Origin of the sequence: Pseudomonas sp. B21128 (assembly GCF_044218865.1) — a bacterium.
GTDB classification, from domain to species: Bacteria; Pseudomonadota; Gammaproteobacteria; order Pseudomonadales; family Pseudomonadaceae; genus Aquipseudomonas; species Aquipseudomonas iridis.
This window is the reverse complement of the sequence record NZ_CP162590.1, coordinates 1,037,094-1,151,899: the sequence shown is the minus strand read 5'-3', so window position 1 is coordinate 1,151,899 and position 114,806 is coordinate 1,037,094. Positions and strand designations below refer to the sequence as shown.

Below are 114,806 nucleotides of genomic sequence, written 5' to 3'. Positions count from 1 at the left end.
TGCTCAGCTGGATCTGGCTGATGCTGGAAAACACCCTCACCGGGCTTTTCACGCGGATTTTCAAACGGGAAATCCCGCAGCCTCTGCTGCGTTACGCGACGCAGATGATCCATCAGGAAAGCCTGTTTTTTGTCCTGCCGTTCTTTTTCATCACCACGACGTGGAACAGCGGCCAACTGATCTTCACCGGCCTGCTCAGCGTCGCCGCGCTGATCTCTATCGTCGATCCGCTCTATTACAAATGGCTGGCGCCACGGCGCTGGGCGTTTCTCGCGTTGCACACCCTGACCCTGTTCGCCGCCCTGCTCACGGCGCTGCCGGTGATCATGCACCTGACCACTGCGCAAAGTTTCAAATGGTCGCTGGGGATTGCTGTGCTGCTTTCGTTCCCGAGCCTGGCGTCGATCTTCCCGATCCGCACGGTGCGTAACGCGCTGGCGATTCTGTTTATCACCGTCGGCATCGGCGGCGTCGGTTGGGCGCTGCGTTCGTGGGTGCCGCCGGCGACGTTGTGGATGACCGACGTGGCCATCAGCACGCAAATGCAGGATCGTACCCCTGGCGCCAGCCTCGACAAGGTCAGCGCCGAGCAGATCCGCAACGGCGGCCTCTACGCCTACACCGCGATCAACGCACCGCGTGGGCTCGATGAGCGGATTTATCACGTCTGGCAGTTCAACGGCAAAGAGGTCGACCGCATCGCCCTCGACATCCACGGCGGGCGCAAGCAAGGCTACCGGGCGTGGACGCACAAACAGAACTTCCCCGGCAACCCGGCGGGCAAATGGCAAGTACGGGTGTTGACCGAGGATGGCCAGCTGATCGGTGTGCTGCGCTTTGAAATCACCGACAGCACACCGGTCAAAGAAAAGTAATCCGGATCGTGCTATTACGTTAGTTCGCTTAGAAGCCGAACAAGCACGGAGCTTATGACCAGCAGCTCGATGACAGGCAGCGCCCAATTGGACACGTCCAACACCCCTGTCCGCCTGCGGATCAGCGGGGACTGGACGCTTGCCCATTACACCGAGCTCAAACATCTGAGCGAAACCCTGCGCGGCCAGTACGACACCGACACGCCCATCGACCTCAACGGCCTCGGCGCCCTCGACACCGCTGGCGCCTCGTTGCTGGTGGAACTGCTCGGCTCCGAGCGCCTCGGCAAATCCGCCGAACATCCCGATTGCACAATCTCCAGCGCCGACCGCGCCCTGCTGCAAACCGTGTATCAGTCGTTGACCGATTTCTGCGTGCCGATCAAGGAACCGGAAATCAGCGTCAGCGTGCAATTGCTGACGCGCATCGGCCGCGCCGTCGATGCCGTTTGGCAAGACACCCTGCAACTGCTCGGCTTCGTCGGCCTGATTCTGGAAACCATCGCCCGTGGCCTGTTCCGGCCCAAGCGCTGGCGCATCACGCCGGTGATCGCGCACATTGAACAGACCGGCCTCGACGCCGCGCCGATCGTGGCGTTACTGACCTTTCTGGTGGGGGCTGTGGTGGCGTTTCTCGGCGCGACGGTGCTGGCCAGTTTTGGCGCGAGCATCTTCACCGTCGATCTGGTGGGTTTTGCCTTCCTGCGTGAGTTCGGTGTTTTGCTCACCGCGATCCTGATGGCCGGGCGCACCGCCAGTGCGTTCACCGCGCAAATCGGGTCGATGAAGGCCAACGAGGAAATCGACGCGATTCGCACCCTCGGCCTTGATCCGATGGAGCTGCTGGTTGTGCCGCGCGTGCTGGCGTTGCTGGTGGCGCTGCCGCTGCTGACCTTTCTGGCGATGATCTGCGGAATCATCGGCGGTGCCGTGGTCTGCGCGGTGTCGCTGGATATCTCGCCGGCGATGTTCCTCTCGCTGCTGCAAAGCGACATCGGCGTTCAGCATTTTCTGGTCGGTCTGGTGAAGGCGCCGATCTTCGCGTTTCTGATTGCGGCGATTGGCTGCCTGGAAGGCTTCAAGGTCAGTGGCAGCGCCGAATCGGTCGGCGCACACACCACGTCGAGTGTGGTGCAGTCGATTTTCGTGGTGATCGTGCTCGACGCGGTGGCTGCGCTGTTCTTCATGGAGATGGGCTGGTGAGTCGTCTACCCCGTGCGCCCTCGGAGGCGGTGATTGAAGTCCGTGGCCTGTGCAACCGCTTCGGTACGCAAAGCGTGCACGAGAACCTCGATCTGGATTTGTACAAAGGTGAAATTCTCGCCGTGGTCGGCGGCTCCGGCAGCGGCAAATCGGTACTGCTGCGCAGCATTGTCGGCCTGCGCCGGCCCAGCGAGGGCATCGTCAAAGTGTTCGGCCAGAATCTGCCGAGCCTGGCGGAGCATGAGCGCTCGTTGATCGAACGACGCTTTGGCGTGCTGTTTCAGAAAGGTGCGCTGTTCTCTTCGCTCACCGTGACCGAGAACGTCGCTCTGCCGCTGATCGAACACGCGGGCCTGAGCCGCGAAGACGCCGAGCATCTGGCCGCCGTCAAACTGGCGCTGGCCGGGTTACCGCTGTCGGCGGCAGACAAATACCCGGCGTCGCTGTCCGGCGGCATGATCAAGCGCGCCGCTCTGGCCCGGGCCCTGGCGCTGGACCCGGACATTCTTTTTCTCGACGAACCCACCGCCGGCCTTGATCCAATTGGCGCGGCGGCGTTCGACCAATTGATCCTGACCCTGCGTGATGCGTTGGGTCTGAGTGTGTTTCTGGTGACCCACGACCTCGACACGCTCTACACCATCACCGACCGGGTGGCGGTGCTGGCGCAGAAAAAAGTGCTGGTGGCCGATGCCATCGACGTGGTCTCGGAAACCGATGACGCGTGGATTCACGAATATTTCCACGGCCCGCGCGGCCGCTCGGCGCTGGACGCCGCCAAACTGCTCAACGAGGTCTGACATGGAAACCCGAGCGCATCATGTGTTGATTGGCCTGTGCACCGTGCTGGTGGTGGCCGGCGCCCTGCTCTTCGGCCTGTTCCTGGCCAAATCCAGCGTCGACACCGAGTTCAAGGATTACGAGGTGGTGTTCAACGAGGCGGTCAGTGGCCTTTCCAAGGGCAGTTCGGTGCAGTACAGCGGGATCAAGGTCGGCGACGTGGTCAGCCTGCGCCTCGATCCGCAGGACCCACGGCGGGTGCTGGCGCGGATTCGTCTCGGCGGCGATACGCCGGTCAAGGAAGACACCCAGGCCAAACTGGCACTGACCGGGATCACTGGCACCTCGATCATTCAGCTCAGCGGCGGCACGCCGCACAGCCCGACCCTCAAGGGGCATGACGGCAAGCTCCCGGTGATCATCGCGTCGCCCTCGCCTATCTCGCGGCTGCTCAATGACAGCAACGACTTGATGAGCGGCATCAGTGCCCTGCTGCACAACGCTAATCAGATGTTCTCCGAGGATAATGTCGAACGCGTCAGCAAGACACTCGCCCATCTCGAACAGACCACCGGCACCATCAACGATCAGCGCGGCGACATTCGCCAGGCCATGCAGCAATTGGCGAGCGTCGGCAAACAGGCCGGCAGCATGCTCGAACAGACCTCGGCGTTGATGCGTAACGCCAACGGCCTGCTCAACGATCAGGGCAAACAGGCGCTGGGCAGCGCCGAGCAGGCGATGAAGTCGCTGGAAGACAGCAGCGTCACCATCAATGCGTTGCTGAACAAGAACCAGAATTCCCTCGACAGCGGCATGCAGGGCCTCAACGGCCTGGCGCCGGCGATCCGCGAACTGCGCGAAACCCTGACTTCGCTGCGGGCCATTTCCCAACGTCTGGAGGCCAACCCCAGCGGTTACCTGCTGGGCAGTGACAAGAACAAGGAGTTCACGCCATGAAGCTGACCCGCCTCGCCCTCCTCGCCACTGGCCTTACGCTGATCAGCGCGTGCACGATCTTCCCCGAATCCGAGCCGCTGGACGTCTACCGCTTGCCGGCAGCGCAGGCGCTCGCCTCGCGCGGTTCGCCGGCGACACAGCCGTGGTCGCTGCGCTTGAACAAGTTGCAGGCCAGCGAAGCGCTGAACCGGCCCACCATCGCGGTGATCCCGCAGGGTGACGTGATCAGCAGCTACAAGGCTTCGCGCTGGAGCGATCCGGCGCCGGTGTTGCTGCGCAATCGGCTGCTCGACGGTTTTCAGCGCGATGGCCGGGTGACCTTGCTGAGCACCGATGACAGCAACTTTCAGGCGGATCTGGAGCTGGGCGGGAATTTGCAGGCGTTTCAGACCGAGTATCAGGACACCCAGGCCAGCGTCGTCGTGCGCCTCGATGCGTTACTGGTGCGCGGCTATGACCAGCGAATCCTGGCCAGTCGCCGGTTTGAAGAACGTCAGCCGCTCAATGACGTGAAGGTGCCGGCGGTGGTGGCGGGGTTTGGTCAGGCGAGTGATCGTCTTACCGCCAAAGTCGTGGATTGGGCCGTAGACCAAGGCCAGAAACTGGCGCCCGAATCGCAACGATAGCTCATCGCCAATCCCTGTCGGAGCGGGCATGCCCGCGATGGCGGTGTAACAGCCACTGGTTAATCTGGATGTGCTGACCTCATCGCGGGCAAGCCCACTCCCACAGGGTTTTGTGCTTAGCCGAAGAACCAGTAGCACACGGTGATGGCGCCGATCACGCCGGCCAGTTCCGCCAACAGCGCGCAACCCACGGCATGCCTTGCGCGCTGAATCCCCACTGCACCGAAATACACCGCCAGCACATAGAACGTCGTCTCGGTACTGCCCTGCACCGTCGCCGCGACGAGCGCCGGGAAGCTGTCCACGCCCGAGGTCTGCATTGTTTCGATCAGCATCGCGCGCGCAGCGCTGCCAGAGAACGGTTTGACCATCGCTGTGGGCAGCGCATCAACGAAGCGCGTGTCCCAACCGGCCCATTCGACTAGATGGCGAATCCCGTCGAGACCAAAATCCAGCGCCCCGGATGCGCGCAATACGCCGACGGCGCAGAGCATCGCGACCAGATACGGCAGCAGGTTCTTGGCGACGTCGAAGCCTTCCTTCGCGCCTTCAACGAAGGCCTCGTAAACCTTCACTTTGCGTAAAGCGCCGATCACCAGAAACAGCATGATCAGCCCGAACAACGTGAGATTGCCGAGGATCGACGAAAGCCCCGCCAGCGCCGTGGCCGACATCGTCCCCAGCAGCGCCATGAACGCCCCGAGGATCAGCGCGCCGGGAATCAGATACGCCAGTACCACCGGGTCCCAGACCCGCAGACGCTGCATGAAGGCTACCGACAGGAAGCCGACGATGGTCGAGCAACTGGTCGCCAGCAGAATCGGCAGGAACACCAAGGTCGGATCCGGCGCGCCTTGCTGGGCGCGGTACATGAAGATCGTTACCGGCAGCAGGGTCAGGGAGGAAGCGTTGAGCACCAGGAAAAGGATCTGCGCGTTGCTGGCGATGGTCGCGCTGGGGTTGAGTTCCTGCAACGCCTTCATGGCTTTGAGGCCGATCGGCGTGGCAGCGTTGTCCAGACCGAGACCGTTGGCGGCGAAGTTCAGGGTGATCAGGCCGAGCGCCGGGTGGCCGGGCGGAACCTCAGGCATCAGGCGCAGAAACAACGGCCCCAATACTTTGGCCAGCCAGTCGACGATCCCGGCCTTTTCGGCAATGCGCAGGAAACCCAGCCACAGGGTGAGCGTGCCGAACAGCAGCACCATGACTTCGACCGAGAGCTTGGCCATGGCGAAAATGCTTTCCACCATCGCCGCAAAGATCCCGGCGTTACCGCCGACCAGCCACTGCACCAGCGCCGACACGGCTGCCACGATGAAGAAGCCAAGCCACAGGCCATTAAGCATCAGTCAAATCCCCCGGAAGATGCGGCGAATGATAACGGGGTCGCCAGAAACGACAAACCCCGGATTTCTCCGGGGTTTGTTTATAACGGCTGGCGGTGATCCCTGTGGGAGTGGGCTTGCCCGCGATGGGGGGGTGTCAGTCAACCAAGATGTTGAATGGGCTGGCCTCATCGCTGGCAAGCCAGCCCCCACGGGGTTTTGTGTCAATTCTTGGAGATTTCACCCGCCGGCAGTTTTTCCTTGCTGCGCCAGTGCGGCAGGGAGTTCCAGTAGCGCTCGCCTTTGGCGTCGTCGTACATGCCTTCCCAGCGCGAGATAACCAGCACGGCCAGCGCGTTGCCGATCACGTTCAGCGCGGTACGGGCCATGTCCATGATGCGGTCGACACCGGCGATGAACGCCAGGCCTTCGAGCGGAATACCCACGCTGCCCAAGGTCGCCAGCAGCACCACGAAGGACACGCCCGGTACACCGGCGATGCCTTTGGAGGTGACCATCAGGGTCAGCACCAACAACAGTTGCTGACTGATCGACAGGTCGATGCCATACAACTGGGCAATGAAGATCGCGGCGATGGACTGGTACAGGGTCGAACCGTCGAGGTTGAACGAGTAACCGGTCGGTACCACGAAACTGCAGATGGCTTTCGGCGCGCCGTAGGCTTCCATTTTCTCGATCACGCGCGGCAGCACGGTTTCCGAGGAGGCGGTGGAGTAGGCCAGTACCAGTTCATCCTTGAAGATGCGCATCAGCTTCAACACCGAGAAGCCAAACAGCTTGGCGATCAGGCCCAGCACCACAAAAGCGAAGAAGGCGATGGCGACGTAAACCAGGATCACCAGTTTTGCCAGCGGTATCAGGGAAGCGAAGCCGAAGTTGGCCACGGTCACCGCGATCAGTGCGAATACGCCGATCGGGGCGTAGTTCATGATCATGTGGGTGACTTTGAACATGCTTTCCGACACGCCCTGGAACATCTTCACCAGCGGCTCGCGCAGGTCCGACTGCAGGCTCGACAGACCGAGACCGAACAGCACGGAGAAGAAGATGATCGGCAGCATTTCGCCGCGGGCCATGGCCGCAAAGATGTTCGACGGGATCAGGTTGAGAATGGTCTCGATGAACGCGTGTTCATGCTGTACTTCGGCGGCAGTCGCCTGGTACTTGGAAATGTCCACCGTACCCAACGTGATCATGTCGATGCCGGTACCCGGGTGGAACAGGTTGGCCAGCACCAGACCGACGACGATGGCGATGGTGGTGACGATTTCGAAATAGATGATCGTCTTCAGGCCGATACGCCCGAGTTTCTTGGCGTCGCCCACGCCGGCGATGCCGACGATCAGGGACGAGATGACAATCGGGATCACGATCATCTTGATCAGACGGATAAAGATATCGCCTGCCGGTTGCAGGACGTTGCTGATCCACCAGGCCTTCTCGGCACTGAAGTGGTTGAGCAACGCGCCGATTGCAATCCCCAGAACCAGACCGATGAGGATCTGCCAGGCGAGGCTAATTTTTGCCTTCTTCATTATCTTTACCCTTACTTGCGTTTGACTCAGGCACATGCAGGAACTGGAACGCTTTTTAGCGGAAAAGTCTGTGCATCTGCCTCCGTATAAGGTGCCCCGAAGCGCGCATTGACGGCTCTTCGGCAAGCGAAAAAAGGCGCAACTATTCCGATGCAAGGTTGCGCCGTCTAATGCCGTAAACGCCTACCCTATGCCGAATCGGCATGAGCTTTTTTAAATGAAACTGGCGTCCCAACCGGTTCGATTGTGACATTTCGGCCGGCATAAGTGCCGTGAACCGGCCATCGCAGCATCAATTAATTATTTTTCGAGCGAGAAATGTCGACAGAATTTTTAGGAAAAAGCCTACTTCTGGAGACCAAAAGTCCGACTGTTTAAACGGTCTCTTTCTCGATATACGGTCGTCAGGAAACACCGCGTAATGTTTTTGCGCGCAGTGTGGACGATAAAAGAAGGGGCTGGACGCTCTCGATCAACGTTTTGCTTAAATGAAAGCTTGGCGCAAGCCCGTCGAACCCCTTTGGATTGACGAACTTGCGACAGCTTTTACCCTGACCCGGCCCTTGCGCAGGCACTCCCTGTACCCGTAGGTCACTCCGACTCTGTAGCAGTCAGAACGTCCCGGCCCCCTGGTCATGCGCCGACCTTCATCGGGTGGGCGCAATAGAGGGCAGCGCAGGCGCTGCCCTCATGTTCAAACTCAGTACCACTTAGGGTCTTTTTTCAATGTTTCCATCAACAGATCCTGCATGCCCTGATCAGGCTTGCCGAGGAACCTGTAAGTGGCATGTCGCGTCGGCGACTTGTCGGACGGCAGGCCTTCGGGCACATCAACCAGCATGCCGTAGGCATCGTCCTTGTCGAAGCTGAACGCAACGATCAAGCGGTGATTGAGGCACTTGTCTGCATTTTCGCAGAGCGGGCCAACAAGGTACTTGTCGCCATCTTCTTCCACAGCATTCATCTGCTGTTCGGAAGTGCCGGACAGGTTCATCACCCATTCCGGCAGGCGTTCTTCCTTCTTCACCACGCCTTGCCAGGTTTCCCTGTACTGCGAGTCTGAACTTAACAGTTCGTTGACCCGCGCCTGGCCGTCGTTGGCCGCCATCGCCATGGCACTACCGCCCAAAAGCAGGGCGGCTGCCAGTGTCTTTAAAGCGCTCATCGTCAACCTCGGCCGCGACGGCCCATGAAGAACGATACGACGAACATCACCAGGAACACGACGAAGAGAATCTTGGCGATACCCGTGGCGGTGCCCGCGATACCACCGAAGCCCAGTACCGCAGCGATGATGGCAATGATCAAGAATGTGATTGCCCAACTCAACATGGTGATTCTCCTTACTTCTCTATTTAGGGATGTTGCGTGTTCCGGCGCATCGCGCCCGAATCCGGTTAATTCAATTAGAAAACCCAGCGCTCTTCACGCGGCAGCTGATCCATTGGCTGCGCCTGGTCGACTTCCATCATGCGCATCGAGGCGCTCTCGACCGCCGTGCTGCTGACGGCACTGAAGTGCTTCTGCGTGCTGTGCTGGATCGAGATCAGCGGCTCAGGTTTCTGGCTGTTTTCCCAGCTCAGGTATTGCTGACACGCGATCAGGGTGATCAACAGGGCGAGCACGCCAAACAGACCTTGCTGGATATGCAGAGGCGAGATACGCATTTGGGCGGCACGTTGGCGAGTCATCCTGGGTTCCTCACGCTTATTCGGTTGGGGCAGTTCTGATCTGCCCGGGATAAACAAGATATTGCAGCCTGCATGCCAGTTTTTTATCTAAAAAATATCCAATAAAATCAATAGGTTATGCGATTGTGAAAAATACCATCGGACGCATCCTGCACGATGGAGCATCTGCGGTCGTGCGCAATGCACGATTTTTTCGTAGGAGAATTCATTCTTATGGAATTGAGAGTGGGGCGCAGATGTCAGAAAAGGACGCAGGTAAAGGCCTGCAAATCGGTGATTGTTTAAAAAATCAACAAAATCAGTGAATTAGCCGTAAAGACAGGAGAGGGCTACCCTCTTATAGCTGGCATCGTTCAGAATCAACCATGCAACTTGCCCGATTTTTCCGGGACTAACTCAAGACCAATCACTATGGAGCGTAGGAAAAATGGAATCTGCCACTGAGCAACAAGGCCGCATTCTGCTGGTAGATGATGAATCCGCCATCCTGCGAACTTTCCGCTATTGCCTCGAAGATGAAGGCTATACGGTGGCCACCGCTAACAGTGCGGCTCAGGCCGAGGCGCTGCTGCAACGTCAGGTGTTTGACTTGTGCTTCCTTGATTTACGTCTGGGCGAAGACAATGGCCTCGACGTACTGGCGCAGATGCGCATTCAGGCACCGTGGATGCGAGTGGTGATCGTCACCGCTCACTCGGCTGTCGACACGGCCGTGGACGCGATCCAGGCCGGCGCCGCCGACTATCTGGTCAAACCGTGCAGCCCGGACCAATTGCGGCTGGCGACTGCCAAGCAATTGGAAGTGCGCCAGCTCTCGGCGCGTCTTGAAGCGCTGGAAGGCGAAATCCGCAAGCCCAAGGACGGCCTCGATTCCCACAGCCCGGCGATGAAAGTCGTTCTGGAAACTGCGCGGCAAGTGGCGGGTACCGATGCCAACATTCTTATTCTTGGCGAGTCCGGCACCGGTAAAGGCGAGCTGGCCCGAGCGATTCACGGCTGGAGCAAACGCGAGAAGAAATCCTGCGTGACCATCAACTGCCCGTCGCTGACCGCCGAGCTGATGGAAAGCGAGTTGTTCGGTCACAGTCGCGGGGCGTTTACCGGCGCCAGCGAAAGTACCCTGGGTCGAGTCAACCAGGCAGACGGCGGCACGCTGTTTCTCGACGAGATCGGCGATTTTCCTTTGACGTTGCAACCCAAGTTGCTGCGTTTCATTCAGGACAAGGAATACGAGCGGGTAGGCGACCCGGTGACTCGCCGCGCCGATGTGCGGATTCTGGCGGCGACCAACCTTAACCTCGAAGACATGGTTCGCGATGGTCGCTTCCGTGAAGACTTGCTGTATCGCCTCAACGTCATCACCTTGCACCTGCCACCGTTGCGCGAGCGCGCCGAGGACATTCTGACGCTGGCCGATCGCTTCCTTGCGCGCTTCGTCAAAGAGTATGCACGTCCGGCGCGGGGTTTCAGTGACGAGGCCCGTGAGGCGCTGCTCGGCTACCGTTGGCCGGGCAACATTCGCGAGCTGCGCAACGTGGTCGAGCGGGCGAGCATCATCTGCCCGCAGGAACGGGTGGAGATCACTCACCTGGGCATGGCTGAGCAACCGGCCAACAATGCGCCACGCGTCGGTGCCGCGCTCAGCCTGGATGAGTTGGAGAAAGCCCACATCGGTGCAGTACTCGCCACCGCCGGTACGCTGGATCAAGCCGCGAAAACCTTGGGCATCGACGCCTCGACGCTGTATCGCAAGCGCAAGCAGTACAACCTGTGAGTGCCCGACGATGAAACTGGCGATGAAGTTGCGGACCCGGTTGTTCCTCAGCATATCCGCGCTCATCACCGTGGCCCTGCTTGGGCTGTTGCTCGGGCTGGTCAGCGTGATGCAGATGGCCGGCACTCAGGAAACATTGATCCGCAACAACTTTGTCACCCTCGACCTGGGGCTCAAACTGCGCCAGACCCTCGGCGATCAGCTGATCATGATGCTTGCCGAGACGCCTGACCCGGTGGCGTTCGAGGCGTCCAAGCAACATTATTTCCAGTTGCTTGACGAAGGCATTGCTCAAGAAGAGGAAGGCGATGGCCGGCAATACGGGTTCTCGCAGGCCAAATCCGATTATCTTAAGTTTCTCCAGGTGTTTGATCAGTCCCGTGACCCGGGTTCGGCCCTGAGTGGCAACGGTGACCTTCGTGAACGCTTCAACACTTTGCGCAATGGCTTGATCGCCGAGCATAAGCAGGCGCTCGACAACATTAATTCGGTGCAGCACGCGGCCCGCGACCGGGCGTTGCTGATTGCGAGCCTGCTCGGGTTGGTCGGGCTGGCGGTGTTGATCATCGGGTTCGTTACTGCCCACGGGATTTCCCGACGCTTTGGTGCGCCCATCGAGGCGCTGGCCAAAGCGGCCGATAACATTGGCCAGGGCAATTTCGAAGTGACGCTGCCGACCTCCTCGGCGATGGAAGTGAATTTGCTCTCACGCCGGTTCGGGCTGATGGCCGAAGCGCTGCGCGAGCACCAGGCCACCAACGTCGATGAGCTACTGGCCGGCCAGCAACGCTTGCAGGCGGTGCTCGACAGCATCGACGACGGCTTGTTGATGATCGACCGCCAAGGCCATCTCGAGCACCTCAACCCGGTCGCCCAGCGCCAATTGGGCTGGGACGACGACCGCCTCGGCCAAGGCTTGGGCAGCGCACTTGAGCGGCCTGAACTGGATGAGCAGCTGCAACTGGTGTTGCGCGGCGGTACCCTGGAGCGGGCGCCGGAAGACTTGAGTATCGAGGTCGATGGCGAGTCGCGCCTGCTGACCTATAGCCTGACCCCGGTCAGCCACACTCAAGGTCACATTCTTGGCGCGGTGATGGTGTTGCACGATGTCACCGAGCAAAGAGCCTTCGAGCGGGTGCGCAGCGAGTTCGTCCTGCGCGCGTCCCATGAACTGCGAACGCCGGTGACCGGCATGCACATGGCGTTCGGGCTGTTCCGCGAGCGGGCGAAGTTTGCCCCGGAGTCCCGCGAGGCCGACCTGCTCGACACCGTCAACGAAGAAATGCAGCGCCTGATGCAATTGATCAATGACTTGCTCAACTTCTCGCGTTACCAGAACGGCTTGCAGAAACTGACGCTCGCGCCGTGTTCCATCGAAGATTTGCTGGCGCAGGCGCAGTTACGCTTTGCCGATTTGGCGGTGGAAAAAGGCATCGATTTGACTGTGGAAATACAAGGGCCATTGCCACGCTTGCAGGCTGACCAGGCACAGCTTGAACGGGTGCTCGACAACCTGATCGATAACGCCTTGCGCCATACCGCCCGTGACGGCCAGATCCGATTGCAGGCACGTCGCCATGGCGAGCGGGTGATCATCAGCGTCGAGGATAATGGCGAAGGCATTGCTTACGGCCAGCAAGGGCGGATCTTCGAGCCGTTCGTTCAGGTCGGGCGCAAGAAGGGCGGAGCCGGGCTCGGCCTGGCGCTGTGCAAGGAGATTGTTCAGTTGCATGGGGGAAGGATGGGCGTTTATTCGCGGCCGGGGCAGGGCACGCAGTTTTATATGGCGTTGGCGGTTTAGGCTTCGTCATCCATCCGGCGCCCTGCCATTCGCCGTCCGCGGGTGATCAGTTCGATGAACTGCACTGCACTCAGGGCATGGGCGAACAGCCAGCCCTGACCAAACTTCACACCTTCGCTGCTGAGCAGTTCGGCTTGCGATTCCAGCTCGATCCCTTCGGCAATCACCTTAAGATCCAAGGCCTGCGCCATGTGAATGATGTGCGGAGCGACGCCGCTGCTGGCGGCGTCATGGCCGAGTGCGTCGATGAACGCCTTGTCGATTTTCAGGCAATCCACCGGCAGGGTTTGCAGGTAGGCAAGGCTGCAATAGCCGGTGCCGAAATCGTCGATCAGCACTTGATGGCCCAGATCGCGCAGCGCTTGCAGGTTATCCCGGGCGACCACGACATCAATCAAGCCGCGCTCGGTGACCTCGAAGGCAATCTGCTTGGCTGCCACTCTGTGCAGGGCCAGCAGCCGCGCCATGACCGGGCCGATGCGCGGCACCATCACGTCGCATGCGGCAAGGTTGACTGAGATATACAGCTGCGGATTGGCGCGCAACACTGGCCCCAATTGCTCCAGTAGGCGCTGAAGGACAAAGTCGGTCATCTGGCGAATCTGCCCGGTATTTTCCGCCAGCGGGATAAACAGGTCCGGGCTGGTCAATGTGCCGTCCGGACGGCGCCAACGCAGCAAGGCTTCAGCGCCGACGCAGTTGCGGCTGTCGAGGTCGAAGATCGGTTGATAGAGCACTTGCAGTTCGCCGCGGCGGATGGCGCCGTGCAGTTCGGCATCCAGTGACTGACGCTGGCGCACCAGCAAAAATATGCAGAACCCTACAACAGCGCCCAGCACCAGGCAGGCCGGGACTATCCACCACCAGATGGCGGGGATCTGCATGCCGGTGCGCGGCGTGATCAACACCAACTGATATTCCGGGTTATCGGTGGGCATGCGGTAGATCAATCGATTCTGGGTGACTTGCAGGGCGTCGCGGCTTTTTGGCGGCCAGGGTTCCGCTGGTGGCCATGTCTGCGCCGTGCCGAGCACCGGAATCGCGCGGGAGCCGTGGTCCAGCACCACCAGCAGGCTGCTGCCGGGTGAAAGGTCGACCATATCGGTCAAATGCCCGCGTGATGTAGCCACCCGAAAATTGCCGCGCCCCAGCATCAATGCTGCGCGGTTTTCGTCGGGTTCGGTCGTGGTGTTCAGCCAGTAGCTGTAGGTCGGGCCAATGATGTCCGGTGCGCGGAAAACCGACAGGCCTTCCTCGCGCGGACGGTTGGAACAGATTCGCGAGGCGTCCATATAAGCCGCTTCATAGACGAAGCGATAGTTGAAGGTGACTTGCCGCAGCGTGGCGATCATCTCGTCGTCGCAACTGCGCAACGGCTGGGCTTCGAGATCGTCGAGGCTTTCGCGTAGTTGTCCGAACAACTGCTCGAGCCGGGCGAGAAAGCGCTCGCCCTGAGCGTTCATCACCTGACTTTCACTTTGTTCGACCTGGCGCATCGCCACGAACATTGCGCCGCTGAACAACAGGCCTGCACTGAGGACGGCCGCGATCATCGCCAAAAACCCTGGGCGATAAAACCAGCTACGCAGCGTCGCTCGGGTAGCAGCCATCATGGAATATCCGAAGAATTACCAATGAGTTATAGCTGCTGATTGGAAGTTCGCCCTGACCGTCGGGCGGGCGTCAGTATTTTGTCTGATTTAGAACCAGCAGCAACGCCGCCGTTTGCGCGTCCGGGGTGCCGTCAAACCGCGAAGGGCGGAAGTGCATCTGGAACGCGGCGAGGACGTGGCGCGTCGCGACGTCCAGCTCGCCAGTCTGCGGCGTTTCATAGCCCAGATGGGCCAATTGCGCCTGAAACCAGCTGATGCTCGGCAGCTCGCCGCTGGTGAACAACGCTTGCTGGCGCGCTACGGCCTGTTCATTCGGCCACACGCCCAGACCTTCGGCGGCGAGACGCTTCCACGGGAACAGTGGCCCTGGATCAAGCTTGCGCAGGGGGGCGATGTCGCTATGACCGATGATGTGCTGCGGGCTGATGCCGTTGCGCTTGCTGATGTCTTTGAGCAGGACGATCAGCGCTTGAATCTGCGCTTCGCTGTAGGGATACCACAGGCGGCCGGTTGGGGTGTCTTTGAAGCCAGGGTTGACGATTTCGATACCGATGGAGCTGGAGTTGAGCCAGGTGCGGCCCTGCCATTGGCTCTCACCGGCGTGCCAGGCGCGCTGGTTTTCGTCCATCAGCTTGTAAACAGTGGCGCGCTGGTCGTCACCGATCAGGTAGTGACTGCTGACCTCACCGTGGGTCAGCAACTGCAGCGAACGCTCGAGGGAAGCCGAGGTGTAATGCACGACCACGAACTGGATACGGCTGTCGTAGTTGGCGGAAGGATGACGGGTGTCATAACGCGGGCCGCTGGCACAACCGGCCAGAACGAGTAGCGACGCGAGGAGGGCAAAAAATTTCATGGCAGAGGGCAATTACGCAAGACAGTAATGCAACAGTGTAACGTACTGCCTTGCGGCGGAACGGTCAGCGGGCGGATTTAAACAAAATGGAACAATTTCTCAGCCCAGCTCAACTCGATTGCGCCCGCCATTTTTTGCCCGGTACAGCGCCTGATCGGCTCTTTTAAGCACCAGATCGCTGTGTTCTCCTGGCTTGAATGATGTCAGTCCCATTGAGATCGTGATCGTCACCCGTTCACCCTTGAAATGGAACGGGCACGCTTCGATCGCTGCGCGCAGGGTTTCCAACAGTTTTGCACCGACCGCTGGCGGGGTGGCCGGCATCAGCAGAACGAACTCTTCGCCGCCGAAACGTGCGATGAAATCGGAACCGCGCAGGCGTTTGCGCAACACCGTGGCTATGATCTTCAGGACTTTGTCACCAGCCAAATGGCCGTAGTTGTCGTTGATTCGCTTGAAGTGATCAAGGTCGAGCATTGCCAAGCTCAGCGTGTTGCCGTGCTGCTGCCATTGCTTGATTTCATGCTCGAGACGTTCGCTCCAGGCCGCGCGGTTGGGCAGGCTGGTGAGCGGATCGATAAGGGCTTTCTGGCGTTGCTCTTCAAGGTGCTCGCGGAAGCCCTGGGCTTCTTGCTCCATGTGCGCCACGCGCTCGGAGAGACCTTTGAGGCGCGTCGCGACTTCCTGCTCCCGGGCATCGCGCTGCTTCTGGTGTTGATCCATGGTGCCAAGCAAGCCTTCGAGATGATTTTCCAACACCTGCTTGAGGTCATCCAGATCGGCAGCCTCCTGGACACTGGTCTGCAAGCCGTCGACTTGCTCGCGGATCTGCGTGTCCATTGCTCGCGCCGCCGAACTGTTGTCGGCATGACCGTCGCTGGCGGCTTGCAAATTGCTCTGAAACGCTTCGAGGCGTTCGTTGAGTTGCTGCAGATACGCTTCGAATTCGTGCTGACCGCTGTCGGTAATCGCCAGCATCAACGTGGCCAGATCGTCGAGGATCGGGATCAGTTCGTACCAATTCAAGCCATGCTTGAGCCGCTCGCGCATGGCTTCGGCTTGTGGGCGATGTCGCTCGGGCAGGGTCAGGTCGTCGAGCAGGCCGATCAGCGTGTCTTCGATGTGTTTGGCCACGGAGCTGTAAGACGGCTCCGGGGAATCCGGCAGGGCAAAGAGGATGTCGTGCTCGGAATGCTCCGGATCGATCGCCGCCAGTGCTTGAGCGATGGGTGGGGGCAGGGGCAGGGTGTCGAGGAACAGCGGCTCTGGATCGCCGGGGTGGATCAATTCGTCGGGGTTGAAGGCGGCAGGTGAAACAACTGGCGTCGGAGCAGGTGATGGCGCGGTTTCGGGTTGTGGCTCGGATTCGACTGCGTCTGCTTCTGCTTCAGGTGCAGCTTTGATCACTTCGCGGGTCACCGTTGGCGGCACGAAGGACGTTATTTGCGATTCCCCCTGAGGCGCGAGCGCAGGTGTTTCGGATATCGCGGTTGGCGCGGCGTCCTGGGTAACGACAGCCATCACCGGTGGTTCAGTGACTGCGACAGGCTCTGGGGCGGATTCGTCTGCAGGTGCAGGTGCAACTGCCGGTGGTGCCGTCGGCGCAACTGGAGCTTGCGCCGTAGGTTCCGGCGCCTCCTCGCTGTCTCGGCTGCCGAAAAGCCTTTGCAGCAACCCCGGCCGGCCAGGTTCGGCGGGTGTCTCCACCTGACTCAACGCCTTGCCCTGCAGGCCGCTGAGCTCACCCAGCAGCAGCGGCAGTTCCCGGGCCTGACCGACACGGCCATCCAGTTGTTTGGCAAATTTCTTCAGGGGTTGGGCGACTTCCCGTGGCAGCGGCAATGCTTGCAGCTGAGTCACCAGCGCGTTCAGTGCAGTGCTGACCTGATCAATCCGGGTTTCGCGACGCTGCTCGGAATCAAGCACGGCTTTTTCCAGGCGCGGCAATAGGGCGGCGAGGCCGGCGTCCATGTCGTCGGAGCGCACCACGTCGCGCATTTCTTTCATGCATTGATCAACGACGCGGTCGGTGCCCTCAGCGGCCAGCGTGCTGCGCACCAGGCCTCGACGCAGGAGGTCGAGCCTGGCAGCCCAACGGCGTTCGAGTTTGTCCTGTTGTTCGATGCTTTTGAGGTATTTCTCTTTCCAGCGCTGGGCTTCGTCGCTCATTCAGGGGTTCCGCGAGGGGCAGGACTCAACGCGGGCAATGCATCGGCCGTGAGCGAACCCGGCAGACGAATCTCTACCGCGACCGGCAGGTGATCGGAAATCGGTTGTGCCAGCACTTCGACCTTTTCCAGGGTCAGGGTCGGGCTGAGCAAAATATGATCAAGGCAGCGCTGAGGACGCCAGCTGGGGAATGTCGCTTCCACCTGCGGGGCCAGCAGGCCAAGATCGCGTAACGGCGACTGTTGTAGCAGATCGCTGGCATGGGTGTTCATGTCGCCCATCAATATCTGATGTTTGTAGCCACCGATCAAATCCCGAATGTAGGCCAGTTGCAGGCTGCGCGTGCGCGCGCCAAGGGCCAAATGCATCATCACCACCACCAGCGCTTCCGGGCCTTCGCCGAAGCGCAGCAGGATCGCGCCGCGGCCTTTTGGGCCGGGCAGCGGATGATCCTCGATCGCCCACGGCTTGAGACGACTGAGCACGCCATTGCTGTGCTGGGCCAGTCGACCGAGGTTGCGATTGAGTTGTTGATACCAATAGGGGAAGGCGCCGAGATGGGCCAGGTGTTCGACTTGATTGACGTAGCCTGAGCGCAGGCTGCCGCCATCGGCCTCCTGCAACGCGACCAGGTCGAAGTCGCCGAGCAGGTCGCCGATCTTCTGCAGATTGCCTGAGCGCCCGGTGTGCGGCAGCAGGTGCTGCCAGCTGCGGGTCAGGTAGTGCCGATAACGCTCGGTGCTGATACCGACCTGGATATTGAAACTGAGCAAGCGCAGACGATGATCCGCTGGCAGGCCCGTGGACGCCAGGTGATGCTCGTTGACTTGCGGATCATGCAAGCCAACGATGCGTTCGGTCTTCCAGCGGCGCATGACGGTTGCCGCGCTTAGTTGGCAGCAGCCTTGTTGGTGGCTCGCTCTTTGGCAACCAGTTGGTCAGCCAGTTTCAGCGCTTGCTCGGCACCACCGGCGGAGCCGATGTCGAAGCGGTATTTGCCGTTGACGATCATGGTTGGCACACCGGTGATTTCATACTTTTTGGCCAGTTCGCGAGCCTTTACGATCTGACCCTTGATGGCGAAAGAGTCGAAAGTGGCGAGGAACTTGTCCTTGTCCACGCCTTGAGTGGCGAGGAAGTCAGCCATGTCGTTCTTGTCGATCAGCTTCTTGTGCTGCTTCTGGATCGCTTCAAACACGGCGCTGTGAACCTTGTGTTCGACACCCATTGCTTCCAGCGTCAGGAACATCTGGCCGTGAGCGTCCCATGGGCCGCCGAACATGGCTGGAATACGCACGAAGTTGACGTCGGCTGGCAGTTTTTCAACCCACGGATTGATCACTGGCTCAAAGGAGTAGCAGTGCGGGCAGCCGTACCAGAACAGCTCTACCACTTCGATCTTGCCAGGCACTGCAACCGGCACCGGATTGCTCAGCTCTACATAAGGGGCGGCAGGGGCTTCAGCGGCCTGGGCAGTCACGCCGAACAGGCTGGCAGCGACGAGGGCGGCGCTGATGATCAGATTACGCATGCTTTACTCCTGGACAAATTGGGTCGCCTCGCGCGACCTGTTTTCAGACAGGCCTTGGCGGGCATCAGTTCTGTAGTGTAACGGCAGCAGCCACAAAAAAGGGCGGCCAAAGCCACCCTTTTTATACTTGCTGCGACGGATTAATCGAGCGTTAACGTTGCGCGAGATGTCCGTTGCCGTCAGGGCTCTTAATGCAGGCCCTGAATGTAGCTGGAGACCGCGGCGATGTCTTCATCACTCAGGCGCTTGGCAATGGTCTGCATGGTCATCGTGTCACCATCGTTGGTACGGCCGCCTTCTTCCTTGCGGAAATCGGTGAGCTGTTTGGCGATGTACGAAGCGTGTTGGCCACCCAGGTGCGGGAAGCCGGCAGCGGCGTTGCCGCTGCCATTGGGCGAGTGGCAGCCGGTGCAGGCTGGCAGGCCTTTGGTCAGGTTGCCACCACGGAACAGGGCTTCACCGCGCTCCACAAGCTTGGGATCGGCGGCGCCGACACTGCCTTTCTGGCTAGCGAAGTAGGCAGCCATGTCGGCCAGATCCTGATCGCTGAGGTTGGTCAGCAGACCGGTCATTTCCAGGACTACGCGCTTGCCCGACTTGATGTCGTGTAGCTGCTTGGTCAGGTAGCGTTCACCTTGACCGGCCAGTTTTGGAAAATTTGGCGCCATGCTGTTCCCGTCCGGGCCATGGCAGGCTCCGCATACAGCGACTTTCGCCTGACCTGCTGCGGCATCACCTGCAGCATGGGCGAAGCCCGTTATTCCCACGGTCAACAGCAGACTCACGATCAATTTGTTCATCAGCTAATCCAACTACGGCTAAGGGTTAAGAGTTATGGACCGGGCTTACTCGCTCATCCAAAGGATGATGGCTTGGTAATCCTCGGCACTGCAGTCCATGCACAAACCACGCGGCGGCATCGCCTTGAAACCCTGGGTCACGTGTTGCACCAGCGTCTCCATACCTTTCGCCAACCTCGGCGTCCAAGCTGCCTGATCGCCTCTTTCGGGCGCCATGGGTAGCTGGCCGGAATGACAGGCACTACAAACACGGTTGTACACGGCTTCCGGATCCTGTGTAGCCTGTGCGCTGTAAAGCGGCATCAAGACTCCGGCAGCCAGCAGCCATTTAAACGACCTTTTCAGGGTTGAGAGCGTTTTGCGTTCTAATGCGCAATCAAGGTCTGTCGCTCTCGTTAACTTCGTCCTTCGCTGGGACAAAGCACACACAAAATCTGCGGCATTATATACTGGCGTCACTGAAACGGAAGCGACACCGCGTTCCGCGCCCATTCCCGGCGCCGCCCACATCGGAAATCCCATGCAGCTCAAAAATCCCATCCTCGGCCTGTGCCAACAGTCCACGTTCATGCTCAGTGCCGCCAAAGTCGATCAGTGCCCCGACGACGAAGGCTTTGAAGTGGCATTTGCCGGGCGTTCCAACGCCGGCAAATCCAGCGCCCTGAACACCCTGACTCACGCCAGCCTGGCGCGCACCTCGAAAACTCCGGGTCGCACACAGCTGTTGAACTTCTTCAAGCTAGACGAAGATCGTCGTCTGGTCGACCTGCCGGGGTACGGTTATGCAAAAGTACCGATCCCGCTGAAGATGCACTGGCAGCGTCACCTTGAGGCTTACCTGGGTGGCCGCGAGAGTTTGAAGGGTCTGATTCTGATGATGGATATCCGTCATCCAATGACCGACTTCGACCTGCTGATGCTCGATTGGGCCGTTGCGGCCGGCATGCCGATGCACATTCTGCTGACCAAAGCGGACAAGCTGACCTACGGCGCAGCGAAGAACACACTGCTCAAGGTTCAGGCGGAAATTCGTAAGGGGTGGGGTGATCTGGTGACTATCCAGCTGTTCTCGGCGCCAAAACGCATGGGCCTGGAAGAGGCCTACACCGTGTTGGCGGACTGGATGGAATTGGCCGACAAGGGCGCCGAAACGGCGTCTGAGTAAAAGAATTTCAAAATTGTCTGTGGTGTCTTCCGTACCACCACAGCCGATTTTTGGACAAAAAAAGCCCCGGATTTCAGTGGGGAGGGAGAAATTCCGGGGTTTAAGTTCCGAACCGCTAGGGCGGGGTTCAGATATCTGCCAACACTTAACACAACATAGGAGCATTGAAGGGCTTCACCAGCCATTCAGTAACTCTGAGTAGTGAGCTGCAAGATTAGTTCAGATTTTTTTCAAAAAGCTTTGGAATAAGCACAAGCGCAATTTGGCCTAAGCAACTTTCAGCGGGCTTGCCGCGGCGCGAAGCCGCGGCAAAACCAGCTTAAATCGCTTAGTGCGCCTCATCCCAGTTATTGCCCACACCCACTTCGACCAGCAGCGGCACATCCAGCTTCGCCGCTTCGCTCATGTGCTGACGAATTTCGGCGCTGACCTGATCAACCAGATCCTCGCGAACCTCCAGCACCAGTTCATCGTGCACTTGCAGGATGACTCGCGCGTCCAGCCCGGATGTCGTCAGCCAGTTATCCACTGCCACCATGGCTTTCTTGATGATGTCGGCTGCCGTGCCTTGCATCGGCGCGTTGATTGCCGTGCGCTCGGCGGCAGCGCGCTCCTGCGGCTTGTTGGAGTTGATTTCCGGCAAGTACAGGCGACGGCCGAAGAACGTTTCGACATAACCCTGATCCGCAGCCTGTGCGCGGGTGCGATCCATGTATTCGCGAACGCCCGGATAACGCGCGAAATAGGTGTCGATGTAAGCCTTGGCGGTCTTGGTGTCGACGCCAATGTCCTTGCCGAGTTTCTGTGCGCCCATGCCGTAGATCAGACCGAAGTTGATCGCCTTGGCGCCACGGCGCTGGTCGGAAGTCACTTCGCTGAGCTCGACCTTGAACACTTCGGCAGCGGTGGCGGTGTGCACATCCAGATTGTTGCGGAAGGCGTTCATCAAGCCTTCGTCCTTGGACAGGTGGGCCATGATCCGCAGTTCGATCTGCGAATAGTCCGCCGCCAGCAGTTTGTAGCCTTTTGGCGCAACGAAGGCCTGACGGATGCGTCGGCCTTCAGCGGTACGCACCGGGATGTTCTGCAGGTTCGGATCGCTGGAGGACAGACGCCCGGTCGATGCCACGGCCTGATGGTACGAAGTGTGGATGCGCCCGGTGCGCGGGTTGATCTGCTCCGGCAGGCGATCGGTGTAGGTGCTTTTCAGCTTGCTCATGGAGCGATGCGCCATCAGCACTTTCGGCAAGCGGTGATCGTCTTCGGCCAGTTTCGCCAAGACTTCTTCGGCGGTGGACGGCTGGCCCTTGGCGGTTTTCTTCAAAACCGGCAGGCCGAGTTTTTCGTAGAGAATCACGCCGAGCTGCTTGGGCGAGCCCAGGTTGAACTCTTCCCCGGCGATTTCGAACGCTTCGCGCTCCAGCGCGACCATCTTGTTGCCCAGCTCAATGCTCTGGATACCGAGCAGCTCGGCGTCGACGAATGCGCCCTGGCGTTCGATGCGCGCCAGCACCGGTACCAGTGGAATCTCGATGTCGGTCAGCACGCTGGCCAGGCTTGGAATGGCGCTGAGTTTTTCAAACAGCGTCTGGTGCAAACGCAAGGTGATGTCGGCGTCTTCGGCGGCATATGGCCCGGCCTGCTCCAGCGCGATTTGATCGAAGGTCAGTTGCTTGGCGCCTTTGCCGGCGATGTCCTGGAAACTCACGGTGGTGTGGTCCAGGTACTTCTGCGCGAGGCTGTCCATGTCGTGGCGGGTGGCGGTGGAGTTGAGCACGTAGGACTCAAGCATCGTGTCGAAGGCGACGCCGCGCACGGTGATGCCTTCGTTCTGATCGCCGCCGATGGCGCAGTTGGCCAGAATGTTCATGTCGAACTTGGCGTGTTGGCCGACCTTGAGTTTGTTCGGGTCTTCCAGAATCGGCTTGAGCGCGCGCAGCACGGTGTCGCGATCCAGTTGCTCCGGCACGCCGATGTAGGAGTGGGTCAGCGGAATGTACGCCGCTTCGTTGGCCTGCACCGCGAACGACAGACCGACAAGCTGCGCCTGCTGCGCATCGATACCGGTGGTTTCAGTGTCGAAGGCGAACAGTTTGGCGTTCTTGAGTTTTTCCAGCCAGACGTCAAAACGCGCCTGATCGAGGATGGTTTCATAAGCCGCTTCAGCCGGAGCGGCCGGGGCCTCGGCCTCTAGCGCGCTGAACAGATCACCCGCCGGCTCAGGCGCCGCAGCGCTGCTCAGCTCCAGGCGTTTGGCGTCGCGATCGAGATCGTTGATCCAGCTCTTGAATTCCAGCAGCGTGTACAGCTCGTAGAGCTTGGCCGGATCTTCGGCGCGCATCTGCAAATCGTCGAGTTCGACGTCCAGCGGCACGTCGATCTTGATGGTCGCCAGTTGATAGGAGAGGAATGCCATCTCCTTGTGTTCTTCGAGCTTGGCCGGCAGGGTCTTGGCGCCGCGAATCGGCAAGGTCGGCACGATGTCGAGCTGCGCGTACAGTTCGGTCAGGCCACCGTTGACGCCGACCAGCAGGCCGGATGCGGTTTTCGGACCGATGCCGGGAACGCCCGGAATGTTGTCGGAAGAGTCGCCCATCAGCGCCAGATAATCGATGATCTGCTCCGGAGCGACGCCGAATTTCTCCTTCACGCCCTCCACGTCCATCGAGCTACCGGACATGGTGTTGACCAAGGTAATGTGGCCATCGACCAGTTGCGCCATGTCTTTGTCGCCGGTGGAGATGATCACCGGGCGATCCGCCGCTGCACTGCTACGGGCCAGCGTGCCAATTACATCGTCGGCCTCGACGCCTTCCACGCACAGCAACGGGAAGCCGAGAGCGATCACGCTCTGGTGCAGCGGCTCGATCTGTAGGCGCATGTCGTCGGGCATGCTCGGTCGGTTGGCCTTGTATTCGGCGTACATCTCATCGCGAAATGTGCCGCCCTTGGCGTCGAAAACCACGGCGAACGGACTGTCCGGGTACTGCTTGCGCAGACTTTTGAGCATGTTCAGCACGCCTTTGACCGCACCGGTCGGCAGACCTTTGGAGGTGGTCAAAGGAGGCAGTGCGTGGAAAGCGCGGTACAGGTAAGACGAACCGTCCACCAGGACGAGGGGGGCTTGGCTCATGAGCAGAATCAACCTTTTCGGCGGGCCCGGCGCTAGAATAGCGGGACCGTTGACGACAAAGGGACAAGGTTATCATGCGTACGTTAAATCGCTTGCTGCTGGTCGGGTTGATTGCTGCTTCACCATTGGCCGCGATGGCGGCGGATGATGCGCCGACGGGGGACCCCGAAGTTACCATTCGCACGGAAGGCGACAAGACCATTCAGGAGTATCGACAAAACGGTTTCCTGTATGCGATCAAAGTCACGCCGAAGGGCGCTCCGCCGTACTTCCTTGTGCGCGCAGACGGGACGGATGCGAACTTCATTCGCTCGGATCAGCCGGATATGCTGATTCCGTCGTGGAAGATTTTCGAATGGAAGTAGTCTCTTAATTTTAATCGGCGCCGCGTTGATCGCGGCGCCCGAACTGAGCAGTTTTTAACCATGTCTGTGTTCACCCCCCTGGCTCGGCCCGAGCTGGAAACCTTTCTCGCCCCTTACGGGCTTGGCCGTCTGCTTGATTTCCAGGGGATTGCCGCCGGCAGCGAAAACACCAATTTCTTCATCAGCCTGGAGCAGGGCGAATTCGTTCTGACCCTGGTCGAACGCGGCCCGGTGCAGGAGATGCCGTTCTTCATCGACCTGCTCGACGTGCTGCACGAAGCCGATCTGCCGGTGCCGTACGCATTGCGCACCATCGACGGCGTGGCGTTGCGTGAACTCAAAGGCAAACCTGCATTGCTGCAACCGCGCCTGGCCGGCAAGCACATCAAAGTCGCCAACGCCCAGCATTGCGCGCAGGTCGGCGGATTGCAGGCGCATCTGCACCTGGCGACCCAGGGCGAGCACATGATCAAGCGCAAGACCGATCGTGGCCTCGACTGGATGCTGGAGGAGGGCACCGCGTTGCTCTCGCACCTGAGCGATGCGCCGCGCGCGTTGCTGCAAAAGGCGCTGGATGAAATCACTGCGCGCAAAGACAAGATTCTCGCGCTGCCACGGGCGAATATTCACGCTGACCTGTTTCGCGACAACGCAATGTTCGAAGGCACGCATCTGACCGGGCTCATCGACTTCTACAACGCCTGCTCGGGCCCGATGCTCTATGACGTGGCGATTGCATTGAACGATTGGTGTTCGGACGATGATGGTCTGATCGATGGCCCGCGTGCCCGTGCTTTCCTCGGTGCCTACGCGGCGCTACGGCCGTTTACGGCGGCAGAGGCTGAGTTGTGGCCGACGATGCTGCGAGTGGCGTGTGTGCGGTTCTGGCTGTCGCGACTGATCGCGGCCGAACAGTTTGCCGGGCAGGACGTGTTGATTCACGACCCGCAGGAGTTTGAGCAGCGCCTGGCGCAGCGGCAGCTGGTTAGCATTCATCTGCCTTTTGCCCTTTAAAAGCTTCGCGAGCAGGCTCGCTCCCACAGGATTTCATTAATCCTTGTGGGAGCGAGCCTGCTCGCGAATGGGACAACACGAATGCCGGGGTTACAACGACTCCAGGCAACCCGCCAAATCATTGCCCAGCTTCTCCAGCACCTGCTCATACCCCTGAGCCGTCGCCGGGGTGTAACCGCCCAGTGCATCCAGCTCCGCCAGTTTCACCGGTAAACCAGCGACCAGCGTTTCCGCCAGACGCGGGCGCAATGGCGGCTCGCTGAACACGCAGGTCTTGCCCACTTCCTGCAAGCGCTTGCGCATCGCAGCGACGTGCTGGGCCCCCGGTTGCACCTCGGCCGCCACGCTGAACACGCCGGTATGCTTCAAGCCGTAAGCGTCTTCGAAGTAGTCGAACGCTTCGTGAAAGACGAAGTACGGTTTGCCTTCAACACTGGCAAGACGCTTCTTCAAACGCAGATCCAACGCATCAAGACGCTCATCGAAAGCCTTCGCGTTACTTTGATAGCGCTCGGCATTCGCCGGATCAGCTGCACTCAAATCAGCGGCCATTTTGCCGGCAATTACCCGCGCGTTCACCGGCGATAACCACAAATGCGCATCCAGCGTGCCCGGACGGTGATCGTGGTCATGATCGTCGGCTTCTTCGGCGTGGGAATGACTGTCTTCAGCGAAATGGCGCAGTTTCATTCCCGGCAGATCCTGCACCGCGATGCTCGGCAGCGTACGACCGTTCAGCACGCGAGGCAGGAAACCTTCCATGCTCGGGCCGATCCAGTAGAGCAGATCCACCGATTGCACCTTCCGTACGTCGGATGGACGCAGCGCATAGTTGTGCGGCGAGGCACCCGGCGGCAGCAATACTTCGGGAATCGCCACGCCGTCCTGCACGGCTGCGGCAATCAGCTGCAACGGTTTGATGCTGGTGAGCACTTTGACCTCGGCCTGAGCCAAACCGATCAGCAGGAAACTGGCGAAAAACGCCACAAAAACAGAAAAAAGTCGGGACACGATGACCACTCAAGGAGGCGAGAACGGGTAACATAATAACGTCTCTATCAAAACTCGTCGCCGCCCATGCCTATTACACCGATCGCCAGCCGTCCCCACGACCACTCTCATTGCGTGCACAGCGCTTTGTCCGAGGCCGATACTTTGTGCGCACAGAAGGGCTTGCGCCTGACTGCGTTGCGCCGCCGAGTGCTGGAGCTGGTGTGGCAAAGCCATAAACCGCTGGGTGCCTACGACATTCTGGCGGTGCTGAGCGAGCAGGACGGCCGCCGCGCCGCGCCGCCGACCGTGTACCGGGCGCTGGATTTTCTGCTGGAAAACGGCTTGGTGCATCGCATCTCCTCGCTCAACGCCTTTGTTGGTTGTGTGCACCCGGAACATGCGCATCAGGGCCAGTTCCTGATCTGCCGCGAATGCCACGCGGCCATCGAGCTTGAGCAAAAAGTGATCAGTGACGCAATTATCACCAGCGCCATGGACGTCGGTTTTATCGTCGAAGCGCAGACCGTCGAAGTGGTCGGCCTGTGCTCCGGTTGCCAGGGGGCTTGATGAGCAATGCGCTGATCCGTCTGGAGCAAGTCGCCGTCACGTTTGGCGGGCAAACCGTGCTGGACAACATCGAACTGAGCGTTGAGCCGGGGCAGATCGTCACTCTGATCGGCCCCAATGGCGCCGGCAAGACCACGCTGGTGCGCGCCGTGCTTGGATTGTTGAAACCCAACAGCGGCAGCGTCTGGCGCAAGCCAAAATTGCGTGTCGGCTACATGCCGCAAAAGCTCCACGTCGACCCGACCTTGCCACTCTCGGTGCTGCGTTTTCTGCGTTTGGTGCCGGGCGTTGATCGTCCACGCGCGCTGGCGGCATTGAAAGAAGTTGGCGCCGAGCACGTCATCGACAGCCCGGTGCAGAGCGTTTCCGGTGGTGAAATGCAGCGCGTACTGCTCGCCCGAGCCCTGCTGCGCGAACCGGAACTGCTGGTGCTCGATGAGCCAGTGCAAGGCGTTGATGTCGCCGGCCAGGCGGAGCTGTACAGCCTGATTACCCGGCTGCGCGATCGCCACGGCTGCGGCGTGCTGATGGTTTCCCACGATCTGCATCTGGTGATGAGCACCACCGACCAGGTGGTCTGCCTCAACCGTCATGTCTGCTGCTCCGGGCATCCCGAACAAGTCAGCGGCGATCCGGCGTTTGTCGAGCTGTTTGGCAAGAACGCGCCGAGCCTGGCGATCTATCACCACCACCACGACCACGCCCACGACCTGCACGGTTCAGTGGTCAAGGGCCCGGTTTCGGGCCAACCCCACGTTCATGGAGACAACTGCAAGCATGGCTGATTTTCTGTTGTATGCCCTGCTTGCAGGTCTGGCGCTGGCAATAGTCGCAGGGCCGCTTGGCTCGTTTGTGGTGTGGCGGCGCATGGCGTATTTCGGCGATACCTTGTCCCATGCCGCATTGCTCGGCGTGGCGTTGGGCTTTCTGCTGGATGTCAGCCCGACGGTTGCGGTCACGGTCGGCTGCCTGCTGCTGGCGGTGTTGCTGGTCACGTTGCAACAGCGTCAGCCGCTGGCATCCGACACGCTTTTGGGAATTCTCGCACCGAGCACGCTCTCTCTCGGGCTTGTCGTACTAAGCTTCATGCATGAAGTGCGGATCGACCTGATGGCCTATCTGTTCGGCGACCTGCTGGCGATCAGCCCGACTGACCTGGCATGGATCCTCGGCGGCAGCGCGGCGGTGCTGGTGTTACTGGTGACGCTGTGGCGGCCGCTGCTGGCGATCACTGTGCACGAGGAGCTGGCCAGGGTTGAAGGCCTGCCGGTCGCGGGTTTGCGCATGGCGCTGATGTTGTTGATCGCGGTGGTGATCGCGGTGGCGATGAAAATCGTCGGTGTGTTGCTGATCACTTCGCTGTTGATCATTCCGGCGGCTGCGGCACAGCGTCACGCTCGTTCACCGGAGCAGATGGCGCTGGGCGCGAGCCTGCTGGGCATGCTCGCCGTGTGTGGCGGGCTGGCGTTGTCATGGTTCAAGGACACCCCGGCGGGGCCGTCAATCGTTGTGACGGCGGCCGCACTGTTTCTGCTGAGTTTTGTTCTGCCTCGTCGTGGGGTGTAGACTTGGCCGCTTTTTGCGCAATTAGAGAGTCGCAGGAATGAAGCCGTTCGCCTCCCGTTATCTGCTCCTTGTCGCATTTTCAGTGCTGCTGGGCGCCTGCCAAAGTACGCCGCCGGTGGCTCAAGCCCCCGATGCGCGGGCTACGGCCATCGCGCAGCTGGAACAAAGCCTGGCCAGCAGCGAATTGGCCACTGCCGAAGCCCAGTTGGCCACTTTGCAGACTGAAACCCCCAACGATCAATCCCTTGAGCAATATCAGCGGCAATTGGCCGAGGCGTATCTGCGTCGCAGCCAGATTGTCTTGCAAAAGGGTGACGTAAACGCTGCTGCAACGGCTTTGAGCCGTGCACGTGTACTGATGCCCAAGGCCCCGGCGCTGACCGGTGGCGTCAACGGCGCCATTACCGAAGCACGCAAGGCCGAGCTTGAAAAAGCCGAGGCGGCGTTGCTCGCGGCGGAAGCCAGGCCGAAAGCCAAAGTGATTGATCCGACAGCCGAGAGCACCACGGTTGCGCTGAACATCACCGATAGTCACAAACTTCGCCGCCAACTGGATACGATCGCCGCCGATGTGGTGAATTACGAATGTGCGGTGACTATTCAGGCGCCACGCACCAATGACTATCCCTGGTTGGCGAACTTGCTGACCAAGCGTGTGAAGAAATTGAATCCGGATTTTGATCTGAAGATCGAGAAGCAGATTCTGCGCACGGTGCCGGCGCAGATGGTGCTGAGTCCGCGTAAACCCTAAAAAGCATCGCGGGCAAGCCCGCTCCCACAAGGACAGTTCGACCTTGTGGGAGCGGGCTTGCCCGCGATGACGTTCTTACCGTCTGCGAATATCTTTAGGCCGGAACGGCTTTCGCTTTAGGCTCCCGAGCCCAAACCCGATGCTGCCCGATCGCGGCGAAGAACGGTTTGGTCAACGCCCCGACATCCTTACCTTCGAGCAACCCGGCATCTGCCTCCAGTTTCAGCACATCCAGCAATTGCTTGGCTTCGCCGTGCAAGGCAATCGCCTTCAGGTGCTTGTAGGCCTCCAGCACGTAATGCAACGCCACGCCGTCACCGCTCAACGCTTTGATCGACGCTGCGCCACCCGGCACGAACACCGCATCGAAAATCACGGAAGGCATGCCTTCCATCGATGCATCCACCGGCAGGCTTTTGCCATCGGCGGTTTTTACCGGCGCCGAGGTCGGGCCGAGCAATTTAGCGTGCGCGCCTTCAGCGGCCAGAGCTTTCTTCATCGCATCAATCGCCGCACCATCGACACCGTTGGCAGCAAGAATCGCTACTTTTCGCGTCTTGATGTTTTCTGGCAGCAAATTGGCCTGGCTCAGCGCTGGTGAATGATCGAAAGACGTTTTGCGCGCTTCGACCGTGCCCTGGGTGGGTGCCGGCAGACCGAGATTTTCCGCCACGCGCTTGGCCAGTTGCAGATCGATGTTCGCCAGAATTTCGTTCACTTCCCGCGCACGGATGAACTCGCGCTCAACCTTGCCCAACTCGAAGCTGTAAGCGGCAATGATGTGTTCCTTCTCATGCTCACTCATGCTGTTGAAGAACAAGGTTGCCTGCGAGAAGTGATCGCTGAACGACTGGCTGCGCTGACGGATCTTGGCGGCGTCGATGCGTTCCGGGTAACTCTCGAAACCACCGTCCTGCGCGGCCGGCGGGGTTTCTTTCGGCCAACCGCCGTCAATCGAGTTCGGCTCGTAAGAGGCGCGCCCCTTGTCGATGGTTGTGCGGTGCTGGGCATCGCGCTGACCGTTGTGGAACGGCGCCACCGGGCGGTTGATCGGCAGCTCATGAAAGTTCGGCCCACCGAGTCGGCTGATCTGCGTATCGGTGTAGGAAAATAGCCGACCTTGCAGCAGCGGATCGTTGGAGAAATCGATACCCGGAACAATGTGGCCAGGGCAGAACGCAACCTGCTCGGTCTCGGCAAAGAAGTTGTCCGGGTTGCGGTTGAGGGTCATTTTGCCCAGCGGCGTGATCGGCACGATTTCTTCCGGGATCAGCTTAGTCGGGTCGAGGATGTCGAAGTCGAAATCGTGCTCGTTTTCCTCCTCGATGATCTGCACGCCCAACTCCCATTCCGGGTAGTCGCCCATCTCGATGGCTTCCCAGAGGTCGCGACGATGATAGTCGGTGTCTTTACCGGCGAGCTTCTGCGCTTCGTCCCACACCAGCGAGCAAGTCCCCGCAGTAGGGCGCCAGTGGAATTTCACGAAGCGCGATTTGCCCTCGGCGTTGATCAGGCGGAAGGTGTGCACGCCAAAGCCCTGCATGCTGCGCAGGCTCTTCGGGATCGCCCGGTCGGACATCGCCCAGATGACCATGTGCGCGGACTCCGGCACCAGCGACACGAAGTCCCAAAAGGTGTCGTGAGCCGAGCCGCCGGTAGGGATTTCGTTGTGCGGTTCAGGTTTTACCGCGTGGACGAAATCAGGGAACTTGATCGCATCCTGAATGAAAAACACCGGCATGTTGTTGCCGACCAGGTCGAAGTTGCCCTCGTCGGTGAAGAACTTCACGGCAAAACCGCGCACGTCACGCACGGTGTCACCGGAACCGCGTGGCCCCTGCACCGTGGAAAAGCGCACAAACACCGGGGTTTTCTTCCCTGGATCCTGTAGGAATCCCGCTTTGGTCAGCGCCGCATGATTTTCATAGGCTTGAAAGAAACCATGAGCCCCGGTGCCGCGGGCGTGGACGATACGCTCCGGGATACGTTCATGGTCAAAGTGCGTGATTTTTTCACGCATGATGAAATCTTCCAGCAGCGACGGCCCGCGCTCACCGACCTTGAGGGTGTTCTGGTTGTCGGCAACCTTCACGCCTTGGTTGGTGCGCAGTGCCTGGCCGGTGGCGTCGGAGCGGAATGTCTCCAGACTGTCGAGCTTGGCGTTGGTGTTGGCGCGATCCGGGGTATCGGTTCCGGCCATTTCACTTTTTGCAGGGGCAGGTTTCTTGGTACTCATCAGACGTAAACTCCTCGTTTGACCCCCGGGACGTGCCGAGGACTCTTGAGTGGCTCCCGGGCACGGTACCCAGGCTTTCAAGTCGCTTAAGTAGTGACCGATGACAAGGAACGAGCGTTCCTTTTTTATGACCTTTGATCTTCTTATTGCCAATTCGAAGGTTAAATGCGAAATAAATGCTAAGAACCTCTATACGGACAGGCTAAAATGCGCGCCCGGCTAACCGCTGATCCTTTTCTAACGCGCCCCACAAGGTTCGCTACGTGATCGAGTTTCAAAACGTCCACAAGACTTACCGCGTCGCCGGTAAGGACATCCCCGCCCTGCACCCGACCAGTCTCTCGATTGAGAATGGTCAGGTCTTCGGTCTGATCGGCCATTCCGGCGCGGGAAAAAGTACCCTGCTGCGTCTGATCAATCGCCTGGAAGAATCCAGTGGCGGCAAGATCTTCGTCGACGGCGAAGAAGTCACCGCGCTGGACGCCAACGGCCTGCGCCGTTTCCGCCAGCAAGTCGGGATGATCTTCCAGCACTTCAACCTGCTCGCGTCCAAGACTGTCGCCGACAACGTTGCGTTGCCGCTGACCTTGGCCGGCGAGTTGACGAGCAGCGAAATCGACCAACGTGTGGCCGAGTTGCTGGCGCGGGTCGGTCTTTCCGACCACGCCAGGAAGTACCCGGCGCAGTTGTCCGGTGGCCAGAAGCAGCGTGTCGGCATCGCCCGCGCCCTGGCGACCAAGCCCAAGATTCTGCTGTGCGACGAAGCCACCAGCGCTCTCGACCCGCAGACCACGGCCTCGGTCCTGCAACTGCTGGCCGAGATCAATCGCGAGCTGAAACTGACCATCGTCCTGATCACCCACGAGATGGACGTCATCCGCCGCGTGTGCGATCAGGTCGGTGTGATGGATGCCGGCGTGATCGTCGAGCAAGGTTCGGTGGCCGATGTGTTCCTGCATCCGCAGCACCCGACCACCAAGCGTTTCGTGCAGGAAAGCGAGCAGATCGACGAAAGCGAACAGCGCGATGACTTCGCTCACGTGCCGGGCCGTATCGTGCGTCTGACTTTCCAGGGCGAAGCGACCTACGCGCCGTTGCTCGGTACCGTCGCCCGCGAGACCGGTGTCGACTACAGCATCCTGGCCGGTCGTATCGATCGCATCAAAGACGTTCCGTACGGGCAATTGACCCTCGCCGTCACCGGTGGCGACATGGAAGCGGCGTTCGCTCGCTTCACCGCCGCTGACGTTCACATGGAGGTCCTGCGTTAATGGAAGCCTTTTTGAGCTTTTTCGCCAATATCGACTGGTACGAAATCTGGCTGGCCACCGGCGACACGATGCTGATGCTCGGCGGTTCGCTGCTGTTCACCGTGCTGCTCGGTCTGCCGCTGGGTGTGCTGCTGTTTTTGTGCAGCCCGCGTCAGTTGCTGGAAAACCGTGGTGTCTACGCGTTCATGTCGCTGGCGGTGAACATCCTGCGCTCACTGCCGTTCATCATTTTGCTGATCGTGATGATCCCGTTTACCGTGCTGATCACCGGCACCTCGCTGGGCGTGGCCGGTGCGATTCCGCCGCTGGTGGTGGGGGCAACGCCGTTCTTCGCGCGCCTGGTGGAAACTGCGCTGCGTGAAGTCGATCGCGGCATCATCGAGGCGACCCAGTCGATGGGCGCGACAACCCGGCAGATCATCGTCAACGCGTTGCTGCCAGAGGCCCGGCCGGGCATCTTCGCAGCGATTACCGTGACAGCGATTACACTGGTTTCCTACACCGCGATGGCCGGTGTGGTGGGGGCCGGTGGCCTGGGCGACCTGGCGATCCGTTTCGGTTACCAGCGTTTCCAGACTGACGTGATGATCGTCACCGTGGTGTTGCTGCTGATCCTGGTGCAAGTGTTGCAAATGGTGGGCGACCGACTGGTCGTGCATTTCTCGCGCAAATAACCGGTTTTTGTAATCAACAGATGAGCCGGCCATTCGCTGGCAGGCGCCAGACGGGCGCCTCATAAGGAGTTAGCTGAATGAAAAAACTGATCGCTGCTTTCGCTGCCGTTGCGGCATTCTCGGCCCACGCCGAAACCCTGACCGTTGCCGCCAGCCCGGTGCCGCACGCTGAAATCCTCGAATTCGTGAAGCCTGCACTGGCCAAAGAAGGCGTGGATCTGAAGGTCAAGGTCTTCACCGACTACATTCAGCCGAACGTACAGGTTGCCGAAAAGCGTCTGGACGCCAACTTCTTCCAGCACCAGCCGTACCTCGATGAGTTCAACAAGGCCAAGGGCACCACCCTGGTTGCCGTGACCGGCGTACACCTGGAACCACTGGGCGCGTACTCGAGCAAGATCAAGAAGATCGAAGAATTGCCAGGCGGCGCCAACGTGGTCATCCCGAACGACGCCACCAACGGCGGCCGTGCGCTGTTGCTGCTGGCCAAGGCTGGCGTGATCACCTTGAAGGACCCGACCAACATCCTGTCGACCATTAAAGACATCGCGCAAAACCCGAAAGACCTGAAGTTTCGCGAGCTGGAAGCCGCGACCATCCCGCGTGTGCTGACTCAGGTTGATCTGGCGCTGATCAACACCAACTACGCGCTGGAAGCCAAGCTCGATCCGTCCAAGGATGCGCTGGTGATTGAAGGTAACGACTCGCCTTACGTGAACATCCTCGTGTCCCGTGCGGACAACAAGGACAGCGACGCGATGAAGAAACTGGCCGCTGCCCTGCACAGTCCGGAGGTGAAGCAATTCATTACCGAGAAGTACAAGGGTGCGGTGTTGCCGGCGTTCTGATTCGGATTGCTGCAATGAAAAAGGGGCGCATTCGATGCGCCCCTTTTTTTGTGGCGGGTGTCCCGGCTTGAGATCCGCTGTGAATCTTCCCCTCACCCCCAGCCCTCTCCCGAGGGAGAGGGGGCCGACCGAGGTGTCTGGCGCTATGCATCGACCTGAAAGATCCGTCGATTATGGATTCGGCACAGTACTCTCACGTCGGCGTATTTCATCAGCAGCCCCGATTCAGTCCCCTCTCCCTCCGAGAGAGGGTTAGGGTGAGGGGCTTTTGCTTTAAATCTCACTTGCGATTGAGCATCACCGGCAACTGCGCCACCAGTTTGGCGTTGTTCAGCGGCGCCCGAATAAACCCGCGCTGCGTCCCGTCCGGGCCAATCACCGCCAGATTGCCACTGTGATCCACCGTGTAATTCGGCTTACTGGTGTCCGCTGGAATAAACGGAATGCTCACCGCGTTGGCGACTTTCTGCAGTTCTTCGATCGAGGTCGGCGTCAGGCCGATGAATTGCGGATCGAAGTAGCCCAGATACTGCTTGAGCTGCTTCGGGTTGTCGCGGTTCGGGTCGACGCTGACCAGCACGATCTGCAACTTGTCCACAGCGTCCTTCGGCAGTTCACTTTTGATCTGGCGCAGTTGTGCGAGGGTGGTCGGGCAGATGTCCGGGCAGAAGGTGTAGCCGAAAAACAGCAGGCTCCACTTGCCCTTGAGTTCATTGATCGCGACCGGTTTGCCGTCCTGGTCCGTCATCGTCACGTCCGGCAGATTGCGGCTCTGCGGCAGCAGGATGATGCCGGCGTCGATCAGCGCGGTCGGGTCGCCCTGGCCCTTGCCGCTCAGCACTTTGTTGACGGTGAGGCCGAGGATCAACGCGACCACGGCGACGAGGATGAAAACGGTTTTCTGGGTTCGAGTCATAGGTTCAACAGTAAGTAGTGGTCTACGAGCAGGGCGATGAACAACAGGAACAAGTAATAAATAGAGTACTTGAAGGTGTTGATCGCCGCGTGCGGTCGAGTGCCACGGTACAGCACCACGGCCCATTGCAGAAACCTCGCGCCCAAGGCGAGGGCGCAAATGAGGTAGAGCATGCCGCTCATGTGGATCACATAAGGCAGCAGGCTCACGGCCAGCAGCGCAAAGGTGTACAGCAGAATGTGCACTTTGGTGTAGTGCTCGCCGTGGGTGACCGGCAGCATCGGGATATCCGCCTTGGCGTATTCCTCTTTGCGATGGATTGCCAGCGCCCAGAAGTGCGGCGGGGTCCAGGCGAAGATGATCAGCACCAGCAGCAATGGTTCGGCGCTGACATGGCCAGTGGCGGCGGTCCAGCCGAGCAGCGGCGGCGCGGCGCCGGCCAGACCACCGATAACGATGTTCTGCGGCGTCGCGCGTTTGAGGAAACCGGTGTAAACCACCGCGTAACCAAGCAGCGACGCCAAGGTGAGCCACGCCGTCAGCGGATTGGTGAAGGTCAGCAACAACGCCTGCCCCAGCAGCGCCAATACCAGCGCAAACGTCAGTGCGGCGACAGGTGAAACCCGGCCCTCGGCCAATGGCCGTTTGTGGGTGCGCGCCATCAGCGCGTCGATGCGTCGATCCACCACATGATTGACCGCCGCCGCGCCGCCGGCACACAGCGCAATCCCCAGGTTGCCGAACACCAGCACCGTCCACGGCACCCCGGCGCGGGTCGCGAGAAACATGCCGACCAGCGAGGTGATGAGCATCAGCACCACCACTTTCGGTTTGGTCAGCTCCAGATAATCGCGCCACAACGCCTGCGCGGGACGGTCGCCAATCAGAATCGCCACGGCGTTTCTCCTTTTATTGTGATGGGCGCCGCCGAGTGTTTACGCGGGCTCAAGCGCCACCGCGCACTCAGCGGCTGCTTGACCCGAACCAGACTGGTGCGCGCGTGATAATTGACCAGCACCATCGACAACAACAGTGCTGCGCCGCCCGCGTTGTGGGCGACGGCGATTGGCAGCGGCAGATGGAACACCACATTGCTGATGCCGAGGGTGATTTGCGCGGCGAGGGCGATGAGCACCAGGCCGGCCAGTCGGGTCATGCCAACCACTTTCAGTTGCCAGGCCAGACCGAGCAGCACCAGCGTTACCAGCAGCGCGCCGATGCGATGGGTCAGATGAATCGCAGTGCGTGCGTCGCTGTCGAGTTGTCCGCCCAGGTAATTCGGGCCGATGTGTTGGGTCAGATGAAAGCCATTGGCGAAATCAGCGGCTGGCAGCCATTCGCCATGGCACGTCGGGAAGTCGATGCAGGCCACCGCCGCGTAGTTGGAACTGACCCAGCCACCGAGGGCGATCTGGCCGATCACCAGCAACAGTCCCGCCGTCGCCCAGTACTGCAAACGCTTGGGCACGGTCAGTGCCGGTAGCACACCGGACAATCTCAGGGTCAGCAAAAACAGCAGGCTCAACGTCGCGAAACCACCGAGCAAATGCCCGGTGACCACTTGTGGCCAGAGCTTGAGCGTCACTGTCCACATGCCGAACGCGGCTTGTGCGATGACCACCGCCAGCAAGAACAGTGGCAGTTTCAATGGCAGGCCCGGATGACGCCGATTGACCCACGCGCGGCCGGCCAGCACTGAGATGAGCAGGCCGAGGGCGCCAGCGAAGTAGCGGTGGATCATCTCGTTCCAGCCCTTGTGTGCTTCGACCGGCGCCTCGGGATAATGCAGTTCGGCATGGGCCAGTTGGGCTTCGCTTTTCGGCACGCTGATAAAGCCGTAGCAGCCCGGCCAGTCCGGGCAACCGAGGCCGGCGTGGGTCAGGCGTGTGTAGGCGCCGAGCAGCACCACAATCAGTGCCAGCAGGGTGGCAAACAGCGCGAGGCGAAATCCAGGTTTGGCCATGACGATGCCCTTATCCGATGTTCGACAGTTTCAGCAGGTGGCGCAGGTCGTTGAGCAGATCCTTACCCTTTACGTTCGGGCCGTAGCGCAGCACGAGGTTGCCGTGTGGATCGATGATCCACAGCTGCGGCGTGGCCTTGTCGCCAGTCGTCTTGGTGAACACAGCAGCATCCAGCGGATAACGTTGCAGCTGCGGGTATTCGCGGGTCAGTTTGGCGTCGTAATCGCTGCTCAACGGCTGCGCGGCGGCGAGGGCATGGGTGGCACGCCCGGCCTCACGACCGAGGCCGATCTGGATCTGTCGCGCCAGATACACCAACTGCTGGCAATCCACCGAGCAGTCCTTGGGCGCGGTCACCAGCATCTGCCAGCGCTGTTCATCGGCTTGCACGCCGAGGTCGGCGCGGGTCTGGCCATTGCCGAGCAGTTCACCGTGATAGCTGCGACCTTCCGGCACCCAGAACTGCAATTTGTACATGCCGGTGGCGAGCAGCATCGGGCCGACTACACCGAGCACGATCAGCAACAGTTGAATGCGTCCGCGTCGGCGACTGACCGGGACTTTGGCTTCAGACATGCTGGGTGGATTCATGGCCGTTCCCATGGTGTTTCTCCTTGGCGTTGTGCCAGCCGAGATAGAGATAGAGAGCGAGCAGGGCAAGGCTCATGGCGAACCACTGCACGGCGTAACCGAGGTGTTTTTCCGGGCCCATCGCGACCACCGGCCAATCGGCTTGATAGCTGGCCGGGCCGGGTTCGGCGCGTAATTCATAGGCGTAGCCGTCGCGCTCGAGGGTTTTCCACAGCTTGGCCGGCTCGACGGCGGTGATGGTTTGCGGCCAGGTCTGGCTGGCCGGATCAGCGTGCAACTGGAAAGTCGCGCCGGGGGCGACGTAGACCCAGGCGTCGATATTCAGCGATGCGGTTGGCGTGCTGAATTGCGGCGGTACGCGGCGATCCGGCCACGGCAGCCAGCCGCGATTGACCAGCAGCCACAGACCGCTGCGCTGATCCTGAAACGGTTGCAGCAACTCGACGCCGACTTTGCCGTCACGCTGGCGGTTGTCGAGCAGCAAGCTGTGCGAGGCATCGAACTGGCCCTGCAGATGTACGCGGCGATAGGCCGGGTCGGCGCTGGTCAGTAGTTCGCTGCTGGCCATCGGCTCGGCGGCGCGGCGTTCGGTGTAAGTGGCGAGCAGGGCGGTTTTCTCCGCGCCACGGCCCAGTTGCCAGACACCCAGTGACACCAGCATCGGGAGCAACAACGCCACCACCACGGTCGGAATCACACCCGGGCGAAAGCGCTTCATGCTTGCGCCACAAAGTCAGTTGTCGCGATCGCTATACTCAACTGCATCGCCTGTCCCCCGGAGTCTTCCCATGCTCAAAACAGCTATCGTCCTGATGCTGATTGCCACGGTGATCAGCCTGTTCAGCGGCCTGTTTTTCCTGGTCAAGGACGACAGCAGCTCGAATCGTCTGGTCATCGCCTTGAGTGTTCGGGTGGCATTGGCCGCCGGAACCGTCGGCCTGATTGCCTGGGGTTTCTACAGCGGCCAACTCGTGTCTCACGTGCGGTGGTAGCTGCAAGCGGTAAGCTACAAGCTGCAAGTTAGAAGCCTTACCGCTTTGAGCTTGAAGCTTGCAGCTGTTGTTGTGGCTTGCAGCTGTTGTTAAAGCACATAAACGAAGATGAACAAGCCGATCCACACCACGTCGACGAAGTGCCAATACCAGCTCGCCGCTTCAAAGCCGAACTGATGCTCGTTGTCGAAGTGGCCCTTCATGATCCGCATCAGCATCACAAACAAAATGATCGTGCCGATGGTCACGTGGGCGCCGTGGAAACCGGTGAGCATGAAGAACGTCGCGCCGTAGATGCCCGAACCCAGGGTCAGGCCCAGCTCCTTGTAAGCGTGAATGTATTCTTCGGCCTGGAAGCCAAGGAACGCACAGCCCAGCAACACGGTGATCGCCAGCCAGATTTTCAGCGCGCCGCGATGGCCTTTCTTCAGCGCATGGTGGGCGATGGTGATGGTCACGCTTGAGCTGACCAGCAGAATCGTGTTGATCAGCGGCAGGCCCCACGGACTGATGACGTCCTTGGGCGGCGGGAACAGTTTCGGGTCCGGCGTGTTCAGCAGCGGCCAGGTGAACTGAAAGTTTGGCCAAAGCATGTGCGCGACCCCTTTGGGGCCTTCACCCCCGAGTGCCGGGCCGGAAATGTGCCGCACGTAGAACAGCGCACCGAAGAAAGCGACGAAGAACATCACCTCGGAAAAGATGAACCAACTCATGCCCCAGCGGAACGAGCGGTCCAGCTGCGCGCTGTATAGCCCCGCGCGGCTTTCCTTGATCACCGCGCCGAACCAGCCGAACAGCATGTACGCCACCAGCAGGCCACCGATGAAAAAGATCAGCGGGCCGTGGGATTCCGGGCGCGCTGCCTTCAGATCGTTGAACCAGACGGCCAGACCGTACACGGTGACCAACATCCCGATCGTGGCGATGATCGGCCACTTGCTCTGGGCCGGAACGTAATAGTGCTCATGAGTTGCCATTTATTGTTCTCCTTATCGGGCACGCTAACCGCCAGTGTTTACAGCCACCGGTGGATGTCGGGCGGTGATATCGAACAGCGTGTAGGACAGCGTCAGGTGCTTCACTTCCTTGGGCATGTCGCGGTCAACAATGAAACGCACCGGCATTTCGATCTGTTGCCCGGGCTGCAGCACCTGCTGGGTAAAACAAAAGCATTCGGTCTTGTGGAAATACGCGGCGGCATTACTCGGCGCGATGCTGGGTACGGCTTGCGCACTCATCGGTTTGTCGGTGGGGTTGCGGGCGATGAAAATCATCTCGTTGACCGCGCCGGGGTTGGCCGTGAGTTCATCGTGCTTGGGATAGAAATCCCATGGCATGTCGGCCGTGTTGGTCGACAGAAACTGCACGCGCACCTGGCGCGAGGTATCAACCACCTGCTCACCCTCGTACTGGCCGCCGGTCTTGCCGTTGATGCCGAAGGCTTTGCACATCACGTCATAGATCGGCACCAGGGCAAACCCGAAAATGAACATCGCGACCACCACACCGAGCAGGCGTGTGACCAGTTTTTTCAGCGAGATCGAGTCAGCCATGATTTTCAGCCTCCACATGAATCCTTGTGGGAGCTGGCTTGCCAGCGATGGCTTCCTGCCTGACACACTGCGCTGGCCCCATCGCTGGCAAGTCGAATCGTCGCACCGCAGCTCCCACAGGGTTTGTCACAGGGCTGGAGGTGTTCATTTCACTTCCGGCGGTGTGCTGAAGGTGTGATACGGCGCCGGCGACGGCACGCTCCACTCCAGACCTTCGGCGCCATCCCACGGTTTGGCCGGTGCCGGTTCGCCGCCACGGATGGTCTTGATGACGATGAACAGGAAGAAGATCTGCGTGGCGCCGAACATGAACGCGCCGATCGAGGAGACCATGTTGAAATCGGCGAATTGCAGGTTGTAGTCCGGAATCCGTCGCGGCATTCCCGCCAGTCCCACGAAGTGCATCGGGAAGAACGTCAGGTTCATGCCGACGAACGACAGCCAGAAGTGCAGCTTGCCGAGGGTTTCGTCGTACATGTGCCCGGTCCATTTCGGCAGCCAGTAATAGGCTGAGGCGAAGATCCCGAAGATCGCCCCCGGCACCAGCACATAGTGGAAGTGCGCGACCACGAAATAGGTGTCCTGATACTGGAAGTCCGCCGGGGCAATGGCCAGCATCAGCCCGGAGAACCCGCCAATGGAGAACAGGATCACGAACGCCACGGCAAACAGCATCGGCGTCTCGAAGGTCATCGAGCCTTGCCACATGGTGCTGGCCCAGTTGAACACCTTCACCCCGGTCGGCACGGCGATAAGCATCGTCGCGTACATGAAAAACAGCTCGCCCACCAATGGAATGCCGACCACGAACATGTGGTGCGCCCAGACGATAAACGACAGAAACGCGATGCTCGCCGTGGCGTAGACCATCGAGGTGTAGCCAAACAGCGGTTTGCGCGCAAACGCCGGGATGATCTGGCTGACGGCGCCGAAGGCCGGCAGGATCATGATGTACACCTCGGGATGGCCGAAAAACCAGAACACATGCTGGAACAACACCGGGTCACCGCCACCGGCAGCACTGAAGAAACTGGTGCCGAAGTGGATGTCCATCAGCATCATCGTCACGCACCCGGCCAGCACCGGCATCACCGCGATCAGCAAAAACGCGGTGATCAGCCAGGTCCAGACGAACAGCGGCATCTTCATCAACGTCATGCCGGGGGCGCGCAGGTTGAGGATGGTCGCGACCACGTTGATCGCGCCCATGATCGAACTGATCCCCATCAGGTGAATGGCAAAGATGAAGAACGTCACGCTCTCAGGCGCGTAAGTCGTCGACAACGGCGCGTAGAACGTCCAGCCGAAATTCGGCCCGCCACCGGGGCTGAACAGAGTCGAGACCAGCAGCAGGAACGCCGCCGGCAGCAGCCAGAAGCTGAAGTTGTTCATCCTTGGCAGGGCCATGTCCGGCGCGCCGATCATCAGCGGGATCATCCAGTTGGCGAGGCCGACGAACGCTGGCATCACCGCACCGAACACCATCACCAAACCGTGCATGGTGGTCATCTGGTTGAAGAACGCCGGTTCGACGATCTGCAAACCGGGCTGGAACAGCTCGGCGCGGATCACCATGGCGAACGAACCGCCGAGCAGGAACATGCAGAACGCAAACCACAGGTACAGCGTGCCGATGTCCTTGTGGTTGGTGGTCAGCACCCAGCGCATCAGGCCTTTGGCCGGGCCGTGGGCGTGGTCGGCGTGACCGTGGTCATCGATGACAGCGCTCATGGCCGGTCTCCTTCAAGCGAGTGGACGGGGCAGGTCGGGGCGCGGAGCCCTGACCGATTCACGAAGTACGCAATAGACCGGCTCATTTGCTTTCCGCCTGTTTCAGCTCCAGCACTTCTTTTGGCGTCACCATGTCGCCCTTGTTGTTGCCCCACGCGTTACGTTCGTAGGTCACGACGGCGGCGATATCGACTTCCGACAACTGCTTGCCGAACGCCGCCATGGCGGTGCCAGGTTTGCCGTGGAAAACGATGCTCAGGTGATCCTTGATCGGGCCGGTGGCGATTTTCGAGCCCTTGAGTGCCGGGAACATCGGCGGCAGGCCCTGGCCTTCAGCCTGGTGACAGGCGACGCAAGTGGTGTGATAGACCTTGTCGCCGCGCTCCTTGAGCTCGTCGAGGGTCCATTCCTTGCTGGTCAGCTCTTTAAGCTGCGCGGCTTCGGCCTTGCGCTCGGCGAGCCAGGTTTCGTAGTCGGCCTTCTCCTTGACCTCGACCACGATCGGCATGAAGCCGTGATCCTTACCGCACAGTTCGGCGCACTGGCCCCGGTAAATGCCCGGTTTGTCGACGCGGGTCCAGGCTTCGTTGACGAACCCCGGAATCGCATCGCGCTTGACCGCAAAGGCCGGTACCCACCAGGAATGGATCACGTCAGCGGAGGTCACGAGGAAGCGCACCTTGGCGCCGGTCGGCAGCACCAATGGCTTGTCGACCTCAAGCAGGTAATGCTCGCCCTTGGCTTCTTTGTTGTGGATCTGCTCGGCGGGGGTGGCCAGGTTGCTGAAGAACTCGACGTCCTGGCCCAGGTATTTGTAGTGCCACTTCCACTGATACCCGGTGATCTGGATATCGATATCCGGCTCACTGCTGTCGTACATCTTGATCAGGGTAGCGGTCGCCGGCACGGCCATCGCTACCAGAATCAGCAGCGGCACGATGGTCCACATGATCTCGACGCCGGTGCTTTCATGGAATTTTGCGGCGACCTGCCCGGTAGAACGGCGGTGCACCATCATCGACCAGAACATGGCGCCGAAGACGATGACCCCGATCACCACACAGATCCAGAAAATGGTCATGTGCAGGTCGAATACTGCGTGACTGATTTCAGTCGCTCCAGGCGCCATATTCACAGTCCAGGCCGCATTGGCCGGGCTGAAAATCGACCACAACAGGAGGCCCATCCAGACGTGTGGATGTCGCATCATTGCGGGTTCCCCTTATCGTTCTTGTTATCCCGCCGGCTTTCGCCTGCGGCAAGGGAGCGGCTGCATCAGACTACGAACTTGAATCGCCGAGCCTTGCTGCGGGTGCAGTCGGGCGTCATCAGCTAACTCCATTCACTGGCGAGTATAGACAGCGACTGGAAATTGCAATGTGAGGACGTAAATGACCTGAAATAGCGAAGACTTGCGTTCAAGGGCAGGAATGGAGAAGGATGCAGACGAGTGGTGGCCAATCGATATAACGCAGATGCATCAAGGATGAAATAATTATGACAAATGCGTCTTAGCATTTTTCGTAAGCCAGCTAACTTATGTCTTCCCTATTTCATTGCCTTGTACCCTGGAGTTTTCATGAACACCGCCGCATTGCGCGAGCAGATCCAAAAAGCCCAACAGCACGAGAAAGAAACCGGCCTGCTGACCCGTCAGCTGGAAAGCAAGCTGCCTCATTTACACCCGGCGATCCAATTGCCGGAAGCCGACGCCCAAGGTGTGCTGACGCGTTTTGTCGCCGCCTACATCGATGAAGTACCGGACCTGCTGGATGCAGCCAATGAAGTCGCCAGGGAAGCGGGAATCGAATCGCAGATCAAACCGGTGCTCAACATCGCCGAGCAGTACTTCCTCCAGCCGCCAGCCATCATGGCCGGGCACGTTGGCCTGGACAGCCTGCTAGACGAAGCCTATCTGGCGCACCGTTTTGTCGAAGAGGTCAATGACCTGTACATCAAGCATTTCGGCCAGCCCCTGATCCCGTTGGACATGACGGTCGCCAACCTGATTGCTCACCAATTGATCGGTGAGGAATTTGCCAACCAACTGGACGAAGCGGTGCATCACGCCATCGACGAGATGCTCAACGACGAAAGTTTTGCGCTGGAATCAGTCGAGATCTACCGCGACAAACTCAGCAGCCCTGAGACCGGTGCGGCGTGGAAACGCTGGCCTTGCATGAGCCGCCGATTGGGTGTGGGTTTGGAGCTGGATCAGCCTGCTGCGTAATCCAAAGCCAACACAAATCATTGTGGGAGCTGGCTTGCCAGCGATAGCGGTGGATCAGTCAACATCATCGGTGACTGAAACTCCGCCATCGCTGGCAAGCCAGCTCCCACAGGGTTTGGATTCACAACGAATTGTTTAGCCGGCCGCGCCGATTCCGGTATTGGTCCGCACCCTGCCTTCAAGCCTACGCTTCAACCCCCGCGACTCGATCACAAGCTTCGACCCCTTGGCCCCATTCGCCCGGCCCCATTCTTCCAGCAACTCCAGACACGAATGGTCGATGTAGCTCAGATTATTGAGCGGCACATGCACCGTCGAGCCTGCTGGAATGGTGTTCAACACCTGGGTCAGCGCCGGTACTTTGAGGAAGGTCGCCGCGCCGATCAGGCGTAACTCCATTTCCCCTGCCGGCGGCAGGTCGATCAAGCTGATCTTCAGGCGTGAAGCCTTGAAGGCCAGTTTCACCAGCGTCAGACCAAAACCGATCAGCACACCGGTCAGCAGGTCAGTGAAAATGATCGCCAGCGCCGTGGCGGCGTAGGTGAACATCGGCATCCGCCCATAACGGCTCAGACCACGGAAGGCTTTCAGGTCGACCAGTTTGAAACCGGTATACACCAGCACACCCGCCAGACTCGCCACCGGAATGCTTTGCAGCACGCTCGACAGCAATAGCACGAACGCCAGCAGCCACAGACCATGGAAGATCGTCGAGTAGCGCGTGGTTGCACCGGCCTGGACGTTGGCCGAACTGCGCACGATCACCCCGGTCATCGGCAGTGCGCCGAGCAGACCGCAGAGCATGTTGCCGACACCTTGCGCCGAGAGCTCACGGTCGAAGTCCGAACGCACGCCATTGTGCATGCGGTCTACCGCGGCGGCCGACAACAGGGTTTCCGCGCTGGCGATAAACGCCACGGCGAACGCGGCGATCAGCAGCGTCGGGTCGGCCAGACTGAGCAGGTCCGCCGGTTTCAACCAGTCAATGGCTTCCGCCAGATTCGCCGGCACCTCAACCCGCTTCACCTGCAACGCCAGCAGTAGACTGGCGCCCGTCGCCAGGCCCACGCCGAGCAATGCACCGGGAACAAACCGCAGCGAGTGCGGACGGAATTTCTCCCACAGCCACATCACCGTAATCGTCGACAACCCGAGCAACCCGGCCTGCCAGCCAAACGACGGCAAGGCTTGCGCCACCGCCGCTGGGAATGCCGTGAGGTTATCCAGCCCGGAAGGTTTCGGCGAAGCATCGAGCATCACATGCACCTGTGACAGCACGATCAACACGCCAATCCCCGCCAGCATGCCGTAGACCACCGCTGGCGCCGTGACCCGAAACCAGCAGCCGAGCTTCAGTCGCCCGGCCACCAGTTGCAGGAAACCGGCGAGCAGCAAAATCGGCCCAAGCATCTCGATACCGTGCTGGCGCACCAGCTCGAACACCAAAACCGCCAGCCCCGCCGCTGGCCCGCTGACCTGTAACGGTGAACCCGCCAGCCAACCTACCACCAGACCACCGATGATCCCGGTGATCAAACCCTTCGCCGGCGGCAACCCTGAAGCGATTGCAATGCCCATGCACAACGGCAGGGCGACCAAAAACACAACCACGGATGCGAGCAGCTCCCGTGGCAACACAGCTTTCAATTGAGCAGCACGCATGGTGATTCTCCCGAAGTTTTCTTCAGGCATGGCGAGGCCGCGCCGCTGAAACAGCGGCCGGCGTCAAACCACACAGATTGTCAGGAAGATTTAGAAGCGCGCTTTGGGCGTCGCCACCGGAATCGGATGGCTGCCATCGAGCGGCAGGAAACGGCCCTGATCCGCGTCGTAAGCTTTGATTTCACTGGTTTCGATGTTGTAGACCCAGCCATGGATGAACAGATGACCGTTCGCCATGCGTGAGGCTACCGAGGGATGGGTACGCAAGTGCTGCAATTGGGCGATGACGTTTTCCTCGGTGAGGATCGGCATGCTCTCTTTTTCGTCGGCGCAGTGACAGTTCTCATGCACCATGGTTTTCGCGACTTCGGCATGGCGCAACCAGGCTTTGACCGTCGGCATTTTTTCCAGGCTGTCGGGATTGAGCACCGCACGCATGGCGCCGCAATCGGAGTGGCCGCAGATGATGATGTGCTGCACGCCCAGCGCCAGTACCGCGTATTCGATGGCGGTGGAAACGCCGCCGTTCATCTGGCCGTACGGTGGCACGACGTTGCCGACGTTACGCGTCACGAACAGATCGCCGGGCGAGCTCTGGGTAATCAGTTCGGGGACGATGCGCGAGTCGGCGCAAGTGATGAACATCGCCTTGGGCGCTTGGGCCGTGGCAAGTTTTTTGAAGAGTTCTTCCTGCTGGGGGAAGACCTCATGATGAAAATGCAAAAAGCCGTCTACGATCTGTCGCAGCGCTGCATCGGCGGATTCCGCTTCAGGGGTTTGCGCCGACGCAGCCAGCGGCTGTTTATCCTTGTCACTCATGATTCATCCTCTTTGGCGGATTCAGGGAGTCTTGCCCCGGTATTCCGGTATGAAGCCAGTGGCTGTTTAAAACATCCGGGTCATCCCGACCCGTCAGTCACTCGATGAACAAGGTAGCCGCCGAAACTTAACTCAAACTGAATCAAACGCTCTAGAACGTGTGTTCCAGGTCACAAAAAACGTGACTGAGGTTTTCGGCGGAAGGTTTCCAACCCCTCGACCATAAGGCAATTGTCGCTAAATCAACGACATCTGGCGACCCGGCGGACAGAAGGCCGTGCAATCGAGGTTGTAGCCTTCGCGATGATTGAGACCCAGACGCTTGATCGCCTTGGCAAAGCGCTGGGCGAGCAGATCGGCGAACGGCCCTTCGCCCCGCATGCGCGCACCGAAACGGCTGTCATAAAGCTCACCGCCACGGCTCTGGCGAATCAGGCTCAGCACATGCGCCGCCCTTTGCGGGTAGTGCGCTTGCAGCCATTCCTCAAACAACGGCGCCACCTCCAGCGGCAGGCGCAGCATCATGTAGGCAGCGCTTTGCGCACCGGCGGCGTGGGCTTCGGTGAGCAAGCCTTCGATCTCGCTGTCGTTGATCATCGGAATCATCGGTGAACACAGGACACCGACCGGAATGCCCGCTTCGCGCATCACCCGGATCGCCCGTAAACGCGCCTTGGGCGCTGCGGCGCGCGGCTCGAGGATGCGTTTGAGTTCGTCGTCCAGCGTCGTGAGGCTGATCATCACGGCCACCAGCCGCTGCTGCGCCAGTTCGGTCAGCAAGTCGAGATCGCGCAGGATCAGCGAGCCCTTGGTGACGATGGTTATCGGATGCCGATAGCGCAAAAGCACTTCGAGGATCTGACGGGTGATCTTGTGTTCGCGTTCGATGGGCTGATACGGATCAGTGTTGGAGCCCAGATTGATTGGCGCGCATTCATAGCCACGTTTGTTCAGTTGCTCTTCCAGCACTTGCGCAGCGTTGGTCTTGGCGATCAGCTTCGTTTCAAAGTCCAGCCCGGGCGACATGTCCCAATAGGCGTGGCTGGGCCGAGCGTAGCAATAGATGCAGCCATGCTCGCAGCCGCGATAGGGATTGATGGAGCGATCAAAGGGCAGGTCGGGGGAAGTGTTGCGGGTAATGATGGTTTTTGCGGTTTCGATCATCACCTCGGTGTTTTGCGTTTCGGGCACTTCCTGATACCAGCCATCGTCCTCCGCCACCGAGCGGTTTGGCGCGAAGCGATTGTGCGGGTTGGTCCCGGTGCCGCGGCCGCGAGGGGGGAGAGGGCTGATCATTGGGCGAATCTCGTGTCTGTATATGCATACAGTATATGAGCAAGGCCTGGACGATCCAGTACCGTTCGGCCAGAGAAAAGCCGTCGCGGGTCATTCTTGCGATTCTGTTCGCTGTTTATATAAATAGTTAAAACCAGGGACAACCCGGGAAACATATGTTTAGTTGTGAAGGGAAGTTATCAACTATAGCCTTCGCAACTTACCGGCACTGATGCCTGTGTATTAATTATAAAAGGATTTAATTTATGTCGTTTCTCAATCAGCGTGGTGTTTTTCTGCAAATGATGCTGCCGGGCCCATCGGAACCCAATACCGTTGTTTCGATGCAACTTGCGCGCAAGGAACTGGGCTGGGACGCGGAGGAGCAGCTGTCGACCGAGTCCTTGGTCGATTCGATTTATGTTGTCGCGGTGTCCAGCGATCATGGCAAGTCGTTCATCATCCGCACCGACAAAAAGGATGTTGACGGGGACGGCGATATTGATGGTGATGACAAGGCCAAGTTGGAGGCATTGGCCAAGGCTTATGTGAGTATCGTCAATCCTTGAATGGCTTCTTGAAGCATGGGTCATCACGACAAGTTGCAACAAAAACCCTGCATGAATGATTCATGCAGGGTTTTATGTTTTAGTTGTGGCTAGTTACCTGGCCAAGATCATCACCAGACGTTGTTTTCATATCGTCGGTGCGCAGTCCAACGACGTCTTTGGCCGACACCGGCGCGCCCTTGTTGCCCCAACTACCACGAATGAAGCTCACCACATCCGCGACTTCCTGATCCGATAACCGCCAGGCGAAACCAGGCATGGTGAAAGTCGATGGCGCAGTGTGCGTCGCGGGCAATGTGCCGCCCTTGAGCACAATGTGAATCAGTGAGGTCGGGTCGTCTGATTGCAACACCGGGTTGCCTGCCAGCGCCGGGAATACACGGGTGTAACCGTGACCGTCGGTGCGATGGCATGCCGCGCAGTTGTCGATGTACACCGAAGCACCGCGCTGACTGTCGTCGCCGTTCCACAGGGCTTTGGCGGCTGTCGCGTCGTACTGATGCGGCTGATCGTTCGGATCACTGGCCGGCAACGACTTGAGATAGCGCGCAATCGCGGTCAAGTCGGCGTCGGTCATGTACTGCATGCTGTGGGTGACCACATCGCTCATGCCGCCGAACACGGCGCTGCGATCACTGCGGCCGGTCTTGAGGAATTGCACCAGTTGCTCCTCGCTCCAGCTGCCGAGACCATCCTTGTGATCGCCACGCAGACTCTTGGCGATCCAGCCTTCCAGCGGCGCACTGCCGGCCAGAAAGTGGCTGCCATCGGCCGCACTCAGGGATTTTTCCTGCATGGTCAGGGCACGTGGCGTATGGCAGGCGCCGCAATGTCCGAGCCCTTCTACCAGATACGCCCCACGATCAATCACCGGGTCGTCTGACGTCGACTTGTAGTCCTCGACCTTCGGCGCAAACATCCAGCGCCAGCCCATCAGCGGCCAACGCATGCTCAACGGCCATGGGATGTCGCTGGCCTTGTTCTCTTGCGCGACGGGTTCCACGCCGTGCATGAAGTACGCGTACAACGCTTTCATGTCGGTTTCGCTGACACGGGCGTAGGACGGATACGGCATCGCCGGGTACAACGTACTACCGTTTTTGGCGACGCCATGACGCACAGCCTGATCAAAGTCCTCGAAGCTGTAATCACCCACGCCGGTTTTATCCGGGGTGATATTGGTCGAGTAGATCGTGCCGATCGGCGTTTCCATTGGCAGGCCCCCGGCGAACGGCTTGCCGTTTTTCGCGGTGTGGCACGCCACGCAGTCACCGGCGCGGGACAGGTATTCACCCTGCTTGATCAAGGATTGATCGACTTCGGCCGCCTGCAAAGCAGCACTGCCGAGCAGCGCAAGGGACGCGATAACAAACTTCTTCATGGTCATCGCTCCTTAAGCCTGAACCAGCGGGCCGGGGTTTTTCAGGTATTGCTCACGGATCGCCTTCGCCGACCAATAGGTCAGCGCCGCGACCAGACCGGTCGGGTTGTAGCCCAAACCTTGCGGGAATGCCGAGGCGCCCGGAACGAAGACGTTGTGCACGTCCCAGCTCTGCAGGTAACGGTTCAACGCACTGGTTTTCGGATCGGTGCCCATGATCGCGCCGCCGTTGAGGTGGGTGGTCTGGTACGACGCCGTATTGAAGTGGTCGCCGACTTTCTTGCCGATCACCGCAATGGCTTTGGGGCCCATTGCTTCGGCGACCTTGCCCATTTTCTCGACCATGAAGCGGTTCATCTTGATGTCGTTTTCCTGCCAGTCGAAGGTCATGCGCAGCAGCGGCAAGCCGTAGGCATCGCGGTACACCGGATCTAGATCGAGGTAGTTACCTCTGTAGGACTGATGCGCGCCGTGGGCGTCCATCGACACCTGGTGGGTGTAGTAATCGGCGGTCGCGCGTTTCCATGCGCTGCCCCAGGCTGGTGTGCCCGGCGGGTTCGAGGTGCCGGCAATCGGTCGGCTGCCAGCCTGGTTGACCCACATGGGCGATCCGCCGACGAAGCCGTGCGGGCCGTGGTCGAAGTTGTCGGCGTTGAAGTCATCCAGCGCCACACCGTTACCGCCGGCCCCGATGAAGTTGTTGGTGTGGGTGTCCTTGTCGAAGAACGCCTTGATCGTTGCCATGTTCTGGTAAGCGAAGTTGCGCCCGACCACGCCTTCGCCGCTGATCGGATCGTAAGGCTTGCCGATCCCGGAGAGCAGCATCAGTCGCACGTTGTGCAACTGGAACGCGCCGAGGATCACCAGATCCGCCGGTTGCTCGATCTCCCGGCCTTGCGCATCGATGTAGGTGACGCCGGTGGCTTTGGTTTTGCTGCTGTCGAGATTGACCCGCAGCACATGGGCGTTGGCCCGCAGCTCGAAATTCGGCAGCGGTTTGAGCGCCGGCAGAATGTTCACGTTCGGCGAAGCTTTGGAATACATGTAGCAAACGTAACCGCTGCAAAATCCGCAGAAGTTGCACGGGCCCATCTGCGCACCGTAGGGATTGGTGTACGGCCCTGAAGTATTTGCCGAAGGCAGGTTGTAGGGTTTGTAACCAACCTCTGTGGCTGCCTTGCCGAACAGCTGTGCGGAAACCGTGTTCTTCTGCGCTTCCAGCGGGAAAGGGTTCGAGCGGTCCGGCGCGTAAGGGTTCCCCCCCTTGCCCTGACCGACCAACTGACCTTTGACGGTCCAGGCCTGACCCGAGGTGCCGAAGACTTTTTCGGCGTAATCGAAGAACGGCTCCAGCTCTTCATAGCTGACGCCGAAGTCCTGAATGGTCATGTCCTTGGGAATGAAGCTTTTGCCGTAGCGCTCCTCGTAGTGGCTGCGCATGCGCAACTCGATCGGGTCGACGCGAAAGTGCACGCCCGACCAGTGCAGCCCGGCACCGCCGACGCCATTGCCCGGCAGGAACGCGCCCAACTGGCGGTTCGGCAGAGCGATGTCGTTGACGCTGTGGCGAATGGTGACAGTCTCTTTGGAGATGTCCTGAAAGAGTTTTTTGCGCACGCTGTAGGTGAGTTCGTCGATCACTTGCGGATAGTTGCCGTCGGGGTACGTGTCCTGCATCGGCCCGCGCTCCAGCGCCAGCACATTCAGACCTGCTTCGGTCAGCTCTTTGGCCATGATCGCGCCAGTCCAGCCAAAACCGACGATCACTGCGTCGACCTTCTTCATTACGGTTGCCATGCTTACGCCCTCTCGCCGCGAATCGAAACTGCCGGGAAGGGGTATTGCTCGTTGCGTTCCACCCAATCCATGAAATCGGCGCGGGCGCCGGGGAAGCCGATCATGGTCCAGCCGACCATGCCTTTGTTGCCGCCGTGGATCGGGTCGCAGAAGAACCCTTCCTTGGTGTTTTGCAGCAGCAGATTGAAGAAAATCTTCGCCGGAACGCTATCGAACTGCGGTTTGCCGGCTTCGAGTTGCTTGAGCAAATCGTCTCGGGTAGCGCTGTCTTGCTCGGCAAATGTTTTACCGTTGAGGGCTTTTGTCCACTGATCCGTGGCGGCGATGCCGAGGCGATAGATCTCTTTCGGGACCAATTTGCTCTGCCAGCCCATCTCCGGCGCAGCGTCGGCGTTGAACGGTCCTTGCATGTACCACAGGGCGCCAGCGGCATACGGCGTGTTCATCTGGCGGTCGATGTATTCCGGCACACCGGCTTCGATCGCGCCTGGGCCTTGAGCATCGGCAGGAATCAACTGCGCCACGGCGGCATTGATGAAGGCCCATTCCTCGGCGGTGAAATAGCTCGGCTGATAAACGCCCGCGTCAGCGCGAGTCGGTGGCGCTGCGGGTGTGGCCGGTGCGGCTTGAGGCGAGGCATGCAGGACACTGCTGCCCAAACCGGTGCCGGCGAGGGTGACCACTGGAATCAGGGTCAGAGATTTGCGTAGAAAATCACGCCGCGGGTTGTCTCGATTCTCATCAGACATTGGGTTGCACCTCATCAGGCATCAAGATTGGTCAACCGTTTCTGCGAACGGCTATAGGATTTGCTGTCGCGACGTGGCCGGTTTGACCCGTAAAAGGGGAGGGCGTCTGCAACAAGATGTGACAAATGGTAGCAGGCTAAGCATCTGAATGAGTCGATAAGGCGCAAAAAAGACTGGAATTGCAGGGTGAGAGTTGAGGGAAGAATGCCGATTCACGCTTCTTTGACACCCGGCTCACGGGGCTTTGACCGCCAAACCGCGACGCTGAGGCTCCTGTCACTGAAAATCCCGATACGGTTAATCCAGCATGTCCCGAGTGCATCTTTTTCCTGCTGTGGGCTTGTCGCTTGTCATGCTCTTGCAGGTGTTGCCGGCACAGGCTGCCGAGCCTGCGGCCCTTCGTCCTGCGGAATGGGCGCAGCCGATTGAAGTGCAATACAACCTGTTCCAGATGTCGCCAACGCTGTACCGCAGCGCGTTGCCCGATGACGGTGCCGTGCCGTTATTGAAGAGTCTGAAAGTGGCCACGGTCATCAACTTCCTGCCCGAAGCCGATAGCAACTGGCTGTCCACGCCCGGCATTCATCAAGTGCAATTACCGTATCGCACCAACCACGTCGACGACAGTGATGTGCTCAAGACCCTGCGTGCGATTCAGGAAGCCGAGGCCAGTGGCCCGGTGTTGATGCACTGCAAGCACGGCTCCGACCGCACCGGGCTAATGGCCGCGATGTACCGCTTAGTGGTGCAAGGCTGGAGCAAAGAGGACGCTCTGAACGAGATGACCCAAGGTGGTTTTGGGGAAAGCGGCCACTTCCACGACAGCGTGCGCTATGTGATGCAGGCTGATGTCGACAAACTGCGTACCGCGCTGGCCAATGGTGATTGCAGCACCAGCGCGTTTGCGACCTGTTCGCTGAAGAGCTGGTTTCAAACGGTTAATCTGAAGTGATCAATCGGTGGTGGCTGCAAAGAGTGGCGTGTCGACCGGTTGGCCGAGAAAGGCTTCCAGCGCGGTCAGCAGCGAGCCTGAGTCGCCAGGGGCAAAGAACGCCTCGCGAAAAGCGCGGCCCGTTTGCGGGTCGAAAACCCCGTCCCGCTGGAACCGCTTGAACGCTTCGGTCGCCAGTACCCCTGACCACTTGTAGGCATAGACTGACGCTTCGTAACCGGTCACCAGGTAATCAAAGCCAAAGGCGAAACGATGATAACCCGACAGTCGCAGGTGCGACATCTCGCGTTGGACATCCTCGAAAACCTGTTCGATGGTGCGGCCATCACCCTGACTGCGGTGCAACTCCAGATCAAACAACGCCGTCAGCAGCAACATGGCGGTTGATCGACTGGTCTGGGCGCCAAGCGCAGCCAGTGCGGTGTTGACTCGCGCCGCCGTCAGACGTTCGCCGCTCTGGTAATGCGCCCCCAGCCACAGCAGAAAGTCTGGAGACTGACACCAATGCTCGAACAGCTGCCCGGCGAATTCCGCCGTGTCGCGTCCCAGTTGAGAGATCCCCGCGAGGTTGCGATGGGGCGAACGCGTCAGCACATGCTGCAAACAATGGCCGAACTCGTGAAACAGCACCCGCAGGTTTTCGTGGGAGAGCAGGCACGGGTGCGCTTCGGTGGCAGGCGGGAAATTGCAATTGAGGCAAGCGATCGGCAGCGCTGGTCGCCCCTCGGCATTGATGCTGCGAATACGTAGCACGGAGGTGAACGCAAAGTCCGTGGCGTCTTCACGGTGGAAAGGGTCAACGTAGAGGTGCCCGATCACTTGCCCGTGCTCGCTGACATCCAACAGCCGGACGCTGTCATGCCAGTGGCTGAGTGCTGTCTGCTCGACGATGGTGATGCCAAACAAGTGCTCGCAGAACCGGCAGAGTTTGCGCAGCGTGTCATCAAGCGAAAAATACTGACGCAAGCCTTTTAGCGCCCCGTTCAACTGCTGCAGGCGTAATTGCTCGGCCAGAAATTCCTCATCCCACGGCTGGATATCTGCATACCCCAGGGTGAGCGCAAAGGCTTTCAACGCCTGCGTATCGCTCAGCAGATGTGGCGTATTCAGTACGACTTGCTGGCGGATAAACGCACTGACTTGCGTGGGGGACGTGGCCATACGGTCTGCCAGGCGCAACTCGACGAAATTCTCGAAACCCAATAGTTGAGCTTTTTCGTGGCGCAACGCGACCAGCACCGACAGGACCGGATCGTTGTCGAGTTTTTCTGCCTGCGGACCTTGATCAGAGGCGCGGTTGATCCAGGCCGTGAAGTACTCTTCACGCAGCGCGCGGTTTTGCGCATGAGTCATGAGTTGTCGATAGGTGTTCTGATCCAGCGTGAGCAGCCAGCCGCTGTGTCCAGCCGTTTTCGCCTTGAGGGCCAGTCGTGCCTGTACCTCGGCAGACAGGCCTTGAAGTAGTGTGATGTCGTTGATTCGCTTGCTCCACGCGGCGTTGGCCAGTTCCAGATTGCTTTGAAACAACTGCTCCAGATTGCGGATATCCCGGTTCAGGCGGGCAAGTTTTTGCTGTTGCGCGGGCTGCAGTTCGATACCGGACAAACGGAAACTGCGCAGAATCTTCGCCAGCGAGGCTTTGCGTTGATCATCGAAACTGGCGGCAACCGCACTCTGTGCCAGGCGTTGATAGGTACGGTACAACTCGAGATTGGCGGTTTTGTCATCTATGTACCGGCCTGCAGCGAGGCTGCTCAACGCGCTTTCCCTGAGCCAGTCGGCGTCGTCGGATTTGACCGTCGATAGCGTGTCGATAATGCCCACTGCTTCGGTCAGGCGCGCATCGGCCGAATCGATGGCCACCACCAGATCATCCCAGTTTGGATGCTCTGTCTGGCTGGCGATCACGTGAGCAATGATCTGCTGGTTTTCGGCAACGATTGCGTTAATGGCGGGCAGCAGATGCTCGGCGCGAATGTCCGACCACGGGGGCAATGACCAGTGTCGTAAAAGCGGATTGGTGTCAGGCATGACGTCTTCCTTGAGGGTTGGCTGAAAGGGCCAGCCTAGGCAGGAAGCGCAGGGGAAGGGCGGTAGATAGTTACCACCTTCCACCGCTGATCGGTGGAAGGTGGTACTGACTCAATGTGGCTCGTCAGGCTTTTTCGCAAGTTTCGGATTAGGGAAAAACTGCACTGCCTGGACTTTCTTGTCCGCTGGCGGTTTCAGCGCGCTGGTGTTGACCCGCGTGCCCAGCTCTTTTGGAACCGACAGCCCTTGCTCGTTCAGCGTGTCGGAGTAACCGCAGGCCACGCATTCGCGGTGGGGCACGGTGTCCTCGTTCCACATCATCAGTCTGTCCGGCTCGCTGCACGCCGGGCAGACAGCCCCGGCGATAAAGCGTTTTTTGGTGATCACTGGCCCCTCACTCATGCTGCCGCGCCCTCGGTCAGGCCGCTATGACGCAACAGTGCGTCAATCGATGGCTCACGGCCACGGAAGTCGACGAACAGCACCATCGGCGCTTGCGAGCCGCCGCGCGCCAGAATCGCTTCGCGGAAGGCGCGACCGGTTTCAGCGTTGAGCACACCGTCTTCTTCGAATTTCGAGAACGCATCGGCCGACAGCACTTCCGCCCACTTGTAGCTGTAGTAACCCGCCGCGTAACCGCCGGCGAAGATGTGCGCGAAGCTGTTGGGGAAGCGGTTGTAGGTCGGAGGACGCATCACCGACACCTCGTCACGCACGCCTTCGAGCACTTGCAGCGGGCTGCGGCCATCACCGTGAGTGGCATGCAGTTCGAAATCGAACAGCGAGAACTCCAGCTGACGCACCATCATCAGGCCGGACTGGAAGTTCTTCGCCGCGAGCATTTTTTCCAGCAGGTCCTGAGGCAGCGCTTCGCCGGTTTCGTAGTGACCGGAAATCAGCGCGAGGCCTTCCGGCTCCCAGCACCAGTTTTCCATGAACTGGCTCGGCAGCTCGACCGCATCCCACGCCACGCCGTTGATGCCCGACACGCCGGCATGCTCGACGCGGGTCAGCAGGTGATGCAGGCCGTGGCCGAATTCGTGGAACAGCGTGGTCACTTCATCGTGGGTCAGCAGCGCAGGCTTGCCGCTGTCGGCCGGGGTGAAGTTGCACACCAGATTGGCCACCGGGCTTTGCAGCACGCCGTCGACAGTACGGCGACGGTCGCGGGCGCCGTCCATCCACGCACCGCCACGCTTGTTGGCGCGGGCATACAGATCGAAGAAGAAGCGGCCGACGTGCTGGCCGTTTTCCTTGATTTCGAACAGGCGAACATCCGGGTGCCAGGTGTCGAAGCCTTTCTGCTCGGCGATCTCGATGCCGTACAGACGCTGGACGATGGCGAACAGACCACCGAGAACCTTGTCGATCGGGAAGTAGGCGCGCAGGGTTTCCTGGGCGACGCTGTAGCGTTGTTCGCGAAGTTTTTCGCCGTAGAAACCCACATCCCAGCTTTGCAGATCAGCGCAACCCTGCTCGGCGGCGTAGGCGCGCAGTTGCTGCAGATCTTGGGCGGCGAACGGCTTGCTGCGTTTGGCCAGATCGCGAAGGAAGCTCAGCACCTGATCGCTGGACTCGGCCATTTTGGTAGCAAGGCTCAACTCGGAGAAACTGGCGAAGCCCAAGAGTTTTGCCAGCTCCTGACGCAGGTCGAGAATTTCTTCCATCACCGGACCGTTGTCGTTCTGACCGGCGTTCGGGCCTTGATCCGAGGCGCGGGTGCAGTAGGCGGCGTAGACTTCTTCGCGCAGCGCACGGTCCTGGGCGTAAGTCATTACCGCGTAGTAGCTTGGGAATTCCAGGGTGATCAACCAGCCATCGAGGTCCTTGGCCTGGGCCGCGGCAGCCATTTGCGCCTTGGCCGAATCGGTCAGGCCGGCGAGGACGGCTTCGTCGGTGATGTGCTTGGTCCACGCTTGAGTGGCATCGAGCAACTGGTTGGAGAAACGGCTGCCCAGCTCGGACAGCTTGCTTTGCACTTCGGCGTAGCGCTTCTGTTCAGCTTCCGGCAGGTCGATACCCGACAGACGGAAGTCACGCAGGGCATGTTCCAGGATCGTTTTTTGCGCGACGTCGAAACCGGCGGCTTCCGGGCTGTTGGCCAATGCTTCGAAAGCCTGGAACAGTTCGCGGTTCTGGCCCATCTCGGTGGAGTAGGCGCTCAATGCTGGCAGGCACGACTCGTAGGCTTCACGCAATTCGGCGCTGTTGCACACAGCATTGAGGTGGCTGACCGGACTCCAGGCTGCGCCGAGGCGATCATTGAGTTCGTCCATCGCCAATACCAGGCCGGCCCAGGTAGGGTTGTGGCCTTGGCTCTTGAGGATCTCGGCGATGGCGGCGCGGTTGTCGGCCAGGATGGTTTCGATGGCTGGCAAGACGTGTTCGGCACGGATCGTGGAGAACGGCGGCAGGTCGTAGGACTGCAGAAGAGGGTTGTTCACGCTCACGGTTGGCACCTTGGCTGGAAGAAACATGCGCCCATCTTAATTACAATCGACACTCACCGCAGCTATCGGCGACAGAGAGAGAACTAATCGTGTCCCTTCGCAAATACCAGAACCATACCCCGCAGTTGAGCAAAGGCGCCTTTGTCGACGGCTCCGCGGTGGTGATCGGCGACGTCGAAATCGGCGAAGACAGCTCCGTCTGGCCGCTGACCGTGATCCGCGGCGACATGCACCGCATCCGCATCGGTGCCCGCACCAGCGTGCAGGATGGCTGCGTGTTGCACATTACCCACGCCGGCCCGTTCAACCCCGATGGCTTCCCGTTGTTGATCGGCGATGATGTGACCATCGCCCATAAAGTCATGCTGCATGGCTGCACCGTCGGCAGCCGCGTGCTGATCGGCATGGGCAGCATCGTCATGGACGGCGCGGTGGTCGAAGACGACGTGATCATCGGCGCTGGCAGCCTGGTGCCGCCGGGTAAGCGTCTGCACAGCGGCTTCCTTTACGTGGGAAGCCCGGTGAAACAGGTCCGGGCGCTGACCGACAAGGAAAACGCCTTCTTCACCTACAGCGCGGCGAACTACGTGAAGCTCAAGGACCTGCACCTGGCCGAAGGCTACGACACACTCTGAATCGAATTCGCGACTGCTCAGGAATATTCATGCATTACCAGACCGTACTGTTCGACCTCGATGGCACCCTGACCGATCCGCGTGAGGGCATCACCCGTTCCATCCAGTTCGCGCTGAGCAAACTTGGCATTGATGAGCCAGACCTGACCAAGCTTGAGCACTTCATCGGCCCGCCGCTGTTGCAGGCATTCATGCAGTTTTACGACTTTGATGAAGCGAAGGCGTGGGAGGCGGTGAATTTCTATCGCGAGCGCTTCAAGGTCACCGGTCTGTATGAAAACCGCGTGTTCGAGGGCGTCACGCCGCTGCTGGAAACCCTCAGTGGCCAAGGTCGGCAGCTCTACATCGCGACGTCCAAACCCTGGGTTTTCGCCCGCGAGATTGCCCGGCACTTCGACTTTGCCCGGCACTTCAAGGTGATCTACGGCAGTGAGCTGGATGGCACGCGGACCAACAAGGTTGAGCTGATTGCGCACCTGCTCGCGGAAGAAAGGCTGGACCCGGCGAACACCTTGATGATCGGCGATCGCAAGCACGACCTGATTGGCGCGCGCAGCAATGGTCTGGACGCGGCGGCGGTGGGTTATGGCTTTGGCAGCTTTGAAGAGTTGAATGCCGAGGCGCCGGCTTATCACTTTGAAACGCTGGCCGAGTTGCATCAGGCATTTTTGCAGCGCTGATCTGATTGCCTTCGCGAGCAAGCTCGCTCCCACATTAGACTTGCATACGATACAAACCTCCTGTGGGAGCGAGCTTGCTCGCGAAGAGGCCTTTCAGCCGCCCGAAATCTGCGAGTCTGCCAAGGCTTTCAATGCTGCCTTTCGCTCCTCCACCGGCAGACCACCCAACCTTCGCACCTCAACATAAAACCTCAGCCAATCCCCCCCAACCTGGCTGAACAACGCCGCTAACGCCGGCACCCATTGGTCATATAGCCCGAAGGGCAGCAGCCGCGCATTGTTGAGCGGCGTATTCACCCAGGCGTCATAACGCTTGTCCCCGGCCCACTGACTGTCCCGCATCACCCGGTAATCCCGGCGAAACTGCTCGAACTCGGCTGCTTTGCGCTCGCGCATCTGCTCGACGGGCAGCGGCTGTGCATACAACGTCTCCAGCCGCGAGCGCGTAGCAAGTACCAACGCAATGAACTGATCACGCTGCTTGAGTCGGGAGTGGGTATCCGCCGGCAATCCGCGAAACGCCCGCCATTGCCGAGTACCTTCCTGCTCGACAAACGTGGCAAACGACTCGTTGAACTCGGTGTCGTCCTTCACATAGAACTGCTGATGCGCCAGTTCATGGAAGATCAGCGTGGCCAGGCGTTCGTCGCCCCAGCCCATCATCGAATTGAGGATCGGGTCGTTGAACCAGCCCAGCGTCGAATAGGCCTCGACACCACCAATCGACACGTCCATGCCCTGCAAGCGCTGAATCGCAGCTTCACCCCGCGCGGCGCTCTGGCTGTAATAACCGCGATAGGCCACGCACCCGGCAATCGGGAAACAGTGGTTTTGCGGGGTCAGGGAAAACTCTGTGGTAGCGAACACATTCCACACCACGAAAGGCCGGCCAATGTCGGCGTACAGGCGATAACTCTGGTTGTCCGGCAGATGCAGGTGCTCGCTGGCAAAAGCCCGGGCCTGCTGCGACTGGGCCAGGTGTGTGCGTAATTTCGCATCGCGGCTCGGGTCGGCAATCACGTTGGCGACCGGTTCGCGGGCCTGCAGCAATTGCCACTGACCGCTGGCCAGCTGGCTGTAATAGCTGACGCTCGCACAACCGTTGAGCAACAAAAGCATCACACCCGGAAACAAAATCCGAAAAACGCGATCAAGTAACCGATGGCTTGGAAGCGGCCTGATCAAAATAAGAAACCCTCTGGAAAGTCTGCCCGCAAGACTATCCCGCCCATTGGAGCTTCGCTATGCGCATGTTGATGCTGACAGGAGGCCTGCTGACGCTGGCCGGTTGTGCCGGATTCGGAATGCCCGATCCGGACCCTTCGCAAGCCTGGATCGATCTCGATGCCCGGCAGCAGGACACGGCGCTACAGGCGCTGCAAGTCGATAGCAAGGCTGCTGTCGACAAACGTTATTTCGAGGTGCAGCCCGGCAGTCATGAACTGAAGGTGCGTTATCAATTCCCGGTCGAGGCGACCAATATCGGTCCGGACGCCGAGCCGCTCTGGCGTGATTGCCAGTTGAGCGTGAAATTCAAGGACTTCAACGCCGGTCAGCGTTATCAGTTGCAGGCCGGCAGTATCGGTTTCCGCCCGTGGGCGAAACTCTATGACGAGCAGCGCAAAGTCGTCGGACAGGGTACGCCGGCGGGCTGTCAGAAAACCTGATCGGCGCTATTCTGGCGGTCTCATCCAAAGGACATTGATCATGCGCAGGTTGACGCTGTTGCTTGCAGCAAGTGTGGTTGCCGGCTGCCAGAGCCCGATGCCGGCGGTCGATCCCACCATGGCCTGGGTCGACTTTGCCATGCCCACTCCTGGTGGCAAGGTGTTAATGGCCGATCGAGTGGACAAGCAAAGGATGACCGACGGACGTTTTTTCCAGGTCACGCCGGGGAGTCACGAACTGAGGGTGCGTTTTGATTTCGAGGTGTTTGGCGGCGGTCAGGGTATGGACACCGATCCGCAGGAGCGGCTCTGTTACATGACCGTGCGTTACGATGATTTCGAGGCCGGGCAACGTTATCGGCTGGAGGCACGGTCGCTGGCCTTCACGCCAAGCGCCCGGTTGATCAATCGCCAGGGGCAGATCGTTGCCAAGGAACGGCAGATTAATTGCGTACCTTGAGCGACTTCAGTCGTTGTTCTTCTGATAGACGATCGATTTGGTGCCGTTTTCACACGAGCCAACGACCATGGCAATGTCGTGCTTGTCGCCCTCTTCCTTGCTGACGATTTCCAGCGTGTAGGACGGCACCGCTTTAGCCTGAATCTTGATTTCGATCTCTTTGCGGAGTTCTTCGCAGTCTTTAGGTGCGGCAAAAGCGGAGGTGGCCAGTGCACTGCAGAGAATCGCCAAGCCAATACGTTTCATGAGTGAAGCTCCTTGAGGCAGCGCGCACGGGCGTGCGCTGAAGCTGCTGTCACGTATACGACCACATTTTTGAAACGCGAGTTCTGACTTCGCTCACAAACTTTGATCAGCCTTTGCCTCTGTGCTGTTTTCCAGATCGCCTTCGCGAGCAAGCTCGCTCCCACAGGGTTTTGTGGCGTTCAAATAACCTGTGGGAACGAGCTTGCTCGCGAAGGCGTTGGCACTGCCAACGCCAGAATCAGCCTTGGAACATCAGCTGACCAGCGAAGCCTCAAGGGTAATCTTCGCATTCAACACCTTGGACACCGGGCATCCTTCTTTGGCTTTGTTGCTGAGCTCTTCAAACTGCTCTTGGGTCGCGCCCGGGATTTTCGCCTTGAGAATCAGCTTCACCGCAGAGATCGCAAAACCGCCCTCAACCTGATCAAGCGTGACTTCAGCCTGGGTGTCGATGCTGTCGGCCTTGAGGCCGGCATCGCCGAGAATCATCGAAAACGCCATGGAGAAACAGCCGGCATGCGCCGCGCCGATCAGTTCTTCCGGGTTGGTGCCTTTGCCGCCCTCGAAGCGCGCCTTGAAGCCGTAGGGTGCTTCTCTGAGGACGCCGGTTTCGGTGGAAATCGAGCCGATGCCGGTTTTCAGATCACCTTCCCAATGTGCGGATGCTTTCTTCACGATAGCCATGTCTGCCTCCTCAAGATCTGGCGCGGGACGCCGCGCCTTCGTGGTTTTTGCTTGCAAGGCTTCTGAGGATAGACGTCGGGACAAAGTTCAGCCTATCTGAATCGTTGACTTTTTTAGTAGGATTTTTCTTCCTCCTATTGAAACTCGGGTATATGCCCTCATTGCATAGAACACGCTTATGGATTCGGCAGGTTTTCGTTTGCGAGAAGAACCTGCCTCCTCACTCGGAGACGCAGGTTTATGAAGCAACTGTCCGACGTAAAATTTTCCACCCTCGATCTGGTGCCCGTGCGCGAGAACGGCAGCCCGGCGCAGTCGCTGCGCAATTCGCTGGACCTGGCGCAGCACGCCGAGAAATTCGGTTACACGCGGTTCTGGGTGGCTGAACACCACAACATGGACGGCATCGCCAGTTCCGCCACCTCGGTGCTGCTCGGTTATCTGGCGGGCGGTACCTCGACCATCCGCGTCGGCTCTGGCGGGGTAATGCTGCCTAACCATGCGCCCCTGGTGATCGCCGAACAGTTCGGCACGCTGGAAAGCCTGTATCCGGGTCGGATCGACCTCGGTTTGGGCCGGGCGCCGGGTTCCGATCAAATGACTGCCCGCGCGCTTCGCCGTGAGCGTTCCGGCAGTGCTGACGACTTCCCGGAAGATGTTGCCGAACTGGTGCGTTATCTCGGCCCGCGCACCCCGGATCAACGGGTGATCGCGATGCCCGGCACCGGCACCAATGTGCCGATCTGGCTGCTCGGTTCCAGCCTGTTCAGTGCGCAACTGGCCGGCGAGCGCGGTTTGCCCTACGCCTTCGCCTCGCATTTCGCTCCGCGCTTCATGCACGAGGCCATCCGCGTCTACCGCAGTCACTTCAAGCCGTCGGCGGTGCTCGACAAGCCGTACGTGATGCTCGGTGTGCCGCTGGTGGCGGCGGACACTGATGAACAAGCCGATTACCTGGCGACTTCGGTGTACCAGCGAATCCTCGCGTTGATGCGTGGGCAAAGCCTGGTGCAGCGCCCACCGGTAAAAACCATGGATGGCCTGTGGCTGCCCCATGAACGTGAAGCGGTGGGAGATTTCCTGGGGCTGGCAATGGTCGGCAGCCCGGCGAAAATCCGCGCGAAACTGCAGGTGCTGATTGAGCAAACCGAGGCTGATGAGCTGATCTTTACCTCTGACTTGTATGAACATGCCGATCGCGTGCGTTCATACGAGTTGCTGGCGCAGGTGATGAAGGGCTAGAGAGCCCTAACCCGCCCCCGGAGGGAGCGGGGACTGACCGAGGCGCTCGGGCGATGGACATCGACTTGAGAAACCGAGTCGAGTCCAGCCCTTGAATCTCGCGCAAATCCGCCCCCTCTCCCTTGGGTGAGGGGCTGGATCGGGGCCCAGCCATTCATCAAGCCGTACCCTGCAGACACAAAAAAGCCGACGCATTCGCGTCGGCCTTTGCATTTCAGGCGCAATCAACCGCGTTTGTAGACAATGTCCTTGGTGCCACCTTCACAGCTGCCGACGACATCGCCGCCAGCCGCGGCACCCTTGTCGACGATCTCCAGCGAATACCCGGAAACGCCCTTGGCATCCAGTTTCGCCGCAATCTCTGCCTTCAGATCTTCACAAGGCTTGCCGGCTGCAAATGCACCACCCGCAAGGCTCAACAAACCTACTGCCAACATGAACTTCTTCATCGGTCGCACTCCCTGGTCGGATTAAAAGAGGCGGGCAACGGGTTATTCACCCGATGTGCCCACCTTGTAGCGCTTTGCCATTCCTATGGCACTCGGCCAGCGCGCAAGTTCAGAAGCGTAGACCAAACTCAGCTACTGGCGATGCGGAACCCGACTTTCAGTGTCACCTGAAAGTGCGCAGCTTTACCGTCCTTGATGTGGCCGCGCGTCTCGGTCACTTCAAACCACTCCAGATGCTTGATGCTTTTGTTGGCTTCTGCCAACGCGTTGTTGATGGCGTCTTCGATGCTGGTTGGGGACGAGCCGACCAGTTCGACTTTCTTGTACGTGTGGTGGTCAGTCATGGTGATCTCCTTGGGATGTGGAATTGAGACTAGCAGTGAATTTGCACTGTTGATTTCGGCGCCGTTGCGCAAGCGAAGTTCAGAATTTCTGCACTTTCTCAATCCGCTGAAGTCCCAACCAACACACGCCACTCATCACCAATGCAGGAGAGCCACCATGGCCAACACCTCTTTACGTAAAGCCTCATTGCAAAGCATGGAAGCGGAGATCGAGAGTCTGCTCAAGTCGTTGGAAGGCCTGAAGGACGACGCTTCCGACGAGTCGCGCAAGACCCTCAAGGCGCTGAAAAGCAATGCCGAAAGTGCGCTGAAACATTCGCGTCACCTGCTTAGCGATGCCTACGAAGAAGTCAAAGTGAAGACCCGCGAGACCGGGATCGCCACCCGCGATTACGCGCAGGAACATCCATGGACCACCGCCGGTGTTGCGGTGGGTGCTTTGGGTCTGCTGGCCGCTTACTTGCTGTTCAAGCGCGGCGAGTGATCCGGCTGGCGCAGCTCTTGTTTGAGCCATTGCGCCAGTTGCCGAGCGCGCCCATCCGCGGCGCGCTTGGGTAGCCACAACGCCAGTTGCGCCGGGGTTTCGCAGAAGCCCCACGGCGCAACCAGGCGCCCGGCCTTCAAGTCTTCGGTGACCAGCGGCTCCGGCGCGATAGCCACGCCAAGGCCCGCCACTGCGGCTTCCAGCAAATAATACAAATGCTCAAAACCTTGCCCGAGCTTCAACGCCTTGGCGTCGAGGTGATTTTGCTGTGCCCAGCTCGGCCAGGCTTGCGGCCGCGATGTCGTGTGCAGCAAGGGTTCGTCGAGCAGCGCGGAGGCGGGCGCCGTTTGCAGGCGTTGATATCCGTTGAACAACGGGCTCATGACGGGGCCGATGCGTTCTGCGGCCAGTTCATAGACCTGCATGTCTGCAGGCCAGGGTGGTTCTGCGAACAGCAGTAACGCGTCCAGTCCCGGTCGCCTCGGGTCGAGATCGCCTTCACCCGCCGACAAATGCAGGCGCAAATCCGGCAGATCGGCATTCAGTCTTCCCAGTCGCGGGATGAACCAACGCGCCAGCAAGCTTCCCGAGCAGCCGAGCACGAACGGCGCATCGGCTGTACGTTGCGTCAGCTCGGCACAAACACTGCGCAAGCGATCAAACGCCTCGCCGCTGGCATCGCGTAAACGCACACCGGCATCTGTGAGTTTCAAGCCGCGCCCATCCTTGACGAACAGGCTGACGCCAAGGTGTTCTTCGAGCACCTTGAGCTGGCGGCTGACCGCGCCATGGGTCACGTGCAGTTGTTCGGCGGCTTGGCTGACGCTGTTCAGCCTGGCAGTGGCTTCGAAGGCGCGCAAAGCGTTGAGCGGGGGAAGGTCGTGGCTCATGGTATATGTGAGTTTTCCTGACAGGTTGCGGCGATCTTATCGGTTTTCAGCATAGAAGGTCAGGGGTAGAGTGGGCGTCATTGTCTTCTTACGTCATTTCCGATTCTCCTGGAGCAAAACATGACCCAGACTTCGAACACTTCCGATCTGCGTAATGGCCCTGACGCCAACGGCCTGTTTGGCTCGTTCGGTGGCCGCTATGTGGCTGAAACCCTGATGCCGTTGATCCTCGAGCTGGCCCGCGAATACGAGACAGCCAAGGAAGACCCTGCCTTTAAAGAAGAATTGGCCTACTTCCAGCGCGACTACGTCGGACGTCCGAGCCCGCTGTATTACGCAGAGCGTCTGACCGAGTTCTGTGGTGGCGCCAAGATCTACCTCAAGCGCGAAGAGCTGAACCACACCGGCGCGCACAAGATCAATAACTGCATCGGCCAGATTCTGCTGGCGCGGCGCATGGGCAAAAAACGCATCATCGCCGAGACGGGCGCTGGCATGCACGGCGTGGCGACTGCCACCGTGGCCGCACGTTTCGGTCTGGACTGCGTGATCTACATGGGCACCACCGACATCGAACGCCAACAGGCCAACGTGTTTCGCATGAAGTTGCTGGGCGCCGAAGTGATCCCGGTAGTGGCCGGCACTGGCACCCTGAAAGATGCGATGAACGAAGCGCTGCGTGACTGGGTGACCAATGTCGACAGCACCTTCTACCTGATCGGCACCGTGGCTGGCCCGCACCCGTATCCAGCGATGGTTCGCGACTTCCAGGCCGTGATCGGCAAGGAAACCCGTGACCAACTGCAAGCGCAGGAAGGTCGTCTGCCGGACAGCCTGGTCGCGTGCATCGGCGGCGGCTCCAACGCCATGGGCCTGTTCCACCCGTTCCTTGATGACAAAAGCGTTGAGATTATCGGTGTTGAGGCGGCCGGCTACGGCATTGAAACCGGCAAGCACGCGGCCAGCCTGAATGGCGGCGTACCGGGTGTGTTGCACGGCAACCGTACTTTCCTGTTGCAGGACGATGACGGCCAGATCATCGACGCTCACTCGATTTCCGCCGGCCTCGATTACCCGGGTATCGGTCCCGAACACGCCTGGTTGCATGACATCGGCCGCGTCCAGTACACCTCGGTGACCGACGACGAAGCCCTCGACGCATTCCACAAATGCTGCCGCCTGGAAGGGATTATTCCTGCCCTGGAAAGCGCCCACGCGCTGGCCGAAGTATTCAAACGCGCACCGACCCTGCCCAAGGATCACCTGATGGTGATCAACCTTTCGGGCCGTGGCGACAAAGACATGCAGACCGTTATGCATCATATGGAACAGTCCAAGCAGGAGAAACACTGATGAGCCGCCTGCAAACCCGTTTTGCCGAACTCAAACAACAGAATCGCGCCGCGCTGGTGACCTTCGTCACCGCCGGTGATCCGGATTACGACACTTCGCTGGCGATCCTCAAAGGCTTGCCGAAGGCCGGCGCCGACGTGATTGAGTTGGGCATGCCGTTCACCGATCCGATGGCTGACGGCCCGGCGATTCAACTGGCGAACATCCGCGCCTTGGGCGCCAAGCAGAACCTGCTGAAAACCCTGCAAATGGTTCGCGAGTTCCGCGAAGACAACAGCGACACACCGCTGGTGCTGATGGGCTACTACAACCCGATCCACAAGTTTGGTGTCGAGCATTTCATTGCGCAGGCCAAAGAGGCCGGCGTCGACGGCCTGATCGTTGTCGACATGCCGCCGGAGCACAACGAAGAACTGTGCGACCCGGCGCAGGCTGCCGGTCTGGATTTCATCCGTCTGACTACGCCGACCACCGACGACGCGCGTTTGCCGAAGGTTCTCAACGGCAGTTCCGGTTTTGTGTACTACGTGTCTGTTGCCGGTGTCACCGGTGCCGGCGCCGCGACGCTGGAGCACGTCGAAGAGGCGGTCACTCGTCTGCGCCGCCACACCGATCTGCCGATCAGCATTGGTTTCGGTATCCGCACGCCAGAGCAGGCCGCCGCGATTGCGCGTCTGGCTGACGGGGTTGTGGTGGGTTCGGCGTTGATCGATCACATCGCCAATGCCCAGACGCCGGATCAGGCCATCGACGGTGTATTGAGCCTGTGCTCGGCACTGGCAGAGGGCGTGCGGAAGGCTCGCGCCAGCTAAAGGTAGAGTTCCTGATTCACAGGAATGAGTGCTTGGGCACCGAGGTTCCGGATTAATCGTTAGTCAGTCAAAGATCGCAGCCCGCGGCAGCGCCTACATGTGACTTCTGTAGGAATTGCCGGGGGCTGCGATCTTTTGCCTTTACGGCAGCTCCAGCCCGCCGGACGCCTTGTGCAATTTGCGCAAGTGCTCGCCGATCTGTTTCACGTTGGCCTCACTGGCGGCAATTTCGGCGGCGCGCTTGGGTTCCAGCAACTTACGCACTTCCTTGTCCAGATCGCCGCTGAGTAACAGCAGCTTCTTCTGCCGCTGGCTGCTTTCCGCTTCCAGTCGGCTGAACTCGCTGGGTTGCGGCAAACCGTAGCCTTTCGAATCCAGCAGTTCCGCTGGACGACTGAGGAACCCACTGTTGGCGAGGATTTCCTGCAAGGTCGCATTGGCCTTGTCCATTCCGCCATTTTCCAGTTCTCGTGCACCGAGGTAACGCTGTTTGACCTCGTCCTGCGCGAGCAACAACTGGCGCCGGAAACTGGCCTGCTCCAGCAGCAACAGCGCGGCGCTGGTGCGCAGGTCGGCGCGATCGAACCATTCGCGGCGTTCTTCAGCCGACAGCGAAAGCCACTCCTCGACAGTGTTCTGTTTGATCGGCAGTTGCTTCTTCAGCACATCGAACATCGCCTGGTAGCGATCGCGGAACGAGTCGAAGCGATAGCCCAGACGCAGCGCTTCTTTCGGATCATCCAGCACGCTCGTATCGGCCAGACCGCGGCCCTTGAGCACTTCCAGCAGACCGTTGGGCATGATGCTGTCGAGGCCGGTGAGTTGCGCGTTGTTGCTGCCGCTGCGCAACAGTTTCAAGCCTTCCACCGCGCAGTTGTTAGACAGGAAGAAATAGTTGCCGTCATAGCTCCAATGCATCTCGGCGGCATGTTCGACCACGCCTTCGATCTCGCTGCGCGACAGATTCAGCGGTACCGAGGCGAGGCTGCGCAGTTCGGTCTTGGTGTACTCGTCGATCACCTGCGCCAACGGCAGGACGAACAGCCGCGACGGGTATTTGCCGACCAGTCCGTCCCAACTCGACAGCTGCACGTCACCCACAAAGGCGCGGTAGGACAGCACCAGATGTTGATCCAGATCGAGCCGGCAATCCGGGCCGCGCGGGCGACCCGGTGCACAGATCACCAGACGCAACATGCTGTGACCCCAGCGGCTGACCCAGTTCTGATTGGCTTCGGCCAGTAAGTAATCGACGGCGTAGACACGTTCCGGATCGACTTGCCCCAATGGTTGCTTGGCGAAGTCGTTGCCGGCGTTCAGAAACGCAAAGGTCTTGGCGCAGGAATTCGGGGCCGGTGGCGCCCAGCCGAAGTGATCCTTGTAGTAGCGATACAGCGCCGGGCGGCGGCACGCGTAGCTCGGGTCGAGCAGGAAGTACTCCATGTTGACCGCGACGAACTCCTTGGGGCTGGAAATTTCGTACAGGTCGGGGCTGCGGGCAATCTGTCGGTTGTGTTGCTCGCGCTCGCCGCGACGGCCGACGTATTGCGGCCAGCCGGCGAGGTCGAGCAATCGCGGGTCATCACTCAGGGTGAAACGGCGCCCGTTCTGGCCACGGCACTCATCGGGAATGCCGATCAGCCCGGCACTGTTGAAGCGCCGGGTGCAGCGCTGGATCAGCGTGCGTTCTGCGTTTGGCCAGAGGCGTGCGCGGTCATAAATGTGGGTAATTTCGTGCAGCACCGTGGCGAGCAGTTCCTGGCGCACAGTGCCGTGGGGGCGATGGGTCTTCTCTTTGGCCGCGCTGCCGTCGGTGAGACTGGCGAGCAATTTGCGGTTCAGATCGAGTTCGGCGACCAGGGTTGCCTGGCCATAGGCATTGCCGGGCATGTCATCGGTCCAGCCGACATCGATGCGCCGATCCAGCCGTTCGACAAAACTCGGCGGCAACGCCTGCATGGCTTCATCGATCAGCGCCTGGCTGGCCTGTTGCTGGGCGGGGCTCAGACCGTCGGTCTTGAGCCGCAATTGCAGGCCGGCGTGGGCGCTGTTGCCAAGCAGCAACAACGCCCCGGCCAATAGCCAGGCGCCAAGTGACTTCACAGTGCGAGGATGGCTTCGGCGAGAACCTGATCGCTGGCGTCGCGAGCTTCCGGCACGCGTGTGCGCAAGGTGTTGAGGGCGGCTTCCAGGTGTGCGCCACGGATATCACCGTTGCTGGCGACAAAGCTGGCGGCGTCGTCGTGGGCTTCGCGGATGATTTTCGAGTCGCGAATCGACGTGGTGGTATCGGACGTGAAATCGATGGTGCGCTGGGAGGCACGAACGATGATGTTACTGGTGGCTACCAGGGTGTGCGCCTGGGCCAGGTCGGCCAACAAAAACAGGCCAAGGGCGGCAGCAATCAGCGGGCTACGCATGGAACGACTCCGAAGGGCAAAGTTAACAAGGGACTGGGTTAACTATTGGACGAGAATTGCCTCTGCCAGTTCAAGGTCGCTGGCATGAAGTTTCGGCCGGGTTTTACGCAGGTAGTGCAGTGCGGATTCCAGTTGAGCGCCGCGTAATTCACCGTCGCTGGCAACAAATACCGCCGCATCATCGTGAGCGACGAGCAGCAGTTTACGGTCGAACGGCGCGGAAGACACCATGCCGGTCGCCCAGACGCTCACCACGGCGTTTTGCGTGGAGACGTCGAAGGCGTTAGCCGAGGTCGTCCAGCAAGCAGTTAACAATACGCAAGGGATCAGGATTTTTTGAATAAAAGGCATGGGACTCGGCAACTGTTGGCGAGCCGTAAGGCTAGCGCAACGCCCGGGCTAGAGCCAGCGCCGAAATATCGGGACACGACCGGCGTGCCCCGCCATGCCGCGACTGCTTTAGATAGTCAGAATGGCCTGGGCCAGCTGAGCGTCGGTGGCTTGCAATTGTGGCGCCTGATGACGGATGTGATCCAGCGCGCTTTCCAGTTTCACGCCTCGGATGTCGCCTTGGCTGGCGACGAAGCTGGCTGCGTCGTCACGGGCAGCGAGCACGATCTTGTCGTCACGGAAGGAAGAGGTGACGTCAGAAGTCGCGTCGGAGGAGGCTTTCAGGGCGCCGACAATCGAGTCGGTGGTCACGATGAAGCTGGTAGCGCTGGCGTTGGCAGCTACGGCCAACAGGGCAGCGGCGCTGAGCATGCGAAGACGGGTCATGGGATAACTCCTGTGGATAAACCGTATAGAGAGGTGGCTCGGTATCTGAGGAGTCAGACGCCATCGGCACAGCATTCGCCACGTACTGAATGGATATTAGGCTGGTACGCGCAATTCGCCCAGTGGTCAGAATACTGGCTCCTGCGGAACACTTTTAACTGTACCTACGAAAATCCATAAATCAAAAACTGTACTTGTTTTGATCTCGAAGCGTCTGCTCTGCGGTTTTGATGCCACCAGAACGACAAAACCCGTCGTGGTTTCCCACGACGGGTTTTGTTGTATTCAATTCGGGTTGCTGGCGGTGGGTCTAACGACCAGAGCCAGCGACGCTGTTTAGCGCCAGAACGGCTTGCTCAGCTCTTCGTAGCGTTGTGCTTCGCTGATACCGGCGTCAGCCAGCAGACGCGAATCCAGACGGGCCAATTGGTGGCGGCTGGAGATGCGGCGCTGCCACAACATCAGGTTGGCGAGAACGCGCAAAGGCATGGAAGCCTGGGTTTTTGCAGCTTTGTCTTCGAAGAACAGTTCGGAACTGAGTGTACGTTCCATGGTTGACATCCTTCCGCTTGTGGCGGGATCAGGTAGTGGTTTGACTGGTTCCCATGATCCTCTCGTTTGCCTAGTCTCACTAGATACAGTTCAGCTGTATTGTGAGTGACCAGTTAACTGTTTAATCATGGTGTACGGGTCGAAATTAGGCAAACTGTACCTGTCCGCACTTAAGTGGTGCGTTTTTGCCGGTTTCGCCAGAAAGTGTGAGTATTTGCTGTAGGAAAAGACCGGTACAGCAGTACAGTTTTTGACGGTATCGAGGATTTCTGAATACCGCCGACGCAAACTGTGTTTGCGTCGACGGAACATCTGTGTGAATTACACGGCCAGCATCCGCCCGGTTTCTTCCAGATTGATGTGCCAGCTCAACGCTTCACGCAGGATGTGTGGGGTGTGACCACCAATTGCGCAGGCGGCGGTGAAATAGTCATCCAGCGCCTGGCGAAAGTCCGGGTGCACACAATTGTCGATGATCATCCGGGCCCGCTCGCGAGGCGCCAGGCCTCGCAGATCCGCCAGGCCTACTTCGGTTACCAGAATGTCGACATCATGTTCGGTATGGTCAACGTGGCTGACCATCGGCACGACGCTGGAAATCGCGCCGCCCTTGGCAATCGACTTCGTCACGAACACCGCCAGATGCGCGTTGCGCGCGAAATCGCCGGAGCCGCCGATGCCGTTCATCATCCGCGTGCCGCAGACGTGGGTAGAGTTGACGTTGCCGTAGATGTCGAACTCCAGCGCCGTGTTGATGCCGATAATCCCCAGGCGCCGCACGACTTCCGGGTGGTTGGAGATTTCCTGTGGACGCAGCACCAGTTTGTCCTTGTACTTCTCCAGGTTGCCGAACACGTCGCTGTTGCGCCGCTCCGACAGCGTGATCGAGCTGCCCGAAGCGAAGCTGAGCTTGCCGGCATCGATCAGGTCGAACGTCGAGTCCTGCAGCACTTCGGAGTACATGGTCAGGTCTTCAAACGGCGAGTCGATCAGGCCGCACATCACCGCGTTGGCGATGTTGCCAATCCCGGCCTGCAGCGGGCCGAGCTTGTTGGTCATGCGCCCGGCGTCGACTTCCTGCTTGAAGAAAGTGATCAGGTGATCGGCGATGGCGTTGGTGTCGACATCCGGCGACGAAACGGTGGACGGTGAGTCCGGTTGCTGGGTGATGACGATGGCGACGATCTTCTCCGGTGGAATCGGGATCGCGGTGCTACCGATGCGGTCGTCGACCTTCACCAGCGGAATCGGCGTACGCGTCGGACGATACGTCGGGATATAGATGTCGTGCAGACCTTCGAGGTTGGCGTTATGCGCCAGATTGATCTCGACGATCACCTGTTTGGCGAAAATCGCGAAGCTCGCCGAGTTGCCCACCGAAGTGGTCGGCACAATATGGCCCTGCTCGGTGATGGCCACGGCTTCGATGACCGCGATGTCCGGGAGCTTCAGTTGCTGGTTGCGCAGTTGCTCGACGGTTTCCGACAGATGCTGGTCAATGAACATCACTTGCCCGGCGTTGATCGCCTTGCGCAAGGTGCTGTCGACCTGGAACGGCATGCGCCGCGACAGCACGCCGGCTTCGGTCAGTCGCTTGTCGAGGTCATTGCCCAGGCTGGCGCCCGTCATCAGGCTGATCTTCAGCGGCGTGACCTTGGCCCGCTCGGCCAGTGCATGAGGGACGGCCTTGGCTTCGCCGGCGCGGGTGAAGCCGCTCATGCCGACGGTCATGCCGTCCTCAATCAGAGCAGCAGCGTCGGCGGCGCTCATCACTTTGTCCAACAACGAAGGCAGGCGAATACGGTCACGGTACATGTATTTTTATCTCGGGCAGCGAGTAGCAGGATGCGCAGTCTAGTGAATTTGGCTGATGCCTGTCCCGCTACCAAGGTCGCAAAAGAGGCGTCTATTGCGCGGGTTTCAAGTAAAACATCGTTACCGGATCTGCAACAACGCGGCATATTGTCCGACTGTTTGCGCAAACAAAAACGCCCCGACAGGTCGGGGCGTTTGGTGCAGCAGGCGAAAGTTACTCGACGGCTTTAACCATGTCTTCGATGACTTTCTTCGCGTCACCGAACACCATCATGGTCTTGTCCAGGTAGAACAGTTCGTTGTCCAGACCGGCATAGCCGCTGGCCATCGAGCGCTTGTTGACGATGATGGTCTTGGCCTTGAACGCTTCGAGAATCGGCATACCGGCAATCGGCGATTTCGGATCGTTCTTGGCGGCCGGGTTGACCACGTCGTTCGCGCCGAGCACCAGCACCACATCGGCCTGACCGAACTCGGAGTTGATGTCTTCCATCTCGAACACTTGGTCGTACGGCACTTCGGCTTCGGCCAGCAGTACGTTCATGTGCCCCGGCATCCGCCCGGCCACTGGGTGGATCGCGTATTTCACGGTCACGCCACGGTGGGTCAGCTTCTCGGTCAGCTCTTTCAGTGCATGCTGCGCACGGGCTACCGCCAGGCCGTAGCCCGGAACGATGATCACGGTGTCGGCGTTGGTCAACAGGAACGTCGCGTCGTCAGCCGAGCCGGATTTCACCGGACGTGCTTCTTTTGCACCGGCCGGGCCAGCGTCAACCGTATTGCCGAAACCACCGAGCAATACGTTGAAGAAGGAACGGTTCATCGCCTTGCACATGATGTACGAGAGGATCGCCCCGCTCGAACCGACGAGCGAGCCGGCAATGATCAGCATCGAGTTGTTCAGCGAGAAACCGATACCCGCTGCCGCCCAGCCCGAATAGCTGTTGAGCATCGACACCACCACCGGCATGTCGGCACCGCCGATCGGGATGATGATCAGCACGCCCATCACGAACGCCAGCGCCAGCATCAGCGCAAACGCGGTGAGGTTGCCGGTGAACATAAAGGTCAAACCGAGTGCCAGTGTCGCCAGACCCAGCACCGCGTTGAGCTTGTGCTGACCGCTGAACTGTACCGGTGCGCCTTGAAACAGACGGAACTTGTACTTGCCCGAGAGCTTGCCGAAGGCGATCACCGAACCGGAGAAGGTGATGGCACCAATCGCCGCGCCGAGGAACAGTTCCAGACGGTTACCCGCCGGGATCGCGTCGCCCAGTTGCTTGACGATGCCCAGCGACTGCGGCTCAACCACGGCAGCAATGGCGATGAACACCGCTGCCAGGCCGATCATGCTGTGCATGAAGGCGACCAGTTCCGGCATTTTGGTCATTTCAACACGCTTGGCCATGATCGAACCGGCGGTACCGCCGACCAGCAGGCCGACGATCACATAACCGATACCAGCAGTGGCCAGCTCAGCGCCGAGCTTATAGATGAGGCCTACAGTAGTGATGATCGCCAGACCCATGCCGAGCATGCCGAACAGATTGCCGCGGCGTGACGTGGTTGGGTGCGACAAGCCTTTGAGGGCCTGGATGAAACAGATCGACGCGATCAGATAAAGCGTCGTGACGAGATTCATGCTCATTACTTCGGCGCCTCTTCTTTTACTTTCGGGGCTTTCTTCTTGAACATCTCAAGCATGCGGCGGGTGACCAGGAAGCCACCGAACACATTGACTGCGGCCAGCGCCACGGCGAGGGTGCCCATGGTCTTGCCCAGCGGGGTGACCGTCAGGGCAGCGGCCAGCATCGCGCCGACGATCACGATCGCCGAGATGGCGTTGGTCACCGCCATCAACGGCGTGTGCAGTGCAGGTGTAACGTTCCAGACCACGTGATAACCGACATAAATCGCCAGCACGAAGATGATCAGGTTGTAGATACCGGGGGAGATAAGCTCTTCCATCGTCTGAATCCCTGCTTAGGCGTTTTTGCGGATGACTTGGCCGTCGCGGCACATCAGGCACGCGGCGACGATGTCGTCTTCGAGGTTGACGTCGAACTGGCCTTCTTTAGTGAAGACCAGCTTCAGGAAGTCCAGCAGGTTGCGGGCATACAGCGCCGAAGCGTCTGCGGCGACTTCACCGGCCAGATTGGTCGGGCCGGCGATAGTCACGCCGTTCTCGATCACGACCTGGTCGGCCACGGTCAACGGGCAGTTACCGCCCTGCGCAGCTGCGAGGTCAATGACCACCGAGCCCGGTTTCATTTGCGCCACGGTGTCCGCACTCAACAGCGTCGGTGCCTTGCGGCCCGGGATCAGCGCGGTAGTGATGACGATGTCAGCCTGCTTAGCGCGTTCATGCACGGCCTGGGCCTGACGCTGCATCCAGCTCGCCGGCATCGGCCGCGCGTAACCGCCGACACCGACGGCGCATTCGCGCTCTTCATCGGTCTCGTAAGGCACGTCGACGAATTTGGCGCCGAGGGATTCGATCTGTTCCTTCACCGCCGGACGCACGTCGGACGCTTCGATGACTGCACCCAGACGTTTCGCCGTAGCAATCGCCTGCAACCCGGCCACGCCTGCGCCGAGAATCAGCACGCGCGCCGCTTTCACAGTGCCCGCAGCGGTCATCAGCATCGGCATGAAGCGCGGATAGTAGTGAGCGGCCAGCAACACAGCCTTATAGCCGGCAATGTTCGCCTGTGACGACAACACATCGAGACTTTGCGCCCGCGACGTGCGCGGCGCTGCTTCCAGGGCGAATGCGGTAATCCCGCACTCGGCCATTTTGGCGATGGTGTCGTTGTTGAACGGGTTGAGCATGCCAACCAGCACCGCACCGCGCTTGATCAGCGTCAGTTCGGCATCGCTTGGGGCGACCACTTTGAGAATCAGCTCGGCGCCAAACGCATCATTGGCACTGCCAATGGTTGCGCCTGCCGCTTCATAAGCACTGTCGACAACGCTGGCTTTAACGCCGGCGCCGGTTTGCACAGTGACCTTATGACCTTGGCTGATCAGCTTTTTAATGGTTTCCGGGGTTGCAGCAACCCGTGTTTCACCGGTCTGGGTTTCGAGAGGAACACCAATGTGCACGTCAAATCTCCTGCGTGATCTTATTGAGTAAACCCAGGCACTTCGGATGGTGCGACTGGGGCGGCCGATCAGCACGATCCCGCTAAATCAGGGCGGGGCGCGGCATTTTGCAGGCGAACTTTATGCCCTTCAAGGGATTATGACGGGTGACGGAAAATTAACTACAAGTCATGCCGTGACCGAATGTCGCACGTGACTGGCTCAATCCCTTGCAGGCCGCGCCTTACAAGGATTCTGGACGAATTTGAAGATTTATCTCATCGGTGACGTGAATGGACCGTAATGAGTCGCGAATGAAGGCTCAAAGCCACGCCAGCAGGCGCTTGTGGGACGTCTGTACGACTTTCGGATACAGTCATTGAAAATGCGACAAATACTTATATCTGTAGTGCTTTGATTTTTCTGACTACGAGGTCAGTCAACGCTGTGAGTCGCTACCCTTCTAGGCTGTAGCTATGCGCCTGGTTCACCAACCAGTCGCGAAATGCCTTCAGGGACGCCGATTCGACCTTTCGCTCGGGAATCATCAGGTAATACGCCTTGATGCTGGACAGTGCCTGGGGGTTGGCAATCACCAGGCGCTTCTCGGCCAATTCGCGCTGAATCAGGAACGGCGGGATCAGCGCAATGCCCATGTCGTGCATGGCTGCCTGCGCCAGCATGGAGAATAGTTCATAGCGCGGCCCTGTCATGTCGCGGGGGATATTCAGATGTTGCGAGTTGAACCACTGGCGCCAAGCATAGGGGCGGGTGGTCTGCTGCAAGAGCGGCAGCTCGGCAACCTCCTGCGCTGTCAGCCTTGTCTTGCTGCCGAGTAGGGCGGGGCTGCACACGGGCATCGGATTTTCGCCCATCAGTCTGTGGGACTCGGTACCGGACCAATCGGCATCGCCGAAGTAGATGGCGGCATCGAAGTCGGTGTCGGCGAACAGGAATGGCCGCGTGCGGTTAGTCAGGTTGACGGTGACTTCCGGATGCTTGAGCTGGAAATCTTTCAAGCGTGGCAGCAGCCATTGCGTGCCGAAGGTCGGCACCACCGCCAGTTCGATCACATTGGCGCCTTGCTGGCCCATCACCGACAGCGTGTCGCGCTCGACTGCATCGAGTTGGGTGGCCACCCGACGGCTGTAGGAAAGTCCTGCTTCGGTCAGCTTTACCCCGCGTCGCGAGCGTCGGAACAGTTCCACGCTGAGGAACTCCTCAAGGCTGGCGATCTGTCGGCAAATGGCGCCTTGGGTGATGGAAAGTTCTTCGGCAGCCTTGGTAAAACTCTCGTGTCGAGCGGCAGCCTCAAAACTGATCAGAGCGGTTGTGCTGGGGATCTTCCTGCGCATGTACTTCAACCTCACTAATACGTTGCTTAAAAGGCTATGGGCGTTGTTTCGGAGTGAGAAATTAGCACAACAGAATGCGAAATCCTCGTTTGCCGCGACCGCGAACCGCGCCTAGGATCAATGCCACGTTAATTCACCGATTTACGAGGGCACACTCATGGGCGGTAAAGCTAGCTTCAACTGGATCGATCCCCTGCTGCTGGATCAACAGCTCACCGAAGAAGAGCGCATGATCCGCGACACTGCCGAGCAGTTCGCTCAGCAGAAGCTCGCGCCGCGTGTCCTCGAAGCTTTCCGCCATGAGAAGACCGATCCGGCAATCTTCCGCGAAATGGGTGAAGTCGGCCTGTTAGGCGCGACCATTCCTGAGCAGTACGGTGGCAGTGGCCTCAACTATGTCAGCTACGGCCTGATTGCCCGTGAAGTGGAGCGTGTCGACTCCGGCTATCGCTCGATGATGAGCGTGCAGTCCTCGCTGGTCATGGTGCCGATCAACGAATTCGGCACCGAAGCGCAGAAACAGAAATACCTGCCGAAACTGGCTTCCGGCGAATGGATCGGCTGCTTCGGTCTGACCGAGCCAAACCACGGTTCCGACCCTGGCGCGATGATTACTCGTGCACGCAAAGTCGACGGAGGCTACAGCCTGGCCGGCGCGAAGACGTGGATTACCAACAGCCCGATTGCCGATGTGTTTGTGGTTTGGGCCAAGGACGATGCCGGCGACATCCGTGGCTTCGTGCTGGAGAAAGGCTGGAAAGGCCTGAGCGCTCCGGCGATTCACGGCAAAGTCGGTCTGCGCGCATCGATCACCGGTGAGATCGTCATGGACAACGTATTCGTGCCGGAAGAGAACATCTTCCCTGACGTGCGTGGTCTCAAAGGTCCGTTCACCTGCCTCAACTCCGCACGCTACGGCATTTCTTGGGGTGCGCTGGGCGCTGCCGAGTTCTGCTGGCACACCGCTCGCCAATACACGCTGGACCGCATGCAGTTCGGCCGTCCATTGGCCGCTACTCAGCTGATTCAGAAAAAACTGGCGGACATGCAGACCGAGATCACTATGGCCCTGCAAGGTTGCCTGCGTCTGGGTCGCATGAAGGATGAAGGCACGGCTGCGGTCGAAATCACTTCGATCATGAAGCGCAACTCGTGCGGCAAGTCGCTGGATATCGCCCGCATGGCTCGCGACATGCTGGGCGGCAACGGTATCTCCGACGAGTTCGGCGTGGCCCGTCACCTGGTCAACCTGGAAGTGGTGAATACCTATGAAGGTACACACGACGTCCACGCGCTGATCCTCGGTCGCGCGCAAACCGGTCTGCAGGCGTTCTATTAATAGGAGAGCGACCATGGGCGCGCTGTCGCATCTGCGGGTACTGGATTTATCGCGAGTGTTGGCCGGGCCTTGGGCCGGGCAGATCCTTGCCGACCTTGGCGCCGAAGTGATCAAGGTCGAGCGCCCGGGCAATGGTGACGATACTCGCGCCTGGGGGCCGCCCTTCCTTAAAGACGCTTATGGTGAGAACACGTCGGAGGCGGCTTACTACCTGTCGGCCAATCGCAACAAGCAATCGGTGACCATCGACTTCACGCGTCCCGAGGGCCAAAAGCTGGTTCGCGAGCTCGCTGCCAAGTCGGACATCCTCATTGAGAACTTCAAGGTGGGTGGTCTGGCGGCTTATGGGTTGGACTATGAGTCGCTGAAGGCAATCAATCCGGATCTGATCTACTGCTCGATCACTGGCTTCGGTCAGACCGGGCCCTATGCCAAGCGTGCCGGTTACGACTTCATGATCCAGGGGCTGGGTGGGCTGATGAGTCTGACCGGTCGGCCCGAAGGGGATGAAGGTGCCGGGCCGGTGAAGGTTGGTGTGGCGCTGACGGATATCCTGACCGGGCTGTATTCGACCGTGGCGATATTGGCGGCGCTGGCTCATCGTGATCACGACGGTGGTGGTCAGCACATTGATATGGCGTTGCTTGATGTGCAGGTAGCCTGCCTGGCTAATCAGGCGATGAACTACCTGACCACAGGCAATGCACCCAAGCGCCTGGGCAATGCGCATCCGAACATCGTGCCTTATCAGGACTTTCCTACGGCAGATGGCGATTTCATCCTTACCGTGGGCAATGACGGGCAGTTCCGCAAGTTTGCTGAAGTGGCGGGTCAACCGCAGTGGGCTGATGATCCGCGCTTCACTACTAATAAGCTGCGGGTGGCGAATCGTGCGGTCCTGATTCCACTGATTCGTCAGGCGACCGTCTTCAAGACCACGGCTGAATGGGTAGCCCAGTTGGAGATGGCAGGCGTGCCGTGTGGGCCGATCAATGATCTGTCGCAGGTGTTTGAGGATCCGCAGGTGAAGGCTCGCGGGTTGGCAATAGAGTTGCCCCATGCGTTGGCGGGGATGGTGCCCCAGGTGGCGAGTCCTATTCGAATGTCGCAAACCCCTGTCGAGTATCGCCTTGCGCCTCCTTTGCTGGGTGAGCATACGTTGGAGGTGTTGCAGCGAGTCTTGGGTCTGGGGGCGGGAGCGGTGGCGGCGCTGAGAGAGGATGGAGTGCTCTGAAGCTCCTTCTATATAGAAGGCGTAGCGTTCCCCTCTATATATAGGGTGGGATTTGGTCGTTTCTTGATCGATCTGCAAGTAATTGAAAGAAAAGCGAAATTAGCGGTTGACGGCAGATTCCAGACGTCTATAATTCGCCCCACTTCCGGCGCAGTCGAAACGGAAAACTCCTTGAGATTCAATGAGTTAAGTAGGTTTCGAGAGCGGGTCGCTTTAGTTCATCGAAGCCTGGAAGGAGTTGAAAGAGCGGTGATGTTTGGCTCTTTTAACGGTTCGATCTTCTCGGTCGAAAGCGGAGAAAAAGAGGTGTTGACAGCAGTGAGTAACGCTGTAGAATTCGCCTCCCGCTAACGAGAGATCGGAAGCGCAAGTGGTTGAAGTTGTTGAAGAATTCTTCGAAAACTTCTGAAAATAATCACTTGACAGCAAATGAGGCTGCTGTAGAATGCGCGCCTCGGTTGAGACGAAAGATCTTAACCAACCGCTCTTTAACAACTGAATCAAGCAATTCGTGTGGGTGCTTGTGGAGTCAGACTGATAGTCAACAAGATTATCAGCATCACAAGTTACTCCGCGAGAAATCAAAGATGTAACCAACGATTGCTGAGCCAAGTTTAGGGTTTCTTAAAAACCCAAAGATGTTTGAACTGAAGAGTTTGATCATGGCTCAGATTGAACGCTGGCGGCAGGCCTAACACATGCAAGTCGAGCGGATGACAGGAGCTTGCTCCTGAATTCAGCGGCGGACGGGTGAGTAATGCCTAGGAATCTGCCTGGTAGTGGGGGACAACGTTTCGAAAGGAACGCTAATACCGCATACGTCCTACGGGAGAAAGCAGGGGACCTTCGGGCCTTGCGCTATCAGATGAGCCTAGGTCGGATTAGCTAGTTGGTGAGGTAATGGCTCACCAAGGCGACGATCCGTAACTGGTCTGAGAGGATGATCAGTCACACTGGAACTGAGACACGGTCCAGACTCCTACGGGAGGCAGCAGTGGGGAATATTGGACAATGGGCGAAAGCCTGATCCAGCCATGCCGCGTGTGTGAAGAAGGTCTTCGGATTGTAAAGCACTTTAAGTTGGGAGGAAGGGCATTAACCTAATACGTTAGTGTTTTGACGTTACCGACAGAATAAGCACCGGCTAACTCTGTGCCAGCAGCCGCGGTAATACAGAGGGTGCAAGCGTTAATCGGAATTACTGGGCGTAAAGCGCGCGTAGGTGGTTTGTTAAGTTGGATGTGAAATCCCCGGGCTCAACCTGGGAACTGCATTCAAAACTGACAAGCTAGAGTATGGTAGAGGGTGGTGGAATTTCCTGTGTAGCGGTGAAATGCGTAGATATAGGAAGGAACACCAGTGGCGAAGGCGACCACCTGGACTGATACTGACACTGAGGTGCGAAAGCGTGGGGAGCAAACAGGATTAGATACCCTGGTAGTCCACGCCGTAAACGATGTCAACTAGCCGTTGGGAGCCTTGAGCTCTTAGTGGCGCAGCTAACGCATTAAGTTGACCGCCTGGGGAGTACGGCCGCAAGGTTAAAACTCAAATGAATTGACGGGGGCCCGCACAAGCGGTGGAGCATGTGGTTTAATTCGAAGCAACGCGAAGAACCTTACCAGGCCTTGACATCCAATGAACTTTCCAGAGATGGATTGGTGCCTTCGGGAACATTGAGACAGGTGCTGCATGGCTGTCGTCAGCTCGTGTCGTGAGATGTTGGGTTAAGTCCCGTAACGAGCGCAACCCTTGTCCTTAGTTACCAGCACGTAATGGTGGGCACTCTAAGGAGACTGCCGGTGACAAACCGGAGGAAGGTGGGGATGACGTCAAGTCATCATGGCCCTTACGGCCTGGGCTACACACGTGCTACAATGGTCGGTACAAAGGGTTGCCAAGCCGCGAGGTGGAGCTAATCCCATAAAACCGATCGTAGTCCGGATCGCAGTCTGCAACTCGACTGCGTGAAGTCGGAATCGCTAGTAATCGTGAATCAGAATGTCACGGTGAATACGTTCCCGGGCCTTGTACACACCGCCCGTCACACCATGGGAGTGGGTTGCACCAGAAGTAGCTAGTCTAACCTTCGGGAGGACGGTTACCACGGTGTGATTCATGACTGGGGTGAAGTCGTAACAAGGTAGCCGTAGGGGAACCTGCGGCTGGATCACCTCCTTAATCGACGACATCAGCTGCTCCATGAGCTCCCACACGAATTGCTTGATTCATTGAAGAAGACGATAGAAGCAGCTTTAAGCTCCAAGCTGATAGCTCTGAGCTAACAGTTACAAGCTCGAAATTGGGTCTGTAGCTCAGTTGGTTAGAGCGCACCCCTGATAAGGGTGAGGTCGGCAGTTCGAATCTGCCCAGACCCACCAATTTTGTTATGGGGCCATAGCTCAGCTGGGAGAGCGCCTGCCTTGCACGCAGGAGGTCAGCGGTTCGATCCCGCTTGGCTCCACCATAAACTGCTTCGAAAGTTTGAGAGTTTAGAAATGAATATTCGCGCTGAATATTGATTTCTAGTCTTTTGATTAGATCGTTCTTTAAAAATTTGGGTATGTGATAGAAAGATAGACTGAACGTTACTTTCACTGGTAACGGATCAGGCTAAGGTAAAATTTGTGAGTTACTCTGAATTGAGTATTATCGAATTTTCGGCGAATGTCGTCTTCACAGTATAACCAAATTGCTTGGGGTTATATGGTCAAGTGAAGAAGCGCATACGGTGGATGCCTTGGCAGTCAGAGGCGATGAAAGACGTGGTAGCCTGCGAAAAGCTTCGGGGAGTCGGCAAACAGACTTTGATCCGGAGATGTCTGAATGGGGGAACCCAGCCATCATAAGATGGTTATCTTGTACTGAATACATAGGTGCAAGAGGCGAACCAGGGGAACTGAAACATCTAAGTACCCTGAGGAAAAGAAATCAACCGAGATTCCCTTAGTAGTGGCGAGCGAACGGGGACTAGCCCTTAAGTGGCTTTGAGATTAGCGGAACGCTCTGGAAAGTGCGGCCATAGTGGGTGATAGCCCTGTACGCGAAAATCTCTTAGTCATGAAATCGAGTAGGACGGAGCACGAGAAACTTTGTCTGAATATGGGGGGACCATCCTCCAAGGCTAAATACTACTGACTGACCGATAGTGAACTAGTACCGTGAGGGAAAGGCGAAAAGAACCCCGGAGAGGGGAGTGAAATAGATCCTGAAACCGTATGCGTACAAGCAGTGGGAGCAGACTTTGTTCTGTGACTGCGTACCTTTTGTATAATGGGTCAGCGACTTATTTTCAGTGGCGAGCTTAACCGAATAGGGGAGGCGTAGCGAAAGCGAGTCTTAATAGGGCGTCTAGTCGCTGGGAATAGACCCGAAACCGGGCGATCTATCCATGGGCAGGTTGAAGGTTGGGTAACACTAACTGGAGGACCGAACCGACTACCGTTGAAAAGTTAGCGGATGACCTGTGGATCGGAGTGAAAGGCTAATCAAGCTCGGAGATAGCTGGTTCTCCTCGAAAGCTATTTAGGTAGCGCCTCATGTATCACTGTAGGGGGTAGAGCACTGTTTCGGCTAGGGGGTCATCCCGACTTACCAAACCGATGCAAACTCCGAATACCTACAAGTGCCGAGCATGGGAGACACACGGCGGGTGCTAACGTCCGTCGTGAAAAGGGAAACAACCCAGACCGTCAGCTAAGGTCCCAAAGTTATGGTTAAGTGGGAAACGATGTGGGAAGGCTTAGACAGCTAGGAGGTTGGCTTAGAAGCAGCCACCCTTTAAAGAAAGCGTAATAGCTCACTAGTCGAGTCGGCCTGCGCGGAAGATGTAACGGGGCTCAAACCATACACCGAAGCTACGGGTATCATCTTAGGATGATGCGGTAGAGGAGCGTTCTGTAAGCCTGTGAAGGTGAGTTGAGAAGCTTGCTGGAGGTATCAGAAGTGCGAATGCTGACATGAGTAACGACAATGGGTGTGAAAAACACCCACGCCGAAAGACCAAGGTTTCCTGCGCAACGTTAATCGACGCAGGGTTAGTCGGTCCCTAAGGCGAGGCTGAAAAGCGTAGTCGATGGAAAACAGGTTAATATTCCTGTACTTCTGGTTATTGCGATGGAGGGACGGAGAAGGCTAGGCCAGCTTGGCGTTGGTTGTCCAAGTTTAAGGTGGTAGGCTGGAATCTTAGGTAAATCCGGGATTCTAAGGCCGAGAGCTGATGACGAGTTATCTTTTAGATGACGAAGTGGTTGATGCCATGCTTCCAAGAAAAGCTTCTAAGCTTCAGGTAACCAGGAACCGTACCCCAAACCGACACAGGTGGTTGGGTAGAGAATACCAAGGCGCTTGAGAGAACTCGGGTGAAGGAACTAGGCAAAATGGCACCGTAACTTCGGGAGAAGGTGCGCCGGTGAGGGTGAAGGACTTGCTCCGTAAGCTCATGCCGGTCGAAGATACCAGGCCGCTGCGACTGTTTATTAAAAACACAGCACTCTGCAAACACGAAAGTGGACGTATAGGGTGTGACGCCTGCCCGGTGCCGGAAGGTTAATTGATGGGGTTAGCTAACGCGAAGCTCTTGATCGAAGCCCCGGTAAACGGCGGCCGTAACTATAACGGTCCTAAGGTAGCGAAATTCCTTGTCGGGTAAGTTCCGACCTGCACGAATGGCGTAACGATGGCGGCGCTGTCTCCACCCGAGACTCAGTGAAATTGAAATCGCTGTGAAGATGCAGTGTATCCGCGGCTAGACGGAAAGACCCCGTGAACCTTTACTATAGCTTTGCACTGGACTTTGAATTTGCTTGTGTAGGATAGGTGGGAGGCTTTGAAGCGTGGACGCCAGTTCGCGTGGAGCCAACCTTGAAATACCACCCTGGCAACTTTGAGGTTCTAACTCAGGTCCGTTATCCGGATCGAGGACAGTGTATGGTGGGTAGTTTGACTGGGGCGGTCTCCTCCTAAAGAGTAACGGAGGAGTACGAAGGTGCGCTCAGACCGGTCGGAAATCGGTCGTAGAGTATAAAGGCAAAAGCGCGCTTGACTGCGAGACAGACACGTCGAGCAGGTACGAAAGTAGGTCTTAGTGATCCGGTGGTTCTGTATGGAAGGGCCATCGCTCAACGGATAAAAGGTACTCCGGGGATAACAGGCTGATACCGCCCAAGAGTTCATATCGACGGCGGTGTTTGGCACCTCGATGTCGGCTCATCACATCCTGGGGCTGAAGCCGGTCCCAAGGGTATGGCTGTTCGCCATTTAAAGTGGTACGCGAGCTGGGTTTAGAACGTCGTGAGACAGTTCGGTCCCTATCTGCCGTGGACGTTTGAGATTTGAGAGGGGCTGCTCCTAGTACGAGAGGACCGGAGTGGACGAACCTCTGGTGTTCCGGTTGTCACGCCAGTGGCATTGCCGGGTAGCTATGTTCGGGAAAGATAACCGCTGAAAGCATCTAAGCGGGAAACTTGCCTCAAGATGAGATCTCACTGGAACCTTGAGTTCCCTGAAGGGCCGTCGAAGACTACGACGTTGATAGGTTGGGTGTGTAAGCGCTGTGAGGCGTTGAGCTAACCAATACTAATTGCCCGTGAGGCTTGACCATATAACACCCAAGCAATTTGCGTCGAAAGGCCAGATTGCGGTGTGTGAAGACGAAACGAACCGAAAGTTCGATGTTCACAAAACACCGAAAGCTGTCACATACCCAATTTGCTGAAGCGAGACCACTTGGTCGCGACTCAGTACCCGAATTTCTTGACGACCATAGAGCGTTGGAACCACCTGATCCCATCCCGAACTCAGCAGTGAAACGATGCATCGCCGATGGTAGTGTGGGGTTTCCCCATGTGAGAGTAGGTCATCGTCAAGATTAAATTCCGAAACCCCAATTGCGAAAGCAGTTGGGGTTTTGTTTTAGTAGAAGTACCCGTTTTTGCTGTCTCGTCATCGTGTTGACGGGCCAGTTATAGAATTTCTTGACGACCATAGAGCGTTGGAACCACCTGATCCCATCCCGAACTCAGTAGTGAAACGATGCATCGCCGATGGTAGTGTGGGGTTTCCCCATGTGAGAGTAGGTCATCGTCAAGATTAAATTCCGAAACCCCTGTCTGCTAACGCAGACAGGGGTTTTGTTGTTTCTGAGCTTATAAAAATCAAACCATCAAACTGCTTTTGCGAGCCTTGCTGATACGTCGAGCCTGCCACTTGCCCCACCAGATGTAGACACCAGTTGCCGATGAATCCGCAATCAAAACACCTGATACCGCGATCATCACTTGGCCAGTAAACCCGATGATCCGTCCACCCTGTATCGGTAACTGCAACCGATAAAACTGTTCTCCCAACGTCCCCTGTCTTGCGATTTCCTGCCCTAGCAATCGCCCATCCGTACCGTGAAAGAACAGCCAGAAACAATCGATCACCCAAGCAACGGCAACCGACCCCATCAGCAGCAATCGCCGGTGGCGGGGCAGCGCGCATGAAATGTTTCCCCACAGATACGACAAAGCCAGCCCCCTGAACATCCGGGGCTGGTTTTTTATGCACAAGGCAATGGCTTAGAACTGATAGCTGACCGTGGCTGCAACGTTGCGCTCTTCTCCCATGTAGCAGAAGTTCAGACTGGCACAGGAAGCCAGGTAGGACTCGTTTGTCAGGTTGTTCGCGTTCAGGCGTACGTCAACGCCCCTCAAGCCGACTTTGCCCAGGTCGTAGCCAATCGACGCGTCGAACAGCGTGTAGGACGGGACCTTCATGGTGTTCTCCGCGTCCGCCCAGCTGTAGCCGACATAACGCATGCCGCCGCCCAAGCGCAGACCATCGAGTGCCGCACTGTCGAATTTATAGTCAGCCCACAACGACGCCATGTGCCGAGGCGCTTGGGTCGGTGAATTGCCTTTGTTTTCGATCACGTCGGTAGGGGTGCTCAGCGTGCTGACCATCGACTTCGAATACTCGATATCAGTGAAGGTGTAACTGCCGAGGACTTTCAGGTGATCGGTCAGTTGCATGTGCGCTTCCAGTTCCAGACCCTGAGAGCGGACAGCTCCTACAGCGCGGTAGAAGTTTTCCTGCGGCAGTTTGGTCGCCAGGTTTTCCTGATCAATGTGGAACAGCGACGCGGTGAACAGGTCGTCAGTGCCCGGCGGCTGATACTTCAGGCCTACTTCCCACTGCGTGCCATCAGTCGGGGCTAACGGATTGCCCGCGCTGTCGGCATAGGAATTCGGGTTAAACGACTCGGAGTAGCTGATGTAAGGCGCCAACCCGTTATCGAACAGGTACAGCGCACCGGCGCGGCCAGTCAGCTTGGTACGCTGGTCTTTGATTTCGGTGCCCGCGGGGCGCCCCGCCTCGGCGATGCGGTTTTCGTCAGAGGTCTCAACCCAGTCCTGACGCAGACCCAGCGAGAAGCGCCATTTGTCCATCTCGATCAGGTCTTGCAGGTAAACGCCGGTTTGCTCCAGGCGACGCAGGTAACTGGTCTTGCCGTACAGGTCGATCGCCGAGTTGCCATACACCGGATAGAACGCGTTGATCGGTGCGAGGCCGCCGCTGGTCCAGTCGACCACGGTTTTGCGCCGCTGATAATCCGCCCCCATTAGCACTGTGTGCTTGGTCGCGCCGGTAAAAAATTCGGCCTGCAGCATGTTGTCCACGATAAAGGCATGCAGGCGCTCGTCACCGCCCGTGTAGTAGCGGTTCAACTCGTTGCTGGTCGGCGACGTCCAGCCATAGGCATAGACCTGATCCATGTTCACTTTGGAATCGAGGTAACGGAAGTTCTGCCGAGCCGTGAAGACATCGTTGAAGCGATGCTCAAACTGATAACCGAACGATTGCTGATCACGGGAATAGCCGTCAATGCTCGGCTCGCCTTCGAAGAAGTGCGGCGAGATCCGCTGACCATTACGCTGATGAATCGTACCGTCGGCGGGTACGCCACCGTGGTAGCCGCCATCCGGATCGTGTTGCAGATACGCCTGTAGCGTCAGTGAAGTGTCTTCAGTGAAATCAATGCTGAGGGTCGGCGCGAGGGCGAAGCGCTTTTCCTTGTTGTGGTCGAATTGCGTGTCGGACTGATCCGACAAACCCGTCAGACGATAGGCGATGCGCTTGTCGTCATCGACCGGGCCGCTGAAGTCAAAACCGACACCGCGCTGGCCTTGCGTGCCGACCGTGCCTTGCACTTGGTGGTACGCCTCGTACAACGGCTTTTTGCTGGTCAGTGCGACCAGGCCACCCGGCGAGCTGCGGCCGTAGAGCACCGACGACGGGCCTTTGAGAATATCCACGCGTTCAAGGAAATAGGGATCGACCTGCATGGTGCTGTAGGTGCCGCTGTCGCCCATCGACTTGAGGCCGTCGAGGTAGATGTTATCCACCGAGCCGTCGTTGAAACCGCGCATCGCCACGTAGTCGTAACGGTGCGTGGCGCCATACGGATTGGTCAGCACGCCCGGTGTGTAGCGCATCGTTTGTGAAACCGTTTGTGCGCCCTGGTCATCCATTTGCTCACGGGTGACCACAGACACGCTTTGCGACGTTTCACGCAACGCGGTGCTGGTCTTGGTGGCGATCTGGCTGTGAGTGGCGTTGTAGCCGTCCATGCTGCCCAGCGCATTGCCAAGCGCGAAGCCTTTGATGTCCGTGGTCGGCAAGGCCAGCGCTGCGGTTTCTGCGACCGAACGCAGAACATAGCTGCTGCCATCCTGACTGACCGCTTTGAGCCCCGAACCGCCGAGCAAATGGCTCAAGGCCTGATCGGTCGAATATTCGCCCTGTACCCCAGGGGATTGCCGTCCTTGAGTCTGCTGTGGGGTCATCGACAACGTGATGCCGGCCTGGCGTGCGAACTGATTCAGCGCGTCACCCAACGGCCCGGCGGCGATGTTGTAGCGATGGCTGACCTCATTGGCACTGGCAGTGGCCGCCAGGCTCAGGCTCGGTAACGCACCAACGCCCAACGCAGTGGAGAACAATGCTGCCCGAACGGCGTGGCGCAGCAGGCCCGATTCGGCAGTGGAATTCAGAGGATTCTTACAGGTAGTACGGACAGTCATTTCAGGTTTCCGTAGGAAGTCGCAAGGCTGAGTTGAAGTGCTTACTGACTAAGCCGGACTTGCTGCGAAAACCCGCCAAAAAAATTTCAGACTGCAGCTTCCAGGGTTACCCACCAGCGAGTGCGATAGCGCAGTTGCACCGGCAACGTCCGCGGCAGGATGGCTAGTAATTTGTCGGTGTCCTCCAGACGGAATACGCCGGACAGACGCAAATCAGCCACATCCGACGCGCAACTCAGAAACCCCTGACGATAACGACCGACCTCAGTGAGGAAATCGCCCAGACGCATATTGCGCGTGACGATCAAACCGTCGGCCCACGCGCCGACATCCAGATTCAGCGGTGGCGCCGCGCGCACGTGATGGTGATCGATCAGATAACTCTGCCCGGCGAGCGCCTCGATCCAGGTGCCGCCAGCGTTAATGGCAACACGCCCACTGGTGACGCTCAGTCGCGTGCAATCGCTGTCCTGGCGCAAAACGAACCGCGCGCCCTGCGGCTCGTAAACGCCATGACGACTTTGCACACGCAGCGGCCGTTCAAAGGGTGAACCCTCATCCGCGCCGCCGCAGGTGACGATAATTTCGCCGCGAGTGAGTTTGATCAGCCTTTGCTGCGCGGTGTAATCCAGATCCACCGCACTGGCGGTGTTGAGTTCGATCCGCGTGCCGTCTGGCAACTGGAATCCACGCCGCTCGCCCGTCGCGGTGGCGTAATCGGCGCTCCATTGCGGCCAGAGCGAGGCGTCTTTGGCCAGCCAGGTAGCGGAGCCCAGCAACAATGCGCCAGACAACAGCTTCAACGCCTGGCGCCGGCCCAAGCCCTGCGCACTGTTTTCCAACGTATTCAACGCCACTTGCGCACCCGGTACCGCGCGCAGGTTGTGGCTCAATTCGGCTTGCAGCGATTGCACCCGTTGCCACGCCAGTTCATGTTCATGATGCTCGGCGCGCCATTGTTCGCACTGGCGACTCAAGCGTGAATTACCGTGGTTGTTGCGCAGACGCAGCAGCCAGTGAATGGCCTGTTTGACCACCTGTTGCCGGGGCTCGGCGCGGCGGGTGAGGGATACCTTGTCCACAGGCATCAGCTCTCGTACCGCAGCACATAGCAGTGATAGAGCGCATCGGCAACGTAGCGCTCGACCGAACGCAGCGACAATCCCATCTGTTCGGCGATCTGCTTGTGCGTCAAACCTTCGCACTGCGCCAGAAGAAACGCCTGACGCACTTTTGGCTTCAGTCCTTCAAGCATGCGCGCGATGCTTTCCAGCAGTTCGATCACCAGCGCGCGGGCTTCGGCGCTCGGCGTTTCGGCCTCGGGCAGATGGGCGATGGTTTCCAGATACGCACGTTCGATCTCTTCACGGCGCCAGTGGTCGATCACCAGTCCGCGCGCGATGGTACGCAGGAAGGCGCGAGGGGCCTTGAGTTCGACACGTTCAGTGCGTTGCAGCAAGCGCACAAAAGTATCTTGCGCCAGATCCGCCGCATCGGCCGCGTTGCCGAGCCGCGCGCGCAGCCACGCATTCAGCCAGCCGTGATGACTACTGTAAAGCGCCTGTACTGCAAACTCAGGTGAGGACATGAACGCGCCAGTTCGAACGACACAAATGATAATTAGTCGCATTTTTATCAAGGGTAGGAAATTTTGCAACCTCCCCTCGAAGAACGTTCAAAAAAACACGGTGGTGACCGCTCTGGCACGCCGTTCGGCGGGAATCCGACATTAATCCCATCCATTTCCCACACAACCCTAAGATTTCTCCGAAACGTGCCGACAGACTGGTGAGACATGCGTGCACCAAAGTAGAGCGGCCATCAGAACGCTGCCTGCCAGCTATTGGATATTTGGAGCTACATGGAATGTTGCATCCCCGAACGCATACCCACTTTTGCATAAGAAGTCCCATGAAATGAATCTCAAGTTCAGCCATAAAATCCTGTTGGCCGCCTCGGGCGTCGTGGTCCTGGCTTTCGCTTTATTCACCCTCTACAACGACTATCTGCAGCGAAACACCATTCGCCAGAACCTCCAGTCCTCGGTGCAGCAGGCCGGCGATCTGACCGCCAGCAGCGTGCAGAACTGGATGAGCGGGCGGATCCTGGTGCTGGAAAACCTTGCGCAGAACGTCGCCCATCAGGGCAAGGAAGCCGACTTCCCGGGCCTGGTCGATCAACCAGCCTTCACCTCGAACTTCCAGTTCACCTACGTTGGCCAGGCCAACGGTGTCTTCACCCAACGCCCAGACGCGAAGATGCCGGACGGTTACGACCCGCGTCAGCGCCCTTGGTACAAGCAAGCAGTGGTAGCCGACAAAACCATGCTGACGCCGCCGTACATGGCCGCCGTCGGCGGTCTGGTGGTGACCATTGCCATGCCGGTGAAGAAGAACGGCGAGCTGATTGGCGTGGTTGGCGGTGACCTGAGCCTGGAAACCCTGGTGAAGATCATCAACTCGGTGGACTTCGGTGGCATCGGCCATGCGTTCCTGGTCAGCGGTGACGGCCAAGTGATCGTCAGCCCGGACAAAGATCAGGTGATGAAGAACCTGAAGGACATCTACCCGAACTCCAGCGTCCGCATCGAGAAGGGCAACCAGAACGTCGTGCTCAACGGTCAGGAACGCATCCTGTCGTTTACCCCGGTCAGTGGGTTGCCCAATGCCGAGTGGTACATCGGTCTGTCGATCGATCGCGACAAGGCCTACGCCGCACTCAGCCAGTTCCGTACTTCGGCGCTGATCGCCATGTTCGTGGCGGTGGGGGCAATTGCCGTGTTCCTGAGCCTTTTGATCACCGTGCTGATGCGTCCGCTGATCACCATGGGCCGCGCGATGCAGGACATTGCACAGGGCGAAGGCGATCTGACGCGTCGTCTGGCGGTCGAGAGCAAAGACGAATTCGGTGAACTGGGCAGCTCGTTCAACCAGTTTGTCGAGCGGATTCATGCGTCGATTTCCGAAGTGTCTTCGGCGACCCGCCAGGTGCATGATCTGTCGCAACGCGTGATGGCCTCGTCCAACGCTTCCATCGTCGGTTCGGACGAGCAAAGTGCGCGCACCAACAGCGTCGCCGCCGCGATCAACGAACTGGGTGCCGCCACTCAGGAAATCGCCCGCAACGCTGCCGATGCTTCGCAGCACGCCAGCGGCGCGAGCGAGCAGGCTGATGACGGTCGCCAAGTGGTGGAGCAAACCATTCTGGCGATGACCGAGTTGTCGCAGAAGATCAGCCTGTCGTGCACGCAGATCGAAACGCTGAACGCCAGCACCGACAACATCGGCCACATCCTCGATGTGATCAAAGGCATTTCGCAGCAGACCAATCTGCTGGCGCTCAACGCCGCGATTGAAGCAGCACGTGCCGGTGAAGCCGGACGCGGTTTTGCGGTAGTGGCGGACGAAGTGCGTAACCTCGCCCACCGTACCCAGGAATCGGCGGAAGAGATTCACAAGATGATCACGTCGTTGCAGGTCGGTTCGCGTGAGGCGGTGAGCACCATGAACGCCAGTCAGGCGTCCAGCGAGCAGAGCGTTGAAGTGGCCAACCAGGCCGGTTTGCGCCTGGTCAGCGTGACCCAGCGCATCGGCGAAATCGATGGCATGAACCAGTCGGTAGCTGCCGCGACTGAAGAACAGACGGCGGTGGTAGAAACCCTCAACGTCGACGTTAACCAGATCAACCTGTTGAACCAGCAGAGCGTGGCCAACCTCAACGAGACGTTGAAGGATTGTGATGCGTTGTCGCAACAGGCCAATCGCCTGAAGCAGTTGGTGGACAGCTTCAAGATCTGACCGCGTTACCGTTCATCGCGGGCAAGCCCGCTCCCACAGGTTTTTTGGCGAACACAACATGTGTGAACGACCTGGACCCTGTGGGAGCTGGCTTGCCAGCGATGGCGGTAGTTCACCCACCGCTCAACTTAAGCCCTAAACAAACAGCTTCAACACATTCCCCATCGCATCATCCGCAAACCCCTGCACAAAATCCTTGAACCCCGGCAACGCCTCCGCCCCTCCACTGGCCGGCTCGGCAATGATCGTCCAGGTCGCCCGCGACTGCCCTTCGCCCAACGATTCAACCTTCATCGCCGCCCACAGATGGGCCACGCCCAGGGTGTTGTAGATCGTCGTCCAGGTCATGCTTTGCGCCTGCTCGTCGCGGGAGTTGAGTTGCTCGACCACAACGTTGCCATCCTTGAAAAATTTCTTGCGCAGCGAGGACACGCCCTCGCCGGTCATTTCGATGTGCGACAGCGCCGGAATGAAACGGTCGAAACCGCCGAAGTCGCCGACCACCGCCCAGACCTGCGTCGCGTCTGCTGGTACTTCAACTGAAGACATCACGTGGCACCCGTGCGGGTTCTTGATCAGGGTGTCGGGTTGCAGAGTGTTCATGGTGTTGCTCCTTTTTGATGAACTAGATGAAATTGATTTCTTTCAGGTAATCGCAGCCGCGGCGCAGCAGCGCCGGGGATTTTTCCGGGTAGTGCGCGCCCATCTGCTGCACGCCGGCTTGCGCGTTGGCGTGGCCGATCAGAGAGATGTCGCCGATGTCTTCTTCAAAGCCGTTGAGGTAGAAACCGAGCACGCCGAACAGCGCGTTGTCGGCGTCGACCCGTCCCAGTTGTTGTTGCCAGTCGGCGACGCTGACCAGCGAGAACTCGCTGCCGGTATCGCGGAACGAGGCGACGTAGGCGTCCCAGCTCAGAGGCTCGGGGTTGTGCAGGTTGAACACCGCCCGTTCCGCCGAGTAACGGCTGGCGTGAAAGGCGATGAAGCGGGCGAGAAAGTCCACCGGCATCAGGTCGAAGTTCAGGGCGAATGCCGGCACCTGGCCGAGCTGAATCGAGCCTTTGAGCATCAGCATCAAGCGGTTTTTATGCGGCTGGCAGACGCCGCTCAGGCTGTTGAAACTGATGTTGCCGGGGCGATACAGATTGACCCGTACACCAAGCGTCCGCGCCCGTTCGAGGATGCGTTCGCCGACCCATTTCGACAGGTTATAGCCATTGCGGATGTAGATCGGTGGCGTCGGCGCGGCAGGCAATTCCAGCACCCGCCCCGCGTCGTCCACCGTGCTTGAAGCCGACAGTGTCGAGACAAAATTGAAGACCTTTTTGCTGCGCCCTTCGCACAGGCGCAGCAGCTCGAAAATCGGCTCGACGTTGTCCGCTGCCAGCGACTCGTAATCGAGGACGTGATTGACGTTCGCTGCGTTGTGCACCAGCGCACCGAACTCTCGGTCCAGCCGTTGATAGTCGTCGTCCTCCAGCCCGAGCTGCGGACGCGTGATGTCTGCCGCGTACACTCGCACCCGACTCAGATTCAGGTGTTCCAGCCGGTTTTCGCGCAGTGCCTGAGCGAAGCGCTGCGCCGCTGTATGCCCGCCCCCGTCGCGCACCAGGCACGCCACTTCACTGGCGCCCCAACCGAGCAGCGCCTCGACGATGTGCACGCCGACAAAACTGTTGGCGCCGGTGACGATCACCTTGTGCACATCGCCCATGCGGCTGATTGGCAGCGGTTCGATGTCCAGCGCACGCTCGGCGTCGGCCATGGCTTGGGCGCTGAGTACGGCGCTGTCATCGGTGCCGCGCACCAGCGTGGCGAGTTTGATGATGGTCGGCTGTTCGATGAAGCGATTGATCGAGATGCTGCGACCGAATTCCTCACGCAAGCGCAGCAACATGCGCGACAGCAGAATCGAGTGACCGCCGAGATTGAAGAAGCTCTCGTCAGTGGAAATATCGCGGGTCGGCAGCTCCAGCAACTCCGCCCAGATCTCCAGCAGCAACGCCTCGTCTTCATTGGCCGGCAGGCATTTCGGGCCGTTGTCCTGCACGCTCACCGGTAACCCCAGCAATGCTTTTCGGTCGACCTTGCCATTGCTGGCGAACGGCATGCTCGGCAGCTCAGTCCACGCCACCGGTTGCATGTAGTCGGGTAAAAACTGCTGGGCGTGGGCTTTCAATGCGTCGCGGGCGGCGTCCGTTTGCGGCTGGGCGAGAAACGCCAGAATCCGTCGCTGACTGTCGATCACCACCGCCACCTGTCGGTACAACTGGCTCTCGCGCAGGCAGCGTTCTATCTCTTCCGGCTCGACCCGAAAGCCACGGATCTTCACCTGATTGTCGCGTCGCCCGCACAGCTCGATGCCGTGCTCGCCCCACTTGGCCATGTCGCCACTGCGATAGGCGCGCAGTGGCTCGCCGCCCGGCAGGTCGAGGGTCAGATAGCGCTCGGCGGTCTGCTGTGGATTGTTGAGATAACCGAGGCAGACACCGGGCCCGACGATGAACAACTCGCCGACGGTTTGCTCGGCCACCGGTTGCAGGTCGTCATCGAGAATCAGCACCTGGCTGTTGGCGATCGGCGCACCGAGCGTACGATTGCTGTCACCCGGTTCGAGCTGCCGCGCGGTGATCAAAACCGTGGCTTCAGTGGGGCCGTAGAAGTTGTGCAGTTTGCCTTGGCGGGTCAGTTGCTCGATGACGAACGGCTCGCAGACATCGCCGCCGGTCATTACCTGTTGCACGCCTTGCAGTTGTTCCAGCGGCAGGATGCTCAACAGCGCCGGTGGCAGGAACGCGTGTGTCAGTTGTCGGCGGCGGATCAATGCGACCAGTTGCAGTGGGTCGCGCCGTTGCGTGTCGTCGGGCACCACCAGTTCGGCGCCTTCTAGCAAGGTCGGGAAAATGTCGATCAGCGACGAGTCGAAACTCAATGAAGAGAACTGCAGTACCCGGCTCCTGGTGTTGAGTTGTGTGTAGTCGGCGTACCACGCAGTGAAGTGCGCAAGGTTTGCCTGACTGAGCAACACACCCTTCGGATGCCCTGTGGTGCCCGAGGTGTAGAGCGCCATGCACGGCGCGTCGAGGTCGGGGCGCTGGCGCATCAACGGTTGCGCGAGGTCTGCGTCGGCGCAGTCGATGTGGCTGACATCCAGCCCCGGCATCGATTCGCTCAGCGGGTGCAAACCGTCATGCAGCAACAGCAGCGCCCCAGCGTTTTGCAGAATGTATTGCTGGCGCTGCAACGGATGGCTGGGTTCCAGCGGCAAGTACACCGCCCCACTGCCGAGAATCGCCAGAATCGAGGCGAACAGCGCGGGGCTTTTCGGCAGACAAATGCCTACTACCCAAGGCTGCGGATGCGGGTCGAGCAGGGGCTGCAAACGCTGTTGGATCGCCTGGCTATGCGCATGCAACTGTCGATAGCTGATCGACTGCTCAGCGAGGTGCAGCGCCGGCCGATCGGCGTGGCGAATCAGGCTCTGTTGCAGACGCTCGATCAGCGGAATCTGCGCCTGTTCCAGCAGCGCGGCGTTCACTGTGGCGTTAAGGCGATGGACGTAGGCAAGGCTGTCGAGAAACTGCAGGTTTTCCAGCCGCTCGAAATCCGGCGCCGTCACCGCTGCGGCATACCGCAAGTATTCCGGGTCGCGGGAGTAGCGGCTGACCAGCAACGACACTTCGTCCACCACGTGCATCAGCACCCTTTGGCGCAATGCCTGCCCGTTGCCGGAAGGCTCATCGCCAATCGGCACGCGGCTGATCAATGTCGAGCCGAGAAAGCACAGCAGGTCGATCGATGGCAGTCCTGCATTGCTATGCCCACCGACCCCTAAGCGCAGATGCAGGTGTGGGATCGCGCAGAAGTCGCCAGCCGCGATGAAGCCATCGTCAATGATCAAATCCACTGTCGATTTCGCTGCGCCGCTGCGATCCAGTGAGTGGCCCTGCTGTTCTAGTTCCTGCGCCAGGTCGGTCATTGCCTGGCTGGCGCCAATCAATAAAATATCGAGACGTTTCATGTCGGCCTCCTCAAACCAGATAGTCGCGCAGGGCGTGCTGCACGCACGGTGTGTCGAGCAGCGAGCTGTTGTGGAAAAACTTGATGATGTTGCCCACCAGCGGGTGATGACGATTGATCGGGAAGGCCAGGCCGGTCATCTCTTCCTTGAGCGAAAGTCGCGTGACTTCGCTGACCTGCAGGGCATCGATCAGGCGTAAATCGAAGGATTTCTGGATGTCGTTGGTCAGGTAATGGCCGATGAACACCGGCAGGATCTTCGCGATGGCTTCTCGATCGGCCTCGCTCGCGGTGTGCCAATAAATGCGCACCATCCGCGCCCAGAAACTGGAATGGCGACCCTCGTCGAGCAAGTGGTCGGCCATCAGGCCTTTGATCGACGGCTTGACCGTGTCGTCGCGGGCGAACGCCGCCACGTCGCCGGTCACGGTGTTCTCGGCGATGGCCACGCAGATCAGTTCCACAGCGCTGCGCAGATGTTCCGGCGCCAGCGCGACAGCGGCGGGAATCGCCCGGCTAAGTTCGATTTGATCCGGCAAGCGGATCGGCTCAATGCCGGTCATGGCGACCGTCTGCTGCATGAAATCCATCGCCACCAGCGCGTGGTAATCCTCGTCGACCACAACGGTCATCGCGTCGTAACGACAGGCGAACGGAAACGCTACGGCGAAGCGGTTCTTGGCAATGCTGCGCGCGGTCTTGTCGACGATTTCGGTCTCGAAAATCACCACGTCGTTGATGAACTTGTACAGCGTCTGCACCAAGGCGAAATCACGTTGCTGCGGGCATTCACGCAGGAAGGTTTCGCTGAGCACCAGGGGTTGACGACTGAGCGGATAGATCAGACGCTCGTCGTTTTCCAGAACGCGGCGCGGGCGCGTGCGGATGGTGGCGCGGCTTTCCCAGACATCGGCAAAGGACTGATAGTCGGCGGCGTTCATTGGGCAACCTCCACCAACGGCTCGCGCATGCTCACGCGCAGACCGTCCCACAGGGCGATGCGGCTTTCGACGGCGGCGATGGCGCTGGCGTATACCTCGGCCTCGCGTTGCGGATCGCCATCGACCAGGCGCTCGAGCAACTGCTCTGCCGCCGGGCCGTGATCCTCGGAGTCGACCTCGATGTGTCGCTCCAGGTAATAGCGAAAGGTCGGCGCCTGCTCGATGCCGATGCCCCAGTCGTCGAGGATGCGCTGGAACATGGTCGGGATCACACTTTCGCGGCCATGAAGGAACGCGGCGGCCACGCTGTGCCCCGGCGCATGCAGGGCGGTGCGCAAGGTGTCACGGACGAATTGAGCAGCGGCCGGATCGACGTCGACACTTTGCAGCGCCACGTCATAACTCACGCCTTCCTTTTGCAGCGTGACGAAGCGCTCCGCCGCCGAGGTGCTGGCGCCGACTTCGCGCATGGCATCCAGATACAACTCGAAATGGCTGTAATGACCGTGGCTCAGGCGGTCGTCGGACTCCTCTCCAAGGACAATCTCGTTGATCAGGCGCGCAGCATGCGGATCACGCGGCGGCAGCCAGGGCAAACGGGTGCAGGTCAGTTCCTGTTGCAGGCGTTTGGTCAGTGACATGAAATCCCACACGGCAAACACGTGGCTTTCCATGAACCGTCGCAAAACAGTCATTGAACCAATTTCGGCAAAAATCGGGTGAGCGCTGAGCTCGGCTTTTTTCAGGGCAAGTTGGTGCTTTGTATTAGACATGACGGGGCTCTATCCTTGATATGAAATGGACAATACGTTGCAACTGCGAAATCAATGAAACGTCGACTCGTTATTCTTTTTTCGGGCGAGCAGTGACCACATGCAAGTTAATGCAGTTGTACTAAGCGTATAGGCGTACAGCACGCTAGTCAGGCGGGGTATCGCCCTTTGATCGTCCCGCTGTGGGTCTGGGTTCGCCAGGAGAAGAGATCTCAAGCTCGGCGGGGAAAAACTAATACATCGGAAAACAACTTAACAAGTATATTTTCCAATTATTTTTAGTTGTCATTTTTCAGGTATGAAATTGTCCGATAAAACTCTTTGAGTAAGTTTTATTCAGGCGAAGTTGCTCCTTTCGATCAATAAAGACCAAAATCGAATAAACAGAGTGAATGCCTCACTCGAAGCAACTTTTAAATTAAAAAATTGAAGTTATTTAAGGGGGATGAAAGGTGGCCTGGAACGGCGCCGATTCTTTCCTTTTCCCGTGACAAGGCTCCTTCCGTAGGTTCCTGTTGCGGGGACTGCACCTTCAGTGCGGTGCGTCACCCGTTCTTTATTGTGTTGGCCGTTCATGACTGAGGGTAACTGTCCGCCACGGCTATTACCGATTCGTCACCGCGAGGCGTACAGATTTCGGGCGTGTTTGGCGCAGGAGGTTAGAGCGCAAGAGGGGATATGCCAGTGGATTCGTGCCCGGAGGGCGGGGGATTTGTAAGCGGGTTATTCGCCGGGCAGAAGCATTGGTTCCGGCCCGGCGTGAAGATTCATCGTGCGGCTTTGCGGTGTTGCGCCTCAGGGCTGGCGAGATAGCGGTTGATGACTTCAACGCCGCGGTTGAGATGCTGCTCAAGCAGCGCCACCGAACGTTCGACATCACGCTCCATCACCGCTTGCAGCATGGCGCGGTGGTCGTCCTGAGACAGCTTGCCCAGGCCCATGGCCTCGAGGTTGAAGCGCAGGAAGCGCTCTTCTTCATTGAGCCCGTCTTCGACCAGTCGCAATAGCCGCCGGTTGGGTGCCTTGCTGTACATCGCCATGTGCAACAAACGGTTGAGCCGGCCGATCTCCGTGTAATCGTGTTGAGCCTCGAGCTCGTCGATATACCTGGCTGCCTGCTCGTGATCGGCAGCGGTCAGCAGCGGAATGGATTGGCGCATGGCTTCGGACTCAAGCAGAATCCGCAGCTCGTAGGTCTGCGTGGCATCACCCTGAATCAGCGGCGCAACCACTGCGCCTTTGTGTGCGGTCACACTCAGCAGCGCCTGCGCCTCGAGCTGACGCAAGGCTTCGCGCACGGGCATGCGGCTGACCCCGAACAGATCGGCCAGATCCTGCTGGCGCAGGGCGGTCCCGCAGGGCAATCGTCCATCAAGGATGGCCGCTCGTAAGGTTTCTTCAATGATCGAGCGAGCCAAGTGCGCGGGAATGGGCCCATCGACTTTAATGCTCTGCAGCGGTTTGGGCTTCTGTGTCACGACTACGCACCCTGTATGTCGACTGAATTTGGATCCAAAAGACACTAGTGATTGCTCTACAGCTTGTCAAACCGTGGAGAGCATCAACGCCTGCAATACAGTTTAGCGCGGTCACGATGATCTCATGGTGCCATTGTTTTTTAACGGGCTAAGCTTCACCATCAAACGCTTTCCTTCCTGCCCCCTGGAAACCTGCTGTGGCGGTACGTTTCGCGATCCCTCGGATGATGCGCTGGCTAGGCTGCGCACTGTTGCTGGCCGGCGTCATGCTGGGCGGTCTGCATGCCGATTGGGATTTTTCCGTGATCAGCCGCAAGGCCACGGCGATCTACGGACCGCTGGGCGCCGGACAGCAGCGGATCGATGCCTGGCAAAATCTGTTGGCCACGCAGAAACAGGTCGGCGAAATGGAAAAACTCAAAGTGGTGAACCTGTTCTTCAACAAACAGGTGCGCTATGTCGAAGACATTGATCTGTGGCATGAGGTCGACTACTGGGAAACCCCCATCGAAGCACTGTGGAAGGGCGCCGGTGACTGCGAAGACTATGCGATCGCCAAGTATTTCAGCCTGCGTCATCTCGGGGTGTCCAGTGACAAGCTGCGCATCACTTACGTCAAGGCACTGCGCCAGAACCGCGCGCACATGGTGCTGACGTACTATGCCACTCCCGATGCCATGCCGCTGGTGCTCGACAGCCTGATCGATCCGATTCAGCCTGCCTCCCAGCGAACCGATTTGCTGCCGGTCTACTCTTTCAATGCTGAAGGTTTGTATTTGCCGGGCGCCAAGGGCAACAAAAAGGTCGGCGACACCAAGCGCCTGTCGCGCTGGCAGGATGTGCTGAAGAAAATGCAGGCCGAAGGTTTCGCGATCGAAACGATTAACTAGGAGCACGCGCTCAGATGTCTTTGTTCAAACAGCTGTTGCTCGCTATCTGTCTGTTCCTGGTGGTCGCCTTCACCGGCAGCTTCATGGTCAGTCTGGAGAGCTCGCGTACTCAGTACGTCAACCAGTTGCGCTCTCACGCTCAGGACGCCGCCACCGCGTTGGCGTTGTCGCTGACGCCGAATATCGACGACCCGGCGATGGTTGAGTTGCTGGTCAGCTCGATTTTCGACAGCGGCTACTACGCGAGTATCCGTGTGGTCGATGTGAAGACCGACCAGACCATCGTCGAGCGCAACGGCGCCCCCACGGTGAGTAACGTGCCGGACTGGTTCGTCAAACTGATCGGTCTGGAGCCGGCCGGCGGCGATGCATTGGTCAGTCGCGGCTGGGAACAGGCCGCGCGGGTCGAGGTGGTCAGCCATCCGATGTTTGCCGTGGCCAAACTGTGGCAGAGCGCGTTGGGTAGCCTCGGTTGGCTGCTGGTGTGCGGCGCCGTGAGTGCGGTGCTCGGCGCGCTGCTCCTGCGTCGCCAGTTGAAGCCGCTGGATTACATGGTCAAACAGTCTCACGCCATCGCCCGGCGTGAATTCCTCAGCCTGCCGGACCTGCCGCGCACCCCTGAACTGCGCCGTGTGGTGCAGGCGATGAACCAGATGGTCGAGAAGCTCAAGGCGCTGTTTCAGGAGCAGGCCGAGCGCAGCGAAAAACTGCGCGCCGAGTCCTATCAGGACAACCTCACGGGGCTGGCGAACCGGCGTTATTTCGAGATGCAACTGAACAATCGCGTGAGCAACCCTGAACAGGCCAGCTCCGGTTATCTGCTGCTGTTACGGGTCCAGGATCTGGCCGGATTGAACCAGCGCCTGGGTGGTCAGCGTACCGATGAATTGTTGAAAGCGGTCGGCGAGCAACTGTCGCGCGAATGCGCCAAATACCCGGAAACCCAGAACCTCGTCACGCGTATTCGTGGCGGTGAGTTTGCCGTGCTGGCGCCGGGCTTGGTGCGTGAAGAGGCGCTGCAACTGGCGCAGAACCTCGACAGCGCCCTGAGCAGCCTGCACGCCACCGGCGCAACTGACGTGGCGGCGGTAGCGTCGATCGGTCTTGCACCGTTTGCACACGGCGATTCACCACAAGCGGTGCTCAGCCTCGGCGATCAGGCCTTGGCCCAGGCCGAAGGGCAGGGCGAGCAGAACTGGGCGTGTATCGATCAGAGCCTGAACGCCGATGTTGGCGACGATCACCATGCCTGGCATCGCTTGCTTGACCAGGCTCTGAGTCAGCAGCGCTTCGAGTTGTATTTCCAGCCAGTGGTGGCCACGCAGGACACGCAACTGGTGCTGCATTACAAAGTGCTGTCGCGCTTGCTCGACGAGCACGGCCAGACCGTTCCGGCCGGCCGCTTCTTGCCGTGGCTGGAGCGCTTCGGCTGGACCGCGCGGCTCGATCGCCTGATGCTCGAGCGTGTGCTGGAGCAGATGAAAGAACATGAGGATTCGCTGGCGCTGAACCTGTCTTCGGCAACGTTGGCGGATCCACAGGCATTGAACAAAATCTTCGAGATTTTGCGGGCGCATTCCAACTTAGGCCCACGCCTGACCCTTGAGATCGGCGAGGAGCAATTGCCGGAACAAGCGGTGCTGGAGCAATTGACCCGACGTCTGCGTGAACTGGGTTTCTCCCTGAGCCTGCAACGTTTCGGCGGACGCTTCAGCATGATCGGCAACCTGGCACGGCTAGGGCTGGCGTATTTGAAGATCGATGGCAGCTACATTCGGGCGATTGATCAGGAGAGCGACAAGCGTCTGTTTATCGAAGCCATTCAGCGCGCGGCACACAGCATTGATCTGCCGCTGATTGCCGAACGGGTCGAGACGGAAGGGGAGTTGTCGGTGATTCGCGAGATGGGCTTGTATGGGGTTCAGGGGCAGTTGTTGGGTGAGCCCAAGCCCTGGAAGTAAATCTCAAGATCTGAAAGCGAAAAGATCGCAGCCTTCGGCAGCGCCTACATTGGAATGCGTTCCCTGTAGGCGCTGCCGAAGGCTGCGATCTTTTGTTTCTAAATCAACCCGCCCTCATCCTCATCAATCAACTGACTTAACCCGCCCAATGCCTGACGCGCCTGAGTCCGGTCCATCAGCTTGGCCTGGGCCGCTTCCGGCAGGTCAGTGACGCGGATCACACCCTTGCTGGTCAGCACCTGAATCAGGTCGTCGAGTACCCGAATCATCTCAAAGTCGCTCTGCTTGAGCTGTTTGAGGCTGTTTTCCACGGCTTCGTTGGCGTACCAGGCCTGGATTTCATGGTGGTCGGCCGGCAGCGTTTCCGTGGCCTCGGCGTAAGCCGCAGCTTCCACGCGAATCAACTCACCTTGCGCATCGCGTTGCACGTAAAACATTGGGCATCCCTCAGATATGAACCAGCGTCATGCTGTCAGCAGCATAGCCAACTGCGCGCCAGTATGCGGTGCGGCGACCCAATCGTCACCGCCGCGCACATCACAAACGTGACGGCCGCCCTGGAAGGGCGGCCGTTTTTTACGCGGATCAGCTGTTGTTGTGGTCGACTTTGATGGTCGGGTCGCTGCCGGCAATCAGGTTGTGGATGTTGGCGCTCGACCAGTTGTTGCCTTCCAGTTTGATCGTCACGTCCGGCGTTGCTGCGGCTGCGTCACCCGAGTTGAACTTGCCTGCCGAGCTGACTTGCAGCGACGACGTGCCATCGACCGTGGTGATCTTCAGGAAGTTGTCGATGGTGCTGCCGGTTTCGCCCTGCAACAGATCACGCAAGTCGATACGGTCACCTTCGGCGGCCTTGAAATCCTTGATCACATCGCTGCCTGTATCGCCCGCTTTCCAGACGAAGGTGTCGGCACCGGAGCCACCGATCAGGATGTCATTGCCCTGACCGCCGATCAGCGTGTCATTGCCAGTACCGCCCAGCAGGATGTCATTGCCTTTGCCGCCGTCGAGCCAGTCGTTGCCGCCCGAGCCGAACAGGATGTCATTGCCCGTGCCGCCCAACAGGGTGTCGTTGCCGTCATGCGCACCGGATACGTCGAACGCCTGATAGTGCTCGGTGATGTACTGGTGCACATTGCTGGTGCTGACTTTGCTGACCTCGACGCCGGTTTCCTTGGCGACGTAGGCCTGCATTGCCTGGTAACCCTCGCCGGCAATGCCGTTGAAGCTGACCAGGTCGCCGAACAGGATGTCGTTGCCGGCGCCACCGTTGACGGTGTCATTGCCCGGCATCGTCGCTTCGGTGTGGCCGATGATCGAGTTGGCCAGATCCTTTGGATCGATGTTGGTCTGCGGCGTGCTGTCCGAGTCATACGGCTTCAGATCGTTGAGGCTGACGCCGCCGTTGAGGCCGATGGCTTCGACGGACGATAACTTATCCAGCAAGGCGAAGCTGCTGGTGGAGTTATCGCTGGTATTGGTATTGGTGCTGTTGCCCGTACCGGCAAGATTGGACAGCTCGTAAGTGCCATCGCCTTGAGCATGAATGGTGCCCAGCGTGTTGCTGCTCCAGCCCCACCACGAGCTGTAAGTCTGCAGGGTTACAGACCCGGAGCTGTTAATGCTCAAGTAGTGCGTGTTGTCGATGTAAGTGCTGAAAGTATCGCCCGGCTTGTAGTTGCTGGTCGTCACTACACTGTCGAGCTTCACGTTGCCGTATAGCGTCGGGTTGCTCTGCTCGCCGCTCTGGTAATAGGTCGGCTGACCGTCGGTGATGAAGTAGGTGAGGTTCTTCGCCCCGGTGTTGGCCACCGCGTCAGCGCTCTGGAACCAGTTGGCCGTGGTCTTGAACACATCCTCGTAGTTGGTGCCGCCACCTGAGCCCATTGAATCCAGCACGGCTTTGAGCAAAATCAGCGCCTTCGGATCATTGAGGTTCACCGACACCGACTTGTTCACCTGGGTATCGAAGTCCACCAGGAAGACATTCACCGTCCCCGAATTGCCGCCGCCCATGCTCTGCTTGAGGGTGTTGAACACCGAGGTCAGCGAGTCCTTGGCCGCGTTGAGCGACGAGGTGCTCATACTGCCGGAGCTGTCGACCATGAACGCGATGTTGTAGTTGGTGCCTGGCACTACGGTCAGACCGCCGATGTCGGCGACAACGATGTCATTGGCGTCGGTACCGACGACAGTATCGTCAGCAGACGTCGCGGTAATGGCGTTGTAGGCCGCCGGCACCACGGTGACCGGAATGGTCGCGGTGCTGCTGGCCGAACCGCCCACCGCTTCGGTGGAGGTCGATGTCACGGTCAGGTTGAACTGGCCGTTGTAGTAGGTCGGCGGGGTCACGGTCAGGCTACCGAGGCTCCAACCGGTGACGTTGGCTTCGCCGTTGCTCGCGGTGACGGTGAAGCTATGGCCGGCGCCGTCGCTCAGTACCGAACCGACCGGCGCACCGCTGATCTTCACGCTCAGGGTTTCCGAGCCGTCGGTGTCGGTCAGGGCGGTGTTGATCGCCGACAGTTTCACCGTGGTGCCTTCGGCGCCAGTGTTGAGCTTGTAGCCGTCGTAATAGCCTTCGCCGTTAGCACCGTGCAGGTCGGAGACGGTCACGCCGGAATTCACCAGATCCTGCACGCCGGTGTAAATCGGCACGCCGGCGCTGCTCAGGTCGATCGGTGTGCTGCCGTTGACTGACAGGTTGACATCGTAGCTGCCCAGGCCGCTCTGGTTGTGGTGGTAGATGTCCAGGGTGTAGTAGCCGCTGGTGGTCGGGGTAAACGAGCCGTTGAGCGCGCCGCCTGCGCCCCAGGTACCCGAGGCCACGTTCTTGCCGCCGATGGTGACCAGCAGGCTGTCGTCGGCCACACCACTGAAGCTGTAAGTCTTGCCGGCTTCGAGATAAATCAGGCCGGAAGTTTTCGATGCCGTCCCCGCAGCCACGTTGCCGTCGGACTGCACGTTGGCCACGTTGCCGCTGGAGTTCGGCGTACCAGCACCGTCGATCACGTTTTTCAGGGTGGTCGAGTCTGCGCCGTTGCCGTTGGTGCCGAGGCCCGCCAGGCCGGTCCAGACTTCCTTGATCAGCCCGGTGGACTTCACGCTGTTGTCGGCGACGCCCAAGGTCGGAGCGTCCGCCACTGGCGTGATGTCGATCTTCACGGTGCCGGTGTTGCCCAGCAATTGGCCGTCGGTTGGCTGGAACTTGATCTGCGCATAGTCGGCCTGGTTGTTGCCCATGCCGGTGCCGCCGTAACCATTCACCCCCGACTCGTTGGCGTCAGGCATGAAGCGCAGCTTGCCAGCGTCGATGTCAGCCTTGCTGAAGGTCTGGTTGTTGGCGACGTCTTTCCAGGTCGATCCGTCCAGGTACTGCAGTTTGCCTTCGCCCGGCAGTTGGGTGATTTTCACCCCGAGGCTGCTGGCCGGGCTGTCGACGTCCGTCACGCCGAAGGTCGACCAGCCCAAGATCAGCGGGGTGTCTTCGGTGCCGGTGACGTTGATCGGCGCTGCAACCGGTGCGTCGTTCACCGCCACCACATTGACTGTGGTGGTTGCGGTGTTGGAGTAGTTGCCGCCATCGGTCACGGTCACGGTGATGATGCGCGGCACGGTGCTCGGATCTTCACTGTTGTTGGTGAAGCTGATGTTCTTGATCGCCTGCATGTAATCGGCAAGCGTCGCGTTACCCGACAGAGTCAGGGTGACAGTGCCGTTGGTGCTGTTTGCATTGATCGTGATGCCGTTGACGCTGTTGCCCAGATTCAGCGCATCGCCGTCCTGACGGTTGGTCAGCACGACGGTGGCGCCGGTCAGCATGGTGCTGTCCGGGTCGGTGATTTTGAGATCGGTGTCGGCAATCGACACGCCGGCGCCCGGTGTGTTCTCGGTAAAGGTCGCCTTGTAGTCGGCCCCGGTGGCGCCGCTGGAGTTGTTGGCATCCAGATCGATAACCGGTGGCGCATCGTTGTCGATGATCGAGGTGCTGACGCTGCCATTGGTAGTGCTGACCGCCAGATTCTCGAAGTTGCCGCCAGTGGCCGAGTCGATCTTGACCACGAAGTTCTCGGTGCCTTCGGTGATCTTGTCATCGAGGGTCGCGACGTTGAACTGCGCGCTGCTGGCGCCGGCCGGGATCTTCACGGTGTACACGCCAGTGAAGTCCGAACCGTCGGCCGCGGTGCCGCTGTAGACGATTTTCAGGGTCACCTCGGTTTGCGCCGGGTGCGTCAGGCTGACGGTGTAGCTGGCGGTCTGACCCTCCGTTACCGAGGTGCTGCCGGTGATGCTGGCAGTGGTGGTGTCGAGGGTGTCGGTGACGCTGGTCACGGCCGGAGTCGTGCTCGGCACCAGTTTTTCGAAGTTGCCACCTGTGGCGGTGCTGATCGTTGCCTGCACGGAACCGGCGTCTTTGTAGACGTCATCGGTCGGCGCAGGAATGGTCACGGTGCCGGTGGTTTTGCCAGCGTCGATGGTGATGACCGAGCCGTTGCTCAGAGTCACGGACACTGGCGAGCCAGCAGCGTTGGTCAGGGTGGCGGTGTAGGTGATTTGACCACCTTCGGCCACAGAACCGGTGGCGGTCAGCGACAGGTTCGTCGTATCGACAGTGTCAGTGACATTTGTCGAAACCGGAGTTTTGTCGGCTACGAGGTTTTCGTAGTTGCCGCCGGTTACGTTGGTGATCGAGTTGGTGATCGGCGCGTGGCCTGTCAACGCATCGTTCGGCGCAACGAAGGTCGCGGTGCCAGAGGTCTGACCGACGCCGATGGTAATCGTCTGACCGTTAGCCAGTGTCACGACGACAGGCGAGTCGGTGACAGGCGCGCCGACGGTGGCGGTGTAGACGACATTGCCGCCTTCAGCCGCTGTGCCGGTGGCAGTCAGCTTCACCGTCGTGGTGTCGATGGTGTCGGTGATGCTGGTCACTGCTGGAACAGTGCTTGGTACCAGTTTTTCGAAGTTGCCACCTGTGGCGGTGCTGATCGTTGCCTGCACGGAACCGGCGTCTTTGTAGACGTCATCGGTCGGCGCAGGAATGGTCACGGTGCCGGTGGTTTTGCCAGCGTCGATGGTGATCGCCGAGCCGTTGCTCAGAGTCACGGTCACTGGCGAGCCAGCAGCGTTGGTGAGGGTGGCGGTGTAGGTGATTTGACCTCCCTCGGCCACGCTGCCGGTCGCGGTCAGCGACAGGTTGGTGGTGTCGACGGTGTCGGTCACGGTGGTGCTGACCGGAGTTTTGTCGGCTACGAGGTTTTCGTAGTTGCCGCCGGTTACGTTGGTGATCGAGTTGGTCAGCGGGGTGTGACCGGTCAACGCGTCATTCGGCGCGGTCGTTGTTGCGGTGCCAGTGGTCTGGCCCACGCCGATGGTGATGGTCTGACCGTTGGCCAAGGTAACGACAACTGGTGAACCGGTTACTGGAGCACCGACGGTGGCGGTGTAGACGACATTGCCGCCTTCAGCGGCTGTGCCGGTGGCAGTCAGCTTCACCGTCGTGGTGTCGATGGTGTCGGTGATGCTGGTGATCGCTGGAACAGTGCTTGGTACCAGGTTTTCGAAGTTGCCACCTGTGGCGGTGCTGATCGTTGCCTGCACGGAACCGGCGTCTTTGTAGACGTCATCGGTCGGCGCAGGAACGGTCACGGTGCCGGTGGTTTTGCCAGCGTCGATGGTGATCACCGAGCCGTTGCTCAGAGTCACGGTGACTGGCGAGCCCGCAGCGTTGGTCAGGGTCGCGGTGTAGGTGATCTGGCCACCCTCGGCCACGCTGCCGGTCGCGGTCAGCGACAGGTTGGTGGTGTCGACGGTGTCGGTCACGGTGGTGCTGACCGGAGTTTTGTCGGCTACGAGGTTTTCGTAGTTGCCGCCGGTTACGTTGGTGATCGAGTTGGTGATCGGCGCGTGGCCTGTCAACGCATCGTTCGGCGCAACGAAGGTCGCGGTGCCAGTGGTCTGGCCGACGCCGATAGTAATCGTCTGACCGTTGGCCAGGGTCACGACAACTGGAGAACCGGTTACTGGAGCGCCGACAGTTGCGGTGTAAACAACGTTGCCGCCCTCAGCCGCTGTGCCGGTGGCAGTCAGCTTCACCGTCGTGGTGTCGATGGTGTCGGTGACGCTGGTGATCGCCGGAACAGTGCTTGGTACCAGGTTTTCGAAGTTGCCACCGGTGGCGTTAGTAATGGTTGCCTGCACGGAACCGGCGTCTTTGTAGACGTCGTCGGATGGCGCAGGAATAGTCGCGGTGCCAGACGTCTTGCCAGCGTCGATGGTGATCACGGCGCCGTTAGACAGAGTCACGGTCACTGGCGAGCCCGCAGCGTTGGTCAGGGTCGCGGTGTAGGTGATCTGGCCACCCTCGGCCACAGAACCGGTCGCGCTCAGCGACAAGTTAGTGGTGTCGGCGACATCAGTCACGGTGGTCGAAACCGGCGTCTTGTCGGCTACGAGGTTTTCGTAGTTGCCGCCGGTTACGTTGGTGATCGAGTTGGTCAGCGGGGTGTGACCGGTCAACGCGTCATTCGGCGCGGTCGTTGTTGCGGTGCCAGTGGTCTGGCCCACGCCGATGGTGATGGTCTGACCGTTGGCCAAGGTAACGACAACTGGTGAACCGGTTACTGGAGCACCGACGGTGGCGGTGTAGACGACATTGCCGCCTTCAGCCGCTGTGCCGGTGGCAGTCAGCTTCACCGTCGTGGTGTCGATAGTGTCGGTGATGCTGGTCACTGCTGGAACAGTGCTTGGTAGCAGGTTTTCGAAGTTGCCACCTGTGGCGGTGCTGATCGTTGCCTGCACGGAACCGGCGTCTTTGTAGACGTCATCGGCTGGCGCAGGAATGGTCACGGTGCCGGTGGTTTTGCCAGCGTCGATGGTGATCACCGAGCCGTTGCTCAGAGTCACGGACACTGGCGAACCAGCAGCGTTGGTCAGGGTGGCGGTGTAGGTGATCTGACCACCCTCGGCCACAGAACCGGTCGCGGTCAGCGACAGGTTGGTGGTATCGACGGTGTCGGTCACGGTGGTGCTGACCGGAGTTTTGTCGGCTACGAGGTTTTCGTAGTTGCCGCCGGTTACGTTGGTGATCGAGTTGGTGATCGGCGCGTGGCCAGTCAACGCATCGTTCGGCGCAACGAAGGTCGCGGTGCCAGTGGTCTGACCGACGCCGATGGTTATCGTCTGGCCGTTAGCCAAGGTCACGACAACCGGAGAACCGGTTACTGGAGCACCGACAGTTGCGGTGTAGACAACGTTGCCGCCCTCAGCTGCGGTCGTAGTCGCAGTGAGTTTGACGGTCGAGGTGTCGATAGTGTCAGTAACGTCGGTGACGGCTGGTGTGGTGCTTGGAACCAGGTTCTCGAAGTTGCCGCCAGTGGCAGTCGAAATGGTCGCTTCGACTTTGCCCGCGTCTTTGTAGACGTCATCGGTCGGAGCCGGAACGGTAACAGTACCGGTCGTTTTACCCGCCTCAATGGTGATGACCGAGCCGTTGCTCAGAGTCACAGTCACTGGTGAACCAGCAGCGTTGGTCAGGGTGGCGGTGTAGGTGATTTGACCACCCTCGGCCACAGAACCGGTCGCGGTCAGCGACAGGTTCGTCGTATCGACAGTGTCAGTGACATTTGTCGAAACCGGGGTTTTGTCAGCTACGAGGTTTTCATAGTTGCCGCCGGTTACGTCGGTGATCGAGTTGGTGATCGGCGCGTGGCCTGTCAACGCGTCATTCGGCGCAACGAAGGTCGCGGTGCCAGTGGTCTGGCCGACGCCGATGGTGATGGTCTGACCGTTGGCCAAGGTAACGACAACTGGTGAACCGGTTACTGGAGCGCCGACAGTTGCGGTGTAGACAACGTTGCCGCCCTCAGCTGCGGTTGTAGTCGCAGTGAGTTTTACGGTGGAGGTGTCGATGGTATCGGTAACGCTGGTGATCGCCGGAACAGTGCTTGGTACCAGGTTTTCGAAGTTACCACCGGTGGCGTTAGTAATGGTTGCCTGCACGGAACCGGCGTCTTTGTAGACGTCATCGGCTGGCGCAGGAACGGTCACGGTGCCGGTGGTTTTGCCAGCGTCGATAGTGATGACCGAGCCGTTGCTCAGAGTCACGGACACTGGCGAACCAGCAGCGTTGGTCAGGGTGGCGGTGTAGGTGATTTGACCACCCTCGGCCACAGAACCGGTCGCGGTCAGCGACAGGTTCGTAGTATCGACAGTGTCAGTGACATTTGTCGAAACCGGGGTTTTGTCAGCTACGAGTTTTTCATAGTTGCCGCCGGTTACGTTGGTGATCGAGTTGGTGATCGGCGCGTGGCCTGTCAACGCATCGTTCGGCGCAACGAAGGTCGCGGTGCCAGTGGTCTGACCGACGCCGATAGTAATCGTCTGACCGTTCGCCAGTGTCACGACGACAGGCGAGTCGGTGACAGGCGCGCCGACGGTGGCGGTGTAGACGACATTGCCGCCTTCAGCCGCTGTGCCGGTGGCAGTCAGCTTCACCGTCGTGGTGTCGATGGTGTCGGTGACGCTGGTGATCGCCGGAACAGTGCTTGGTACCAGGTTTTCGAAGTTGCCACCGGTTGCTGTTTTGATCGTTGCCTGCACGGAACCGGCGTCTTTGTAGACGTCGTCGGATGGCGCAGGAACGGTCACGGTACCGGTGATTTTACCCGCCTCAATGGTGATTACCGAGCCGTTGCTCAGAGTCACGGTGACTGGCGAGCCAGCCGCGTTGGTGAGGGTGGCGGTGTAGGTGATTTGACCTCCCTCGGCCACGCTGCCGGTCGCGGTCAGCGACAGGTTGGTGGTGTCGACGGTGTCGGTCACGGTGGTGCTGACCGGAGTTTTGTCGGCTACGAGGTTTTCGTAGTTGCCGCCGGTTACGTTGGTGATCGAGTTGGTCAGCGGGGTGTGGCCGGTCAACGCGTCATTCGGCGCGGTCGTTGTTGCGGTGCCAGTGGTCTGGCCCACGCCGATGGTGATGGTCTGACCGTTGGCCAAGGTAACGACAACTGGTGAACCGGTTACTGGAGCACCGACGGTGGCGGTATAGACGACATTGCCGCCTTCAGCCGCTGTGCCGGTGGCGGTCAGCTTCACCGTCGTGGTGTCGATGGTGTCTGTGATGCTGGTCACTGCTGGTGTAGTGCTTGGCACCAGGTTTTCGAAGTTGCCACCTGTGGCGGTGCTGATCGTTGCCTGCACGGAACCGGCGTCTTTGTAGACGTCATCGGCTGGCGCAGGAACGGTCACGGTGCCGGTGGTTTTGCCAGCGTCGATGGTGATCACCGAGCCGTTGCTCAGAGTCACGGTGACTGGCGAGCCCGCAGCGTTGGTCAGCGTCGCGGTGTAGGTGATTTGACCACCCTCAGCCACAGAACCAGTGGCGCTGAGCGACAAGTTAGTGGTGTCGGCGACATCAGTCACGGTGGTCGAAACCGGCGTCTTGTCGGCCACGAGATCTTCGTAGTTGCCGCCGGAAACGCCTGTGATCGAGTTCGTCAGCGGTGCATTGCCGGCCAGCGCATCGTTCGGCGCGGTAGCGGTCACGGTGCCCGTGGTCTGGCCAACAGCGATGGTGATGTTCTGGCCGTTGGCCAGGGTCACGACAACCGGGGAGCCAGTCACCGGGGCGCCAACAGTTGCGGTGTAAGTGACGGTGCCGCCTTCAGCCACCGAAGTATCGGCAGTCAGTTTCACGGTCGAGGTGTCGATGGTGTCGGTGACGCTGGTTACGGCTGGAACGGTGCTCGGCACCAGGTTTTCGAAGTTGCCGCCGGTAGCCGTGGCAATGGTCGCTTCGACTTTACCGGCGTCTTTATAGACGTCATCGGTCGGAGCCGGAACGGTAACAGTACCGGTCGTTTTACCCGCCTCAATGGTGATCACGGCACCGTTCGACAGAGTCACGGTCACTGGCGAGCCAGCCGCGTTGGTCAGCGTCGCGGTGTAGGTGATTTGACCACCCTCGGCCACAGAACCAGTGGCGCTCAGCGACAAGTTAGTGGTGTCGGCGACATCAGTCACGGTGGTCGAAACCGGCGTTTTGTCCGCCACCAGATCCTCGTAATTACCGCCGCTCACCTCAGTGATCGCGTTGGTAATCGGCGCATGACCCGCCAACGCGTCGTTTGGCGCAATGGTGGTCGCGGTGCCGGTAGTCTGGCCCACGCCGATGGTGATCGTCTGCCCGTTCGCCAGGGTTACGACAACTGGAGAACCGGTTACTGGAGCGCCGACAGTGGCGGTGTAAGTAACAGCGCCACCCTCAGCCGCCGACTCGGTCGCGGTGAGTTTGACGGTGGTGGTGTCGATGGTATCGGTAACGTTCGTGACGGCCGGTACGGTGCTTGGCACCAGATTCTCGAAGTTACCGCCAGTGGCAGTCGAAATAGTCGCTTCGACTTTGCCCGCATCTTTGTAGACGTCATCGGTCGGCGCTGGGACGGTCACAGTACCGAACGTTTTGCCGGCATCAATGGTGATCACGGCACCGTTCGACAGGGTTACGGTAACCGGCGTGCCGGCCGGGTTGGTCAGCGTCGCGGTGTAGACGATCGAACCGCCTTCAGCCACCGAGTCGGTCGCGGTCAGGTTCAGGTTGGTGGTGTCGGTGGTGTCCGATACCGCGGTGTCAGCGGGCTTGCCGTCGACAGCGAGTTTTTCATAGTTGCCGCCGATGGCGCCGTCGATGGTCACGCTCAGGGAGCTGCCGCCGGCCAATGGGCTGTTCGGCGCGACGAAGTTTACAGTGCCGGTGGTTTCGCCCACGGCGATGGTGATGGTCTGGCCGTTGGACAGGGTCACGAAGACTGGGGAGCCGGTCACCGGTGCGGTCACGGTCGCGGTGTAAACCACGGTTTCGCCTTCGGCGACGTTCGCGGTGGCGCTCAGCGACACGGTGGAGGTGTCGATGGTGTCGTTGACGGTGGTCACGGCCGGCACAGTGCTCGGCACCAGATTCTCGAAGTTGCCGCCAGTGGCAGTCGAAATGGTCGCTTCAACTTTGCCGGCATCTTGGTAAACGTCATCGCTCGGGGCTGGAACGGTTACGGTACCAGTTGTTTTGCCCGCCTCGATGGTGATCACCGCGCCGTTCGACAGGGTCACCGTCACTGGCGAACCGGCAGCGTTGGTCAGGGTCGCGGTGTAGGTGATCTGGCCGCCTTCATTTACCGAACCGGTGGCGCTGAGCGACAGGTTGGTGGTGTCGGTGGTGTCAGTCACGGTAGTGCTGACCGGGGTTTTGTCGGCTACGAGGTTTTCGTAGTTGCCGCCAGTTACGTCGGTGATCGAGTTGGTCAGCGGTGCATGACCGGTCAACACATCGTTCGGTGCGGTGGTGCTCACGGTGCCAGTGGTCTGGCCAACACCGATGGTGATGTTCTGACCGTTGGCCAGGGTCACGACCACAGGCGAACCGGTCACCGGTGCACCCACAGTCGCGGTGTAAGTAACGGTGCCGCCTTCAGCCGCGGATTCGGTCGCGGTGAGTTTGACGGTCGAGGTGTCGATGGTGTCAGTTACGTCGGTCACGGCCGGAACGGTGCTTGGCACC

At 59.3% G+C, this 114,806-nt stretch carries 95 protein-coding genes, 2 tRNA genes, 4 rRNA genes and 2 pseudogenes (2 of these 103 cut by a window edge); 43 read left to right on the top strand and 60 right to left on the bottom strand.

All coding sequences use genetic code 11. The annotated features are described in order from the left end of the window. The 5 genes in view from AB4P91_RS04985 to AB4P91_RS04965 are tightly spaced (at most 54 nt apart) and all read left to right on the top strand, a layout consistent with a single transcriptional unit that may run on beyond the window. Positions 1 to 875, top strand: the 3' portion of a protein-coding gene (locus tag AB4P91_RS04985; protein ID WP_150593296.1) for a DUF5924 family protein. 154 nt of this gene lie to the left of the window's left edge; only the last 875 of its 1,029 coding nucleotides appear in the window; the start codon falls outside the window, past its left edge; the stop codon is at positions 873 to 875. Between the two features lie 54 nt (positions 876 to 929). Then, positions 930 to 2,078, top strand: coding sequence for an ABC transporter permease (locus AB4P91_RS04980; protein ID WP_150595867.1), 1,149 nt, complete (start codon positions 930 to 932; stop codon positions 2,076 to 2,078). Then, a complete protein-coding gene (locus AB4P91_RS04975) occupies positions 2,075 to 2,878 on the top strand; it encodes an ABC transporter ATP-binding protein (protein ID WP_150593294.1) in 804 nt (267 codons plus the stop codon). The genes AB4P91_RS04980 and AB4P91_RS04975 overlap by 4 nt, the downstream gene beginning before the upstream one ends. Before the next feature lies 1 nt (position 2,879). Continuing rightward, complete coding sequence (locus AB4P91_RS04970) at positions 2,880 to 3,818, top strand: MlaD family protein (RefSeq protein WP_150593293.1); 939 nt, start codon at positions 2,880 to 2,882, stop codon at positions 3,816 to 3,818. After that, positions 3,815 to 4,444: an ABC-type transport auxiliary lipoprotein family protein gene (locus AB4P91_RS04965; RefSeq protein WP_395604429.1), complete on the top strand. Its 630-nt coding sequence runs from the start codon at positions 3,815 to 3,817 to the stop codon at positions 4,442 to 4,444. Before AB4P91_RS04970 ends, AB4P91_RS04965 begins: the two co-directional genes overlap by 4 nt. 116 nt (positions 4,445 to 4,560) lie before the next feature. On the opposite strand, the gene AB4P91_RS04960 is transcribed toward AB4P91_RS04965, so the two are convergent. The 5 genes from AB4P91_RS04960 to AB4P91_RS04940 all read right to left on the bottom strand — a co-directional run bounded on the left by AB4P91_RS04960 (position 4,561) and on the right by AB4P91_RS04940 (position 9,016). Further along, on the bottom strand, positions 4,561 to 5,790 hold the full coding sequence (locus AB4P91_RS04960; RefSeq protein WP_150593291.1) for a nucleoside recognition domain-containing protein: 1,230 nt from the start codon (positions 5,788 to 5,790) through the stop codon (positions 4,561 to 4,563). Between the two features lie 203 nt (positions 5,791 to 5,993). Then, a complete protein-coding gene (gltP, locus tag AB4P91_RS04955) occupies positions 5,994 to 7,325 on the bottom strand; it encodes a glutamate/aspartate:proton symporter GltP (RefSeq protein ID WP_395604428.1) in 1,332 nt (443 codons plus the stop codon). A 700-nt stretch (positions 7,326 to 8,025) separates the two neighbouring features. Then, entirely contained in the window at positions 8,026 to 8,490 is a 465-nt protein-coding gene (locus AB4P91_RS04950; protein ID WP_150593289.1) for an inhibitor of vertebrate lysozyme family protein, read from the bottom strand. Positions 8,491 to 8,492: 2 nt separating this feature from the next. Continuing rightward, positions 8,493 to 8,657 (bottom strand): DUF1328 domain-containing protein, encoded by a 165-nt coding sequence (locus AB4P91_RS04945; RefSeq protein ID WP_042556943.1) that lies wholly within the window; start codon positions 8,655 to 8,657, stop codon positions 8,493 to 8,495. Positions 8,658 to 8,731: 74 nt separating this feature from the next. Continuing rightward, positions 8,732 to 9,016: a hypothetical protein gene (locus tag AB4P91_RS04940; RefSeq protein WP_395604427.1), complete on the bottom strand. Its 285-nt coding sequence runs from the start codon at positions 9,014 to 9,016 to the stop codon at positions 8,732 to 8,734. A 125-nt stretch (positions 9,017 to 9,141) separates the two neighbouring features. On the opposite strand from AB4P91_RS04940, the gene AB4P91_RS04935 reads away from it, so the two are divergent. From AB4P91_RS04935 to AB4P91_RS04925, 3 genes are all read left to right on the top strand, one after another. Next, on the top strand, positions 9,142 to 9,321 hold the full coding sequence (locus tag AB4P91_RS04935; RefSeq protein ID WP_395604426.1) for a hypothetical protein: 180 nt from the start codon (positions 9,142 to 9,144) through the stop codon (positions 9,319 to 9,321). A 122-nt stretch (positions 9,322 to 9,443) separates the two neighbouring features. After that, complete coding sequence (gene algB / locus AB4P91_RS04930; RefSeq protein WP_042556945.1) at positions 9,444 to 10,790, top strand: sigma-54-dependent response regulator transcription factor AlgB; 1,347 nt, start codon at positions 9,444 to 9,446, stop codon at positions 10,788 to 10,790. A gap of 10 nt (positions 10,791 to 10,800) precedes the next feature. After that, positions 10,801 to 12,591 carry a KinB sensor domain-containing domain gene (locus AB4P91_RS04925; RefSeq protein WP_395604425.1) on the top strand — a complete coding sequence of 597 codons (1,791 nt, stop codon included), beginning with the start codon at positions 10,801 to 10,803 and terminating at the stop codon, positions 12,589 to 12,591. Here the strand turns inward: AB4P91_RS04925 and AB4P91_RS04920 are convergent. The 7 genes from AB4P91_RS04920 to AB4P91_RS04890 form a co-directional block, all read right to left on the bottom strand. Then, positions 12,588 to 14,201, bottom strand: a complete 1,614-nt coding sequence (locus AB4P91_RS04920) for an EAL domain-containing protein (RefSeq protein ID WP_395604424.1) — start codon at positions 14,199 to 14,201, stop codon at positions 12,588 to 12,590. The two genes, AB4P91_RS04925 and AB4P91_RS04920, sit on opposite strands and share 4 nt — an antisense overlap. A 73-nt stretch (positions 14,202 to 14,274) precedes the next feature. Continuing rightward, a complete protein-coding gene (locus AB4P91_RS04915; RefSeq protein WP_395604423.1) occupies positions 14,275 to 15,060 on the bottom strand; it encodes an N-acetylmuramoyl-L-alanine amidase in 786 nt (261 codons plus the stop codon). A 99-nt stretch (positions 15,061 to 15,159) separates the two neighbouring features. Further along, positions 15,160 to 17,229 (bottom strand): diguanylate cyclase, encoded by a 2,070-nt coding sequence (locus tag AB4P91_RS04910; protein WP_395604422.1) that lies wholly within the window; start codon positions 17,227 to 17,229, stop codon positions 15,160 to 15,162. Beyond that, a complete protein-coding gene (locus tag AB4P91_RS04905; protein WP_150593283.1) occupies positions 17,226 to 18,104 on the bottom strand; it encodes an endonuclease/exonuclease/phosphatase family protein in 879 nt (292 codons plus the stop codon). Before AB4P91_RS04905 ends, AB4P91_RS04910 begins: the two co-directional genes overlap by 4 nt. Positions 18,105 to 18,118: 14 nt before the next feature. Beyond that, positions 18,119 to 18,760 carry a thiol:disulfide interchange protein DsbA/DsbL gene (locus AB4P91_RS04900; RefSeq protein ID WP_150593282.1) on the bottom strand — a complete coding sequence of 214 codons (642 nt, stop codon included), beginning with the start codon at positions 18,758 to 18,760 and terminating at the stop codon, positions 18,119 to 18,121. 188 nt (positions 18,761 to 18,948) lie between these two features. Beyond that, positions 18,949 to 19,560: a cytochrome c gene (locus AB4P91_RS04895; RefSeq protein WP_150593281.1), complete on the bottom strand. Its 612-nt coding sequence runs from the start codon at positions 19,558 to 19,560 to the stop codon at positions 18,949 to 18,951. 45 nt (positions 19,561 to 19,605) lie between these two features. Next, entirely contained in the window at positions 19,606 to 19,863 is a 258-nt protein-coding gene (locus AB4P91_RS04890) for a cytochrome c5 family protein (protein ID WP_150593745.1), read from the bottom strand. Between the two features lie 217 nt (positions 19,864 to 20,080). Here AB4P91_RS04890 and yihA point away from each other — a divergent pair, with 217 nt between their 5' ends. Further along, entirely contained in the window at positions 20,081 to 20,725 is a 645-nt protein-coding gene (yihA, locus tag AB4P91_RS04885; protein WP_150595860.1) for a ribosome biogenesis GTP-binding protein YihA/YsxC, read from the top strand. Between the two features lie 328 nt (positions 20,726 to 21,053). On the opposite strand, the gene polA is transcribed toward yihA, so the two are convergent. Continuing rightward, positions 21,054 to 23,858 carry a DNA polymerase I gene (gene polA / locus AB4P91_RS04880; RefSeq protein ID WP_395604421.1) on the bottom strand — a complete coding sequence of 935 codons (2,805 nt, stop codon included), beginning with the start codon at positions 23,856 to 23,858 and terminating at the stop codon, positions 21,054 to 21,056. A 74-nt stretch (positions 23,859 to 23,932) separates the two neighbouring features. On the opposite strand from polA, the gene AB4P91_RS04875 reads away from it, so the two are divergent. Together AB4P91_RS04875 and AB4P91_RS04870 are read left to right on the top strand one after the other, a co-directional pair. Continuing rightward, a complete protein-coding gene (locus tag AB4P91_RS04875) occupies positions 23,933 to 24,223 on the top strand; it encodes a DUF2782 domain-containing protein (protein WP_042556955.1) in 291 nt (96 codons plus the stop codon). 60 nt (positions 24,224 to 24,283) lie between these two features. Next, positions 24,284 to 25,237, top strand: coding sequence for a homoserine kinase (locus AB4P91_RS04870; protein WP_150688224.1), 954 nt, complete (start codon positions 24,284 to 24,286; stop codon positions 25,235 to 25,237). 90 nt (positions 25,238 to 25,327) lie between these two features. Here AB4P91_RS04870 and AB4P91_RS04865 read toward each other — a convergent pair whose 3' ends face one another. Further along, positions 25,328 to 26,248 carry a zinc ABC transporter substrate-binding protein gene (locus tag AB4P91_RS04865; RefSeq protein ID WP_395604420.1) on the bottom strand — a complete coding sequence of 307 codons (921 nt, stop codon included), beginning with the start codon at positions 26,246 to 26,248 and terminating at the stop codon, positions 25,328 to 25,330. Between the two features lie 66 nt (positions 26,249 to 26,314). Here AB4P91_RS04865 and AB4P91_RS04860 point away from each other — a divergent pair, with 66 nt between their 5' ends. Genes AB4P91_RS04860 through AB4P91_RS04845 form a run of 4 tightly spaced genes read left to right on the top strand, consistent with a single transcriptional unit; the run spans position 26,315 to position 29,114 of the window. Beyond that, positions 26,315 to 26,797 (top strand): Fur family transcriptional regulator, encoded by a 483-nt coding sequence (locus AB4P91_RS04860; protein WP_150593276.1) that lies wholly within the window; start codon positions 26,315 to 26,317, stop codon positions 26,795 to 26,797. After that, positions 26,797 to 27,582, top strand: a complete 786-nt coding sequence (gene znuC / locus AB4P91_RS04855; RefSeq protein ID WP_042556959.1) for a zinc ABC transporter ATP-binding protein ZnuC — start codon at positions 26,797 to 26,799, stop codon at positions 27,580 to 27,582. Before AB4P91_RS04860 ends, znuC begins: the two co-directional genes overlap by 1 nt. Further along, entirely contained in the window at positions 27,575 to 28,363 is a 789-nt protein-coding gene (gene znuB / locus AB4P91_RS04850) for a zinc ABC transporter permease subunit ZnuB (protein WP_150595857.1), read from the top strand. Before znuC ends, znuB begins: the two co-directional genes overlap by 8 nt. Before the next feature lie 37 nt (positions 28,364 to 28,400). After that, complete coding sequence (locus AB4P91_RS04845) at positions 28,401 to 29,114, top strand: PA5502 family lipoprotein (protein WP_395604419.1); 714 nt, start codon at positions 28,401 to 28,403, stop codon at positions 29,112 to 29,114. A 94-nt stretch (positions 29,115 to 29,208) separates the two neighbouring features. Here AB4P91_RS04845 and katE read toward each other — a convergent pair whose 3' ends face one another. Further along, complete coding sequence (gene katE / locus AB4P91_RS04840; RefSeq protein WP_150593274.1) at positions 29,209 to 31,350, bottom strand: catalase HPII; 2,142 nt, start codon at positions 31,348 to 31,350, stop codon at positions 29,209 to 29,211. Between the two features lie 263 nt (positions 31,351 to 31,613). On the opposite strand from katE, the gene AB4P91_RS04835 reads away from it, so the two are divergent. The 3 genes from AB4P91_RS04835 to AB4P91_RS04825 all read left to right on the top strand — a co-directional run bounded on the left by AB4P91_RS04835 (position 31,614) and on the right by AB4P91_RS04825 (position 34,143). Next, complete coding sequence (locus tag AB4P91_RS04835; protein WP_150593273.1) at positions 31,614 to 32,621, top strand: methionine ABC transporter ATP-binding protein; 1,008 nt, start codon at positions 31,614 to 31,616, stop codon at positions 32,619 to 32,621. Beyond that, positions 32,621 to 33,295: a methionine ABC transporter permease gene (locus tag AB4P91_RS04830; protein ID WP_395604418.1), complete on the top strand. Its 675-nt coding sequence runs from the start codon at positions 32,621 to 32,623 to the stop codon at positions 33,293 to 33,295. Before AB4P91_RS04835 ends, AB4P91_RS04830 begins: the two co-directional genes overlap by 1 nt. A 77-nt stretch (positions 33,296 to 33,372) precedes the next feature. After that, on the top strand, positions 33,373 to 34,143 hold the full coding sequence (locus tag AB4P91_RS04825; protein WP_150595853.1) for a MetQ/NlpA family ABC transporter substrate-binding protein: 771 nt from the start codon (positions 33,373 to 33,375) through the stop codon (positions 34,141 to 34,143). A gap of 280 nt (positions 34,144 to 34,423) precedes the next feature. On the opposite strand, the gene AB4P91_RS04820 is transcribed toward AB4P91_RS04825, so the two are convergent. Genes AB4P91_RS04820 through AB4P91_RS04800 form a run of 5 tightly spaced genes read right to left on the bottom strand, consistent with a single transcriptional unit; the run spans position 34,424 to position 38,332 of the window. Continuing rightward, positions 34,424 to 35,059: an SCO family protein gene (locus AB4P91_RS04820; RefSeq protein WP_042556966.1), complete on the bottom strand. Its 636-nt coding sequence runs from the start codon at positions 35,057 to 35,059 to the stop codon at positions 34,424 to 34,426. Then, a complete protein-coding gene (gene cyoE / locus AB4P91_RS04815) occupies positions 35,056 to 35,955 on the bottom strand; it encodes a heme o synthase (protein WP_150593272.1) in 900 nt (299 codons plus the stop codon). The genes AB4P91_RS04820 and cyoE overlap by 4 nt, the downstream gene beginning before the upstream one ends. Then, complete coding sequence (locus AB4P91_RS04810) at positions 35,943 to 37,022, bottom strand: heme A synthase (RefSeq protein ID WP_150593271.1); 1,080 nt, start codon at positions 37,020 to 37,022, stop codon at positions 35,943 to 35,945. Before AB4P91_RS04810 ends, cyoE begins: the two co-directional genes overlap by 13 nt. 10 nt (positions 37,023 to 37,032) lie before the next feature. After that, the gene (locus tag AB4P91_RS04805) at positions 37,033 to 37,626 is read right to left on the bottom strand and encodes a hypothetical protein (RefSeq protein ID WP_150593270.1); all 594 of its coding nucleotides are present in this window, start codon (positions 37,624 to 37,626) and stop codon (positions 37,033 to 37,035) included. Then, a complete protein-coding gene (locus AB4P91_RS04800; RefSeq protein ID WP_395604417.1) occupies positions 37,592 to 38,332 on the bottom strand; it encodes an SURF1 family protein in 741 nt (246 codons plus the stop codon). Before AB4P91_RS04800 ends, AB4P91_RS04805 begins: the two co-directional genes overlap by 35 nt. A gap of 70 nt (positions 38,333 to 38,402) precedes the next feature. On the opposite strand from AB4P91_RS04800, the gene AB4P91_RS04795 reads away from it, so the two are divergent. Beyond that, entirely contained in the window at positions 38,403 to 38,606 is a 204-nt protein-coding gene (locus AB4P91_RS04795; RefSeq protein ID WP_115147881.1) for a twin transmembrane helix small protein, read from the top strand. An 89-nt stretch (positions 38,607 to 38,695) separates the two neighbouring features. Here AB4P91_RS04795 and AB4P91_RS04790 read toward each other — a convergent pair whose 3' ends face one another. The 4 genes from AB4P91_RS04790 to coxB form a co-directional block, all read right to left on the bottom strand. Continuing rightward, complete coding sequence (locus tag AB4P91_RS04790; protein WP_395604416.1) at positions 38,696 to 39,583, bottom strand: cytochrome c oxidase subunit 3; 888 nt, start codon at positions 39,581 to 39,583, stop codon at positions 38,696 to 38,698. A gap of 24 nt (positions 39,584 to 39,607) precedes the next feature. Further along, entirely contained in the window at positions 39,608 to 40,159 is a 552-nt protein-coding gene (locus AB4P91_RS04785; RefSeq protein ID WP_042556973.1) for a cytochrome c oxidase assembly protein, read from the bottom strand. Positions 40,160 to 40,303: 144 nt separating this feature from the next. Next, positions 40,304 to 41,890, bottom strand: a complete 1,587-nt coding sequence (gene ctaD / locus AB4P91_RS04780; RefSeq protein ID WP_150593267.1) for a cytochrome c oxidase subunit I — start codon at positions 41,888 to 41,890, stop codon at positions 40,304 to 40,306. Positions 41,891 to 41,972: 82 nt separating this feature from the next. After that, positions 41,973 to 43,100, bottom strand: a complete 1,128-nt coding sequence (gene coxB, locus AB4P91_RS04775) for a cytochrome c oxidase subunit II (RefSeq protein WP_150595850.1) — start codon at positions 43,098 to 43,100, stop codon at positions 41,973 to 41,975. 369 nt (positions 43,101 to 43,469) lie between these two features. On the opposite strand from coxB, the gene AB4P91_RS04770 reads away from it, so the two are divergent. Further along, entirely contained in the window at positions 43,470 to 44,120 is a 651-nt protein-coding gene (locus AB4P91_RS04770; RefSeq protein WP_150593265.1) for a hypothetical protein, read from the top strand. 135 nt (positions 44,121 to 44,255) lie between these two features. On the opposite strand, the gene AB4P91_RS04765 is transcribed toward AB4P91_RS04770, so the two are convergent. The 3 genes from AB4P91_RS04765 to AB4P91_RS04755 all read right to left on the bottom strand — a co-directional run bounded on the left by AB4P91_RS04765 (position 44,256) and on the right by AB4P91_RS04755 (position 47,897). Next, complete coding sequence (locus AB4P91_RS04765) at positions 44,256 to 45,782, bottom strand: SulP family inorganic anion transporter (protein WP_395604415.1); 1,527 nt, start codon at positions 45,780 to 45,782, stop codon at positions 44,256 to 44,258. Between the two features lie 90 nt (positions 45,783 to 45,872). After that, entirely contained in the window at positions 45,873 to 46,601 is a 729-nt protein-coding gene (locus AB4P91_RS04760) for a carbonic anhydrase (protein WP_047299211.1), read from the bottom strand. A gap of 237 nt (positions 46,602 to 46,838) precedes the next feature. After that, positions 46,839 to 47,897 (bottom strand): PA0069 family radical SAM protein, encoded by a 1,059-nt coding sequence (locus tag AB4P91_RS04755; RefSeq protein ID WP_395604414.1) that lies wholly within the window; start codon positions 47,895 to 47,897, stop codon positions 46,839 to 46,841. Between the two features lie 245 nt (positions 47,898 to 48,142). Between AB4P91_RS04755 and AB4P91_RS04750 the strand changes: the two genes are divergently transcribed. After that, entirely contained in the window at positions 48,143 to 48,445 is a 303-nt protein-coding gene (locus AB4P91_RS04750; protein WP_150688218.1) for a hypothetical protein, read from the top strand. Between the two features lie 79 nt (positions 48,446 to 48,524). Here AB4P91_RS04750 and AB4P91_RS04745 read toward each other — a convergent pair whose 3' ends face one another. From AB4P91_RS04745 to AB4P91_RS04735, 3 genes are read right to left on the bottom strand one after another with little or no spacing between them, the layout of a single operon-like run. After that, positions 48,525 to 49,826 carry a c-type cytochrome gene (locus AB4P91_RS04745; protein WP_395604413.1) on the bottom strand — a complete coding sequence of 434 codons (1,302 nt, stop codon included), beginning with the start codon at positions 49,824 to 49,826 and terminating at the stop codon, positions 48,525 to 48,527. Positions 49,827 to 49,838: 12 nt separating this feature from the next. Further along, the gene (locus tag AB4P91_RS04740) at positions 49,839 to 51,623 is read right to left on the bottom strand and encodes a GMC family oxidoreductase (protein WP_150593260.1); all 1,785 of its coding nucleotides are present in this window, start codon (positions 51,621 to 51,623) and stop codon (positions 49,839 to 49,841) included. 2 nt (positions 51,624 to 51,625) lie between these two features. Beyond that, complete coding sequence (locus AB4P91_RS04735; RefSeq protein WP_150593259.1) at positions 51,626 to 52,372, bottom strand: gluconate 2-dehydrogenase subunit 3 family protein; 747 nt, start codon at positions 52,370 to 52,372, stop codon at positions 51,626 to 51,628. Positions 52,373 to 52,679: 307 nt separating this feature from the next. Between AB4P91_RS04735 and AB4P91_RS04730 the strand changes: the two genes are divergently transcribed. After that, positions 52,680 to 53,324 (top strand): dual specificity protein phosphatase family protein, encoded by a 645-nt coding sequence (locus tag AB4P91_RS04730; protein WP_395604412.1) that lies wholly within the window; start codon positions 52,680 to 52,682, stop codon positions 53,322 to 53,324. Here the strand turns inward: AB4P91_RS04730 and AB4P91_RS04725 are convergent, their stop codons facing one another. The 3 genes from AB4P91_RS04725 to prlC all read right to left on the bottom strand — a co-directional run bounded on the left by AB4P91_RS04725 (position 53,325) and on the right by prlC (position 57,832). Beyond that, complete coding sequence (locus tag AB4P91_RS04725; protein ID WP_395604411.1) at positions 53,325 to 55,355, bottom strand: M3 family metallopeptidase; 2,031 nt, start codon at positions 55,353 to 55,355, stop codon at positions 53,325 to 53,327. Between the two features lie 111 nt (positions 55,356 to 55,466). Further along, positions 55,467 to 55,757, bottom strand: a complete 291-nt coding sequence (locus AB4P91_RS04720; RefSeq protein WP_150595845.1) for a YheV family putative zinc ribbon protein — start codon at positions 55,755 to 55,757, stop codon at positions 55,467 to 55,469. After that, entirely contained in the window at positions 55,754 to 57,832 is a 2,079-nt protein-coding gene (gene prlC, locus AB4P91_RS04715) for an oligopeptidase A (RefSeq protein ID WP_395604410.1), read from the bottom strand. The genes AB4P91_RS04720 and prlC overlap by 4 nt, the downstream gene beginning before the upstream one ends. 62 nt (positions 57,833 to 57,894) lie before the next feature. On the opposite strand from prlC, the gene AB4P91_RS04710 reads away from it, so the two are divergent. Together AB4P91_RS04710 and AB4P91_RS04705 are read left to right on the top strand one after the other, a co-directional pair. Continuing rightward, on the top strand, positions 57,895 to 58,440 hold the full coding sequence (locus AB4P91_RS04710; protein ID WP_042556988.1) for a gamma carbonic anhydrase family protein: 546 nt from the start codon (positions 57,895 to 57,897) through the stop codon (positions 58,438 to 58,440). A 29-nt stretch (positions 58,441 to 58,469) separates the two neighbouring features. Beyond that, a complete protein-coding gene (locus tag AB4P91_RS04705) occupies positions 58,470 to 59,120 on the top strand; it encodes an HAD family hydrolase (RefSeq protein WP_395604409.1) in 651 nt (216 codons plus the stop codon). Between the two features lie 93 nt (positions 59,121 to 59,213). Here the strand turns inward: AB4P91_RS04705 and AB4P91_RS04700 are convergent, their stop codons facing one another. Continuing rightward, entirely contained in the window at positions 59,214 to 60,305 is a 1,092-nt protein-coding gene (locus tag AB4P91_RS04700) for an aminopeptidase (RefSeq protein ID WP_395604408.1), read from the bottom strand. Between the two features lie 59 nt (positions 60,306 to 60,364). On the opposite strand from AB4P91_RS04700, the gene AB4P91_RS04695 reads away from it, so the two are divergent. Both AB4P91_RS04695 and AB4P91_RS04690 read left to right on the top strand, forming a co-directional pair. Further along, positions 60,365 to 60,787 carry a hypothetical protein gene (locus AB4P91_RS04695; RefSeq protein ID WP_150593251.1) on the top strand — a complete coding sequence of 141 codons (423 nt, stop codon included), beginning with the start codon at positions 60,365 to 60,367 and terminating at the stop codon, positions 60,785 to 60,787. 40 nt (positions 60,788 to 60,827) lie between these two features. Continuing rightward, positions 60,828 to 61,247 carry a hypothetical protein gene (locus AB4P91_RS04690; RefSeq protein ID WP_150593250.1) on the top strand — a complete coding sequence of 140 codons (420 nt, stop codon included), beginning with the start codon at positions 60,828 to 60,830 and terminating at the stop codon, positions 61,245 to 61,247. 6 nt (positions 61,248 to 61,253) lie between these two features. Here AB4P91_RS04690 and AB4P91_RS04685 read toward each other — a convergent pair whose 3' ends face one another. Beyond that, positions 61,254 to 61,493: a DUF1161 domain-containing protein gene (locus tag AB4P91_RS04685; RefSeq protein WP_150593249.1), complete on the bottom strand. Its 240-nt coding sequence runs from the start codon at positions 61,491 to 61,493 to the stop codon at positions 61,254 to 61,256. Between the two features lie 252 nt (positions 61,494 to 61,745). Beyond that, positions 61,746 to 62,177: an OsmC family protein gene (locus tag AB4P91_RS04680; RefSeq protein WP_042556994.1), complete on the bottom strand. Its 432-nt coding sequence runs from the start codon at positions 62,175 to 62,177 to the stop codon at positions 61,746 to 61,748. Between the two features lie 240 nt (positions 62,178 to 62,417). On the opposite strand from AB4P91_RS04680, the gene AB4P91_RS04675 reads away from it, so the two are divergent. Continuing rightward, on the top strand, positions 62,418 to 63,419 hold the full coding sequence (locus tag AB4P91_RS04675) for an LLM class flavin-dependent oxidoreductase (protein ID WP_395604407.1): 1,002 nt from the start codon (positions 62,418 to 62,420) through the stop codon (positions 63,417 to 63,419). Between the two features lie 224 nt (positions 63,420 to 63,643). Here the strand turns inward: AB4P91_RS04675 and AB4P91_RS04670 are convergent, their stop codons facing one another. Together AB4P91_RS04670 and AB4P91_RS04665 are read right to left on the bottom strand one after the other, a co-directional pair. Further along, entirely contained in the window at positions 63,644 to 63,868 is a 225-nt protein-coding gene (locus tag AB4P91_RS04670; RefSeq protein ID WP_150593247.1) for a DUF1161 domain-containing protein, read from the bottom strand. A gap of 128 nt (positions 63,869 to 63,996) precedes the next feature. Further along, positions 63,997 to 64,212, bottom strand: a complete 216-nt coding sequence (locus tag AB4P91_RS04665) for a dodecin (RefSeq protein ID WP_042556997.1) — start codon at positions 64,210 to 64,212, stop codon at positions 63,997 to 63,999. Positions 64,213 to 64,369: 157 nt separating this feature from the next. On the opposite strand from AB4P91_RS04665, the gene AB4P91_RS04660 reads away from it, so the two are divergent. Then, complete coding sequence (locus tag AB4P91_RS04660; protein ID WP_042556998.1) at positions 64,370 to 64,696, top strand: YqjD family protein; 327 nt, start codon at positions 64,370 to 64,372, stop codon at positions 64,694 to 64,696. Here AB4P91_RS04660 and AB4P91_RS04655 read toward each other — a convergent pair. Continuing rightward, entirely contained in the window at positions 64,669 to 65,586 is a 918-nt protein-coding gene (locus tag AB4P91_RS04655; RefSeq protein WP_395604406.1) for a LysR family transcriptional regulator, read from the bottom strand. The genes AB4P91_RS04660 and AB4P91_RS04655 overlap by 28 nt on opposite strands. Before the next feature lie 120 nt (positions 65,587 to 65,706). Between AB4P91_RS04655 and trpB the strand changes: the two genes are divergently transcribed. Together trpB and trpA are read left to right on the top strand one after the other, a co-directional pair. Continuing rightward, the gene (gene trpB / locus AB4P91_RS04650; protein WP_042557000.1) at positions 65,707 to 66,939 is read left to right on the top strand and encodes a tryptophan synthase subunit beta; all 1,233 of its coding nucleotides are present in this window, start codon (positions 65,707 to 65,709) and stop codon (positions 66,937 to 66,939) included. After that, complete coding sequence (gene trpA, locus AB4P91_RS04645; protein ID WP_150593245.1) at positions 66,939 to 67,751, top strand: tryptophan synthase subunit alpha; 813 nt, start codon at positions 66,939 to 66,941, stop codon at positions 67,749 to 67,751. The genes trpB and trpA overlap by 1 nt, the downstream gene beginning before the upstream one ends. 141 nt (positions 67,752 to 67,892) lie before the next feature. Here trpA and AB4P91_RS04640 read toward each other — a convergent pair whose 3' ends face one another. The 10 genes from AB4P91_RS04640 to AB4P91_RS04595 form a co-directional block, all read right to left on the bottom strand. Further along, positions 67,893 to 69,854: a DUF4105 domain-containing protein gene (locus AB4P91_RS04640; protein WP_395604405.1), complete on the bottom strand. Its 1,962-nt coding sequence runs from the start codon at positions 69,852 to 69,854 to the stop codon at positions 67,893 to 67,895. Beyond that, on the bottom strand, positions 69,851 to 70,171 hold the full coding sequence (locus AB4P91_RS04635; RefSeq protein ID WP_042557003.1) for a DUF2388 domain-containing protein: 321 nt from the start codon (positions 70,169 to 70,171) through the stop codon (positions 69,851 to 69,853). Before AB4P91_RS04635 ends, AB4P91_RS04640 begins: the two co-directional genes overlap by 4 nt. A gap of 42 nt (positions 70,172 to 70,213) precedes the next feature. Continuing rightward, a complete protein-coding gene (locus AB4P91_RS04630; protein ID WP_395604404.1) occupies positions 70,214 to 70,522 on the bottom strand; it encodes a DUF2388 domain-containing protein in 309 nt (102 codons plus the stop codon). Positions 70,523 to 70,630: 108 nt separating this feature from the next. Continuing rightward, on the bottom strand, positions 70,631 to 70,948 hold the full coding sequence (locus tag AB4P91_RS04625; RefSeq protein WP_047299224.1) for a DUF2388 domain-containing protein: 318 nt from the start codon (positions 70,946 to 70,948) through the stop codon (positions 70,631 to 70,633). A gap of 336 nt (positions 70,949 to 71,284) precedes the next feature. Then, positions 71,285 to 71,500: a DUF1127 domain-containing protein gene (locus AB4P91_RS04620; protein WP_009041553.1), complete on the bottom strand. Its 216-nt coding sequence runs from the start codon at positions 71,498 to 71,500 to the stop codon at positions 71,285 to 71,287. Positions 71,501 to 71,821: 321 nt separating this feature from the next. Further along, entirely contained in the window at positions 71,822 to 73,315 is a 1,494-nt protein-coding gene (locus tag AB4P91_RS04615; protein WP_395604403.1) for an acetyl-CoA hydrolase/transferase family protein, read from the bottom strand. A gap of 214 nt (positions 73,316 to 73,529) precedes the next feature. Then, positions 73,530 to 74,963: an NAD(P)(+) transhydrogenase (Re/Si-specific) subunit beta gene (locus AB4P91_RS04610; RefSeq protein WP_047299226.1), complete on the bottom strand. Its 1,434-nt coding sequence runs from the start codon at positions 74,961 to 74,963 to the stop codon at positions 73,530 to 73,532. Beyond that, complete coding sequence (locus AB4P91_RS04605; RefSeq protein ID WP_003187417.1) at positions 74,963 to 75,283, bottom strand: NAD(P) transhydrogenase subunit alpha; 321 nt, start codon at positions 75,281 to 75,283, stop codon at positions 74,963 to 74,965. Before AB4P91_RS04605 ends, AB4P91_RS04610 begins: the two co-directional genes overlap by 1 nt. A gap of 15 nt (positions 75,284 to 75,298) precedes the next feature. After that, positions 75,299 to 76,420, bottom strand: a complete 1,122-nt coding sequence (locus AB4P91_RS04600) for a Re/Si-specific NAD(P)(+) transhydrogenase subunit alpha (RefSeq protein WP_042557008.1) — start codon at positions 76,418 to 76,420, stop codon at positions 75,299 to 75,301. A 434-nt stretch (positions 76,421 to 76,854) separates the two neighbouring features. Then, a complete protein-coding gene (locus tag AB4P91_RS04595; protein ID WP_150688206.1) occupies positions 76,855 to 77,754 on the bottom strand; it encodes a LysR family transcriptional regulator in 900 nt (299 codons plus the stop codon). 157 nt (positions 77,755 to 77,911) lie between these two features. Between AB4P91_RS04595 and AB4P91_RS04590 the strand changes: the two genes are divergently transcribed. From AB4P91_RS04590 to rrf (AB4P91_RS04550), 9 genes are all read left to right on the top strand, one after another. Next, entirely contained in the window at positions 77,912 to 79,093 is a 1,182-nt protein-coding gene (locus tag AB4P91_RS04590) for an acyl-CoA dehydrogenase (RefSeq protein ID WP_395604402.1), read from the top strand. Between the two features lie 13 nt (positions 79,094 to 79,106). Continuing rightward, the gene (locus AB4P91_RS04585; protein WP_395604401.1) at positions 79,107 to 80,327 is read left to right on the top strand and encodes a CaiB/BaiF CoA transferase family protein; all 1,221 of its coding nucleotides are present in this window, start codon (positions 79,107 to 79,109) and stop codon (positions 80,325 to 80,327) included. A 63-nt stretch (positions 80,328 to 80,390) separates the two neighbouring features. Then, positions 80,391 to 80,678 carry a hypothetical protein gene (locus tag AB4P91_RS04580; protein WP_395604400.1) on the top strand — a complete coding sequence of 96 codons (288 nt, stop codon included), beginning with the start codon at positions 80,391 to 80,393 and terminating at the stop codon, positions 80,676 to 80,678. Positions 80,679 to 80,971: 293 nt separating this feature from the next. Beyond that, a 16S ribosomal RNA gene (locus tag AB4P91_RS04575) occupies positions 80,972 to 82,508 on the top strand. A gap of 123 nt (positions 82,509 to 82,631) precedes the next feature. Beyond that, positions 82,632 to 82,708: transfer RNA gene (locus AB4P91_RS04570), tRNA-Ile, on the top strand. A 10-nt stretch (positions 82,709 to 82,718) separates the two neighbouring features. Next, a tRNA-Ala gene (locus AB4P91_RS04565) sits at positions 82,719 to 82,794 on the top strand. Positions 82,795 to 83,035: 241 nt separating this feature from the next. Further along, positions 83,036 to 85,929: ribosomal RNA gene (locus AB4P91_RS04560) — 23S ribosomal RNA — on the top strand. A 151-nt stretch (positions 85,930 to 86,080) separates the two neighbouring features. After that, positions 86,081 to 86,196: ribosomal RNA gene (gene rrf, locus AB4P91_RS04555) — 5S ribosomal RNA — on the top strand. Between the two features lie 105 nt (positions 86,197 to 86,301). After that, a 5S ribosomal RNA gene (gene rrf / locus AB4P91_RS04550) occupies positions 86,302 to 86,417 on the top strand. Together the 16S, 23S and 5S rRNA genes with 2 tRNA genes alongside form the textbook arrangement of a ribosomal RNA operon. Positions 86,418 to 86,482: 65 nt before the next feature. Here rrf (AB4P91_RS04550) and AB4P91_RS04545 read toward each other — a convergent pair. The 4 genes and pseudogenes from AB4P91_RS04545 to AB4P91_RS04530 form a co-directional block, all read right to left on the bottom strand. Then, positions 86,483 to 86,737 (bottom strand): annotated as a pseudogene (locus AB4P91_RS04545) (PepSY domain-containing protein); the annotation flags it as partial. Positions 86,738 to 86,887: 150 nt separating this feature from the next. Next, positions 86,888 to 89,392 (bottom strand): TonB-dependent siderophore receptor, encoded by a 2,505-nt coding sequence (locus tag AB4P91_RS04540; RefSeq protein WP_395604399.1) that lies wholly within the window; start codon positions 89,390 to 89,392, stop codon positions 86,888 to 86,890. 86 nt (positions 89,393 to 89,478) lie between these two features. After that, on the bottom strand, positions 89,479 to 90,480 hold the full coding sequence (locus tag AB4P91_RS04535) for a FecR domain-containing protein (protein WP_395604398.1): 1,002 nt from the start codon (positions 90,478 to 90,480) through the stop codon (positions 89,479 to 89,481). Beyond that, the gene (locus AB4P91_RS04530) at positions 90,480 to 90,980 is read right to left on the bottom strand and encodes a sigma-70 family RNA polymerase sigma factor (protein ID WP_150596728.1); all 501 of its coding nucleotides are present in this window, start codon (positions 90,978 to 90,980) and stop codon (positions 90,480 to 90,482) included. Before AB4P91_RS04530 ends, AB4P91_RS04535 begins: the two co-directional genes overlap by 1 nt. Before the next feature lie 328 nt (positions 90,981 to 91,308). On the opposite strand from AB4P91_RS04530, the pseudogene AB4P91_RS04525 reads away from it, so the two are divergent. Together AB4P91_RS04525 and AB4P91_RS04520 are read left to right on the top strand one after the other, a co-directional pair. After that, positions 91,309 to 92,286, top strand: a pseudogene (locus AB4P91_RS04525) (cache domain-containing protein); the annotation flags it as partial. A 117-nt stretch (positions 92,287 to 92,403) separates the two neighbouring features. Beyond that, a complete protein-coding gene (locus tag AB4P91_RS04520; protein WP_371857642.1) occupies positions 92,404 to 93,189 on the top strand; it encodes a methyl-accepting chemotaxis protein in 786 nt (261 codons plus the stop codon). A 135-nt stretch (positions 93,190 to 93,324) separates the two neighbouring features. Here the strand turns inward: AB4P91_RS04520 and AB4P91_RS04515 are convergent, their stop codons facing one another. The 5 genes from AB4P91_RS04515 to AB4P91_RS04495 all read right to left on the bottom strand — a co-directional run bounded on the left by AB4P91_RS04515 (position 93,325) and on the right by AB4P91_RS04495 (position 100,401). After that, a complete protein-coding gene (locus AB4P91_RS04515) occupies positions 93,325 to 93,792 on the bottom strand; it encodes an SRPBCC family protein (RefSeq protein ID WP_150593761.1) in 468 nt (155 codons plus the stop codon). A 22-nt stretch (positions 93,793 to 93,814) separates the two neighbouring features. Then, a complete protein-coding gene (locus tag AB4P91_RS04510) occupies positions 93,815 to 97,210 on the bottom strand; it encodes an amino acid adenylation domain-containing protein (RefSeq protein ID WP_395604397.1) in 3,396 nt (1,131 codons plus the stop codon). Positions 97,211 to 97,220: 10 nt separating this feature from the next. Then, positions 97,221 to 98,150 (bottom strand): diiron oxygenase, encoded by a 930-nt coding sequence (locus AB4P91_RS04505; RefSeq protein WP_150593763.1) that lies wholly within the window; start codon positions 98,148 to 98,150, stop codon positions 97,221 to 97,223. After that, on the bottom strand, positions 98,147 to 98,923 hold the full coding sequence (locus tag AB4P91_RS04500) for a DUF3050 domain-containing protein (RefSeq protein ID WP_150593764.1): 777 nt from the start codon (positions 98,921 to 98,923) through the stop codon (positions 98,147 to 98,149). The genes AB4P91_RS04505 and AB4P91_RS04500 overlap by 4 nt, the downstream gene beginning before the upstream one ends. A 767-nt stretch (positions 98,924 to 99,690) precedes the next feature. Further along, on the bottom strand, positions 99,691 to 100,401 hold the full coding sequence (locus AB4P91_RS04495; protein WP_150596732.1) for a GntR family transcriptional regulator: 711 nt from the start codon (positions 100,399 to 100,401) through the stop codon (positions 99,691 to 99,693). A 197-nt stretch (positions 100,402 to 100,598) separates the two neighbouring features. Between AB4P91_RS04495 and lapG the strand changes: the two genes are divergently transcribed. Both lapG and lapD read left to right on the top strand, forming a co-directional pair. Then, entirely contained in the window at positions 100,599 to 101,291 is a 693-nt protein-coding gene (gene lapG, locus AB4P91_RS04490; RefSeq protein ID WP_395604396.1) for a cysteine protease LapG, read from the top strand. A gap of 14 nt (positions 101,292 to 101,305) precedes the next feature. After that, the gene (lapD, locus tag AB4P91_RS04485) at positions 101,306 to 103,252 is read left to right on the top strand and encodes a cyclic di-GMP receptor LapD (RefSeq protein ID WP_150596734.1); all 1,947 of its coding nucleotides are present in this window, start codon (positions 101,306 to 101,308) and stop codon (positions 103,250 to 103,252) included. Between the two features lie 98 nt (positions 103,253 to 103,350). Here lapD and AB4P91_RS04480 read toward each other — a convergent pair whose 3' ends face one another. Further along, the gene (locus tag AB4P91_RS04480; RefSeq protein WP_150593768.1) at positions 103,351 to 103,689 is read right to left on the bottom strand and encodes a tryptophan synthase subunit beta; all 339 of its coding nucleotides are present in this window, start codon (positions 103,687 to 103,689) and stop codon (positions 103,351 to 103,353) included. Between the two features lie 148 nt (positions 103,690 to 103,837). Further along, positions 103,838 to 114,806, bottom strand: the 3' portion of a protein-coding gene (locus AB4P91_RS04475; RefSeq protein ID WP_395604395.1) for a retention module-containing protein. The gene runs 6,770 nt beyond the window's last position; only the last 10,969 of its 17,739 coding nucleotides appear in the window; the start codon falls outside the window, past its right edge; the stop codon is at positions 103,838 to 103,840.

What these genes read in the sequence shown, in the direction of transcription:
- AB4P91_RS04785 (WP_042556973.1), bottom strand. Translation starts at nt 40,159, where the DNA reads ATGGCTGACTCGATCTCGCTGAAAAAACTGGTCACACGCCTGCTCGGT.
- ctaD (WP_150593267.1), bottom strand. Translation starts at nt 41,890, where the DNA reads ATGAGCGCTGTCATCGATGACCACGGTCACGCCGACCACGCCCACGGC.
- AB4P91_RS04735 (WP_150593259.1), bottom strand. Translation starts at nt 52,372, where the DNA reads ATGTCTGATGAGAATCGAGACAACCCGCGGCGTGATTTTCTACGCAAA.
- AB4P91_RS04630 (WP_395604404.1), bottom strand. Translation starts at nt 70,522, where the DNA reads ATGCCTTTTATTCAAAAAATCCTGATCCCTTGCGTATTGTTAACTGCT.
- AB4P91_RS04620 (WP_009041553.1), bottom strand. Translation starts at nt 71,500, where the DNA reads ATGGAACGTACACTCAGTTCCGAACTGTTCTTCGAAGACAAAGCTGCA.
- AB4P91_RS04655 (WP_395604406.1), bottom strand. Translation starts at nt 65,586, where the DNA reads ATGAGCCACGACCTTCCCCCGCTCAACGCTTTGCGCGCCTTCGAAGCC.
- AB4P91_RS04730 (WP_395604412.1), top strand. Translation starts at nt 52,680, where the DNA reads ATGTCCCGAGTGCATCTTTTTCCTGCTGTGGGCTTGTCGCTTGTCATG.
- AB4P91_RS04500 (WP_150593764.1), bottom strand. Translation starts at nt 98,923, where the DNA reads ATGTCTAATACAAAGCACCAACTTGCCCTGAAAAAAGCCGAGCTCAGC.
- AB4P91_RS04745 (WP_395604413.1), bottom strand. Translation starts at nt 49,826, where the DNA reads ATGAAGAAGTTTGTTATCGCGTCCCTTGCGCTGCTCGGCAGTGCTGCT.
- AB4P91_RS04585 (WP_395604401.1), top strand. Translation starts at nt 79,107, where the DNA reads ATGGGCGCGCTGTCGCATCTGCGGGTACTGGATTTATCGCGAGTGTTG.
- lapD (WP_150596734.1), top strand. Translation starts at nt 101,306, where the DNA reads ATGTCTTTGTTCAAACAGCTGTTGCTCGCTATCTGTCTGTTCCTGGTG.
- AB4P91_RS04660 (WP_042556998.1), top strand. Translation starts at nt 64,370, where the DNA reads ATGGCCAACACCTCTTTACGTAAAGCCTCATTGCAAAGCATGGAAGCG.
- AB4P91_RS04845 (WP_395604419.1), top strand. Translation starts at nt 28,401, where the DNA reads ATGAAGCCGTTCGCCTCCCGTTATCTGCTCCTTGTCGCATTTTCAGTG.
- AB4P91_RS04760 (WP_047299211.1), bottom strand. Translation starts at nt 46,601, where the DNA reads ATGAGTGACAAGGATAAACAGCCGCTGGCTGCGTCGGCGCAAACCCCT.
- AB4P91_RS04675 (WP_395604407.1), top strand. Translation starts at nt 62,418, where the DNA reads ATGAAGCAACTGTCCGACGTAAAATTTTCCACCCTCGATCTGGTGCCC.
- gltP (WP_395604428.1), bottom strand. Translation starts at nt 7,325, where the DNA reads ATGAAGAAGGCAAAAATTAGCCTCGCCTGGCAGATCCTCATCGGTCTG.
- znuB (WP_150595857.1), top strand. Translation starts at nt 27,575, where the DNA reads ATGGCTGATTTTCTGTTGTATGCCCTGCTTGCAGGTCTGGCGCTGGCA.
- AB4P91_RS04635 (WP_042557003.1), bottom strand. Translation starts at nt 70,171, where the DNA reads ATGCGTAGCCCGCTGATTGCTGCCGCCCTTGGCCTGTTTTTGTTGGCC.
- AB4P91_RS04820 (WP_042556966.1), bottom strand. Translation starts at nt 35,059, where the DNA reads ATGACTCGAACCCAGAAAACCGTTTTCATCCTCGTCGCCGTGGTCGCG.
- AB4P91_RS04980 (WP_150595867.1), top strand. Translation starts at nt 930, where the DNA reads ATGACCAGCAGCTCGATGACAGGCAGCGCCCAATTGGACACGTCCAAC.
- AB4P91_RS04890 (WP_150593745.1), bottom strand. Translation starts at nt 19,863, where the DNA reads ATGCCGCTTTACAGCGCACAGGCTACACAGGATCCGGAAGCCGTGTAC.
- AB4P91_RS04480 (WP_150593768.1), bottom strand. Translation starts at nt 103,689, where the DNA reads ATGTTTTACGTGCAACGCGATGCGCAAGGTGAGTTGATTCGCGTGGAA.
- AB4P91_RS04720 (WP_150595845.1), bottom strand. Translation starts at nt 55,757, where the DNA reads ATGAGTGAGGGGCCAGTGATCACCAAAAAACGCTTTATCGCCGGGGCT.
- AB4P91_RS04875 (WP_042556955.1), top strand. Translation starts at nt 23,933, where the DNA reads ATGCGTACGTTAAATCGCTTGCTGCTGGTCGGGTTGATTGCTGCTTCA.
- AB4P91_RS04830 (WP_395604418.1), top strand. Translation starts at nt 32,621, where the DNA reads ATGGAAGCCTTTTTGAGCTTTTTCGCCAATATCGACTGGTACGAAATC.
- AB4P91_RS04535 (WP_395604398.1), bottom strand. Translation starts at nt 90,480, where the DNA reads ATGCCTGTGGACAAGGTATCCCTCACCCGCCGCGCCGAGCCCCGGCAA.
- trpA (WP_150593245.1), top strand. Translation starts at nt 66,939, where the DNA reads ATGAGCCGCCTGCAAACCCGTTTTGCCGAACTCAAACAACAGAATCGC.
- AB4P91_RS04595 (WP_150688206.1), bottom strand. Translation starts at nt 77,754, where the DNA reads ATGCGCAGGAAGATCCCCAGCACAACCGCTCTGATCAGTTTTGAGGCT.
- AB4P91_RS04795 (WP_115147881.1), top strand. Translation starts at nt 38,403, where the DNA reads ATGCTCAAAACAGCTATCGTCCTGATGCTGATTGCCACGGTGATCAGC.
- AB4P91_RS04905 (WP_150593283.1), bottom strand. Translation starts at nt 18,104, where the DNA reads ATGCGCCGCTGGAAGACCGAACGCATCGTTGGCTTGCATGATCCGCAA.
- AB4P91_RS04510 (WP_395604397.1), bottom strand. Translation starts at nt 97,210, where the DNA reads ATGAAACGTCTCGATATTTTATTGATTGGCGCCAGCCAGGCAATGACC.
- AB4P91_RS04810 (WP_150593271.1), bottom strand. Translation starts at nt 37,022, where the DNA reads ATGGCCAAACCTGGATTTCGCCTCGCGCTGTTTGCCACCCTGCTGGCA.
- AB4P91_RS04945 (WP_042556943.1), bottom strand. Translation starts at nt 8,657, where the DNA reads ATGTTGAGTTGGGCAATCACATTCTTGATCATTGCCATCATCGCTGCG.
- AB4P91_RS04625 (WP_047299224.1), bottom strand. Translation starts at nt 70,948, where the DNA reads ATGACCCGTCTTCGCATGCTCAGCGCCGCTGCCCTGTTGGCCGTAGCT.
- AB4P91_RS04800 (WP_395604417.1), bottom strand. Translation starts at nt 38,332, where the DNA reads ATGAAGCGCTTTCGCCCGGGTGTGATTCCGACCGTGGTGGTGGCGTTG.
- AB4P91_RS04750 (WP_150688218.1), top strand. Translation starts at nt 48,143, where the DNA reads ATGTCGTTTCTCAATCAGCGTGGTGTTTTTCTGCAAATGATGCTGCCG.
- AB4P91_RS04725 (WP_395604411.1), bottom strand. Translation starts at nt 55,355, where the DNA reads ATGCCTGACACCAATCCGCTTTTACGACACTGGTCATTGCCCCCGTGG.
- AB4P91_RS04705 (WP_395604409.1), top strand. Translation starts at nt 58,470, where the DNA reads ATGCATTACCAGACCGTACTGTTCGACCTCGATGGCACCCTGACCGAT.
- AB4P91_RS04965 (WP_395604429.1), top strand. Translation starts at nt 3,815, where the DNA reads ATGAAGCTGACCCGCCTCGCCCTCCTCGCCACTGGCCTTACGCTGATC.
- AB4P91_RS04685 (WP_150593249.1), bottom strand. Translation starts at nt 61,493, where the DNA reads ATGAAACGTATTGGCTTGGCGATTCTCTGCAGTGCACTGGCCACCTCC.
- AB4P91_RS04900 (WP_150593282.1), bottom strand. Translation starts at nt 18,760, where the DNA reads ATGCGTAATCTGATCATCAGCGCCGCCCTCGTCGCTGCCAGCCTGTTC.
- AB4P91_RS04825 (WP_150595853.1), top strand. Translation starts at nt 33,373, where the DNA reads ATGAAAAAACTGATCGCTGCTTTCGCTGCCGTTGCGGCATTCTCGGCC.
- AB4P91_RS04940 (WP_395604427.1), bottom strand. Translation starts at nt 9,016, where the DNA reads ATGACTCGCCAACGTGCCGCCCAAATGCGTATCTCGCCTCTGCATATC.
- znuC (WP_042556959.1), top strand. Translation starts at nt 26,797, where the DNA reads ATGAGCAATGCGCTGATCCGTCTGGAGCAAGTCGCCGTCACGTTTGGC.
- AB4P91_RS04520 (WP_371857642.1), top strand. Translation starts at nt 92,404, where the DNA reads ATGGCCTCGTCCAACGCTTCCATCGTCGGTTCGGACGAGCAAAGTGCG.
- AB4P91_RS04740 (WP_150593260.1), bottom strand. Translation starts at nt 51,623, where the DNA reads ATGGCAACCGTAATGAAGAAGGTCGACGCAGTGATCGTCGGTTTTGGC.
- AB4P91_RS04765 (WP_395604415.1), bottom strand. Translation starts at nt 45,782, where the DNA reads ATGCGTGCTGCTCAATTGAAAGCTGTGTTGCCACGGGAGCTGCTCGCA.
- AB4P91_RS04970 (WP_150593293.1), top strand. Translation starts at nt 2,880, where the DNA reads ATGGAAACCCGAGCGCATCATGTGTTGATTGGCCTGTGCACCGTGCTG.
- prlC (WP_395604410.1), bottom strand. Translation starts at nt 57,832, where the DNA reads ATGTTTCTTCCAGCCAAGGTGCCAACCGTGAGCGTGAACAACCCTCTT.
- AB4P91_RS04695 (WP_150593251.1), top strand. Translation starts at nt 60,365, where the DNA reads ATGCGCATGTTGATGCTGACAGGAGGCCTGCTGACGCTGGCCGGTTGT.
- AB4P91_RS04770 (WP_150593265.1), top strand. Translation starts at nt 43,470, where the DNA reads ATGAACACCGCCGCATTGCGCGAGCAGATCCAAAAAGCCCAACAGCAC.
- algB (WP_042556945.1), top strand. Translation starts at nt 9,444, where the DNA reads ATGGAATCTGCCACTGAGCAACAAGGCCGCATTCTGCTGGTAGATGAT.
- AB4P91_RS04515 (WP_150593761.1), bottom strand. Translation starts at nt 93,792, where the DNA reads ATGAACACTCTGCAACCCGACACCCTGATCAAGAACCCGCACGGGTGC.
- AB4P91_RS04540 (WP_395604399.1), bottom strand. Translation starts at nt 89,392, where the DNA reads ATGACTGTCCGTACTACCTGTAAGAATCCTCTGAATTCCACTGCCGAA.
- AB4P91_RS04610 (WP_047299226.1), bottom strand. Translation starts at nt 74,963, where the DNA reads ATGAGCATGAATCTCGTCACGACGCTTTATCTGATCGCGTCGATCTGT.
- AB4P91_RS04870 (WP_150688224.1), top strand. Translation starts at nt 24,284, where the DNA reads ATGTCTGTGTTCACCCCCCTGGCTCGGCCCGAGCTGGAAACCTTTCTC.
- AB4P91_RS04505 (WP_150593763.1), bottom strand. Translation starts at nt 98,150, where the DNA reads ATGAACGCCGCCGACTATCAGTCCTTTGCCGATGTCTGGGAAAGCCGC.
- AB4P91_RS04665 (WP_042556997.1), bottom strand. Translation starts at nt 64,212, where the DNA reads ATGACTGACCACCACACGTACAAGAAAGTCGAACTGGTCGGCTCGTCC.
- AB4P91_RS04615 (WP_395604403.1), bottom strand. Translation starts at nt 73,315, where the DNA reads ATGTACCGTGACCGTATTCGCCTGCCTTCGTTGTTGGACAAAGTGATG.
- katE (WP_150593274.1), bottom strand. Translation starts at nt 31,350, where the DNA reads ATGAGTACCAAGAAACCTGCCCCTGCAAAAAGTGAAATGGCCGGAACC.
- AB4P91_RS04755 (WP_395604414.1), bottom strand. Translation starts at nt 47,897, where the DNA reads ATGATCAGCCCTCTCCCCCCTCGCGGCCGCGGCACCGGGACCAACCCG.
- AB4P91_RS04950 (WP_150593289.1), bottom strand. Translation starts at nt 8,490, where the DNA reads ATGAGCGCTTTAAAGACACTGGCAGCCGCCCTGCTTTTGGGCGGTAGT.
- AB4P91_RS04670 (WP_150593247.1), bottom strand. Translation starts at nt 63,868, where the DNA reads ATGAAGAAGTTCATGTTGGCAGTAGGTTTGTTGAGCCTTGCGGGTGGT.
- trpB (WP_042557000.1), top strand. Translation starts at nt 65,707, where the DNA reads ATGACCCAGACTTCGAACACTTCCGATCTGCGTAATGGCCCTGACGCC.
- AB4P91_RS04860 (WP_150593276.1), top strand. Translation starts at nt 26,315, where the DNA reads ATGCCTATTACACCGATCGCCAGCCGTCCCCACGACCACTCTCATTGC.
- AB4P91_RS04530 (WP_150596728.1), bottom strand. Translation starts at nt 90,980, where the DNA reads ATGTCCTCACCTGAGTTTGCAGTACAGGCGCTTTACAGTAGTCATCAC.
- AB4P91_RS04680 (WP_042556994.1), bottom strand. Translation starts at nt 62,177, where the DNA reads ATGGCTATCGTGAAGAAAGCATCCGCACATTGGGAAGGTGATCTGAAA.
- AB4P91_RS04960 (WP_150593291.1), bottom strand. Translation starts at nt 5,790, where the DNA reads ATGCTTAATGGCCTGTGGCTTGGCTTCTTCATCGTGGCAGCCGTGTCG.
- AB4P91_RS04915 (WP_395604423.1), bottom strand. Translation starts at nt 15,060, where the DNA reads ATGAAATTTTTTGCCCTCCTCGCGTCGCTACTCGTTCTGGCCGGTTGT.
- AB4P91_RS04920 (WP_395604424.1), bottom strand. Translation starts at nt 14,201, where the DNA reads ATGGCTGCTACCCGAGCGACGCTGCGTAGCTGGTTTTATCGCCCAGGG.
- AB4P91_RS04805 (WP_150593270.1), bottom strand. Translation starts at nt 37,626, where the DNA reads ATGGGAACGGCCATGAATCCACCCAGCATGTCTGAAGCCAAAGTCCCG.
- polA (WP_395604421.1), bottom strand. Translation starts at nt 23,858, where the DNA reads ATGAGCCAAGCCCCCCTCGTCCTGGTGGACGGTTCGTCTTACCTGTAC.
- AB4P91_RS04605 (WP_003187417.1), bottom strand. Translation starts at nt 75,283, where the DNA reads ATGGAAGAGCTTATCTCCCCCGGTATCTACAACCTGATCATCTTCGTG.
- yihA (WP_150595860.1), top strand. Translation starts at nt 20,081, where the DNA reads ATGCAGCTCAAAAATCCCATCCTCGGCCTGTGCCAACAGTCCACGTTC.
- AB4P91_RS04925 (WP_395604425.1), top strand. Translation starts at nt 10,801, where the DNA reads ATGAAACTGGCGATGAAGTTGCGGACCCGGTTGTTCCTCAGCATATCC.
- coxB (WP_150595850.1), bottom strand. Translation starts at nt 43,100, where the DNA reads ATGATGCGACATCCACACGTCTGGATGGGCCTCCTGTTGTGGTCGATT.
- AB4P91_RS04790 (WP_395604416.1), bottom strand. Translation starts at nt 39,583, where the DNA reads ATGGCAACTCATGAGCACTATTACGTTCCGGCCCAGAGCAAGTGGCCG.
- AB4P91_RS04590 (WP_395604402.1), top strand. Translation starts at nt 77,912, where the DNA reads ATGGGCGGTAAAGCTAGCTTCAACTGGATCGATCCCCTGCTGCTGGAT.
- AB4P91_RS04690 (WP_150593250.1), top strand. Translation starts at nt 60,828, where the DNA reads ATGCGCAGGTTGACGCTGTTGCTTGCAGCAAGTGTGGTTGCCGGCTGC.
- AB4P91_RS04910 (WP_395604422.1), bottom strand. Translation starts at nt 17,229, where the DNA reads ATGAGCGACGAAGCCCAGCGCTGGAAAGAGAAATACCTCAAAAGCATC.
- AB4P91_RS04895 (WP_150593281.1), bottom strand. Translation starts at nt 19,560, where the DNA reads ATGAACAAATTGATCGTGAGTCTGCTGTTGACCGTGGGAATAACGGGC.